At 41.1% G+C, this 115,343-nt stretch carries 110 protein-coding genes, 6 tRNA genes and 1 pseudogene (2 of these 117 only partly in view); 93 read left to right on the top strand and 24 right to left on the bottom strand.

Annotation, left to right across the window (positions count from 1 at the left end; genetic code table 11):
* Positions 1-37, top strand: the 3' end of a protein-coding gene (locus K6V30_RS02925; protein ID WP_010535614.1) for a helix-turn-helix domain-containing protein. Its footprint begins 836 nt before the window's first position; only the last 37 of its 873 coding nucleotides appear in the window; its start codon lies beyond the left edge, outside the window; the stop codon is at positions 35-37.
* A gap of 28 nt (positions 38-65) precedes the next feature.
* Here K6V30_RS02925 and upp read toward each other — a convergent pair whose 3' ends face one another.
* A complete protein-coding gene (gene upp / locus K6V30_RS02920; RefSeq protein ID WP_010535613.1) occupies positions 66-719 on the bottom strand; it encodes a uracil phosphoribosyltransferase in 654 nt (217 codons plus the stop codon).
* Between the two features lie 281 nt (positions 720-1,000).
* On the opposite strand from upp, the gene pckA reads away from it, so the two are divergent.
* The 4 genes from pckA (at position 1,001) to K6V30_RS02900 (ending at position 5,222) form a co-directional block, all read left to right on the top strand.
* A complete protein-coding gene (pckA, locus tag K6V30_RS02915) occupies positions 1,001-2,608 on the top strand; it encodes a phosphoenolpyruvate carboxykinase (ATP) (protein WP_010535612.1) in 1,608 nt (535 codons plus the stop codon).
* Positions 2,609-2,732: 124 nt separating this feature from the next.
* Positions 2,733-3,290, top strand: a complete 558-nt coding sequence (locus K6V30_RS02910) for a chromate transporter (protein WP_010535611.1) — start codon at positions 2,733-2,735, stop codon at positions 3,288-3,290.
* Entirely contained in the window at positions 3,287-3,811 is a 525-nt protein-coding gene (locus K6V30_RS02905; protein ID WP_010535610.1) for a chromate transporter, read from the top strand. The genes K6V30_RS02910 and K6V30_RS02905 overlap by 4 nt, the downstream gene beginning before the upstream one ends.
* A gap of 82 nt (positions 3,812-3,893) precedes the next feature.
* A complete protein-coding gene (locus K6V30_RS02900; protein ID WP_010535609.1) occupies positions 3,894-5,222 on the top strand; it encodes a MutS-related protein in 1,329 nt (442 codons plus the stop codon).
* A gap of 40 nt (positions 5,223-5,262) precedes the next feature.
* Here the strand turns inward: K6V30_RS02900 and typA are convergent, their stop codons facing one another.
* Positions 5,263-7,062 (bottom strand): translational GTPase TypA, encoded by a 1,800-nt coding sequence (gene typA, locus K6V30_RS02895; RefSeq protein WP_010535608.1) that lies wholly within the window; start codon positions 7,060-7,062, stop codon positions 5,263-5,265.
* Positions 7,063-7,219: 157 nt separating this feature from the next.
* Here typA and rpsO point away from each other — a divergent pair, with 157 nt between their 5' ends.
* Positions 7,220-7,489 carry a 30S ribosomal protein S15 gene (gene rpsO / locus K6V30_RS02890; protein WP_010535607.1) on the top strand — a complete coding sequence of 90 codons (270 nt, stop codon included), beginning with the start codon at positions 7,220-7,222 and terminating at the stop codon, positions 7,487-7,489.
* 78 nt (positions 7,490-7,567) lie between these two features.
* Here the strand turns inward: rpsO and K6V30_RS02885 are convergent, their stop codons facing one another.
* A complete protein-coding gene (locus tag K6V30_RS02885) occupies positions 7,568-10,192 on the bottom strand; it encodes a hypothetical protein (protein WP_055269571.1) in 2,625 nt (874 codons plus the stop codon).
* A 405-nt stretch (positions 10,193-10,597) separates the two neighbouring features.
* Between K6V30_RS02885 and K6V30_RS02880 the strand changes: the two genes are divergently transcribed.
* Positions 10,598-11,173 carry a helix-turn-helix domain-containing protein gene (locus tag K6V30_RS02880; RefSeq protein ID WP_008761981.1) on the top strand — a complete coding sequence of 192 codons (576 nt, stop codon included), beginning with the start codon at positions 10,598-10,600 and terminating at the stop codon, positions 11,171-11,173.
* A gap of 35 nt (positions 11,174-11,208) precedes the next feature.
* Positions 11,209-12,858, top strand: coding sequence for an AMP-binding protein (locus tag K6V30_RS02875; protein ID WP_055269570.1), 1,650 nt, complete (start codon positions 11,209-11,211; stop codon positions 12,856-12,858).
* Between the two features lie 87 nt (positions 12,859-12,945).
* On the opposite strand, the gene K6V30_RS02870 is transcribed toward K6V30_RS02875, so the two are convergent.
* Positions 12,946-14,028: a mannose-1-phosphate guanylyltransferase gene (locus K6V30_RS02870; RefSeq protein ID WP_055269569.1), complete on the bottom strand. Its 1,083-nt coding sequence runs from the start codon at positions 14,026-14,028 to the stop codon at positions 12,946-12,948.
* A gap of 164 nt (positions 14,029-14,192) precedes the next feature.
* On the opposite strand from K6V30_RS02870, the gene K6V30_RS02865 reads away from it, so the two are divergent.
* Positions 14,193-14,279 (top strand) — tRNA-Leu (locus K6V30_RS02865).
* Between the two features lie 183 nt (positions 14,280-14,462).
* Here K6V30_RS02865 and K6V30_RS02860 read toward each other — a convergent pair.
* The 3 genes and pseudogenes from K6V30_RS02860 to K6V30_RS02850 all read right to left on the bottom strand — a co-directional run bounded on the left by K6V30_RS02860 (position 14,463) and on the right by K6V30_RS02850 (position 18,316).
* A pseudogene (locus K6V30_RS02860) lies at positions 14,463-15,650 on the bottom strand (DUF418 domain-containing protein).
* Between the two features lie 161 nt (positions 15,651-15,811).
* Positions 15,812-16,588 (bottom strand): class I SAM-dependent methyltransferase, encoded by a 777-nt coding sequence (locus tag K6V30_RS02855; RefSeq protein ID WP_055269566.1) that lies wholly within the window; start codon positions 16,586-16,588, stop codon positions 15,812-15,814.
* Positions 16,589-16,666: 78 nt separating this feature from the next.
* Positions 16,667-18,316, bottom strand: a complete 1,650-nt coding sequence (locus K6V30_RS02850) for a sigma-70 family RNA polymerase sigma factor (RefSeq protein ID WP_055269565.1) — start codon at positions 18,314-18,316, stop codon at positions 16,667-16,669.
* Between the two features lie 294 nt (positions 18,317-18,610).
* Between K6V30_RS02850 and K6V30_RS02845 the strand changes: the two genes are divergently transcribed.
* Together K6V30_RS02845 and K6V30_RS02840 are read left to right on the top strand one after the other, a co-directional pair.
* A complete protein-coding gene (locus K6V30_RS02845) occupies positions 18,611-20,563 on the top strand; it encodes a dynamin family protein (RefSeq protein ID WP_055269594.1) in 1,953 nt (650 codons plus the stop codon).
* Between the two features lie 10 nt (positions 20,564-20,573).
* Positions 20,574-21,743, top strand: a complete 1,170-nt coding sequence (locus K6V30_RS02840; RefSeq protein WP_055269564.1) for a hypothetical protein — start codon at positions 20,574-20,576, stop codon at positions 21,741-21,743.
* A gap of 573 nt (positions 21,744-22,316) precedes the next feature.
* Here the strand turns inward: K6V30_RS02840 and K6V30_RS02835 are convergent.
* From K6V30_RS02835 to K6V30_RS02805, 7 genes are all read right to left on the bottom strand, one after another.
* Positions 22,317-23,798, bottom strand: a complete 1,482-nt coding sequence (locus K6V30_RS02835) for a serine/threonine-protein kinase (RefSeq protein WP_055269563.1) — start codon at positions 23,796-23,798, stop codon at positions 22,317-22,319.
* Between the two features lie 14 nt (positions 23,799-23,812).
* Positions 23,813-24,877 carry a PP2C family protein-serine/threonine phosphatase gene (locus K6V30_RS02830; protein WP_055269562.1) on the bottom strand — a complete coding sequence of 355 codons (1,065 nt, stop codon included), beginning with the start codon at positions 24,875-24,877 and terminating at the stop codon, positions 23,813-23,815.
* A 6-nt stretch (positions 24,878-24,883) separates the two neighbouring features.
* On the bottom strand, positions 24,884-26,623 hold the full coding sequence (locus tag K6V30_RS02825) for an FHA domain-containing protein (protein ID WP_055269561.1): 1,740 nt from the start codon (positions 26,621-26,623) through the stop codon (positions 24,884-24,886).
* A gap of 16 nt (positions 26,624-26,639) precedes the next feature.
* Positions 26,640-27,914, bottom strand: coding sequence for an FHA domain-containing serine/threonine-protein kinase (locus K6V30_RS02820; protein WP_055269560.1), 1,275 nt, complete (start codon positions 27,912-27,914; stop codon positions 26,640-26,642).
* Positions 27,911-28,738 carry a double zinc ribbon domain-containing protein gene (locus K6V30_RS02815; RefSeq protein WP_055269559.1) on the bottom strand — a complete coding sequence of 276 codons (828 nt, stop codon included), beginning with the start codon at positions 28,736-28,738 and terminating at the stop codon, positions 27,911-27,913. Before K6V30_RS02815 ends, K6V30_RS02820 begins: the two co-directional genes overlap by 4 nt.
* 88 nt (positions 28,739-28,826) lie before the next feature.
* Entirely contained in the window at positions 28,827-29,495 is a 669-nt protein-coding gene (locus K6V30_RS02810) for a BACON domain-containing protein (protein WP_010535593.1), read from the bottom strand.
* An 85-nt stretch (positions 29,496-29,580) separates the two neighbouring features.
* Positions 29,581-31,137: a serine/threonine protein kinase gene (locus tag K6V30_RS02805; protein WP_055269558.1), complete on the bottom strand. Its 1,557-nt coding sequence runs from the start codon at positions 31,135-31,137 to the stop codon at positions 29,581-29,583.
* Positions 31,138-31,695: 558 nt separating this feature from the next.
* On the opposite strand from K6V30_RS02805, the gene K6V30_RS02800 reads away from it, so the two are divergent.
* From K6V30_RS02800 to K6V30_RS02770, 7 genes are all read left to right on the top strand, one after another.
* A complete protein-coding gene (locus tag K6V30_RS02800; RefSeq protein ID WP_010535591.1) occupies positions 31,696-32,142 on the top strand; it encodes a hypothetical protein in 447 nt (148 codons plus the stop codon).
* Between the two features lie 9 nt (positions 32,143-32,151).
* On the top strand, positions 32,152-33,249 hold the full coding sequence (locus tag K6V30_RS02795) for a hypothetical protein (protein ID WP_055269557.1): 1,098 nt from the start codon (positions 32,152-32,154) through the stop codon (positions 33,247-33,249).
* Positions 33,250-33,439: 190 nt separating this feature from the next.
* Positions 33,440-34,825 (top strand): BACON domain-containing protein, encoded by a 1,386-nt coding sequence (locus tag K6V30_RS02790; protein WP_055269556.1) that lies wholly within the window; start codon positions 33,440-33,442, stop codon positions 34,823-34,825.
* 74 nt (positions 34,826-34,899) lie between these two features.
* The gene (locus tag K6V30_RS02785) at positions 34,900-35,751 is read left to right on the top strand and encodes a fimbrillin family protein (RefSeq protein WP_010535588.1); all 852 of its coding nucleotides are present in this window, start codon (positions 34,900-34,902) and stop codon (positions 35,749-35,751) included.
* A gap of 12 nt (positions 35,752-35,763) precedes the next feature.
* Positions 35,764-37,710: a fimbrillin family protein gene (locus tag K6V30_RS02780; RefSeq protein WP_010535587.1), complete on the top strand. Its 1,947-nt coding sequence runs from the start codon at positions 35,764-35,766 to the stop codon at positions 37,708-37,710.
* Between the two features lie 51 nt (positions 37,711-37,761).
* Positions 37,762-38,514: a LytR/AlgR family response regulator transcription factor gene (locus K6V30_RS02775; RefSeq protein WP_055269555.1), complete on the top strand. Its 753-nt coding sequence runs from the start codon at positions 37,762-37,764 to the stop codon at positions 38,512-38,514.
* 211 nt (positions 38,515-38,725) lie between these two features.
* Positions 38,726-39,409 carry an energy transducer TonB gene (locus K6V30_RS02770; protein WP_055269554.1) on the top strand — a complete coding sequence of 228 codons (684 nt, stop codon included), beginning with the start codon at positions 38,726-38,728 and terminating at the stop codon, positions 39,407-39,409.
* A 119-nt stretch (positions 39,410-39,528) separates the two neighbouring features.
* Here the strand turns inward: K6V30_RS02770 and K6V30_RS02765 are convergent, their stop codons facing one another.
* The gene (locus tag K6V30_RS02765; RefSeq protein WP_055269553.1) at positions 39,529-40,521 is read right to left on the bottom strand and encodes a FimB/Mfa2 family fimbrial subunit; all 993 of its coding nucleotides are present in this window, start codon (positions 40,519-40,521) and stop codon (positions 39,529-39,531) included.
* A 116-nt stretch (positions 40,522-40,637) separates the two neighbouring features.
* On the opposite strand from K6V30_RS02765, the gene K6V30_RS02760 reads away from it, so the two are divergent.
* From K6V30_RS02760 to K6V30_RS02750, 3 genes are all read left to right on the top strand, one after another.
* Positions 40,638-41,261, top strand: a complete 624-nt coding sequence (locus K6V30_RS02760; protein WP_055269552.1) for a hypothetical protein — start codon at positions 40,638-40,640, stop codon at positions 41,259-41,261.
* A 51-nt stretch (positions 41,262-41,312) separates the two neighbouring features.
* Positions 41,313-41,876 carry a cob(I)yrinic acid a,c-diamide adenosyltransferase gene (locus tag K6V30_RS02755; protein WP_010535582.1) on the top strand — a complete coding sequence of 188 codons (564 nt, stop codon included), beginning with the start codon at positions 41,313-41,315 and terminating at the stop codon, positions 41,874-41,876.
* Between the two features lie 71 nt (positions 41,877-41,947).
* Positions 41,948-42,169 carry a DUF2795 domain-containing protein gene (locus K6V30_RS02750; protein WP_002558131.1) on the top strand — a complete coding sequence of 74 codons (222 nt, stop codon included), beginning with the start codon at positions 41,948-41,950 and terminating at the stop codon, positions 42,167-42,169.
* Positions 42,170-42,250: 81 nt separating this feature from the next.
* Here K6V30_RS02750 and K6V30_RS02745 read toward each other — a convergent pair whose 3' ends face one another.
* From K6V30_RS02745 to K6V30_RS02735, 3 genes are read right to left on the bottom strand one after another with little or no spacing between them, the layout of a single operon-like run.
* On the bottom strand, positions 42,251-43,438 hold the full coding sequence (locus tag K6V30_RS02745) for a porin (RefSeq protein WP_022300889.1): 1,188 nt from the start codon (positions 43,436-43,438) through the stop codon (positions 42,251-42,253).
* Between the two features lie 15 nt (positions 43,439-43,453).
* A complete protein-coding gene (gene ansB / locus K6V30_RS02740) occupies positions 43,454-44,512 on the bottom strand; it encodes an L-asparaginase 2 (RefSeq protein ID WP_055269551.1) in 1,059 nt (352 codons plus the stop codon).
* 29 nt (positions 44,513-44,541) lie between these two features.
* Complete coding sequence (locus tag K6V30_RS02735) at positions 44,542-45,852, bottom strand: anaerobic C4-dicarboxylate transporter family protein (protein ID WP_224207245.1); 1,311 nt, start codon at positions 45,850-45,852, stop codon at positions 44,542-44,544.
* Between the two features lie 177 nt (positions 45,853-46,029).
* Here K6V30_RS02735 and K6V30_RS02730 point away from each other — a divergent pair, with 177 nt between their 5' ends.
* Positions 46,030-47,463, top strand: a complete 1,434-nt coding sequence (locus K6V30_RS02730) for an aspartate ammonia-lyase (protein WP_022300890.1) — start codon at positions 46,030-46,032, stop codon at positions 47,461-47,463.
* Between the two features lie 113 nt (positions 47,464-47,576).
* On the opposite strand, the gene K6V30_RS02725 is transcribed toward K6V30_RS02730, so the two are convergent.
* Positions 47,577-49,028: a calcineurin-like phosphoesterase C-terminal domain-containing protein gene (locus K6V30_RS02725; protein ID WP_010535577.1), complete on the bottom strand. Its 1,452-nt coding sequence runs from the start codon at positions 49,026-49,028 to the stop codon at positions 47,577-47,579.
* A gap of 260 nt (positions 49,029-49,288) precedes the next feature.
* Here K6V30_RS02725 and K6V30_RS02720 point away from each other — a divergent pair, with 260 nt between their 5' ends.
* The 6 genes from K6V30_RS02720 to K6V30_RS02695 all read left to right on the top strand — a co-directional run bounded on the left by K6V30_RS02720 (position 49,289) and on the right by K6V30_RS02695 (position 57,646).
* Positions 49,289-50,659: an FAD-dependent oxidoreductase gene (locus K6V30_RS02720; protein ID WP_010535576.1), complete on the top strand. Its 1,371-nt coding sequence runs from the start codon at positions 49,289-49,291 to the stop codon at positions 50,657-50,659.
* 280 nt (positions 50,660-50,939) lie between these two features.
* Entirely contained in the window at positions 50,940-51,905 is a 966-nt protein-coding gene (locus tag K6V30_RS02715; RefSeq protein ID WP_055269550.1) for an SMI1/KNR4 family protein, read from the top strand.
* Between the two features lie 137 nt (positions 51,906-52,042).
* Positions 52,043-52,618, top strand: coding sequence for a porin family protein (locus tag K6V30_RS02710; RefSeq protein WP_010535574.1), 576 nt, complete (start codon positions 52,043-52,045; stop codon positions 52,616-52,618).
* A 201-nt stretch (positions 52,619-52,819) separates the two neighbouring features.
* Positions 52,820-55,276 (top strand): replication restart helicase PriA, encoded by a 2,457-nt coding sequence (gene priA, locus K6V30_RS02705; protein ID WP_055269592.1) that lies wholly within the window; start codon positions 52,820-52,822, stop codon positions 55,274-55,276.
* Between the two features lie 58 nt (positions 55,277-55,334).
* Entirely contained in the window at positions 55,335-57,131 is a 1,797-nt protein-coding gene (locus K6V30_RS02700; protein ID WP_055269549.1) for a DUF4091 domain-containing protein, read from the top strand.
* A 44-nt stretch (positions 57,132-57,175) separates the two neighbouring features.
* On the top strand, positions 57,176-57,646 hold the full coding sequence (locus K6V30_RS02695) for a low molecular weight protein-tyrosine-phosphatase (protein ID WP_022300895.1): 471 nt from the start codon (positions 57,176-57,178) through the stop codon (positions 57,644-57,646).
* Here the strand turns inward: K6V30_RS02695 and K6V30_RS02690 are convergent.
* Complete coding sequence (locus tag K6V30_RS02690) at positions 57,621-59,693, bottom strand: HD family phosphohydrolase (RefSeq protein WP_010535570.1); 2,073 nt, start codon at positions 59,691-59,693, stop codon at positions 57,621-57,623. The genes K6V30_RS02695 and K6V30_RS02690 overlap by 26 nt on opposite strands.
* A gap of 94 nt (positions 59,694-59,787) precedes the next feature.
* Between K6V30_RS02690 and gltX the strand changes: the two genes are divergently transcribed.
* Together gltX and K6V30_RS02680 are read left to right on the top strand one after the other, a co-directional pair.
* Positions 59,788-61,302 (top strand): glutamate--tRNA ligase, encoded by a 1,515-nt coding sequence (gene gltX / locus K6V30_RS02685; protein ID WP_010535569.1) that lies wholly within the window; start codon positions 59,788-59,790, stop codon positions 61,300-61,302.
* 16 nt (positions 61,303-61,318) lie between these two features.
* Complete coding sequence (locus tag K6V30_RS02680) at positions 61,319-62,542, top strand: 3-deoxy-D-manno-octulosonic acid transferase (RefSeq protein ID WP_010535568.1); 1,224 nt, start codon at positions 61,319-61,321, stop codon at positions 62,540-62,542.
* Between the two features lie 158 nt (positions 62,543-62,700).
* On the opposite strand, the gene K6V30_RS02675 is transcribed toward K6V30_RS02680, so the two are convergent.
* The 3 genes from K6V30_RS02675 to K6V30_RS02665 all read right to left on the bottom strand — a co-directional run bounded on the left by K6V30_RS02675 (position 62,701) and on the right by K6V30_RS02665 (position 66,119).
* Positions 62,701-62,964 (bottom strand): TlpA family protein disulfide reductase, encoded by a 264-nt coding sequence (locus K6V30_RS02675; protein WP_055269548.1) that lies wholly within the window; start codon positions 62,962-62,964, stop codon positions 62,701-62,703.
* Positions 62,965-63,729: 765 nt separating this feature from the next.
* Positions 63,730-64,242 carry a gamma carbonic anhydrase family protein gene (locus tag K6V30_RS02670; RefSeq protein ID WP_010535566.1) on the bottom strand — a complete coding sequence of 171 codons (513 nt, stop codon included), beginning with the start codon at positions 64,240-64,242 and terminating at the stop codon, positions 63,730-63,732.
* Between the two features lie 95 nt (positions 64,243-64,337).
* Positions 64,338-66,119 carry an aminopeptidase P family protein gene (locus tag K6V30_RS02665; protein ID WP_022300898.1) on the bottom strand — a complete coding sequence of 594 codons (1,782 nt, stop codon included), beginning with the start codon at positions 66,117-66,119 and terminating at the stop codon, positions 64,338-64,340.
* Between the two features lie 191 nt (positions 66,120-66,310).
* Between K6V30_RS02665 and rpsU the strand changes: the two genes are divergently transcribed.
* The 53 genes from rpsU (at position 66,311) to K6V30_RS02400 (ending at position 100,799) form a co-directional block, all read left to right on the top strand.
* Positions 66,311-66,502, top strand: a complete 192-nt coding sequence (gene rpsU / locus K6V30_RS02660; protein WP_002558090.1) for a 30S ribosomal protein S21 — start codon at positions 66,311-66,313, stop codon at positions 66,500-66,502.
* A gap of 73 nt (positions 66,503-66,575) precedes the next feature.
* Positions 66,576-67,457, top strand: a complete 882-nt coding sequence (gene xerC / locus K6V30_RS02655) for a tyrosine recombinase XerC (protein ID WP_055269547.1) — start codon at positions 66,576-66,578, stop codon at positions 67,455-67,457.
* A gap of 15 nt (positions 67,458-67,472) precedes the next feature.
* Positions 67,473-67,772, top strand: coding sequence for a ribosome hibernation-promoting factor, HPF/YfiA family (gene hpf, locus K6V30_RS02650; protein ID WP_010535563.1), 300 nt, complete (start codon positions 67,473-67,475; stop codon positions 67,770-67,772).
* A gap of 97 nt (positions 67,773-67,869) precedes the next feature.
* Positions 67,870-67,943: transfer RNA gene (locus K6V30_RS02645), tRNA-Thr, on the top strand.
* A gap of 127 nt (positions 67,944-68,070) precedes the next feature.
* A tRNA-Tyr gene (locus K6V30_RS02640) sits at positions 68,071-68,153 on the top strand.
* A 28-nt stretch (positions 68,154-68,181) separates the two neighbouring features.
* Positions 68,182-68,254: transfer RNA gene (locus K6V30_RS02635), tRNA-Gly, on the top strand.
* Between the two features lie 10 nt (positions 68,255-68,264).
* Positions 68,265-68,336 (top strand) — tRNA-Thr (locus K6V30_RS02630).
* Positions 68,337-68,386: 50 nt separating this feature from the next.
* Positions 68,387-69,571 carry an elongation factor Tu gene (tuf, locus tag K6V30_RS02625; RefSeq protein ID WP_008762026.1) on the top strand — a complete coding sequence of 395 codons (1,185 nt, stop codon included), beginning with the start codon at positions 68,387-68,389 and terminating at the stop codon, positions 69,569-69,571.
* 55 nt (positions 69,572-69,626) lie between these two features.
* Positions 69,627-69,699 (top strand) — tRNA-Trp (locus K6V30_RS02620).
* Between the two features lie 14 nt (positions 69,700-69,713).
* The gene (gene secE, locus K6V30_RS02615) at positions 69,714-69,905 is read left to right on the top strand and encodes a preprotein translocase subunit SecE (RefSeq protein ID WP_004296363.1); all 192 of its coding nucleotides are present in this window, start codon (positions 69,714-69,716) and stop codon (positions 69,903-69,905) included.
* 17 nt (positions 69,906-69,922) lie between these two features.
* Complete coding sequence (nusG, locus tag K6V30_RS02610; RefSeq protein ID WP_004296362.1) at positions 69,923-70,465, top strand: transcription termination/antitermination protein NusG; 543 nt, start codon at positions 69,923-69,925, stop codon at positions 70,463-70,465.
* Between the two features lie 61 nt (positions 70,466-70,526).
* A complete protein-coding gene (gene rplK / locus K6V30_RS02605; protein ID WP_008762027.1) occupies positions 70,527-70,970 on the top strand; it encodes a 50S ribosomal protein L11 in 444 nt (147 codons plus the stop codon).
* A 15-nt stretch (positions 70,971-70,985) separates the two neighbouring features.
* Entirely contained in the window at positions 70,986-71,684 is a 699-nt protein-coding gene (gene rplA / locus K6V30_RS02600; RefSeq protein ID WP_010535562.1) for a 50S ribosomal protein L1, read from the top strand.
* Between the two features lie 15 nt (positions 71,685-71,699).
* Positions 71,700-72,218 (top strand): 50S ribosomal protein L10, encoded by a 519-nt coding sequence (rplJ, locus tag K6V30_RS02595; protein ID WP_010535561.1) that lies wholly within the window; start codon positions 71,700-71,702, stop codon positions 72,216-72,218.
* 47 nt (positions 72,219-72,265) lie between these two features.
* Positions 72,266-72,640 (top strand): 50S ribosomal protein L7/L12, encoded by a 375-nt coding sequence (gene rplL, locus K6V30_RS02590; RefSeq protein ID WP_002558082.1) that lies wholly within the window; start codon positions 72,266-72,268, stop codon positions 72,638-72,640.
* 104 nt (positions 72,641-72,744) lie between these two features.
* Positions 72,745-76,557 carry a DNA-directed RNA polymerase subunit beta gene (gene rpoB / locus K6V30_RS02585; RefSeq protein WP_008762029.1) on the top strand — a complete coding sequence of 1,271 codons (3,813 nt, stop codon included), beginning with the start codon at positions 72,745-72,747 and terminating at the stop codon, positions 76,555-76,557.
* A 106-nt stretch (positions 76,558-76,663) separates the two neighbouring features.
* Positions 76,664-80,947: a DNA-directed RNA polymerase subunit beta' gene (rpoC, locus tag K6V30_RS02580; RefSeq protein ID WP_008762030.1), complete on the top strand. Its 4,284-nt coding sequence runs from the start codon at positions 76,664-76,666 to the stop codon at positions 80,945-80,947.
* Between the two features lie 142 nt (positions 80,948-81,089).
* Complete coding sequence (locus K6V30_RS02575; protein WP_055269545.1) at positions 81,090-81,395, top strand: DUF3467 domain-containing protein; 306 nt, start codon at positions 81,090-81,092, stop codon at positions 81,393-81,395.
* A gap of 136 nt (positions 81,396-81,531) precedes the next feature.
* Positions 81,532-81,933 (top strand): 30S ribosomal protein S12, encoded by a 402-nt coding sequence (gene rpsL / locus K6V30_RS02570; RefSeq protein ID WP_005675419.1) that lies wholly within the window; start codon positions 81,532-81,534, stop codon positions 81,931-81,933.
* A gap of 143 nt (positions 81,934-82,076) precedes the next feature.
* A complete protein-coding gene (rpsG, locus tag K6V30_RS02565) occupies positions 82,077-82,553 on the top strand; it encodes a 30S ribosomal protein S7 (protein ID WP_008762032.1) in 477 nt (158 codons plus the stop codon).
* Positions 82,554-82,608: 55 nt separating this feature from the next.
* Positions 82,609-84,726, top strand: coding sequence for an elongation factor G (fusA, locus tag K6V30_RS02560; protein WP_008762033.1), 2,118 nt, complete (start codon positions 82,609-82,611; stop codon positions 84,724-84,726).
* 84 nt (positions 84,727-84,810) lie between these two features.
* Positions 84,811-85,116 (top strand): 30S ribosomal protein S10, encoded by a 306-nt coding sequence (rpsJ, locus tag K6V30_RS02555; protein ID WP_002558075.1) that lies wholly within the window; start codon positions 84,811-84,813, stop codon positions 85,114-85,116.
* Positions 85,117-85,134: 18 nt separating this feature from the next.
* Positions 85,135-85,752 (top strand): 50S ribosomal protein L3, encoded by a 618-nt coding sequence (gene rplC, locus K6V30_RS02550; protein WP_008762034.1) that lies wholly within the window; start codon positions 85,135-85,137, stop codon positions 85,750-85,752.
* Positions 85,752-86,378: a 50S ribosomal protein L4 gene (rplD, locus tag K6V30_RS02545; RefSeq protein WP_008762035.1), complete on the top strand. Its 627-nt coding sequence runs from the start codon at positions 85,752-85,754 to the stop codon at positions 86,376-86,378. The genes rplC and rplD overlap by 1 nt, the downstream gene beginning before the upstream one ends.
* 16 nt (positions 86,379-86,394) lie before the next feature.
* Positions 86,395-86,685, top strand: coding sequence for a 50S ribosomal protein L23 (gene rplW, locus K6V30_RS02540; RefSeq protein ID WP_007747932.1), 291 nt, complete (start codon positions 86,395-86,397; stop codon positions 86,683-86,685).
* Between the two features lie 5 nt (positions 86,686-86,690).
* Positions 86,691-87,515, top strand: coding sequence for a 50S ribosomal protein L2 (gene rplB, locus K6V30_RS02535; RefSeq protein WP_008765427.1), 825 nt, complete (start codon positions 86,691-86,693; stop codon positions 87,513-87,515).
* A 20-nt stretch (positions 87,516-87,535) separates the two neighbouring features.
* On the top strand, positions 87,536-87,805 hold the full coding sequence (gene rpsS / locus K6V30_RS02530; protein WP_008762037.1) for a 30S ribosomal protein S19: 270 nt from the start codon (positions 87,536-87,538) through the stop codon (positions 87,803-87,805).
* 35 nt (positions 87,806-87,840) lie between these two features.
* Positions 87,841-88,251 (top strand): 50S ribosomal protein L22, encoded by a 411-nt coding sequence (gene rplV / locus K6V30_RS02525; RefSeq protein WP_004296344.1) that lies wholly within the window; start codon positions 87,841-87,843, stop codon positions 88,249-88,251.
* Positions 88,252-88,256: 5 nt separating this feature from the next.
* Positions 88,257-88,988, top strand: a complete 732-nt coding sequence (rpsC, locus tag K6V30_RS02520) for a 30S ribosomal protein S3 (protein WP_008762038.1) — start codon at positions 88,257-88,259, stop codon at positions 88,986-88,988.
* Between the two features lie 23 nt (positions 88,989-89,011).
* Positions 89,012-89,446 (top strand): 50S ribosomal protein L16, encoded by a 435-nt coding sequence (gene rplP / locus K6V30_RS02515; RefSeq protein WP_002558067.1) that lies wholly within the window; start codon positions 89,012-89,014, stop codon positions 89,444-89,446.
* Between the two features lie 5 nt (positions 89,447-89,451).
* Entirely contained in the window at positions 89,452-89,649 is a 198-nt protein-coding gene (gene rpmC, locus K6V30_RS02510; RefSeq protein WP_008762039.1) for a 50S ribosomal protein L29, read from the top strand.
* A complete protein-coding gene (rpsQ, locus tag K6V30_RS02505; protein WP_008762040.1) occupies positions 89,646-89,915 on the top strand; it encodes a 30S ribosomal protein S17 in 270 nt (89 codons plus the stop codon). Before rpmC ends, rpsQ begins: the two co-directional genes overlap by 4 nt.
* Before the next feature lie 2 nt (positions 89,916-89,917).
* Entirely contained in the window at positions 89,918-90,283 is a 366-nt protein-coding gene (gene rplN, locus K6V30_RS02500) for a 50S ribosomal protein L14 (RefSeq protein ID WP_004296340.1), read from the top strand.
* Between the two features lie 20 nt (positions 90,284-90,303).
* Positions 90,304-90,621: a 50S ribosomal protein L24 gene (rplX, locus tag K6V30_RS02495; RefSeq protein WP_008762041.1), complete on the top strand. Its 318-nt coding sequence runs from the start codon at positions 90,304-90,306 to the stop codon at positions 90,619-90,621.
* A 2-nt stretch (positions 90,622-90,623) separates the two neighbouring features.
* A complete protein-coding gene (gene rplE / locus K6V30_RS02490; protein WP_005675434.1) occupies positions 90,624-91,181 on the top strand; it encodes a 50S ribosomal protein L5 in 558 nt (185 codons plus the stop codon).
* 6 nt (positions 91,182-91,187) lie between these two features.
* Entirely contained in the window at positions 91,188-91,487 is a 300-nt protein-coding gene (gene rpsN / locus K6V30_RS02485) for a 30S ribosomal protein S14 (RefSeq protein WP_008762042.1), read from the top strand.
* Positions 91,488-91,539: 52 nt separating this feature from the next.
* On the top strand, positions 91,540-91,935 hold the full coding sequence (gene rpsH / locus K6V30_RS02480; protein ID WP_008762043.1) for a 30S ribosomal protein S8: 396 nt from the start codon (positions 91,540-91,542) through the stop codon (positions 91,933-91,935).
* A 17-nt stretch (positions 91,936-91,952) separates the two neighbouring features.
* On the top strand, positions 91,953-92,522 hold the full coding sequence (rplF, locus tag K6V30_RS02475; RefSeq protein ID WP_008765429.1) for a 50S ribosomal protein L6: 570 nt from the start codon (positions 91,953-91,955) through the stop codon (positions 92,520-92,522).
* A 21-nt stretch (positions 92,523-92,543) separates the two neighbouring features.
* Positions 92,544-92,888: a 50S ribosomal protein L18 gene (gene rplR, locus K6V30_RS02470; protein ID WP_008765430.1), complete on the top strand. Its 345-nt coding sequence runs from the start codon at positions 92,544-92,546 to the stop codon at positions 92,886-92,888.
* Between the two features lie 5 nt (positions 92,889-92,893).
* Entirely contained in the window at positions 92,894-93,412 is a 519-nt protein-coding gene (rpsE, locus tag K6V30_RS02465; protein WP_008762045.1) for a 30S ribosomal protein S5, read from the top strand.
* Between the two features lie 9 nt (positions 93,413-93,421).
* Positions 93,422-93,598, top strand: coding sequence for a 50S ribosomal protein L30 (gene rpmD, locus K6V30_RS02460; RefSeq protein WP_005782220.1), 177 nt, complete (start codon positions 93,422-93,424; stop codon positions 93,596-93,598).
* A gap of 31 nt (positions 93,599-93,629) precedes the next feature.
* Positions 93,630-94,076 carry a 50S ribosomal protein L15 gene (gene rplO, locus K6V30_RS02455; RefSeq protein WP_008762046.1) on the top strand — a complete coding sequence of 149 codons (447 nt, stop codon included), beginning with the start codon at positions 93,630-93,632 and terminating at the stop codon, positions 94,074-94,076.
* Positions 94,077-94,080: 4 nt separating this feature from the next.
* Positions 94,081-95,424 carry a preprotein translocase subunit SecY gene (gene secY / locus K6V30_RS02450; protein ID WP_008762047.1) on the top strand — a complete coding sequence of 448 codons (1,344 nt, stop codon included), beginning with the start codon at positions 94,081-94,083 and terminating at the stop codon, positions 95,422-95,424.
* 15 nt (positions 95,425-95,439) lie between these two features.
* Complete coding sequence (gene map / locus K6V30_RS02445) at positions 95,440-96,237, top strand: type I methionyl aminopeptidase (RefSeq protein ID WP_010535559.1); 798 nt, start codon at positions 95,440-95,442, stop codon at positions 96,235-96,237.
* Position 96,238: 1 nt separating this feature from the next.
* A complete protein-coding gene (gene infA / locus K6V30_RS02440) occupies positions 96,239-96,457 on the top strand; it encodes a translation initiation factor IF-1 (RefSeq protein WP_002558052.1) in 219 nt (72 codons plus the stop codon).
* A gap of 9 nt (positions 96,458-96,466) precedes the next feature.
* On the top strand, positions 96,467-96,583 hold the full coding sequence (ykgO, locus tag K6V30_RS02435) for a type B 50S ribosomal protein L36 (RefSeq protein WP_002558051.1): 117 nt from the start codon (positions 96,467-96,469) through the stop codon (positions 96,581-96,583).
* Between the two features lie 33 nt (positions 96,584-96,616).
* Positions 96,617-96,997, top strand: a complete 381-nt coding sequence (rpsM, locus tag K6V30_RS02430; RefSeq protein WP_004296328.1) for a 30S ribosomal protein S13 — start codon at positions 96,617-96,619, stop codon at positions 96,995-96,997.
* Between the two features lie 11 nt (positions 96,998-97,008).
* A complete protein-coding gene (gene rpsK / locus K6V30_RS02425; RefSeq protein ID WP_004296327.1) occupies positions 97,009-97,398 on the top strand; it encodes a 30S ribosomal protein S11 in 390 nt (129 codons plus the stop codon).
* A gap of 116 nt (positions 97,399-97,514) precedes the next feature.
* Positions 97,515-98,120, top strand: coding sequence for a 30S ribosomal protein S4 (rpsD, locus tag K6V30_RS02420; RefSeq protein WP_008762050.1), 606 nt, complete (start codon positions 97,515-97,517; stop codon positions 98,118-98,120).
* 11 nt (positions 98,121-98,131) lie between these two features.
* Positions 98,132-99,124, top strand: a complete 993-nt coding sequence (locus K6V30_RS02415) for a DNA-directed RNA polymerase subunit alpha (RefSeq protein WP_224207244.1) — start codon at positions 98,132-98,134, stop codon at positions 99,122-99,124.
* Positions 99,125-99,127: 3 nt separating this feature from the next.
* Complete coding sequence (rplQ, locus tag K6V30_RS02410; protein ID WP_010535558.1) at positions 99,128-99,610, top strand: 50S ribosomal protein L17; 483 nt, start codon at positions 99,128-99,130, stop codon at positions 99,608-99,610.
* 147 nt (positions 99,611-99,757) lie between these two features.
* Complete coding sequence (locus K6V30_RS02405) at positions 99,758-100,153, top strand: hypothetical protein (RefSeq protein WP_008765431.1); 396 nt, start codon at positions 99,758-99,760, stop codon at positions 100,151-100,153.
* 106 nt (positions 100,154-100,259) lie between these two features.
* Complete coding sequence (locus K6V30_RS02400; protein WP_010535556.1) at positions 100,260-100,799, top strand: hypothetical protein; 540 nt, start codon at positions 100,260-100,262, stop codon at positions 100,797-100,799.
* A gap of 190 nt (positions 100,800-100,989) precedes the next feature.
* On the opposite strand, the gene K6V30_RS02395 is transcribed toward K6V30_RS02400, so the two are convergent.
* The gene (locus tag K6V30_RS02395) at positions 100,990-102,804 is read right to left on the bottom strand and encodes a MutS family DNA mismatch repair protein (protein ID WP_010535555.1); all 1,815 of its coding nucleotides are present in this window, start codon (positions 102,802-102,804) and stop codon (positions 100,990-100,992) included.
* A gap of 1,112 nt (positions 102,805-103,916) precedes the next feature.
* Here K6V30_RS02395 and K6V30_RS02390 point away from each other — a divergent pair.
* The 10 genes from K6V30_RS02390 to K6V30_RS02345 all read left to right on the top strand — a co-directional run.
* The gene (locus tag K6V30_RS02390; RefSeq protein WP_055269590.1) at positions 103,917-104,564 is read left to right on the top strand and encodes a DUF6563 family protein; all 648 of its coding nucleotides are present in this window, start codon (positions 103,917-103,919) and stop codon (positions 104,562-104,564) included.
* A gap of 120 nt (positions 104,565-104,684) precedes the next feature.
* The gene (locus K6V30_RS02385; RefSeq protein WP_055269543.1) at positions 104,685-106,676 is read left to right on the top strand and encodes a urocanate hydratase; all 1,992 of its coding nucleotides are present in this window, start codon (positions 104,685-104,687) and stop codon (positions 106,674-106,676) included.
* Positions 106,677-106,704: 28 nt separating this feature from the next.
* Positions 106,705-107,607 (top strand): glutamate formimidoyltransferase, encoded by a 903-nt coding sequence (gene ftcD / locus K6V30_RS02380; protein ID WP_008762058.1) that lies wholly within the window; start codon positions 106,705-106,707, stop codon positions 107,605-107,607.
* A 97-nt stretch (positions 107,608-107,704) separates the two neighbouring features.
* Entirely contained in the window at positions 107,705-108,958 is a 1,254-nt protein-coding gene (gene hutI / locus K6V30_RS02375; protein ID WP_055269542.1) for an imidazolonepropionase, read from the top strand.
* A gap of 21 nt (positions 108,959-108,979) precedes the next feature.
* Positions 108,980-109,609 (top strand): cyclodeaminase/cyclohydrolase family protein, encoded by a 630-nt coding sequence (locus K6V30_RS02370; protein WP_055269541.1) that lies wholly within the window; start codon positions 108,980-108,982, stop codon positions 109,607-109,609.
* The gene (gene hutH / locus K6V30_RS02365; RefSeq protein WP_055269540.1) at positions 109,606-111,105 is read left to right on the top strand and encodes a histidine ammonia-lyase; all 1,500 of its coding nucleotides are present in this window, start codon (positions 109,606-109,608) and stop codon (positions 111,103-111,105) included. The genes K6V30_RS02370 and hutH overlap by 4 nt, the downstream gene beginning before the upstream one ends.
* Before the next feature lie 331 nt (positions 111,106-111,436).
* Entirely contained in the window at positions 111,437-112,087 is a 651-nt protein-coding gene (locus K6V30_RS02360; protein WP_010535549.1) for a TetR/AcrR family transcriptional regulator, read from the top strand.
* Positions 112,088-112,136: 49 nt separating this feature from the next.
* On the top strand, positions 112,137-113,483 hold the full coding sequence (locus K6V30_RS02355) for a TolC family protein (protein ID WP_010535548.1): 1,347 nt from the start codon (positions 112,137-112,139) through the stop codon (positions 113,481-113,483).
* A gap of 34 nt (positions 113,484-113,517) precedes the next feature.
* Positions 113,518-114,534, top strand: a complete 1,017-nt coding sequence (locus K6V30_RS02350; RefSeq protein WP_010535547.1) for an efflux RND transporter periplasmic adaptor subunit — start codon at positions 113,518-113,520, stop codon at positions 114,532-114,534.
* Between the two features lie 30 nt (positions 114,535-114,564).
* Positions 114,565-115,343 carry the start of an efflux RND transporter permease subunit gene (locus K6V30_RS02345; RefSeq protein ID WP_055269539.1) on the top strand. It continues 2,380 nt past the right edge of the window, so 779 of the gene's 3,159 nt are visible here — the first part of the coding sequence; the start codon lies at positions 114,565-114,567; its stop codon lies off the right edge, out of view.

Here is a 115,343-nt window from a genome sequence, read left to right as displayed (position 1 = left end):
GGGGATGTCGCCTCAACAATATAGGAGGAACCTTTAATGGGAAAAGTTTTCTCCTGTATTGACTGTTATTCTTTTTCTCCGTAAGCCAGATCGCCTGCGTCGCCCAGTCCCGGCACAATGTAGGAATGTTCGTTGATTTCAGGATCGATGGCCGCGCACCAGATGGTTGTTTTGTTCTCGGGAAATACATTCATAATATGTTCGATTGCGTGTTGGCTGGCAATGATGGACGCTACGTGAATTTCGGCTGGATGACCTTTGGTGAGCATTGCCTGGTAGCTTAGCTCCATGCTGCCGCCTGTAGCCAGCATTGGGTCAGTGATAATCAGCGTTTTGTCATCAATACGGGGAGAAGCGATATATTCTATGTGTATATCAAACTTCAGTGTGTCCTTATATTTACGATAGGCAGAGACGAATGCGTTTTCCGCCCCGTCGAAATAACTTAGAAAACCCTGGTGAAAAGGAAGACCGGCGCGGAGAATGGTGCTGATGACAAGCTGGTTGTCCGGTGTGCTGACGGGAGCAATACCTAGTGGTGTCTGGATGTTTTTTACAGAGTATCGGAACTCTTTGCTCATTTCGTAGGCCATGATTTCTCCGATCCGTTCAATATTACGGCGGAAACGCAGGCGGTCGTTCTGAACTTCTACATTTCTGATTTCGGATATGTACTGGTTTAGAATCGAATTTGTTTGGCTAAAATCAATTACTTTCATATTATAGTTTAATCATAATTTAATCTCATTTTCATCGTATTGACAACATACTGGCTTGCAAAGTAAACGATAATCTTTCAAATTGCAATATTCAGTTTGCAGATATTGTTAGGAATTTATAAAAGAGATTCAATTAGGGAAAAATTTCTCTAATCCCTTCTTCCTTTTCAAAGAAAGTATTACTTTTGTACCCGGATTTACAAGGGGCATCCAAAGCTCCTTTCTTTAAGCTGGAAAGAGATAATAAAACAAAATACCAATTTTAATTAATTCAAAAGAAAATGGCAAATTTAGATTTGAGCAAGTACGGTATTACAGGTGTAACTGAAATCCTGCACAATCCGTCTTATGATGTTTTGTTCGCTGAAGAAACAAAACCGGGTCTGGAAGGCTTTGAAAAAGGTCAAGTAACAGAATTAGGCGCTGTTAATGTAATGACAGGTATCTATACCGGTCGCTCTCCTAAAGATAAATTCTTCGTTAAGAATGAAGCTTCTGCTGATTCAGTATGGTGGACTTCTGACGAATATAAAAACGACAACAAACCTTGTACAGAAGAAGCTTGGACTGACTTGAAGGCTAAAGCTGTTAAACAATTGTCTGGCAAACGTTTGTTTGTTGTTGATACTTTCTGCGGTGCTAACGAAGCAACTCGTATGAAAGTACGTTTCATCATGGAAGTAGCTTGGCAGGCTCACTTCGTAACTAACATGTTTATCCGTCCGACTGCAGAAGAACTTGCTAGCTATGGAGAACCTGATTTTGTATGTTTCAACGCTTCTAAAGCAAAAGTTGATAACTACAAAGAGCTTGGTTTGAACTCTGAAACTGCTACTGTTTTCAATTTGAAGACTAAAGAACAAGTTATCCTGAATACTTGGTATGGTGGTGAAATGAAGAAAGGCATGTTCTCTATCATGAACTATATGAACCCGCTTCGTGGTATCGCTTCTATGCACTGTTCTGCTAATACAGATATGGAAGGAACTAGTTCAGCTATCTTCTTCGGTTTATCTGGTACAGGTAAGACTACTTTGTCTACTGACCCGAAACGTAAGTTGATCGGTGACGACGAACACGGATGGGATAACGAAGGCGTATTCAACTACGAAGGTGGTTGCTATGCTAAAGTTATCAACCTGGATAAAGAAAGTGAACCGGATATCTACAACGCTATCAAACGTGATGCTTTACTTGAAAACGTAACTGTGGCTGCTGATGGTAAAATCGACTTCACGGATAAGAGTGTAACTGAAAATACTCGTGTTTCTTATCCTATCTATCACATCGAAAATATCGTTAAGCCTATTTCTAAAGGTCCGCACGCTAAACAAGTTATCTTCTTGTCAGCTGATGCATTTGGTGTATTGCCTCCGGTATCTATCCTAAATCCGGAACAAGCTCAATACTACTTCCTGTCTGGATTTACAGCTAAATTGGCTGGTACAGAACGTGGTATCACTGAACCGACTCCGACATTCTCTGCTTGCTTTGGTGCTGCTTTCTTGTCATTGCACCCGACTAAATATGCTGAAGAATTGGTGAAGAAGATGGAAATGACTGGTGCTAAGGCATACTTGGTTAATACAGGTTGGAATGGTTCTGGCAAACGTATTTCTATCAAAGATACTCGTGGTATCATCGATGCTATCCTTGACGGTTCTATCGACAAAGCTCCTACTAAGGTTATTCCTTTCTTCGACTTTGTTGTTCCTACAGAACTTCCGGGTGTTGATCCGAAGATCCTTGACCCACGCGACACTTACGAATGTGCTTGCCAATGGGAAGAAAAAGCAAAAGATTTGGCTGGACGTTTCATCAAGAACTTCGCTAAGTTTACAGGTAACGAAGCTGGTAAGGCTTTAGTTGCTGCTGGTCCGAAGCTCTAATCGAACATAGATATGTAATGCAAAACTGGGCGGTTCCGAAAGGAGCCGTCTTTTTTTGTTAATATGAAGGTAATTCCGTATCTTTGTTAATCTGAATTATATCCGATAAAACGCTGACAAAGAAATGATTATTACTTATTTAAAACTCTTTTATACGTTCGCAAAAATTGGTATGTTTACTATTGGCGGAGGCTATGCCATGATTCCTTTGATAGAACGTGAAATAGTAAAGAAAAACTGGATGAGCAAGGAAGAATTTATGGAAATGTTTGCCTTGACTCAATCACTCCCCGGTGTTTTTGCAGTAAATATTTCCATTTTCGTGGGTTATAAACTTCATAAAGTAAGCGGAAGTCTGGTATGTGCATTGGCGACTATTCTGCCTTCTTTTGCTATAATGATGCTGATTGCCATGTTCTTTGCCCGTTTTCAGGATAATGAGGTAATGATTCGTATTTTTAATGGGATACGTCCGGCAGTAGTAGCGTTGATTCTGTTTCCCTGTATATCTGCGGTCAGAGCTTTGAAATTGAAGTATGTACAACTGGTAGCCCCTGTGATTGCTACTGTCTTGATCTGGCAATTCGGGCTTTCTCCTGTTTATGTAGTACTGGCGGGAATTGCCGGAGGGTTGGTATATACGCTATGGTTGAAAGATAAGATTAAAGATATAAAGGCATGATATATTGGCAGTTACTTTGGGTGTATCTGAAAATAGGTACGTTTGGTTTCGGAGGTGGTTATGCTATGCTTTCACTTATCCAGCATGAAATTGTAGATCTCCACCACTGGCTGACTCCCCAGCAATTTACGGATGTAGTGGCGATTTCTCAAATGACTCCGGGACCTATTGGCATTAACAGTGCTACTTATGTAGGCTATGCAGTGACACAAAGTGTATGGGGAGCGGTGCTTGCTACTGTGGCAGTTTGTTTGCCTTCCTTCATATTGGTTTTACTGATCTCTTATTTTTTCGCGAAGTGTAAGGATAATAAATATATTAAAGCAGCGATGTCCGGCTTACTTCCTATGTCGGTGGCATTGATTGCTTCAGCTGCCTTATTGATGATGAACAGAGAGAACTTTATTGATTATAAAAGTATAGGAATCTTTGCGGCAGCTTTCTTTATTACATGGAAATGGGATTTGCATCCTATTCTGCTGATCTGCCTGGCAGGTGTGGCAGGAGTAATCTTGTATTAAAAAAACTTATTATAAGAAACGTTATTGCTTGTCTGTCATTACTTTGTCTATTTTTGTGAAAGTTGGACTAAGAAACAGAATTATGGTGTATCTGGATACCGATAAGCAAACCTGTGCGGATTTAAGCATAACGGAAAGCGTGTATGACGAGCAACCTCTTTGTTCCTTGTTTCTGAAAACAGAAACGAAACAGGGGAAATCTCTGATGCTGGAGTGGATTATGTATCCGTTGAGTGACTGGGAGACGATCTGTAAACGTCAGAAAGCAATCGACTGGGAGTTTCTGCCGGATCTTCCCCTAAATGAGGAGGAACTGGATTTTATCGAATATTATCTAGGTTACCGCGATCAGATAAGGAGAAATAATATTCTATTTACATGTGCCGGACTTATTGACCGTCTGGTGAGATACGATCCTAATCGTTATGTTATTTGCAGAGGAGTGAAACTCGTTATTCTCATGTTGCATCGTTTGGAAGAATGGGTGACAGGGGCGAGGAGTGATATGCCTAAATTGTTGAAGGAGGCTGCCTGTACTGTGCGGAGTATTTTGCATGGAAGTGAACTGGAAGAAGTGCTGGAGCAAACTTCTGATGAAAAAGCCCGCTTATCGATTTATGCTATTGATAAATATGATTATCTGTTTCGTTCCACCCGTCTTTTGTCTGTCAAAGAGTTGTTATCCATTATTTATTTACTGGATGTTTGCAGAACGGCCCATCGGGTTGCAAAAGAAAAGAAGCTTAATTGTACTCCTAAGATGGTACAAGCAATGGAGTTTTCTGTAGAGGGAGTCGTGCATCCGTTTGTGAAGAATGCGCAGCGAAATAATTGGGACATGTTTCAGGGGAATATCTCGCTTTTTACCGGTTCCAATATGGCGGGAAAGTCTACTACGCTAAAGGCATTGACTCTGGCTGTTTGGCTGGCTCATTGCGGATTACCCGTTTTTGCCGAGTCGATGACTTGTCCGGTTTATGAAGGTATCTATACTTCTATAAATTTACCGGACTCTCTGAGAGACGGGCGGAGCCACTTTATGGCAGAGGTACTTCGGATTAAAGAAATACTGATAAAAGTGGGAAGCGGGAAGAAGTGCTTGGTGGTGCTGGATGAAATGTTTCGGGGAACAAATGCGAAAGATGCGTTTGAGGCTTCCGTTGCAGTCAATGAATTATTGAGAGACTTTCCACATTGTCATTTTCTGATATCGACGCATATTCTCGAGTATGCAAAAGCATTTGAACATGATTGCTCCTGTTGCTTCTACTATATGGAGGCCGAAATCAAGGAGGATAATTTTGTATGCCCTCATCGGTTGCTGAAAGGAATATCGGAAGCCAGGGTTGGGTATTGGATTGTAAAGAAGCTGTTGAATATGCATGAACTTGAGATAGAAAAAGCCCGCTAGATCTCATCTGGCGGGCTTTTAACTTATTTAAAGCGATTGCTTACGATTTGTTCGCACGTTTACGTTCGATTTCATCCAGAATAACTTTGCGCATACGCATTGCTTTCGGAGTCACTTCTACATATTCATCTTCTTTGATGTACTCCAGTGCTTCCTCAAGTGAGAACTGAACGGGCGGAATCAGACGAACTTTATCATCAGATCCGGAAGCGCGCATGTTGGTGAGCTTCTTGGATTTTGTAACGTTGATAACCAGGTCGTTGTCATGAGAGTGCTCTCCTACTACCTGGCCTGCGTATACTTCGTCTTGCGGGAAGATGAAGAACTTACCGCGGTCCTGTAATTTATCGATAGCATAAGCAAAAGCGGTTCCGCTTTCCATGGCAATCATAGAACCGTTGGTACGGCGTTCGATTTCTCCTTTGTGCGGCTGGTATTCTTTGAAACGGTGTGCCATGATAGCTTCACCGGCAGAAGCAGTCAGTACGTTGGTACGAAGACCGATGATACCACGCGAAGGCATATCAAACTCAAGGTTGATACGTTCGCCCGTATTTTCCATCTTCACCATTTCACCTTTACGGCGGGTCACCATATCAATAATCTTGCTTGAATATTCTTCCGGCACGTTGATTGTCAATTCTTCAATCGGTTCGCACTTAACGCCGTCTATTTCTTTAAAGATAACCTGTGGCTGGCCTACCTGCAATTCGTATCCTTCGCGGCGCATGGTCTCGATCAATACAGAAAGATGAAGTACGCCACGACCGGAAACGATCCATTTGCCGTCTTCTTCACTCTTTCTTACGCGAAGTGCCAGATTCTTATCAAGCTCTTTCATCAGACGATCGTGGATGTGGCGTGAGGTAACGAACTTACCGTCTTTTCCGAAGAACGGAGAGTCATTGATGGCAAATAACATACTCATCGTCGGCTCGTCGATGGCGATTGGCGGCAATGCTTCCGGATTTTCGAAATCGCAGACAGTATCTCCGATCTCAAATCCTTCGATACCTACCAATGCGCAAATATCTCCTGATGAAACTTCATTGGTTTTTACGCGTCCCAAACCTTCAAATACATGAAGTTCTTTAATTTTAGATTTGAACATGTCGCCATTGCGTTTTACAAGCGTAATGTTCATTCCTTCTTTCAGGGTACCGCGGTGTACACGACCTACAGCGATACGACCGGTATAAGAAGAATAATCCAGTGAAGTGATTAACATCTGCGGAGTTCCTTCCAGTTGTTTGGGAGCCGGGATGTTTTCGATAATACAGTCCAGTAACGGGGTAATGGTTTCTGTAGGCTTTTGCCAGTCTGTACTCATCCAGTTATTCTTGGCAGAACCGTAAATAACGGGGAAGTCCAGCTGGTCTTCCGTTGCGTTGAGGCTGAACATCAGATCAAATACCATTTCGTAAACTTCTTCCGGACGGCAGTTGGGCTTATCTACCTTATTAACTACCACAATTGGTTTCAAACCGATTTCCAGTGCTTTCTGAAGAACGAAACGTGTTTGGGGCATCGGGCCTTCGAAAGCATCGACTAGCAGAATACAGCCATCTGCCATATTCAATACACGTTCTACTTCACCACCGAAGTCGCTGTGTCCCGGAGTATCAATGATGTTAATTTTAGTACCGTTGTAGTTGATGGATACATTTTTAGAAAGGATCGTTATACCACGTTCACGTTCCAGGTCGTTGTTATCCAGGATAAGTTCACCACTATTTTGATTGTTGCGGAATAGATTTCCTGCCAACAACATCTTGTCAACCAGCGTTGTTTTCCCATGGTCAACATGGGCAATGATTGCAATGTTTCGAATATTTTGCATATAATACCTATTATTTGGCGGCAAAGGTACGAAAATAGGATTAGAAATATATGCTATAACTACATTTTTTTTCTTGTAAAACGTTGTGAGATATAAAGATAATGTCTATCTTTGCACGCTCAAAAGAATAATTTACTATATAAAAATTCTAAAAATTATGTATTTAGACGCAGCTGAAAAGCAAGAAATCTTTGGAAAGTACGGGAAGTCTAACTCTGATACTGGCTCAACTGAGGCGCAGATAGCTTTGTTTTCCTACCGTATTTCTCATCTGACTGAGCACATGAAGCTCAACAGAAAAGATTATAGTACAGAGAGAGCTTTAACAATGTTGGTAGCAAAACGTCGTCGTTTGCTTAACTACCTGAAAGCTAAAGATATCGCAAGATATCGTGGTATTGTTAAAGAACTTGGTTTGCGTAAGTAATCTACTTGCCGCGAAAAGATTAAAAACCGTTTCTCATTGTGAGAAACGGTTTTTTTATTGTCTTCAATGAAGGGTGGATTAGTATTTTATGCTGTGCACATTGATTGCAGCCGGCTGTCCGTTGTATAGTGCTTCACAACTAATTGTCAGGAATGTAGACGAGTTCGCATTATTACAGCGAATGATGGCTTTTCCATTCTTGTCAGTGGTAACTTTAGGGTTCCAATAGATTGTACGGCGGTGGTCATTGCCTTGTCCTTTACTGATATCCGGATAATAGGGTGAATAAAATTCGATAGGTTGGGAGTAACCTTGGATTTGTGTGTTTCGAATACCACGTGACTGGTACTTCTTTTCCGGGTCCCAATTGTCGATAGTAGTGATATAGCAAATTGCATAGCTATTCTTTTTTCTATCAAAGGAAAAGGGGGAATCTAGATAACTTTTTAAGGCTTTTTCTTCAAAAGGGGAAAGTCTGGAAGTTTCCAAATGTTGTTGTAGGCTTTCATCACTTAGATAAAAAGTCTTGTCGTCATCTATTCCGGCTGTAGCTGACGGACCGTCGCAAATCATAACAGATTTTATTGCATCAATGCTTTTATCTATAAAAAGTTCTCGATCAAATATCGGATAAAGGACTCCATTTACCGTACATAGCATTGGATGACCGTTATATGACATGGTCAACAATGGAAAATCTGCATCCCAACTGGATTTTACTTGAATATTAGAATTCAGTGTCGCCATTAACCAAGGAAAATAATCCATGAATCCTCCTCCATCACGTATCTGGTCCAATTCCTTCGGTATATCATAATAGGCTCTGACAGATTGTTCAAAAGCGAGAATTTTTTTGTATTTTGTACGCTTGGCTTTCACCATAACCTGATTCAATACGTGGGCATCGTGTCCTATAATAGAATCTAAATAAAGAGAATCGGAGAGATGGCTCCACCAACTAAGAGCACTTATGTCTTCCCATTTTGGATGGAACTCTTCGTAGCTATACTTACGCAAATCAGGTGCAAAGTTACGAAAAAGTAATATGTTTGTTTTCCGATTCAACTTTTTCCCTTTCCGGCGAGTTTGGAAGATTGCACTCATGGATCCAGTAAAGGTATCCATTGGGATATGGAAAAATCCCAAAGAGTCTGTGAGAGTAAAGCCTGCTGCCGATACTGTGTCTTGTCGGGCAATAACACTTACAAGTATATCTTTCTGTTCTTTGTTTCTTAGAAAAGATGTTATCTGTCCGTGTAAGGTTAACCTTGTTTCTGGCAAATAGGCAGGCTTTTGGGGAATACTACTGATGGCTTGGCTTATATCATATTTTCTCCATCCGTGAATCATCAGTAAGATGTCTAGTGCCACTCTCCGCTTGGGGGAATGGTCTACGAAATAATATCCGGGTTGATGGATATATCCTTTCAGATCTGATGTAAGCAGCAAATCTGTATAAATCGTCTGATCGAATCGTTGGAAATCTGATTGTAAAGCGTCTCGGATGGCTACGGAAAAGTGTCCTTGTATCGGTTTACCGGTATTGTCTTTCATTGAGATATGGTATTCAATAGGTTCAAAAGGATAGTACAATGCATTGGGGGATGTGGCTGTTAACTGTAAAGATGGAGAAGGCATCACATAGCAAAAACGCTCGCATAGCGTTGCCCCATTGCTATTCATTAAAGAGAGTTGTATGACTCCTCCCGGCAATCCCTGAGTGGATAACGGGAGATGATATACTGTTTGATCTTTAAAATCAATGGTCTGATACATGAGCGGACGTCCTTGATGTGATATGAATAAAGCCAGTGTATCTTTGAGACTTGTCGAATTTCTGAGAACTTTGATGACTAATGCTTTTTCTTTAGATGTCACATTTAGCACATATCCTCTGGGTAATGCCTTTGGCAGCTGAAATGAGTATTTTTTATCTTGATAGGTCACTACAGCTTTGGCTTGTTTGTCTGTAGGGGTGTATATAAAGCATCCCATACCGTTGTGGAGGGTTGTAAATTGCGCAAGTTCTACATCATCCGGCCCATAAACAGTTCCTGAAATGCCTACTGTACCTTCTTCTTTACTTGTCGCTTCGAATGCAACGACTGAAGGTATTCCCTCTACTAATTGTCCACCTTCCGGGAAGAATCGAATCATGAAATCTTTTTCTTTTGAACGTGGACGTTGCTTCATAGATTCGTCCATTCGGTAGGTGATGATGCTCCGGTTTTCGTCTACTTCGCTCCTCCGTTTTCTATATACAGGGATCGTACGCGAGAAATATTGCTTTTCACTGAATGCCAACATCCATTTCGTATAAGCCCTAATCTCATAAAAACCGGAGAATAAGGCTTTTGTCAGTATGAATTGTCCTTCTCCTTCTCCATCCCGCAACTGTATAATTTGTCGTTCGGCAGTATTTCCTAGTTGGTCTAATAGTTCTACATAAAGTGGGGTACTGATTGGGCTAGGCTGGTTTTGCTCGGCCGTTACTACGTATGCCTTATACCATATTGTGTCTCCGATGTAGTAACTGGTGTTGTCCAAATGTAGATAGGCCTTCTCGCGTGGATATGCATCAGCGTAGGCTTGTGAACGGGCAAAGTAAGTTGCGAATATCGAATCCGCAATTTGCTGGCTATGAATTTGCACGGCTATACTTGATAGGAGGCAAAGGAGGGTGATTATGGGGCGCCGATTCATTGCGTTTTGAGTGATTAGTAATTTGAAGGTAGTGGAACGTCAAATGTTAACATAACTATACTTGTTTAGTCACGAATAGTTGCAAAATGAACAGTTGGACCATAATGACTGTGAATTGATTGTGTGTGTTCATAAGCTATATATATTTAGAGGTTTAACAATAAGTACTTATGATCTATAGTTTTACAAGAAAGGAAAAAATAATGATAATATGAAAATTCCGAGTTTAATTAGTGTTAATCTCCAGTCTATATATTACTTAATCCATTTTCAAGGCAGGTAGGTGAAAAGAGATATATTATGGGAGATATTTTAGGATTATAATTGTGTTCATCTAAAGATTTTGCTATTTTTGCAACCTAATTATTCTAATTTATCACCTTTGCTAACTAAAAAACTTTCAATATGGATACGAGTAAGATTGTTGGAGAGAAAATTAAAGCGCTCCGGGAAGATAAATCAATAAGTATAGAAGAATTGGCACAGCGTTCGGGTTTGGCTATCGAGCAGATCGAACGTATTGAGAATAATATCGATATACCTTCGCTTGCACCACTAATTAAAATAGCGCGTGTGTTAGGCGTGCGTCTGGGTACTTTTCTTGATGATCAGGATGAAATCGGTCCTGTGGTATGCCGTAAAAAAGAGGCTAAAGATGCCATCAGTTTTTCCAATAATGCGATTCATTCACGCAAGCATATGGAATATCATTCGTTGTCTAAATCGAAAGCGGACCGTCACATGGAACCATTTATCATTGATGTGATGCCGACAGAGGACAGCGACTTTGTGCTTTCTTCTCATGAGGGAGAAGAGTTTATTATGGTCATGGAAGGGGTTATGGAAATCAGTTATGGTAAAAATACCTATTTGCTGGAAGAAGGTGATAGCATCTATTATGATTCCATCGTTCCCCATCATGTACATGCTTACGAGGGACAGGCTGCTAAAATATTGGCTGTAGTCTACACACCGATTTAAAAAAATATCAGGTATCAAATATTAAGAATAATCTCATGCAATTATTTGAACGTACTCTTGGACAATGGCTGGAACATTGGGCCGAAGAGACTCCCGATAAGGAATATATCGTATATTCCGACCGTAATCTTCGTTTTACCTGGAGTCAGCTGAACCAGCGTGTGGATGATATGGCGAAAGGACTGATCGCTGTTGGTGTGGAACGTGGTACTCATGTCGGCATATGGGCAGCGAACGTGCCCGATTGGCTGACATTGCTGTATGCCTGTGCCAAGATTGGTGCGGTATACGTCACAGTAAATACGAATTATAAGCAGTCTGAACTGGAATATCTTTGCCAGAATTCTGATATGCATACACTTTGTATCGTTAATGGCGAAAAGGACAGTGACTTTGTGCAAATGACGTACACGATGCTTCCTGAATTGAAAACCTGCGAACGCGGTCATTTGAAGAGTGAACGTTTCCCATATATGAAGAACGTGGTATATGTCGGTCAGGAAAAACATCGGGGAATGTATAATACGGCTGAGATATTGCTATTGGGGAATAATGTGGAAGATGACCGTCTGACTGAACTCAAAAATCAGGTAGATTGCCATGATGTGGTAAATATGCAGTATACATCAGGAACTACCGGTTTTCCGAAGGGAGTGATGCTGACTCATTATAATATTGCCAACAACGGTTTTCTGACTGGTGAACACATGAAGTTTACGGCTGATGATAAACTTTGTTGTTGTGTGCCGCTGTTCCATTGTTTTGGAGTGGTGTTGGCTACGATGAACTGTCTGACTCATGGTTGTACGCAAGTGATGGTAGAGCGGTTTGATCCGCTGGTAGTGCTGGCGTCCATTCATAAAGAACGCTGTACGGCCCTCTACGGGGTGCCTACTATGTTTATTGCCGAGTTGCACCATCCGATGTTTGATCTGTTCGATATGTCTTGTTTGCGTACTGGCATAATGGCCGGTTCGTTGTGTCCGGTTGAACTGATGAAACAGGTAGAAGAAAAGATGTATATGAAGGTTACCAGTGTATACGGACTGACAGAAACAGCTCCCGGTATGACTGCAACCCGCATCGATGATTCGTTTGATGTACGTTGTAATACGGTAGGACGTGACTTTGAATTTACTGAAGTCAGAGTAATTGATCCCGAAACTGGAGAAGAATGTCCGGTAGGTGTGCAGGGAGAAATGTGCAACCGTGGATATAATACGATGAAAGGATATTATAAAAACCCGGAAGCTACGGCTGAAGTGATTGATAAAGATAACTTCTTGCATTCGGGCGATTTGGGTATTAAAGATGAAGACGGAAATTACCGGATCACCGGGCGTATCAAGGATATGATTATTCGCGGTGGTGAAAATATCTATCCGCGTGAAATTGAAGAATTTCTTTATAAGCTTGATGGAGTAAAGGATGTTCAGGTAGCAGGTATTCCCTCTAAGAAATATGGTGAAGCGGTTGGTGCATTTATCATCTTACAGGAAGGAGTGGAAATGCATGAGTCAGATGTACGTGATTTCTGTAAGAATAAGATTTCCCGTTATAAAATACCGAAATATGTCTTCTTTGTGAAAGAATTCCCGATGACAGGTAGCGGTAAAATTCAGAAATTCAGATTGAAAGACCTTGGACTGCAACTTTGTAAGGAGCAGGGGATAGAAATTATTTAAATGAAGAACTAAAAATGAAGAATGAAGAATTGCTATGCAGCATATAGCGCAGCTGATTCTTCATTCTTCATTTTTAGTTCTTCATTCTTAAATGAAATCGTCTCCCAGTTGCATCTGGGCGTCATTTACATACTTGCGGATGGAATGTTCTTCGTCTTTACGGCAAATTAGCAGGACATTGTCCGATTCAGCTATCAGATATCCTTCCAGTCCATCGATTACGGCGAGTTTACCTTTAGGGAGTACGATCATATTATCTTTTCCATTGTATATCAAAGAATGGCTTTTTAACGTTACATTGCCTTCCCGGTCTCTTTCTGACAAATCGTAGAGTGATCCCCATGTGCCCAGATCAGACCATCCAAAGTCGCCCAAAGATACATATACATTGTCTGCTTTTTCCATGATGCCGAAGTCGATGGAAACATTGGGACATGCAGGGAAGTTTTCTTCAATAAATGCTTTTTCTTTGTCGGTGGCATAGATGTTTTTTCCTGGTGCCAGTTTGGATGCTAATTCGGGAAGAAGGATTTCTGTGGCTTTTATGATAGTATTGACATTCCACATGAATAATCCGGAATTCCAGTAAAATTCACCGCTTTCTACGAATACTTTTGCCAATTCCAACTCCGGTTTCTCGGTGAATGTCTTTACTTTGTAGAAGCCATCGCCAGTTGGTTCGTCAATTTGTATATAGCCATATCCGGTTTCAGGTCGGTTGGGTTTGATTCCCAATGTCAGTAACTTCTCAGAGTGAGAGACGAATCCCAATCCTTTAATGATTGCGGCACGAAATTCTTCTTCCTTTAAAATCAGATGATCTGAGGGGGCAACTACGATATTCGCATTCGGGTTTAAAGCACGGATATGATAGGCAGCCCATGCGATGCATGGAGCCGTATTTCTTCTTGCCGGTTCCAATAATATCTGTTTCTCATCCAATTCGGGAAGTTGTTCCTTTACCAGATCGGCATACATTGCATTGGTAACAATAAGAATATTTTCGGTCGGGATTACTTTTTGAAAGCGGTCGAAGGTCTGTTGCAGGAGTGAACGACCGGTTCCGAAGAAGTCAAGAAATTGTTTGGGCAATGTTTTGCGGCTAAACGGCCAGAAACGGCTACCGATACCACCACCCATAATCACGCAATAATTATCCATGTTTGTCATGATAGTGACTCTATTTTTAAATGTTTTTGCTAATGTACGGTTTATTCTCTAAATACAGAAGTCTTTGGGGCATGTTTTATTATTTTTTGCTCCTTTTTTTACTCAAACTATTGTGGAATCAAAATATTGTCGTATCTTTGCACCGCAATTGAGAAATCAAGCATGCCCAGATGGCGGAATCGGTAGACGCGCTGGTCTCAAACACCAGTGGATTCACTTCCATCCCGGTTCGACCCCGGGTCTGGGTACCACGAAAAGCTAAGAATTGAGTAATCAATTACTTAGCTTTTTTGTTATAGGGCATTTCTTTCTAATGTGCACTATCAGAAGTTTCCCGATATTTTCTATAGACTGTGTTATTTGCAGCAAAAATACTAAAAAGGTGCAATTCACTTTTACGATGAATTGCACCTTTTCTTATCTCTCAGTATCATTTATCCCTTACCTACCTTTATCCAGGTTGCTTTCTTCCATAGCCATTCTAATGGACCCTGACGATGTGAACGAAGCCACCAATTGCAGAAAAAGTATTGTATAAAGAATACACTTACACCGATAAGAATACATGCTGTAATGCCTGTATGCAGATAAAGTCCTAATCCCCAGTTGTAAAACAAGAACCCTCCGATTAAAGATTGTGACAGGTAGTTGGTCAAGCTCATGCGTCCATAAGGTGCAAATTTATGAAGAACATTCTTAAGGGTTGTCAGGTAATAAACCAGTATGATACCTGCAAACATGATTCCTGTAAATGCAATATTTGACAGTGACTTGCATAGAAGGACAGAAGGTACAAGTAGTGCTTCGCGACTTATAAAGTCGGGGAGTATATTTATCAAACCATAAATGGGGAAAAAAGCGGTAACGGCTATGATGAATACTTTAATCCAGATTTTTATATTCTTTTCTGAATAGAGAAACGCGTTGCTACGCCCAATTATCATACCTACCATAAACAGACCGGCGGTTTGAGTAACTCTTCCGTGTAATAGCATCCAACCCATATTGGCAACATTACCCGTCCATATGGCAGTTTTGCACATTTCGAGGAAAGAACCTTCTTTTTGAGCAGCATTGACTAACTCCCAGTATGGAGCATCAAGATCAGCATTGATAATATAGTCGGGGTTGATGAGTGCATAAATTATTTGTCCCAACTCAATAGGCTGCAGGAGAAGAATAACTGCTATGATTGTGACTGTGCGGGTAGAAAGCCGACAGACTGCGATCAATACATAGCCCAACAATGCATAGAGTATCAATATTTCACCGGGAAATAGGGCAGAATTGATGCAGGCTATAAAAAGAAGTAATACTAACCGCCAGGCAAATCGACCACGAAAATCTTTTCCTTTTTGTTTTTGTGAGTTGTCTTGAATAAAAAAGCTAAATCCAAAAAGCAATGCGAAAATGCAGTAGGCTTTACCGGAGAAGGTAAAAAACACACTGTCCTAGATTACTCTGTCTGTAAATATCAGAAAGTTGCAGGTTTCTTCCGGAAAGCTATTAAGACTGAACCGTTCGATAAAATGGATAAGAGTAATCCCCATTACGGCAAAACCACGTAATACATCTGCTATTTCGATACGATTATTACTGGGTAGTGTACTAGATAAGTGCATACTTTTTAGAGTTATAATGTTAACATGTTTTTTATTTCAGATGCAAATTTAACGTACGCCCTCCATATTTCAGGAAAAATACTGTTCAATAAAGAACAAAATATGACCTTCAGGGGCTTTGTAGCATCTTGGAAAAGGCAATGTTTTATAGTTGAACCATGCTATGTTGGTTTTATCAAATAGAAACAACTGGTACTGAATACATTTCTTATGAAAGGAATATGTGCGATTATTCTGTTTAGTTTGCGTGGGGCTAGTCCAAATTTAATTTTGTAGTGCGGGTTGATGAAGTATAACTGTTCATTGATGATTTGATAGCCAGTCTGTTTTACTGTTTTTCGCAGCATTTCTATTGTACATCTGGTCTGTTTGATGGTTAGCAATTCTTGGATCGTGCTTTCTTGTTCACTGAAGATTCTCAAAATTCCTTGATATAAAATGCGAGGTAACAGATGGATAAATGGCATATGAGAGATAACTTTACTTCGTGCAATCTGCTGATGACCGCCAAATGGCATTTGCCAGGCAGGAAAAGCGATGAAGATAACACCGTTGGGAGATAGATAATTCTTTAAGCTGTGCAGAAATAACTCTTTGTTGTCGATGTGTTCTATTACATCATGTATGAGGATAAGCGGGAAATGTTTCTGTAAATCATTTAATAAGAAGATATCAGAAGCAATAAAAGTTCCTTTTTGCTTTTTGGTAATGAAGAAGTTTTTTGCCTGTTCAATTCGCGAGACGGCAATATCGATTCCAATGGTGTCACAACCTAGTTCAGCGAAAGGAAGCAGATTTCCTCCTTCGCCACATCCTACTTCCAATACCTTGTTTGGCAGGTTGCCGATATTCTTTTTTATATAAGGTATATAATAATTTCTCGTAGTGTGAGCTTGTTCCTCAAAATAACGTTCGCGGTTTGTATGTCGTTCCTGCATTTGATTTGTCAATTGTTTCTAGGGTTTCTATAGTTATGATTCACGATCGGCCAGAAGACTGCATGACAGAATGACTTTTTACCAGGAAAAACGAATACCTACAGGAACGGTGAACGTAACCGGATGTTCTTTTCGGATGGTACGCAATGAACTTCCATCGGGAATATAATAATTGATAGTTGGTTCTATGTAGATGCTGGTATGGGGTGTAAACTGATATTGTACACCTGCGCTTGCATTGACTGACCATTGTAAAGGCGCCTCTAATGTCTGATAACCTAAATTAATGGGTACACTGTCTGTTACATGGGAAGTATGCAGTGTACTTTTTAACGGGATCTCCATTTGGAAACCGGCTGTCGAGTAGAATGAGAGCCGTTTGTAATTTCCAAGTCGGTAAGAAATACGGAAAGGGATACCGATATAATGGAGCTTCTGTGTTTCCTGAATGCGGTATTCTTTTCCTGTGGTGAACTCTGATTTTAGATAGGTATATTGCAGTCCGGTTTCTATGCTCCAGTGGTGGCTGAGTTTTTTGTTGAATGAGAGCCCGAAAGTGATAGGGGTATCATGATGCTGATGTTCTATAATCCTTCCACTATTGTTCTTGGCAATTGTCATTAGCGTCAGCGAATCACCTAAAGTCCCTTCTTGATGGCGGGTGTTTAAATAGTCATAATATTCTTCCCAGGTATTGACTTGTTGGGGGAGCCCACTTTCCAAACCGTCAGAGTGTGGTGTTGCTATCAACTTATATAGGTTTTGTGCCAGCTGAGGCCCAACTGACCCTGCCAACATTATTTTCCATTTTCCTGCTTTCTTCTTTGGGGGTGAGGCAAATTTTCGGCTTGAATATGAGAAGGCAATCGTTTGGTCTGTAGGCTCCCATATAAAAGACGGTTTTACGGCAGGCAGTTTATCTGCCGGGTCTTTTCTTTCAGAGATGGCAGATGATATTGTTGCGGCTGTGTCTGATGCCAATCGGGGAAGATTTGTTAAAGTGATATTATAATGCTCCTCTTCTTTGTAATGGGGGATATATCTGGAAGAAATTGTATTTTCATTTTCCGGCTTCTTCTCTATTTTCGATTTCCGGATAACATTTTTCGCCCAATGATTAGTTTTAGTATCTCTTCTTTTCCAGTCCAAATAGTCATGTATCATTGGGAAAAGGAACAAAATCACTAATATGAGAATCTGTTTGTAATCAGAAATCATCTTTTTAAGTAATCCTTTTGCCCTGAATAATTGGGAAGAGGAGGAATGCGGAGCTATATTCAGCAGTTTTCCTATTTCCTTGTGAGACAAACCTTCCAATATTGCCAGTTTGAATACTTTGCTATATCCTTCCGGTAACTTCTCGACCATTTCTGCTATCTTATCATAAGGAATGGAATCAGATAATGGAGGATTATCGACAGGTTCCTCTTCTTCCGCAATGTCTGATAGGGAAATAGAAGTGTTTGCGCTATTTTGGTTAAGATATCTTAGTGATATATTCTTCATGATTGCCCCCATCCAACTTTCCAGTTTCTCAGGGGTACGCAGTGAATCAATCGAAGTGAAAATGACAATGAATCCGTCGTGTAGGAGATCTTGTGCGATTTGTTTGTCTGGCACATAATGAAGGCATATTTTCATCATCTTGCCCGAATAAGTTTTATAAAGCAGGCCCAAAGCCAGCTCATCGCCTTCTTTACATAAATCTACAAGTTCTTTTATATCCATGTGCATGTATTATTTTAATGTGATGGATAGAAACCCGAAAGACTGCATGACTCTTTCTGTTTTAACATTTATAATATGTGGCAACATGTTGGATACAAAGAAGTGAGACGCTTAGTTACTTCATGATTTTTAGCGGTTTAAGAGTCCGTTCTCATCAAATAATAGAACTTTACCGCCAGTAATTTACTTTTTTGTGGGCTATACATTTTTTATTTCCCGGCAAACTGCTAACTTTATCTCAATATTATAATAATGCATGGAACAGCGGTTGCGCTATCATTGAAATTCTTGTTTATGAGTAAATACAAATTTATAGAAGAAAAAGTAGAAACAATGTCTCTGCCGGAGCTCAGGGTATTCTTGAATATACTGAAGAATAAATCTCAGGAATTGATGTCAACACTGGAGATAGCGGGGAGGATAAAGGACCTGGAGATTGTTTATAAGTCTATTCAGAAACTGACAAATCGTGCTTCTGAATTTGACGGAGGCTCTTTTCTTATATTGGTGGTTGGACCTGTGAAATCGGGAAAATCTACTTTAGTCAATCTGATAGCACACGCTCATGTCAGCCCCACTCATTTTCTGGAGTGTACGGTGCGTCCTTCTATCATATCAAAAGGACAGGAAGAATCCATTACTTCCATCTTCTCTACCGCCGATAAAGTCAAAAAGTTGGAACAGTTTGACTCGGTCATTGATAGTCTGCGCGGATTTGAGAAACTGGAAAACATTCCCGAGATAGGTATCGAGAAGAAAGAACTGAATGATATTAATTTGGATGCCTGTGTTTCACTGGCTTTGGAAGAAAGCGTAATTAATGCGGATCATACGTTGGTGACATCTATAACAACGTCCGGTGGGGAGCTTCTGAAAGATAATATATTTTTGGTGGATATGCCCGGACTGGACGGTGGATATGCAAATCTGGATAATCCCATTTATGAAACGATTTCTCAAAGGGCAGATTTCGTGATATTTGTGCAAAGTTCAAATTCTGCTATATCGAAGGTTTCCAATCGTTTTCTGAAATTGTTGCAGGAGAATAATCCGAAAGTTCCGGTTTGTCTTCTGCATAACGTGTTTGAAGCGGCCTACTGGCATTCGGAAGAGGAGAAGCAGGCAGTCATTAAAGCGCAGGTAGAATTTGCAGAGAATGAAATGGGGAGACGGAATTTCCAGTTAAAGGGGAGTATATACAGCTTGAACTTGGGCAAAGTGGCGGATGCTGCCAGTTATGAAGGGGTGGAAAACCTTCAGGAAGAAGCTGCGAAGTTTCAGGAATTTGAGAAGGACTTGTATGGCAAGGTAATCTCTAATAGTACTGACATACGTCTGCGAAGTGTAATAGGAAGAACACTGAACCAATTGGAAAAACTGGATAACTCAGTCAGTGACCTGATAGGCAAACAGAAAGCAATCGATGAAGAATACCGGGCTGCGGCAGCTTCGTTTGACGAATTACTTCATCAGGCAAATGAGCTTGGTTATGATGGGGGTGATTTTAGGAAAATGGTGCAAGTGTATATTGATGATGATTTGAAAGAGTTTGTGGAAATCGTGAAGGAGTATTATGACTCCGCATGCAATTCCGCCTATGCAGGTGGAGCAAAGGGAAAGGAGGCGACCCGCGCCATTGTTACAAAGTTTATGGCTGATTCGTCAGCGGCAATAAAAAGCAAGTTTCTTGATTCTCATGAACATAGCCTGGTCCGGCAGTATCTGCGGAAATTGTCTAATTTGAAAGATGATGTGTCTTTTATAGAGAAGATGAATGCTTTCTTGAAACAAAAAGGTTGTATGACTTTTGAATCAGTGTCGCAAGTAGCAGATTTCCCGATGGTCGATTTTGATTTACAGGGGGCTTTTGATGTGAAGAATATCAATCATCCGACGGTTCCACATATCGGAATCCCCAATCCTTTCGGAACGTATTCGATAGCGGAAATTCAACATTTTCTGAAGAAGGCGCTGGAGTGCATCACCGGAATCGATCATACGCATACGGGAAGAACAGTCAAGGGGTATCTTCAGTTGACTGTCGGGAAGAGTATATGCAAAGCTGCCAATGATCTTTATGATCAGTATGTACCTGTACGTAAGCAGTGTATCATTGATTTTCTGGAACGGCAAAAAGAGGCGTATCTGGGAGAATTGGTTCCTGATAAAGAAGAATTTGACAGGAAAGACGCATTGCTTCGGTCGATAAACACACAAGTTCAGAGTTTTAAAGATTCAATAAGATAAGAATAGGTCTATGAAACGAAATTTATTAATTATCACCCTCCTGTTTTTAGGCTCTTTTGTGATATTATTGTTGGGTAATATCATTATAATAGGTGAGAAAATCGCTTCCTTATCTCATGTAGCATGGGCAGAGTATGCTTTTTACGCATTGATTCTGATTGTATTTTATGCTGTCGTTATACGTCCGGTGATCCGGGTGCATCGTGCTCCGCAGATTCCGGCTTTGTCTATTGACGGAGAGTGGGATACGGCACAACTTATAGCGTTCGGGCATAAGCTGGCGGATAATTGCAATTATATACCTAAAGATAAAACGTGTCCCGAGTTAAGAAAGCTGCATCAGCAGAAACTACGTGAAGACTTGGAACGTTATGCTACGGATAAAGAAGAATTGGTACAGATATTGAGTGATGAGTTGAAATTGCGTATTGAGGGTGGAGAATTGCGGGAAGCTTCAGGACCACGTGCAGAAGATATGCATTCAGTCCGTATCATTGGGATCAACCGTCGTATTATAGAATGGGCAAAATCTGTTTTTATGATTACCGCCATCTCGCAGAACGGAAGACTTGATACTGTCTCAGTGCTTTATATGAATTATAAGATGATAGAGGATGTGATCATTGCCTCCGGTTTTCGTCCTACCCGGCAACAACTGTTCCGGCAGTACGTCAATATATTGGTTACTTCTCTGATGACTTTTGTTGCATCCGAAGTCTTTAAAGATATGGGTTCGGTTGCTCCCTTCGAATCATTGGCAGACCCATCCTCGGATGCTGCGTCCGATATAGACTTGTCCGATGCTGCTGTTGATGGAGCCGATGTAGATCCGGATGATATTGGTGATACCGTTTCGGGAGGTACCGGCTTTTTGAGTATTCTGTCCGGCGTGAAAATTCCGGGTGTAGTCATAGGTTCTATATGTGATGGAATAGTCAATTCACTGATGACTTTGCGTATCGGTTATGTAACACGTAACTATCTGGTAGATGGAATGAATTCATTAAATGGGATCAAGGCCAAAAGAAAAGCGAAGCGTGCAGCCGTGAAGGAGGCACTGAAATCTTTGCCTAAAGTTGTCGTGGTAGGTACTTCTTTTGTGGGAAAGGGAGCGATGAATATTATTCTGAATATTATTGGCGGTAAGAAAGTGAAGGAAGTTGATGAAACGAGTCATTAAATATAACTTAAATTTGATATAAATCAGAATCTTTTCATTGGAATCGACTCAAAAGGTTGATTCTGTCTCCATTCTTTTTCTTTTGGAAGAAGTAATCTTCGTGGGTGGAGATAATAGATGGAAATAAAAGACTTTCTCATTTTTTATATTCTCTTTCACCATCTTCTGAAGCTCTTTATTGCATTGGTAGTTTATGCTGGTTTGTTCGTTATCTATTATAGGTTTGCGTGTTGTCTGTTAATAGAAAAGCTCTTCTCTTCCTATAGTAAAGTTCCTTTCTTTGGGCAGTAAAGTTGTTTTTTCTAATGGTAATCTATAAACGCAAGCTTCGTTTGTAAAATTGCAAGCTTCGTTTTTATAAATGAAGGTTACGTTTATAAAAACAAAGCTTGCGTTTATAGTTTGTAATAGGTAAAAATTAAGTTATCTATTAGAGAAAAGGAAGTTTAGTTCCGATAGAGTGAAACTTATCTATTAATACTTCAGGTGATAAGCATTAATGATTTGGACTACACAAGTGGTGACAGGTGATAGAGAAAAGGATGAAAATAATCTATATATTGGAATTGGTGCTTATAGACTGAAACTTACTCTAGTGCTTTTTTTGACGTGTATTTCCTGTGCCGGATGACTCTCCATCATTCCGGACTCTATTTGTTGAATTGCCCTTTTGGCTTTATAAGCGAACTTTCCTTTGGGATATTGTCGCAGATATTTCTCATAATCGGTTATGGTCTGACAATTGAGGAACATATGTTCTTCCTCTTCTCTTTTGACTTTTTTTGTATCAGGAGCGGGGGAAACTATTTCTACTTTAGGCTTTGGACGTGACCAGGAAGGATGCTTTGCTACTATTTCTTCCGTTTTAGGTTGTTCCGTTTCTATAGTATCTACACTTATTGGGGCGATTACTTTATTTTTTTGTATTTCTTTTTTTATGCTGTCTTCTGTCAATATCCGAATTTTCTGTTTCACAAATTCTGCATGGGATGAGGCAGGATAATGATTCAGGAAATGTAGGAAATCTTCTGTTGTCCGGCAGGCATTATATCTGCGTTCTTCCTCTATACTTCCGAAGAATGCGGAAACTCCTTTGATCAGCATGAATAGGAATAATATGCTGAGAATAATCCATCCTGCCATGCGTTTGTTTATATTGGAGAGACGAATTCTTTTTTGTAAACGTGATGGTGCTGGTGGGAGTGGAGGTGTTGAGGCATGTACCGCTGATGGTGAATGCGGATGGTTTACTTCTTGCCTTAGCATAGAGTTAGCATAGTTATAAGCTTGCTGAGCGGTGGGACGATCCCATGTGTTAAGCGAGAGACATGCATGAAGAAACTGGTCCAGTTGGGGAGAATAGCCGTTATCTAAGTCTGGGATACGTGCACCATTCAGTTGGACACAACCACCCATGCCTTCCCATAATATGTGACCGGTCAGTAATTCATAAATACTCATGCCTAAAGACCATATGTCGCTGGTACCTGCAATAAATGGTTTCTCAGAAAAGTGTTCCGGTCCCATATAAGCAAGTGTTCCGGAACTTTCTACTTTGTTAGTGCTTTTACGGAAAGTATGCTCTAATTTGCGGCTAATGCCGAAGTCGGAAATGATAAATTTACCATCATCACCGATTAGAATATTATCGGGCTTTATATCCTGATGGATGATTGGCGGGTTTTGACTGTGCAAGAACATGAGTCCGCATGATACGTCACGTATGAAATGCCAGATTTGCTTTTCGGACATTTTACCGATCAAGGTAGCGGAGGAACCATTGGAACAATAAGGCATTATCAGGAACGGACATCTTTCGAATACATCAAAATGATTAAGATGTAATAAGTTGGGATGATGCAATTTATAGGCAAGTTTGAATTCCTCTCGAAAGTCTTTTATGCCGTTATCATCCAACAGGCCATAAAACTTTATGGCAACTTCTACATCTGCCAATGTGTTTCGGGCTAACCAGACTTCTCCGAAGCTTCCTGTTCCTAACTTTTTCTCCAGCTGATAATGTTCAGCAAATATGTCGCCACTGTTGAACTGCATGTTTTTTAAGTTTGTCAATCTGGTTGAAGAGAGATCGTTGAGGTATCTGTTTCTGCAACAATGACTGTATCTGCCGGATCAATCTTAGTTTTCCACTTTGCATATAGCTGTGGGTTTTTATAAAGATAACCCCCCAGTAACAAAGCTAAGGCAAAAAGTAATAGAACTATTTTTCGAAATTTATGGTTATTCGGTTTGCTGAATACAGTGTTGTTCAGATTAGCTTTGGGCTCGTCCGTCTCTTTCCGGATAATGTGACAAAGTACTATCGTAACATTGTCATATCCGCCGACAGCAAGAGCGGCTTCTATCAGTTGGTCTTTACAGGCCACCAAATCATTTTGATTTTCCTCAATGATTTGCATAATTTCTTCATCGTGACATAAACCGCATAAACCATCGCTGCAAAGCAGAAAAATGTCATCGTCTTTTAGATTGTAAGAGCGGAAATCGGGATTGGAACGATTGGTCGGATCGCCTAAACAACGAGTTATGACATTGCTGTAGGGGTGGTCAAAAGCATTCTCCGGATCCAGCTTGCCTTGATCGACCAAGTCTTGTACGTAGGAGTGGTCCTTGGATAAACGGCAGAATCCCGAATTGCCATTGAAAACATAGCAGCGGCTATCACCGCACCAGCTAATATAGGCTTTTTCGTTTAATATCCAGGCAATGACAATAGTAGTACCCATGCCTTGGGTACTACTATCTTCTTTACTTGCATTGACAATATTTAAATCAGCGGCTTTAATAGTCTTGGTCAAGAATTCTTCAATAGCTTCTTCTGTAGCCATCTCACCTTCAAATGTTACGATCTTGTCCAGCTTTTCTGGCGTAAATGCGTTTTGCACCGTCTCAATGGCAATGGCGGATGCAACTTCTCCGGCGTTAGTGCCACCCATTCCGTCAGCTACTACCAGTAAAGTGCCATACTTGCCTAATGGAATGGTTTCGGAGGATTGAGGAATGATCCATTCCGATTGGCTTAAATCCCGGTTTACTACGAAGTTGTCTTCGTTGTTTTTCCTGACTAAACCAACATCAGTGCCTGCCGCTAATTTAATTTCTATCTCAGACATAATTTATTAATGTATTACATTTCTTATTGGAACCAATCGGTCTTTGCCTTGGACACTTCCTACCATGACACCAACAACTTTATATCCTTCCTCGTCTAAATGAAAAGCCGGTGAACCATAATAACCTTGTTCGCCTACTCTATTCTGTAATATGATAGTACCATTATTGGTATCATCAATGTTAGTTCTGTCATTGAAGTGAGACGGGATAGGATTGTGGATATTAGTGTTACCTGTATATCCGACCATATGAATTTCAGAACCTCCACTTAGATTGCCGGATGCTGTTGCATCAAAAGGTATTCCTTCTCCATAAGTACCTTTACCTCTGATATAAGCGTAGCTGCGAGAAGTCGGTGAATATATGCTGACTTTTACGTAGTTTCTACGGCTATATGTGAATTTAATTCCTTGTTTCCTTAATAATATTCTAAGTGACTTTGTTACTTCTATTTCGTGAGTTATATCATCATAACTGCGATCAACTTTAAAGTCGGAATTAACAAATGTAATGGGTTTTCCTGTACCTTTTGTACTATATGCACGGTAATGGATAATAACGTTGCAACCTCCTCCGACGCATTCGGCTAATAGTCTGCGCCACAGCTCTTTCCATTCAGTATTTGTGAAAACCCACGGCTCTACGTTTTGCCTGTCTGTAACAAATGTACCATTGTCAAGCATAAAGCCTGTTCCGCATACTATGTCTGATAGTTGAATGCCTGGATCAAAACTGATACCGTCTTTTTCTATATCTATTCGGTCAATCTTAATGGTATAGATGTGATCATAATAATCTTTCAGATCTTTTGAAACATTACTGTTTTGTTCTTCTGCCACATCCGATTCTACATTATCTTGAATTTTTGCCTGTTGGGTTGTCTGTGATTTATAACTGGCTTCTTCTGCTGTTGGTGTTGCATTTTCAGCAGCTATGGTGCTCGAAAGGTTGTCCAAGTCAGATTTTACTTTATAGAAACTGGCATTTACATTGCCTAATTGATTGTTTACACTAGCTAACTGTGACTTTAATGCTTCTGTATTTCCATCACTATTTCGTAGTTTAGCTTCTAGTTCCCGTTGTTGTGTTTCTAAAGTTGCGCGTTCTGTTCCTAGTGAGTCCAACTGATTTTGATAACCTCTTAATTGAAGTTCTTGTTGTTCTGTTTTCTCTGCCAGTAACTCATTTTTCACACCTAAGCTGTAGTTCCATGCAGCCAGACCGGCAACAGCCAGTACAAAAACAATGCCCATAATGGTCAATGCCGTCTTGTAGGGGCGTAGAGCCTGTTTACGGAAAAGGCTCATTCTTTCCGTCAATCCGATGCTGGAAGTTAATGCTTGGCGACCTTGCGGAACAATAAATCCCAAACGTGGTCCTCCTACAGATAGTTGTATCTCATCTCCAGTTTGTAAATAGTAAGAACCATTAATCGGATGTCCGTTTACTAATGTCGGATTGGAGTGTGAGAGATGAATTAGTTTCCAATTTTCACCATCACGTACAATTGCAGCGTGTTTGCGGCTCACTGTTTCGAAACTTTCATCAAAGCGTACTTGGCAGGAGGCATCTCTACCCAGCTCTACTTGATCGACAATGATTTTTTGAGATTCGCCTGCCTGATGATACTTTGATGGAGTCTTATGCTCCAGAATGAAGTAAGTTCTGCCTGAGGCACCCATCAATGCTCCCATACCGGCACCTACTGAGCCGGCTAGGGTACGTTTGTAATTTTGTGTATCCATACTACTTAATATATAGTTAATAGTTTTCAAATCTCATTTTTACGTCTCCAATAGATATGATATCGCCAACCTTTAGCCTGTAACCTTGCTGGGTGACTTGTGCAGAATTGACATAAGTGCCGTTGCTGGACTCCTGCCATACTTTTTGTTCTTTTTGCCATTGTCCGTCCCGAATAATCCAATGGTCACCGGAAGGTGTCGTTTCCAGTGTACAATGATGGCGTGATACATAAGTACTTTGCCGCTCTGTTACAGGCAGCAGATTATCAGGCTCTCTGCCGATAGTAAGTATTCTGTAACCATGTGTGGCAAATTCGCTTAGTTGATAAAGCTTTCCATACTCTTCGCCCTGCATGATACGCATGCAAAAACCTTGGACAGTTTGTGGTGGGCAATATCCCCTTTCCATAGGGACCTGTTGGGTCTCCGGCAGATATTTCAAAACTTCCTTGACGGATTGAAAGCGGTTTTTAAAATCGGGATTCAGACACCCTGAAAAAAGTCGATCCCATTGCTTCTCGTTTTTTATCTGTGCTAACTTCCGGCGGTTCCAGTCTCCATCTTTTCCTCGTTTTTGGTATAGAGCCAATTCATTATGGCTGGTTAATTCACCAAAGGGCAGGCTACCGGTCAAAAGTTGGAAGGCCAATACTCCAAAAGAAAAAATATCTGTAGTAGGTAGAACTGTGGCTTCACCTCGCATACGGTTCACTTGTTCGGGGGGCATATAGGCATAAGTTCCGAATATTTGATTGGGCTTGCCGAAAATGTTACGTTCCGTCATACGTTTATTTCTATCGCCCGCTATACCGAAGTCTGTCAGTGCAGCTACTCCATTGCTCTTAAAAAGAACATTCTCCGGTTTTAAGTCGCGGTGGACTTTTCCTCTGATGTGTAAAGAATGTAGGCCAAGAAGGATTTGTTGGCAAATCAAAGGGATTTTACTGTTTTGAGAGCCTAAATAGGGTGTCAGATCTCCTCCCGGGCAATACTCCATGACGATATAGGGATTGCCTCCAACCGTGCCATAGTCTATAGAACTCACCAAATATTCACAGTCTATCTGCCCTGTTTTGAATTCCATTTCGAAACGATCTGTCAATGGTTTCCGTATTTCGGGTGGAACCTCCCAAAGTCTTAATAGTTTCAGCGCATAGTCCTTACCTGCGTTGTCCGTAACTCGGTATACTTTACCGAAAGAACCTTCGCCTAATGTTTTGGAAACCCGATAACGGTTATCGATGTATTCTCCTACATTATAATCACATCTATCGACAGATTGGTTGGTCACAATGAATCACTTTCAAATTTAAATCTTCGGTCACCTAATACGATAATATCATCAGGTATGATCTCTATTTTTCTGTTTGCCTGAATAAAGGTTGTCCTTAGTTCACTCCGGTCGAGCAGATACCAATGTCCGTCTTCGAAAACTATTTCTGCTTGCTCCTTTGAGGTGATAGTCCGGTTGGATACTTCTGTGTTTTCCCGGTTCAAAATGATCGATTTTCCTTCATATTCCATTTTTTCTGAAGGAATGTTTTCATTCTCTTCCGGAATGATGGTTAAAGAACAATGAGGTGTAATATCTTCCGGTTCTGTTTCTGCTATATTTTTTATCTGTCGTCGGATAGTGGGACGATGTACACGGATACCACAGTGCGGACAGAATGAGCAGGTAATATCTATCTCTTTTCCGCATTCCTGACAAGCCATTTTATCTTCCGGCAAGAAAGATGTTTTTTCTTCTATTTTTTTATGTTTGTCGTCTGCGGATTTATCGGCTCTTTCCAGAGGCGTTCCACAGCAAGGGCAGCTTGTAAATTCACCTACTATCGGATAACTGCAGTTCGGGCATTCTGTAGCAGGCTGTGTGATAGCAGAATGGGTATCAGCTTCATTCAAAGTGGGGAATACAACAGTTTTTCTGCACTTTTCTCTATTAGGATTTGCATTTAGCACTGTGGGTTTGGGGATGGCTTCTCCATAACCTTCTCTTGACACAAAATCATTTTGATTGTTGGCGTAACCAGTCGAAATACTCAATCTTTGTCCACATTTTAGACAGACCGTTGTATCAGATAGATTGTCCCAACCACAATTCATACATCTCATAAGAACTTATTTTAATTGTTGAACCACTTAAAGTATAAATAAGTCGACACCTAAAATGACGATTCATGTATGTTCATCTTTAATCATCTTAAAATATACCTCCTTTTTTCTGTGAGAGGATGGCGGAAGAAATTTCTCCTCCTTTTGTCTTTACTATCAAAGTTCCTTCTTTGGCTTTTTTGGTTTTAGCTACTTTTAGAATCAGTTTGTCACTGTCCTTTGCTATGACTTCGCACCAACTTGGAATATTTATTACTTCCCATTCAGTATTCGTCTTTATTGGTAATTCTTTAATTTCGCCTTTGGAACCGAACTCCAATTTGTCCAATGCTATATTGATGAATTCTTTTTGACCGCTTTGAACGACCTTGACTGTTTCTTCCATTTTCCCGTTGCTAATGGTAACAGTGGCTTTACGTTCTGAAGTCAGTTGGTTTATTTCACAACTTACAGATAAGTTTTTTCCATGAGGAATCACTTTACACCAGTTTGAATCTGAAGTTGCCGTCCATTCTTCCGGAGCACTATCTACTTTGATGTATTCGGCCTTTGTCGTCTCATAGCCAAATCTTACAGAATCTGGGGTAATGGCAAGTCTGGTAACTTCGATGACAGGGGCAGGAGTGGACTTGGGAGCCGGTTTGAGTTTCTCCTCGCATTCCTTAATCTTACTTTTGCAATCCTGCTCCAGTTTGCTGTCGCATTTCATTGCTGCTTTAAAGGACTTGATAGCTTCCCTGTATCTTCCTTTTTTCATGCTTGTCTCCCCTTTTTTGTAAATGGCGGCACACTGCCCCCATGTACTTATTGGCATAGCAAGAGCGAAGACTAGAATTAGTAACTTAATGCATTTCTTCATTGTTATTGTTGTCTATATTTATATATGGTTCTATTTTCTTTGCACGATTTTCGAAAACTTCAGCTGCTTCTATTTGGTCATACTCTTTCATTCTCATGGTATCTGCTTTTAGTATAAAAAGATTGTATGCAGAATCTAATATAATTTCTACTTGCTTTATTTGATCTTTTGCATTCATATATACTCCCTTAGAAATGGAATCTTTGTAGTGATTTACTTCACGATACTTCTTGATAGCATTTATATAGAAATCTTCAAAAACGGAGTCATTATTCTGTCTTAAAGTATCTATTTTATCTCGAAAGATGTTACCTTGGCTTTTGTAATTATTGCCTTCTTGAATGATTGTCATACAGATGCTATCGTTAATATTGGTTTTTAAAGTCGTTTTTTGTTTTGGCTCTGGCTCCGGTTCCGGTTCTTTTCCGCTTGTTACTAGATAGATAGTAACAATGGTTGCACATATAATGATTATAGCCGCAATAATAATGAGTTTGCGATGCTCTCTTTTAAACAGCGTAGCAACTCTCTTTTTTATATCGGATGATTGCATAACAGGAAATTCTGCATCAGAATGAATGGATGAGGACTCATGATTATCCTTTAATTCAAATGAAGAATTTTCTTGCCCTTCTGGAGTTTGAATTTCATTTATCTCATCTTTTGATGAAAGATCAGAGGTCGTTTGTTGTGAACTTTGTATATTGAGAGGCACCGAGTTACCATTGATATGCTGGAAGGCATAATCAGCGATTTGTCTGGCAGTAGGTCTGTCCCATGTGTTTAGAGCAAGACATTTATAAACGATCTCCTTAAGCTCTTGTGAATACTCCTCATTATTGATAAGTGGAATATCGGCACCGTTTTTCTGCAACAGACCTCCATGATCACCATAGGGAGGTAACCCCGTTAGCAGTTCGTACATTGTCGCCCCTAATGACCAGATATCACTTGCCATAATAGGGGCAGGGGATGGACCGAAACGTTCGGGTCCCATGTAAGCTAATGTGCCTCCACTTAGTTCTTGCCCTTGATTTCTACGTAATGTACTTCTAATTCGTGTACTGATTCCGAAGTCGGTTATCATATACCCGTTTTCATCATTAATTAAAATATTATCAGGTTTTATATCTTGATGAATAACAGGAGGAAGCTTTGCATGAAGATAGGCTAGTCCTTCGGCAACATCATGAAGTAGATGCCAACTTTCGGTTTCTGTGATTCGATTATTGTCAGTGAGGTATTTGAATATAGACCCGTTTTTGCAGAAGGGCAGAATCAGATATGGCATTCGCTCCCAACAATCATAGTAAGTAGGATGTAATAAATTGGTATGATTAATATCAAATACTAAAGAAAATTCTTGTGTAAAGAGAGAAATCCCGGCATCGTCAAGCCCCATACCCGGCGCATATATTTTAATGGCTACTTTAACATCTGTGAGTTTATCCAGTGCTAACCAAACTTCTGAAAAACCACCTCTTCCTAATTGTTTGAGTAGTTCGTATCTATCTGCTATAACTTGTCCTGTGTCTAACATAAAGCTTATAGATTAAATGGAAAGATATCTTTTTTTACAGAGGTAGTCTCTCCATGCATAATTTATTAGTTTGTCTTAATTAGTGCTTTTTATTAAGTATGTGAGATTGTCGGTATTAGATAATCACATAACAATATATGCAAAGTAATAAATAAAAAAGTGAATAAAAAAATGGTGAAAAATAGGTGTTGAACTAAAATGCGATAATATGATCTATACTGCAAAATATAATGCTATGCTGTATATTTTTGTTTTATGTTTTGCTGACTGAAACCTAAAATGCTGTTTATATTGTGTTCTAAAACTGTATTAAGTTTGAAATATATAAGTGATTTCTACCAATATCTAGATGTGAAAGTGGTAATCTGTCCGAGAGTATCTGAAATCATATCTTATGTTAGACATTGATATAATTTATTGCCCGTTTAAGCACGAATTTCATTCAATTAGTCGTTCGAAACGACCTGATAATCATATTTCGCATTTATTGTGTTTTTTTTATTTTATCCAGTTTCTTATCTTTGCCAATAGTAATCAATCTATATACACATTCAAAACATGAAAAAATATTGTATTTTTCTATGTCTGTTTATCATACTGTTACTGTGTGGTTGTAGCGAAGATTCTGATGAAAGCAAATCAGCTAATGGATATTGTCCTTTCCAATTAGAAGGAAAGACTTTGCTACTGAGAAATAATGATGCTACAATCAAACTTTCCGCAGAACATTTCAAATCAGGTGTCGTAGTTAATAACGTGACAGTTGATTATGAAAAATACCCTCCATCTTATTCTTATGTAATAACAAATAAAAACCAAGCTGCCTATTATTTGGAAGCTACAAAAAAGACATATATTCCATATTATGGGACATATAATTATGGGACTTTTAAATTTGATATAGATTTAGTTTTTATCTCAGAAATAGCAGGTACATATTCTGGAGTTCAAACTAACGCAAACAATAAGAAAACAACAATAACAGGGACATTTACAATAAAATAACCTATAGATATGAAAACTTTATTGACAATTTTAGTGATATCATTTAGTCTTATTTTAAACTCCTGCAGTAATAAAGATGATAGTAGTGAAAGTTTAGGCTATGCGCCAGAAACACTGATTGGAAAAAGTCTGAACTTATCTTTAGGTCCAAATTCAATTGCTTGGGCTCTCTCTTTTTTCTCTAATGGAGTGATATCAATGATTCCTTCCGATACATCCTGGAAAATAGAAGATACATATTATATATATAGAAAGACAAGTGAAAACAGAGCAGAATTAACTATAGAATACACGATTCGTATAATTGATAAAATGGTTGCTCATTGTTATGAAGTGGAACTTTTGTTTACTTCAGAATCTGAAGGTACTTATAAAGGCTATGATGAATGGGAGTCTGATGGAAAGGAGGATAGTAACTCTTTGAATGGAAATTTTGTTGTAGGTACTGGAGGTACGCAGAATCCAGAAGATATTATGAGCGACGAATCAGAAGAATTATATGTTTATTTAGGATCTGCAAATATATTTCCTAATAGAGCTTCGTTAAGTATATCTTACACAAATCCGGATAAGTATCAAACTGCTGATAGTTACCTAACTGCTGGTATATGTTATGGAAAGTCACCACACCCTACTATTTCAGATAAAACTACTTCACAAAAAATGATTGATACATATTATCGTACTGTCAATCTTTCCGAATTGGAACCTGGTACAGTTTATTATTTGAGACCATATACAATGAACAATAACAAGGTCACTTATTATAAAGAGACATCAATTGAAACAGTGGGAAAGAATATTAAACTTAATTTAGAGCGTCTTAATGGGAATACAATTAGACTTTCATATTCAATTAATAAATCTAGTACATATAATGTAACTTTGAATGTGGTTAAGATGGTTACTCCTGATGCTATAGAAGCTGCATATCAATTGAAAGACTTTGGCTATAAAACAAAAGGAGATTTTGAAACTGCAACCTACACTTATTCTGGTAGTTGGGGACAATATGATTATTTTAGCTTACATGCAATTGAAAAAAAAGAGAATATAACCATTTTCTATCGATCTAAATTTTTATACTCTGACGGATTCCATGGTTAAGTAGTGAATATTTACGGTTATAATAAATATATATATGGAACTATTGATGCTAATTATCTTGTTTTTAAAAGAAAAGATATTTATATCGATGGCTAATTTAGTATAGTCCCCATAGTTTTTCATATAAATTAAATTCAGTTACATTAAAACAGTATGATCTGGGACTGCATACACACAAAACAATGAGCATATGAAACGAAATTATTTGCTAACATTCATTCTTGCGCTTGTTATAGCAAGTTGCGGAGGTAGTGACGATGATGAAGCGGAAACACGATTGGCAGTGTCTTCTAATGTATTTACCCTTTCTTCGGACGGAGATTCGCAAGTATTGAAAATCCAAAGTAATGTCTCATGGCTTATAACCGGAGCTTCGGGATGGTTGTCTTTATCCAGTTCATCGGGTAAAGGAAATGCTTCTGTTGTTTTAACAGCTCAAGAGAACAAAGATATAGATGAACGTAAATGTACACTTATGGTACAAAGTGAAAGAGGCGAGATTTCTGAACCTGTATCTGTAGTGCAGCAAGGGGTTTCTGTGTCCCTGTCTGTTGATGTGAAAGAAATTAATCTTGTAGAAGCGGGAAAAGAACAAGCATTCAATATCACTTGTAATACTGCGTGGAGTATTAGTGGAGTGCCCGAATGGCTGACTGTATCTTCAACAAACGGGGTAGGAAATGCTAGTATCAAAGTTTCAGCAAACAGTTTCAATAACTCACCTGCTGATCGGGATGTTACACTCAATATATCCTCGTCAGGTGTCTCTTCTCAATCAGTGAAAATTATTCAGAAAGCCGGCTTGGCAGCAGGAAGTAATGTGACAGCTCAAACTGTTGTTGTGTTGAGCAATTGTTTTGCTACAGACTTTGAGTATGGTAACAATGTAACATATTTCTATGCTGTGGTGTTTGAAGCTTCATTCATTGAAAGATATACAGATGAAGAAATAATAGATGTTATGAAGACAGATGAAAACCGCTGTACACCTAATGATAATTATGTAATTTCGTTCTATGGTCTGGAGCCTCAAACTAAACACGTTTTGTTCCTCTTAGGATTTAATAAGGACGGTGAACGAGGGGAACTTATAAGGAAAGAAATCACGACGAAATCTGGAAAAAATCAACCAATGGCATATGTTGATAATGTTACATATGATGCTAAGACTAATAAGTGGTGTTGGGAAACAACCATTGGCGCTTATTCTACTAAATATTACCAATGGGTTTTAGAATATAATCCTGCTTTTTATGGTTCCGGTAAGGATGCTTTTGTTGCTTGGACTTTTTCAAAGAAAATAAAAGAAGGAGTTTTTACCCCAATTTTGCAATCAAGCAGTTGGACGTACACTGGAACAGCTGGTGTAACACAATTTCAAACTGTAACATGGGGGGTTGGACAGGACGGAGAATTGGGTGGCACTATTGAAAATACATGCTGGATTCTTAACTCTAATGGTGTAAAGAATGTAAACGAAAGTAATAGGAATACAGCAAAAGGCATTGCTCATATCGGTATGATTGTAAATGAAAACACCTTGTTTAAAGGAGCAACTATTACTCGTATTCGTTAATTAATAAATAATGTTTTCAGGAACAAGCCTTAATCTTATAAGGCTTGTTCTTCTTTATTTTAGATCTAATAATTATGAAAACGGTTATATACTTGCAAACTCTGATTGTTATTCTATTGTTTTTATTCCATTCGTGTAGTAGTGGAGAAGTTGATAAATGCGATAAAGAAATAATAACCTTTCTTCCTGCTGTCAGTGTATCCACACGTTCGACTATGGAACGAGGATTTGAAGAAGGAGATAAAATTGGAATTTTCCTATTTGATCAGAACAAAGCTGCAAAGTGGAAATATGGTAGCGAATGTTGGGTAAGTAATATTCCCGTTGAATATAAAGGAAGTGTTGGCTGGGATTCTGAGATGCAACTGTATTGGCAAAAAGTTCCCTATACACTTATGGGGATAGGATATTATCCCTATGCTAGCAGTACATTAGATAAAGACTTCACAAACGTTTACTTTCAGCTTCCGAATGATCAAAGTAATCGGAAATTATTAAGACAAAGTGATTTCTTATGGGCTTCTACTACAGATATTATTTATGAGAAGTACAATGGAGGGATTCCTTTATTATTCAATCACTTGTTCAGTAAATTAACTGTTTCATTCATAAATACTACTTCTATTGCAAACAGTGATATGAAGAATGGGGTACAAGTGACCAATGTCTATAATAGAGCTATCGTTAATCTAGTTACCAGAGAAGTGAGCTATGAGTCAAGTATATCACCACAGGTTATTCAAATGTATTATGACGAAAATAGGCAAACAGCTGAGGCTATAATCATTCCGCAAAGCGTTCCGGTCGGACAGTGGATTAATTTCAAATATAAAGGTCGTTTTTACCATTATCAATTGCAAGAGCCTCTTATATTAGAAAGTGGAAAGGAGTATAAGATAACAATAGATTTATCAACTGTCCAATAAAATGAATGATATATGAAACGCATTGATTTATCTGGCTTACGTACCTTAGTAATGCTGCTTGTTCTGGCAGCTTGTTCTACAGAACACGAAGAAGAAAGAATATACTTTGAAATCAGTCAATCTATATCTAATGGATTTCAGTCAACTGATGGAAAACCACAAGATTCAAGTATTTCTTTTAATACAGGAGATATTATCGGAGTATTTTTAACAGAACAAGGTAGTCAGCTCTCTACTGACAGCTATTTATATAATCAAGCTTGTATTTTTGACGGCAATCAATGGTCACTCGGTAAGCGGTTTTCATTCCCTGCTGAGAATAAAGGTCAGAAAATGAGGATGGTAGCTTATTATCCATTTATGCAGCCATTAGTAAACGCTGTTCTGCCATTTGAAGTTGCAACTCTGCAAAATAATGCGAATAAACAGAAAGAAAGCGATTTGTTATTTGCCGAACAGGAATACATTATATCTGAAGCAGCGGTTGATATTCATTTTTCTCACTTGATGTCACAAGTTACATTTCAAGTGGATTATGCCAATGGGATATCAGATGTTTGTTCCAATATATATCTGAAAGCGTGCAACCAATGTTCATTAAATTTGGAAAATGGTGCGGTAAGTACTCATGGAACCGTAACGAGTATTGAAGCTATGAAATTAAAAGAGGAAACCTCTGATAACAGTTCAAGGCGATTTTCACTTTTAATTCCGCCTCAGCATCTTTCTGATGAACAAGCCATAGAATTGAAGATTAATGAGAGTCCTTTTTTTATAAAACTAGACCAAACTTTTGATTCCGGAGTACATTATATTATGCATCTTACTGTTTTGGGAGACAGGCAGGTTACATTGAATGGCGTTAGTGTAGCTAGCTGGGAAAGCGTCAATGTGACGCAAGGCAGCCTTTATTCTCCCGAAACCTATTCGACAGGAGATGTTATCGTATATCAGAAAATGAGGGAAAAACATCCGGTAACTCTGGTTGTAACAGGTGATGGATTTACCACCAATGAATTAGCGCCTAATGGCTTGTTTGAAAGTAGTGCACGTGAAGCTTTAAACTGTTTATTCTCTGTAGAGCCATATAAATCATATCGTGAATATTTCAATGTTTATATCCTTCCTACTGTTTCAGAAGAAACTGGTGCGGGAAATACGGATACGGGAAAAATGAGAAACACCTATTTTAAAACAAGTTGGGGAAACAATTACTCGGACATGCAAGTAAAAGATTATAATGAGATTTTCGATTTCGTGAGTTCTACCTGTCCGGATATCATAGAGAATAAAACGTCTATTGATAAAGTTCCTGTTTTTCTTTTAGTTAATGATTCACGCTATGGAGGTATATGTTGGATATGGAATAACGGATTAAGTTACGCTATTATTCCGCTGACAGAAGGGAATCTTCAATGGTCTGGGAATTCTAGTATTGGTATAAGTACTGGTGATTGGAAAAATGTTTTTGTACATGAAGGTGGAGGACATGGCTTTGGTAAACTATTAGATGAATATCATTATAACGATAGCCCAAACTATACAGCTGAGTCAATTGAAAGCCAGGCATGGGAGGTTCCCCTTGGTCTGAACCTTACGACAGATTTTAATAATACTAAGGGTAGCGTCTATTGGAAGCACTTGCTGAATGATTCCCGGTATCCCCGCACAGGCTTTTTCGAAGGAGGGATGGGCTATAAGAGTGGTATCTGGCACTCTGAAATTACAAGTTGTATGGATGATAACCGTCTATATTTCAATACAATATCGCGTCAGCTGATTGTAGAGAGAATTAAAACAATAGCTGGTGAGCCATTTGTATTAGAAGAGTTCTTTGCAAAGGATATAAATTATGATCCGTTGCGAGATTTTAATTCGTTTAAAACTTCGGATCAATATGGTATAAGAGAAAAAGCCAGGCAGGTGCCTCGTACACCGCATCCTCACTTGATGAAATAGTAACTGGATATAATATTATGGGAATATCCACCAGAAGAAAACACAGAAGATATGAATAAGTATAAAGTAGTTATAGTTGATGACGATGAAGTGGCTATTGGGAAGTTAAGCATTGAACTGAGAAAAAATCCATACTTTTCTTTAGATGGAACTGCCCGAAATGGTAAACAGGGAGAGAAACTTATTACCAAAATACAACCAGATTTGTTGTTTTTGGATGTGGAAATGCCGGATATGACTGGTTTGGATTTGCTACATGATCTGCATGACAACATTTCATGGGGTATGCGGGTGGTTTTCTATACAGCTTATGAAAAGTACATGATACATGCTATTAGAGAATCTGTATTCGATTATTTGTTGAAGCCTTTCGAGGGGCAGGAGTTGAAAAACATTCTTATGCGTTTTATGGCACAAATGGAAACAGAACAAAAAAAGATATTGCCAATAGGAGCATCATTGTATATGGGGCAAACATTCATAGTATTTACACCAACTAATGATATGCGTGCCTTGCGTCCGGCTGAGATTGTTTTTTTTCGTTATTGCGCTGAACGTAAACAATGGGAGGTGATACTTAACAGTAAATTATCAGTGGTGTTACGACGGGGAATGACTGCCGAACAGATAATCAAATATTCGCCTTGTTTTGTTCAAATACACCAATCCTATATTATTAATATTGATTATTTGATGATTATAAAGGATAATAAGTGTATACTCTATCCACCCTTTGATAACGTGACAGAATTACTTCTTTCCAGGAAATATAAAAAAGAGTTGCAAGACAGATTTTGCTTGTGAACTGAGATAGTAAGGCAGAGTGCCATTTCATAAATTTTATCCAAAAGAAGGAAAAAGAATGAAATAAACAAGAAGCAAAGTTACATCCTATCCATAAAAATACTATATTTATTGCAGCTAGAGAGCACTTTAAGTAATGCCTAAGAAGGAAAACGAAAAGTAGTATATATGCTATATATTTTCTATTATTAATTACTTAAACACATTTTTTATGGAAGCCAAAAAATCAAAAAAGGCTGCAATTGAGAATCAAAGAGGTTCTTGGTTGTTGATGGGTTTGGTTGTTGCGCTTGCTTTCATGTTCGTATCGTTCGAATGGACACAGCATGATGTAAGAGTTGCGGCACTATCATCTGATGATGAATCCATCTTTGTAACGGAGCTCGTTCCAATCACATTCCCTGAAGAAAAACTGGAACCGCCTCCTCCACCGGAAACTAAAGTAACAGATTTGTTCGAAATAGTAGATGATACCGAAGAGGTGACGGATAATGTTTCAGTAGTACCAGACAATGTGAATGAACCTTACAAGGTTGTTTGGGTACCGCCAGTAGTGGAAACTGCAGAAGTTGAGGAAGATGTTATTCACGTAAGTGTAGAAATCATGCCTGAATTTCCTGGTGGTTCAGCTGAATTGCTGAAATATTTGAGTAGTCATATCAAATATCCGACAATGTCTCAAGAGATGGGCTCACAAGGACGTGTAATTGTTCAGTTTGTTGTAGACAAGGACGGATCGATTACTAGTCCGACAGTTGTACGAGGGGTAGATGCTTACTTGGATAAAGAAGCTATCCGTGTGATAAGTGGAATGCCCAAGTGGAAACCCGGAGTACAAAACGGTAAGAAAGTTCGAGTAAAATATACTGTACCTGTAGTATTCAGACTACAGTAATTACTTGAAATAGATGATTAAAAGGGTCGGTCCACCGCGGGAGCCGGCCCTTTTTCTTGAAACTATCATTGTATTTAATCGCTGAAATCAGATTCTTTAATTGCTGAACTGTTCATCGATCAGTTCAAACTTGGCACCTCGATTGTTTCGCTCTCTTCCTGCCAATTGTCTATCGTAAAATTTCCGGTCTCCTCCTCCGAGAAGATGTCGCCTAAAGTTAATGTTAAGGTGAACCGGGTATTTGCCTTCAGAGGAGCGCTCAATGTTTGCTTGAAGGTTTTTACAGTTCCGTTCTTTAATGTAATAATTAGTTGGAATAGAGGGCTTGTAGCCGATGGGAATAACATGACAGTAGCATTGCTCATCTGTGTGCCATCTGTGGAAAGTACCAAAGGGAAGGTGACTGTTTTGGTTTGATTGACCGGCTCTGCGGTATACAAATTCAATTTCTCTGCAATACCTCCAATATTTACTTTCATGCCGGAGATGCTGGAGCTTAATATTCCGTTGTTTTTGTCTTTGACAATCACTTTCAAACCTGCGACTTTTCGTTTCATCGCTGCGTTTAACTCTTCCGTACCGATATTGGCGGGCTTCACCGCATAAACCAGATCGAAAACAGGATAATAGGTCGTATCAGGAAGGTTTTGCCGGAGCCCGAAATACTGCTGAGACAGATCGCCGCCGAGAGTCAGTTGCGGGTCCTTCACTGCCGGATTACTATAGATTGGTTCCTCATATTTAGGAGTTCCCCAATAAATCATATTGTATGTTCCTACAGGAAGTGAGATGGCACGTGCGGGGTTTCCAAGAGTGTTTCCGTCTTTTAAGGTGTACATACCGGGAAATGGAGTCAGTACATCTTCCACATAGTTTCCATAATAAATGGAAGTGCCTGCCTGGCAGGGATATACTTCTAATATTCCGCTCATCGGACTCTGCGCGTTATCCGGTGTATTGACCGTAGCGCGTACTGTCGGGCTGATAAGTTCATTATTTCCTTCTCCGCCATTATTCCCGTTGCCGCCTTCGACGGGCAACATCGGATTATCACTCGAGCAACCGGCGAAGATAGCTGCTGTCAACGTTGCCAGAAAAATTGTTTTCTTCATAATTCGGATCAATTGTTTAGGTTATGATTTCCCCTTATAACATTTTTCTTCCGAATTGGTTCTATGCGATAAAAAAACATATCTTTGTGCTACGAATGAAAACGAATAATTGTTGTATGAATCTTCTACTTTGTTTAAAACGACCCTTTATCTGGCTTTCCCGTTTCCGCTATCGTTGTGGATATGGCGTACACTCGCCGTTTGCTTTTAGCTTGATTACAGATGTGATTTATGAAAAGATGCCTTATTATGCTTACTTTTCATTGAAAGAAGAACAGAAGAAGATGATAAAAGAACAGGGATGGTGCAAAGGAATACAAAAAGTCAACCGTTTCCTGTTCCGGCTGGTGAATAGAGTGCAGCCGGCTACTATTATAGAGGTGGGGCGGCCTTCCATATCTTCTCTGTATCTGCAGTCGGCCAAACCCACTGCCGGGTATCTTTTTGCTCCCGACCTGTCGGAGTTGTTTCTGGATGCTGGTGTTCCGGTTGATTTTCTATATCTGAATGATTATCAGAACTCTGAAATGCTGGAGGAGGTTTTTAAGGTTTGTGCACGCCGTACAACTTCAGAAAGTGTATTTGTCATTCATGGCATTCATTATTCTAAATCGATGAGGATGTTATGGGAACGGGTGCAAAAGGATGACAGGGTGGGAATCACTTTTGATTTGTATGATTTAGGTCTGCTTTTTTTTGATACAACAAAAATAAAACAGCATTATATTGTCAACTTCTGAGAAGCCTCATACGTTAATCTTATATATAGTAATAATGAAAAATAGACGTTTATGAAAAAGAGCCTTGTATATACAAAGACTGGGGACAAAGGAACCACCAGCCTCGTTGGCGGAAGCCGCGTGTCGAAGACCCATATCCGTTTGGAAGCTTATGGGACAATCGATGAATTGAACTCGCATTTAGGATGGTTACATACTTATTTGTTGGATGAGTCGGATCGGGATTTTATATTGGGCATACAGCACAAGTTGTTTGCTATCGGTTCGCATCTGGCAACCGATCAGGAAAAAACTCAGTTGAAGCCAGCTAGTATTATTACTTTAGAAGATATAGAACGCATTGAACAGGAAATTGATAAGCTGGATGAGCAACTTCCGGAACTCTGTGCCTTTATTATTCCGGGAGGAAGCCGCGGGGCAGCTGTTTGTCATGTTTGCCGTACTATCTGCCGGAGGGCTGAACGGCGTATCCTGACCTTATCCGAAACTTGTACAATATCTCCGGAAGTATTAGCTTTTGTCAACAGATTATCAGATTATTTGTTTGTTTTATCCCGAAAAATTAATTTTGATGAACAAAATAGTGAAATATTCTGGGATAATAGTTGGAAATGATAGATTTTATTATACTTTTGCCGGAAAATAAAAAATAAGAAAATTAGTATTCACTTTTAATACTCAAGATTATGTATTGGACATTGGAATTAGCATCAAAACTGGAAGATGCTCCCTGGCCGGCAACCAAGGACGAATTGATTGATTATGCTATGCGTTCGGGTGCTCCTCTTGAAGTTATAGAGAATCTGCAAGAGATGGAAGATGAGGGCGAAATCTATGAGAGTATCGAAGATATTTGGCCGGATTATCCTAGTAAAGAAGATTTCTTTTTCAATGAGGAAGAGTATTGATTTAGAAAAGAAACCGAACATATAAAAAATACCCGACAGCTGTTCAAAAACTGTCGGGTATTTTTTTATTTTGTGATGAGCTTAAAAGACCGGCATCTGCCAGATGAAGCCTACAGAAATCCGGTTGGTACTGTAGTTTTCTTGTCCCAGCACTTTGGCACGCGAGGTGAAGTCGTAAGAACGCCCTACATAGGTTACGAAGAAATGCAGGTTTGTTTCCATCGGATAAAATTCGATACCTGCGAGATATCCCCAGGAAGTACGGTAGTTTCCTTTTTCTATTCCTTCGGAGGCTTTGGTTACAGAAGCCGTTTCATACATTCCTTTTACGAATGCATTCCATTTCGGGAGGAAACGGTAGTTACATTTGGCTACTACTGATAAATAGCCTGTGTCAAACGCATTATGTCCGCCCGGACGACCGACGATGTTTGTGATAATCCCTTTGCGGTCAATATCCTCTTTTGAGTACATAAAATCAATGAAAGCATTCCATTTTCCCAGATTCAATTCATTTCCTACGGCATAGTAATACATATTGTGGTCTTTGGCCTCGTTCATGACAGAAGCGGACCAGCGGGTTTTAAATACATTATTAAAATTGCCAACCCAGTTTAAGGTGTAGACCAATGGCATTTTTCCGGATTTCAAATCGGGAAGATTGCCTTCCGCATCCTCTGTGATGCCATAAGTGTTGTCGAAGGAACTGTTGCGGCTGTTCAATATCTGTAGATTAAGTTGCTGGTCCGGAGTCATATTATAACCGACATTCAGACCGGTCAGGAAGTTACTCATATAATCAATCATATCGCTGTATTGATAGACATCAATCGGATTCAGATCGAACTCAAAGCCGCCATAGTTGGCACTTTGCTTACCGGCAAACAGATTGAACTTATCATTGAGTTTGATGCCGATACCTGCCCAGTCGATGGAGGTCGGGAGGTTGTCTATCATGTTGTTTCCGTCGTTCGAACGGTTGAGGCGCTGGCGATAGCGGTAAGAAAGCCAGTTGTTGATATTTCCTTTTGCTTCGATGCGTAGTTGATGCATATTGAAGTCGCCTTCCTGAAATCCGTTCTGGAAATGAGCGTCGAAGCTTCCTTGCATATTCAGGTATAAGTTAAACTTATCCGTTTTCTTTTTTACATCTGTCAGTTTCTCAAAAAGGGGAGTATTGGGGGAGAATTTATCTTTCTTCTCTGTCGTTTGGGCATATATAGCCTGTATGCTACCCGCGAGGAGTAGCATAAGCATTAGTTTTTTCATAAGTTGGTCCGGTTTTTAGTATTCGTTAAAGTATTCCTGAATTTGTTTCCAGTCCGTGGTTTTGGTCAGTGCAAGCATTAACAGTACACGTGATTTTTGCGGATTCAGTTCCTGGGAAGCAACAAACTGATACTTGGCGTCATCTACTTCAGCATCGAGCGTGGTAGGACCTGTCGGTACACGAGAGGAGCGAACAACTACAATTCCTTTTCTGCGGGCGTCTATCAATGACGGGAATATATTTTTGTGGATATTGCCGTTTCCGACTCCTGCATGGATGATTCCTTTGTATCCATTGTTGAGGAATGGAGTCATTATATCAGCTTCGATATTAGAATAGCTGTATACGATACCGACCTTCGGTAATGAAGTAAGGCGTGTTACGTCGAATACCGATTGTGTGGTATGTTTCTTCAGAGTGATCTGGTTATAAAATACTTTTCCGTTCAGCACATATCCCAATGCACCGGAGTTAGGAGCTTGGAAAGTTTGTACATCGACTGTGTTCATTTTAACAACGCTTTCTGCACCCAGAATCAGACCATTCATGGCAACCAATACTCCTTTGTCTTTCGATTCTTTGGCGGCGGCAGTAACTACGGCATTATAAAGATTCAGCGGTCCATCAGCACTTAATGCTGTGGATGGACGCATGGCACCTACCAATATAACCGGTTTGTCACTTTTAACGGTCAGATTCAGAAAATAAGCAGTTTCTTCCATTGTATCCGTTCCGTGAGTGATCACGATTCCGTCGATATCCGGTCGTTTCAATAACTCATTAATTTTCTTGGCGAGTGTCAGCCAGACTTCGTCATTCATGTCCTGTGAACCGATTCTTACAATCTGTTCGCCGGTTACGTTGGCGATATCTTTAATTTCGGGGACTGCATCAAGCAATGCGCCGATAGCAACTTGCCCTGCCGTATAGCTGGTACCTGTAGCCGAGCTTCCCGTGCCGGCAATGGTTCCTCCGGTGGCAAGAATATGGATATTCGGTTTTGCGGCAAATGCCATTGTTGCGGACAATAGTAGTGTGACTACTACCAGACCTAATTTCTTGAATTGTTTCATAACTGAAATGAGTTTAGGTTAATAATATATTAGAATATTTGTATAAAAAGCAGCCCTAAAGCAATAGCGACTACAGTAGATACTAGTCCGGGCATCATAAACGAATGATTCAACACATATTTGCCGATTTTTGTTGTCCCAGTGCGGTCGAAATTAATGGCTGCTACTACAGTCGGGTAGTTCGGGATAAAGAAATATCCGTTGACTGCCGGGAATAAAGCAATCAGCATATACGGAGAAATTCCCAATGCAATGCCCAACGGCATCAATGCCCGTACGGTGGCTGCCTGACTGTATAACAGGATAGACATGACGAACAGTGCGATACCGAACAGCCATGGCATCTGGCGTACAACACCTTCGATAGAAAGAGTCAGTTGTGCCATATTGCCCTGAAGGAATGTGTCGCCCATCCAGGCAATACCGAAGATGGCGATAACAGCCTGCATTCCGGCGGGGAATACAGAACCTTGCGTGGCCTTGATTCCATCCGTCTTGGTGACAATCAGGATGATGGCTGCCGCAGACAGCATGACGATTTCGATAATGGAAGACATGCCTAGTGTGACGATTTCGCCATCGAGCAGGAAACTGGGGCGCATGCCTTCAAAAGACCCGAAAAGAACAATAAAGGCAGTCGCCAATATAAAGATGAGTACGGAAAGCATGGCAGAACGTTTGTTCCTGACATCTTTGATCTCTATCTTCTTATCATTGAAAAGACCGTCTTTCAGGCGTTTCTGATATTCAGGGTCTTCTATCAGTTCTTTGCCGACTTTCATGGAGAATAAAGCACCTACCAACACACCTATGATCGTGGCAGGAATGGTTATTTTAAGTATATCGAACAAAGTGATGTCAAAGCCGGCCAATAATCCGAGTAAAGCTACCGTAGCAGCAGAAATGGGACTGGCCGTAATAGCTTGTTGTGAGGCGATCACTGCAATGCCGAGCGGACGTTCCGGACGAATCTTAGTTTCGGTGGCTACCTCTGCAATGACAGGCAATACGGAGTAAGCTACATGTCCGGTTCCGGCTATGAAGGTGAACAGGTAAGTTACCAGCGGACTGAGCAGTGTGACGTGTGAAGGATTTTTGCGCAGCAAATGTTCTGCTAGTTTCACCATATAGTCGAGTCCTCCGGCAGCCTGCATACAGGAGGCAGCGGAAATGACGGCGGCAATCATCAACATAACGTCGATAGGAGGTGCGGTGGGTTGTAAACCAAAAACGAACGTAAGTATTCCCAATCCTACTCCTCCCATGACACCGAGTCCGATGCCCCCAAGGCGTGCACCAATAATGATAGCTGTCAGAACAAATGCTAGTTGTAATATCATCGCTTGTTGTTTTAAGTTTCAAACAAAGATAAAAGATTTATCTTCGTTTTTTCTCTGTTTCTAAGATAAACAACAAAAAAGTTATTGAATAGTTTTTGCATATTTATTAAAACAATAACATCTTTCGCTGGTTATTATATCAGCTAACGAATGTGTTATTGTTATAAAACAACCGATATGAAACAAGAATTATCAAAAAAAACTCGAACAGAGAGCGACTTGATAGGTAGTCGTGAAGTGCCCGAAAGTGCATTGTACGGAGTACAGACACTCCGTGGTATTGAAAACTTTCGCATCAGCAAGTTTCATTTGAATGAGTACCCTTTGTTTATTCAGGCATTGGCTATCACAAAAATGGGGGCTGCTATTGCCAACCGTGAATTGGATTTGCTGACGAAAGAACAAACGGATGCTATCCTCAAAGCCTGTAAAGAAATACTGGAAGGAAAGTATCACGACCAGTTTCCGGTGGACATGATTCAGGGCGGAGCCGGAACTACCACCAACATGAATGCTAATGAAGTGATTGCCAATCGTGCGCTGGAACTGATGGGACATCAACGCGGAGAGTATCAATACTGCTCGCCTAATGACCATGTGAACCGTTCGCAGTCTACCAATGATGCTTATCCTACAGCCATTCATATTGGCCTGTACTATACACATCTTAAATTAGTGAAGCATTTTGAAACTTTGATTCAGTCTTTCCGTAAGAAAGGGGAGGAATTTGCGAATATAATTAAGATGGGGCGTACTCAACTGGAAGATGCCGTACCGATGACGCTCGGCCAAACCTTTAACGGATTTGCCAGCATTCTGGAACATGAAGTGAAGAATCTCGATTTTGCCGCACAGGATTTTCTGACGGTCAACATGGGGGCAACAGCCATCGGAACCGGAATTACCGCAGAACCGGGATATGCGGAGAAATGTATTGCTGCTCTGGGTAAGATAACAGGACTGGATATCAAATTGGCGGATGACCTGATCGGAGCTACTTCGGATACTTCCTGCATGGTGGGATATTCGTCAGCAATGAAACGCGTAGCTGTTAAAATGAATAAGATATGTAATGATTTGAGGTTACTGGCCTCCGGTCCCCGTTGCGGCTTGGGAGAGATTAATCTGCCTGCCATGCAGCCGGGATCTTCCATTATGCCGGGAAAAGTAAACCCTGTTATTCCCGAAGTGATGAATCAGGTCTCTTATAAGGTAATAGGAAATGACCTTTGTGTGACTATGAGCGGAGAAGCTGCACAGATGGAACTGAATGCAATGGAACCGGTGATGGCACAATGCTGTTTCGAATCTGCGGATTTGTTGATGAACGGTTTTGATACGCTACGTACTTTGTGTATCGATGGTATCACTGCCAATGAGGAGAAATGCCGTCGGGATGTACATAATAGTATAGGTGTAGTGACTGCACTGAATCCTGTCATTGGCTACAAACATTCTACCAAGATAGCCAAAGAAGCATTGGAGACCGGTAAGGGAGTGTATGAACTCGTATTGGAACATAATATTCTCTCTAAAGAGGATCTGGATACGATCTTAAAACCGGAGAATATGATTAAGCCGGTGAAACTGGATATTCATCCGAATCATTGATTGATATGAATAAAATGAGAGGTCAGCTCGAATCTACGGGCTGACCTCTGTGTTTTGTACCACTTGTGGAGTTATATGGTATTTGTATCAACCTTGTTAACAAGAACTGACCGTTATAGCTCAACTGTTTGACGGAAGCTTTGCCCGAAGCGGTTGGTCGCTGTAATTTCGATTTTCTTCACCTTGTCCGATGATGGACGTACACGGAAAAGATGCAGCGTATGGTAACCTGTCCCTTTTCCTTTCTTCATAGTGATGAAATCCTGATCCTCATCATCAAAAGCTTCCAGTACTCCTTTCTTTTCTATTCCGTCTTCGTAGTATTGGACAGTCCAGGCAGGATCATAATCCCATATATTGACTACCAGATACTCCGGCTGTGATTGAAACTCTCCCGGCTTGTATACACGAAATTGATAGTCCAGCGGGCGTCCGGTTGCTTTATATTGCCAGGAAATGTCATCTCCTTGTACATTAACCAGTAAATAGCCGTTTGGTGCTCCGCAACGGTTCACATGGCCTGCCCACCACGCGCCGCAGGCTGCACCTATATTATGCTCATAAATATCAGGAGTAATAATCCGGTTTTCGTAGAAATGGGTATGTCCGGAAAAAATATGCACCTTATAGCCTTTCAGTATCTCAAAGAGCTGGGCAGCATTGCGGGCATTACCTCCGCCCTTGTGAGAACGATTAGCGACAGGAGCATGCACGTTCAGTAACACCAGTGAACCGGGTTGGACATAACTGAGATCCTTTTTCAACCATTCAAGCTGTGCCGGAGTGAAGTTCTCTTCATATTTCTTTTGTCCGTGATAATCGATATCCTTCATTGAAATGATATGTACTTTTCCTACATTGAAAGAGTAGTCTGTAGGACCGAAGTTCTCGCCAAACGCATATTCACCCCATTCGTCCGGGTTTTGTGAATTGCTCAGTGCGGCATATTTCAAGTCAAAATCATGATTTCCGATGGTGTGGTACATTGTCAGGTTCAGTCCGGAGATTGCATCTTTGTAAGGTGTGAATAATTGCATCGCATCCCATACGATATCTCCCAGCATCATACCGTATACTTCTTTTTCATTGAGTGTACGTAAGGTCGCTTCCAGATCGGGTACGGTTTCCATACGAAAGCGCTCCAGTTGTTTCTGGTTTTTTACTTGTGGGTCGGAGATGGCTATGAAAGTAAAGTTGTCATCCGGAGCCGTCCTTTTCTCTAATTCGAAATCATGTCGGTTTGTCTTTTTTGATTGATCCAGTCGGGCATAGTATCCGGTAGGAAGTGCATTCTTAACTGTGGGTTGATAATCTGCCGGTACCGACACATACACAAACTTGGATTGGTTGAAGTCGGATGGAAGATAATAATATCCTTTTTCATCCGTTTGAGTGAAGTGAACTCCGTCGGTCACTACTACCCCGGAAATCGGACTTTTACGGGTATCGGTTACAATACCTTTTACTGTCATTCCTTTTTTGGAAGGAATGTTGGCTGCATAACTGCAAGCTATCGAGATAGATAACATTAGCAGGCAGGAAGATAAACATCTGACTTGTTTCATCTGTTCTTTTAATATGTTGTTTAACTTAATTAGATATGCAAAGAGAAAGGATTGAGATGAAGTGCAAATGACAATGAGATTACATCTTTGTATCTTCTCTTCTTTTTGTTGAAAACGAAGTTATTTAACTCTTCGCGGGAACAATTGCCAATTCATCCGGTAAAATGGTTATTGATAGTCTCTCGGAAAGGTGCGACCTTTGCAAATGTCAATGAGATACTGACATTAATAAGATAATTTCTAATTAAAGATATATAGATATGAAAGCATTTGATGTTATTATTATTGGTTTCGGCAAAGGTGGGAAGACTCTTGCGGCTGAATTTGCAAAGCGCGGACAGAAAGTTGCTGTTATAGAACGTTCTGATAAGATGTATGGTGGTACGTGTATCAATATTGGCTGTATTCCGACTAAAACATTGGTGCATCAGGCGAAAATCGCTTCCGGTATGGTGGGAGTCACTTTTGAAGAAAAAAGTGAGTTTTACCGTAATGCTATTGCTGTGAAAGATTTTGTGACGGGTATACTGAGAAACAAGAACTACCATAACCTAGCGGATCATCCGAATGTGACGGTTTATACAGGTATGGGCTCTTTTCTTTCTGCAGATACCGTTGCTGTTCGTACCGCTACGGAAGAGATAGTATTGACATCCAAACAAATCATAATCAATACAGGTGCGGAAACTGTGATTCCGTCTATTGAAGGAGTTGTGGATAATCCTTTTGTATATACCAGTACTTCAATCATGGAACTGACCGCTCTTCCACGTCATCTCGTCATTGTCGGCGGTGGTTATATCGGGCTGGAATTTGCGTCTATGTACGCCTCTTTCGGCTCTCAGGTAACGGTACTGGAGAGCTATCCCGAACTGATAGCCCGTGAAGACCGCGACATTGCCGCAAGTGTGAAAGAAACGTTGGAGAAAAAAGGGATTGTTTTCAAGATGAACGCGAAGGTGCAGTCTGTGAACCATACATCAGAAAAAGCAATGGTTGCTTTCACTGATTCGCAAACAGATGAGGCATTTGAACTTGAAGCCGATGCCGTGTTGTTGGCTACAGGGCGCAGGCCTAACACGAAAGAGCTTCATCTGGAAGCTGCCGGAGTAGAAGTGGATGCACGTGGAGCTATCATTGTAGATGAATATTTGAAAACAACGAATCCCCGAATACGCGCGGTGGGTGATGTGAAAGGTGGTTTGCAGTTTACTTATATTTCATTGGATGACTATCGGATTATCCGGGAAGATTTATTCGGAAAGGCGGAACGAAAAACAAGTGATCGTGATCCGGTCAGTTATTCCGTATTTATTGATCCGCCTTTGGCCCGTATTGGTTTGAATGAGGAGGAGGCCCGTAAGCAGAATCTCGATATTATCGTAAAGAAGTTACCTGTTATGGCGATACCGAGAGCCAAGACTTTGGGAGAAACAGACGGTTTGTTGAAAGCTGTCATTGATAAGAATACAGGAAAGATATTGGGTTGTATGCTGTTTGCACCTGACTCCAGCGAAGTTATTAATATCGTCGCCCTCGCCATGAAGGCAGGGCAGGACTATACCTTCCTGCGCGACTTCATTTTTACTCATCCCAGCATGAGTGAGGCATTAAATGATTTGTTTTCGTAATAGTATAAACCGTTTGCCCCAGTCGTACCACTAAGTGCATCTCACTGGTACGACTGGGTATACTTGTTCTTACATAAAATCCTCCCCCTCATCCGGCCTTGATGAAGCATTGAAGTTAGATATTTGCATCTTCCCATTTTCTCTCTGTTTTTCAAAGTACTCGTAAAAAAATGAAATAAATAAAGGAAACAAATTGATGATGTTTGTTTTTTTGTATATTCGTGAAAAGTGGTAAACACACAAAGCAAAACTCAAAGAATACAAATTAAAAACAGCGATTATGAAAAACAGGACTTTTGAAGATTTTGATTTTACGGACTTTTGGGATGATGACGAATATGCAAAGAATGGATATATTGGTGAATTCCCTACGGAAGAGATGATAGAAGAAGTAGAACGCGAACTGGGATATAAACTGCCCGAGTCCTATATCTGGTTGATGAAACAGCATAACGGTGGAATACCTTTCAATGTCTGTTTTCCTTGTGATGAACCGACTAGTTGGGCGGATGATCATGTGGCTATTACCGGCATTATGGGAATGGACAAGGATAAGATGTATTCTCTTTGCGGACAACTCGGAAGTCGTTTCATGATTGAAGAATGGGGGTATCCGGATATTGGAGTGGCTATTTGCGACTGTCCTTCTGCCGGGCATGATATGATTTTCCTTGATTATCGGGAGTGTGGTCCGCAGGGAGAACCGAAAGTGGTTCATGTCGATCAGGAGAATGATTATTATATCACTTTGCTGGCCGATAACTTTGAAGATTTTATTCGTGGACTTGTCAACGAAGAAGTGTTTGATACGTTGGAAGAAGATGAAAGGAAAGAGTTGGAAAAAGTTCGTACCGCAGCTTTCTCGCCACTTCTGTCTGATTTATGCTCGAAGTGTGATAATCCCGTCGATACGGAACGATGGATTCGTAAAGTATCGGAAGAAATCGTAACTGATAAAGGATTCTTTGCACTTCATGCCGATACACGCTCCTATATGCTTTACGACATTCAATTATGGCTTTATACCAATGTCTATCCCGATACTACGGAAGAAGATTATTTATCTGCCTATAAAAAAATAATAGCCTTGGACGGTGAATTTAGTACGGGAGGATATGCTCCGGATTTTGTTACTGACTGGCTGACGCGACGTAAGGAGAGCGGTATTATTACTTGCAATAATGGTATTGTTTCAATGACGACGGGAGCAAAGGAAACCTTACTGGCTGACCGGGATAAGATGTGATTCTTGATTGGTAAATATAAAGGTACAGGGGCAGGATTGGATGAACAACAATGTCTCTGAAACGAACAAAGAGCAATAATTTGTGTTTATTTATTATAAATATATATCTTTGTCCCGAATTATAAACACGTAAATTTATGAAAAAGATTTTTGGTGCTTTAATGATTGCCGTATGTATCGGTATGGCAATGCCTGCCCAGGCACAATTGCATTTTGGTGTAAAGGGTGGTTTGAACTTGTCTAAAGCAAGCTTTTCAGATGTGAAGACAAACTTTAAAAAGGATAATTTTACAGGCTTCTTTATCGGTCCGATGGCGGAGTTTAATATTCCGGTGGTAGGACTGGGAGTAGATGCGTCTTTGCTTTTTGCTCAGAGGGGTATAAAGATCTCTGACGGGGGCGAAGAAGCTACTGTTAAGCAGAACGGTCTTGATATTCCGGTCAATTTGAAATATAATATTGGTTTGGGAAGCCTGTTAGGTCTTTATGTGGCTGCCGGTCCTGATTTTTATTTCGACTTTGAAAAGACATCAAAGGTTGATAAGAAGAAAGCGGAAGTAGGCATTAATGTCGGTGCAGGTGTGAAGTTGCTGAATCATTTACAGGTAGGTGCCAACTATAACATTCCGTTGGGTAAGACTGCTAGTTTTGAGGATGTTGAAGGTTCATACAAGACCAAGACTTGGCAAGTATCCGTTGCTTATATTTTCTAAGCAATCTGTTACTTTATATACTATCAAAGAAAGAGCTTCTGATCTAAGGAAGCTCTTTTTTGTTCCGGGATTTTGTGCAAAGTGTCAGCCGGTGAATCTGAATTTATTTTCTCAGATTCTTGTTCTCAGGCAATTTTTCTTTTCAGTGTTCTTCTTTCCTCTTTTAAATCCCCATTTTTTTATTGTACTTTTGTGCTTGCAATGAAAAAGTATGTAGATGTCATATTACCATTACCGCTTCCGAAATATTTCACCTATTCTCTGCCGGATGAATGTGCGGAAGAGGTCGAGATCGGTTGTCGTGTGATAGTTCCTTTCGGACGGAAGAAGTTTTATACAGCTATCGTTCGTAATGTTCATTATTGTGCTCCGACGGAGTATGAGGTGAAGGAAATATCAGCATTGCTGGATGCTTCTCCTATTTTGTTGCCCACTCAGTTTAAATTTTGGGAGTGGCTGGCGGATTATTATCTCTGTACGCAAGGAGATGTTTATAAAGCGGCACTTCCTTCCGGCTTGAAGTTGGAGAGTGAAACGATCGTGGAATATAATCCTGACTTTGAAGCGGATACACCATTGTCAGAAAGAGAACAGCGTATTCTTGATTTGCTTTCGGTAGACTCCCAGCAGTGTGTCACTAAACTGGAGAAGGAGAGTGATATGAAAAATATCCTTACCGTCATTAAATCTCTGCTGGATAAAGAAGCCATTTTTGTGAAAGAAGAATTGCGTCGTACTTACAAGCCAAAAACAGAGGCAAGGGTACGATTAGCGGGCTCTGCTGATGAAAAGAGGCTTCATATCTTGTTTGATATCCTGTCCCGTGCTCCGAAGCAGTTGGCGTTGCTGATGAAATATGTAGAGTGTTCAGGAATATTAGGAAGAGAAACGCCAAAAGAAGTTTCGAAAAAAGAACTTTTACAACGTGCGGGTGTATCTCCTTCTATTCTGAATGGTCTGGTGGAAAAAAAGATATTTGAGATTTACTTTCATGAGGTCGGTCGGTTGAATCAGCAAGTGAAAGATGTGGTTGAGTTGAATGCCTTGAACGAGTTTCAGCAGCGGGCACATGATGAGATCATACAATCCTTTCAGGAGAAAAATGTCTGTCTGCTTTATGGAGTTACATCAAGTGGTAAAACAGAAGTATATATTCATCTGATAGAAGAAACGATCCGTCAGGGAAAACAAGTGTTGTATCTCTTGCCTGAAATAGCGTTGACAACTCAAATCACAGAGCGTTTGCAACGGGTATTCGGTTCTCGTTTGGGGATTTATCATTCCAAGTTTCCGGATGCCGAGCGAGTAGAGATTTGGCGCAAACAACTGGGAGAGAAAGGGTATGATATTATTCTGGGGGTCCGTTCTTCCGTATTTTTGCCTTTCCGTGATCTGGGATTGGTCATTGTGGACGAGGAGCATGAGAATACATATAAGCAACAAGATCCGGCTCCCCGTTATCATGCACGTAATGCAGCTATCGTACTGGCTGCCATGTATGGAGCTAAAACACTTCTCGGAACTGCCACTCCCTCTATAGAAACATGGCAGAACGCTACCAGTGGAAAATATGGATTTGTACAGCTGAAAGAACGATATAAAGAGATTCAGTTACCGGAAATAATCCCGGTAGATATCAAAGAACTTCATCGCAAGAGGCGGATGGTAGGACAGTTCTCACCGCTGCTGATACAATACATGAAAGAGGCACTGGAGCAGAAAGAACAAGTCATTCTCTTTCAAAATCGCCGCGGATTTGCACCGATGGTAGAATGTCGTACTTGCGGCTGGGTGCCGAAATGTAAGAACTGCGATGTGAGCCTGACTTATCATAAGGGAATCAACCAACTGACATGCCATTATTGCGGCTATACCTATCAACTGCCGAAATCCTGTCCCGCCTGCGAAGGTACAGAACTGGTCAATCGTGGTTTTGGAACGGAAAAGATTGAAGATGATATTAAGGTTCTTTTCCCGGAAGCGGCTGTGGCCCGCATGGATCTGGATACTACCCGTACCCGTGCTGCCTATGAAAAGATTATCGCCGATTTTGAACAAGGGAAAACAGATATACTGATTGGTACGCAGATGGTGTCGAAAGGGCTGGACTTTGACCATGTAAGTATAGTAGGTATTCTGAATGCCGACACCATGTTGAACTATCCGGATTTCCGTTCTTACGAACGTGCCTTTCAACTGATGGCACAAGTGGCGGGACGAGCCGGGCGTAAGAATAAACGTGGGCGGGTAGTGCTGCAAACGAAGAGTATTGAACATCCTATTATCCACCAGGTTATCGGCAATAATTATGAAGAAATGGTGGATGGTCAGCTCGCAGAGCGGCAAATGTTCCACTATCCTCCCTACTATCGGTTGGTATATGTTTATTTGAAGAACCATAATGAATCACTGCTGGATCAGATGGCAGCGGTCATGGCAGATAAGCTAAGAATGGTGTTCGGCAACCGGGTATTGGGACCGGACAAACCTCCCGTTGCCCGTATCCAGACCTTATTCATAAAAAAGATAGTGCTGAAGATTGAACAGAATGCTCCGATGGGACGTGCACGCGAATTGCTGCAACGTATTCAGAAAGAGATGCTGGAAGATGAACGCTATAAGTCTCTGATCGTCTATTATGACGTAGATCCGATGTAGCCCTCCATATAGATCTCACTAATTTTCTCTTATAATAACCTTTATAAATTAATTAACCATGAAACGACTTACGATTTATTGCTTAACATGTCTTATTGGTGTGAGTCCTCTTTTTGCTCAACAAGGAGTGACTCAGTGTGGAACCTCTACGGGGCAACCGAAATTTCCAATAGAGACTTACGAGGAACTGCCTGACCCTACGCCCCCCTCTGACAAAGAATGGGCAGCAGTGACTACCACCCAGGTTTCCTGGGGAACTACCGATGTCCGGTATGCGAAACACAAACTCCCCCAGTTGAAGAAACAGCAAATTGCAGTCTTGAAAGGCTGGCGCGGCGAACGTGTAAATGCGCAGGCTGTCGTATGGACAGGTGCTGAAGTGAAAGACTTGAACTTCAGTTTTACTGATTTTAAAGATAAAAAAGGAAATTCTCTTTCGAACGAAGCATTCAAGGGCGGTTTCATCCGTTACGTGATGACCGATGAATTGAATAAGGACGGCAGAGGTGCATGTGGGCACCGAAAGGCTGTGGATTTTGATTCACTGCTGGTAGCCGATCCGATTGACACGAATCTGAAATCACTGGCTCTTCCTTCGCGTACGGTTCAGCCTATCTGGGTGCAATGCTGGATTCCTCAATCCGCTGCTCCCGGAACTTATAAGGGAGCATTACTGGTAAAAGACGGTTCCCGTCTGTTGCAGCAGCTCAATCTTGAAATAGTAGTTTCTTCCCGTGAACTTCCGGTACCGTCCGAATGGGCTTATCATCTGGATTTGTGGCAGAGTCCGTTTGCTGTTGCCCGTTATTATCAGGTTCCCTTGTGGAGTCAGGAACATTTGGACGCTATGCGCCCATTGATGAAAATGTTGGCGGATGCCGGACAGAAGATTATTACAGCTACCTTGACACATAAACCCTGGAACGGTCAGACAGAAGATTATTTTGACACGATGGTCACTTGGATGAAACGTGCTGACGGTACTTGGGCTTTTGACTATACCGTTTTCGACCGTTGGGTAGAATTTATGATGAGTGTCGGTATTGACAAACAGATCAACTGCTACTCTATGGTTCCCTGGGAATTATCTTTCCAGTATTTTGACCAGGCTACGAATTCATTGCAATTTGTGAAGACAGCACCGGGGGAACCTGCTTATGAAGAGATGTGGGTTGCCATGCTTGCTTCCTTCTCCAGGCATTTGAAAGAGAAAGGCTGGTTTGATATTTGTACGATTGCGATGGATGAGCGTCCGATGGAGGTGATGCAGAAAACATTGAAGGTGATTCGTAAAGCAGATCCTGAATTTAAAGTATCACTGGCTGGTAACTATCATGCTGAGATAGAGCCTGATTTATATGACTATTGCATAACTATCGGTCAGAATTTCCCGGAAGAGGTGCGCCTCCGTCGTTTGGCTGAGAATAAGCGTACTACTTACTATACTTGTTGTACGGAAGCACATCCTAATACATTCACCTTTTCCGATCCGGCTGAGGCTGCCTGGATGAGTTACTATTGCTCTAAGAAACATCTGGACGGCTATCTGCGCTGGGCATACAATAGCTGGCCTTTGGAACCATTGCTTGATTCACGTTTCCGTACCTGGGCGGCTGGAGATACTTATCTGGTATATCCGGGAGCTCGTAGCTGTATCCGTTTCGAACGTTTGATCGAAGGTATTCAGGCACACGAAAAAATAACGATTCTCCGTCAGGAATTTGAGAAAAAAGGAAATAGAGCCGGACTAAAGAAAATAGAGAAAATGTTAGCTCCGTTCAGACTGGGGGCCATGCCGGAAATACCGGCAGCTGTTACCGTGAACCGGGCGAATCAGATACTGAATTCGTTTTGATATAGCAGAGACGAATTAATTCTGCCAATTATTAAAAGTAAATGATGAAGAAAATACTGTTTGTCTGCTTAGGAAATATCTGCCGTAGCTCTACGGCAGAAGGGGTAATGCTTCACCTGATCAAAGAAGCCGGACTGGAAAAAGAGTTTGTGATAGATTCCGCGGGAATCCTGTCATATCATCAGGGTGAATTGCCGGATAGCCGGATGCGTGCCCATGCTGCCCGTCGTGGTTATCAACTGATTCATCGCTCCCGTCCGGTACGAACGGAGGATTTTTATAATTTTGATTTGATTATTGGCATGGACGACCGTAACATAGACGATCTGAAAGAGAAAGCTCCTTCTATGGAAGAATGGAAAAAGATTCACCGTATGACGGAGTATTGTACCCGTATTCCTGCCGATCATGTCCCCGACCCCTACTATGGAGGGGCCGAAGGATTTGAGTATGTGCTGGATGTGCTCGAAGATGCCTGTGCCGGCCTGCTTACTTCTTTAGCTCAGGATAGCTGATCCGGGTGTGGTAAGCAATCTTCAGCTTTTCTTTGAATACTGCTTTAATCGTCGCAATGTCCTTGAAAGTAATAGGGCATTCTTTGAAGTAACCTTCTGCAACTTGGGAGTCAATGATTTTGTCGACCAAGTTGCTTATACTTTCTTCGGTATACTCCGGTAAGCTGCGTGAAGCGGCTTCAACGGCATCCGCCATCATCAGAATAGCTGTCTCCTTTGAGAAAGGGTTGGGACCCGGATAAGTGAACAGCTCCTCATTCGGTTCTTCGTCCGGATGTTCGTTTTTCCATGAAATATAGAAGAATTTCGTTTTTCCTCGTCCATGATGAGTGCTGATGAAGTCTTTGATTACTTTCGGCAGATTGTGTTTGTCTGCCAGTTTCAACCCGTCTGTCACGTGACTGATCACGACCTGAGCACTCTGTTCGTAATTCAGATTCTTATGAGGATTGACTCCTCCCGACTGGTTTTCTGTAAAGAAGGCCGGATTCTCCATCTTGCCAATATCATGATATAAGGCTCCGGTACGTACTAATTGACTTTTCGCTCCGATACGGATAGCTGCCTCTGCTGCCAGATTGGCTACTTGCATAGAGTGCTGGAAAGTTCCGGGCACTGTTTCGGACATTTGCCGCAGGAGGTCGCTGTTGATATTTGAAAGCTCGACCAAAGTCACATTAGAAGTAAAGCCGAATGTTTTTTCCAACAGGAACAACAGCGGATATGTAAACAGCAGCAGGATACCATTGATAATGAAATAGGTGTACATCCGGACATTCAGTTTCGAAAAGTCATTGGCAAGTCCGTTTTCAGTCATTAGCTCAAAAGCGAAGTAGATGGCTGCATAAGTCAGTATCACCAATAATGCCGTACGGAAGAGTTGTGATCTCTGTGAGAGTTCCCTTAAACTGAAAATGGCAACTAATCCGGCGGCTAACTGCGTCAGAATGAACTCATGCGGAAAACGCAGTGATATAGAACAGATCAATATCGTAATGACATGCGTCAGGAAAGCCGTTCGCGAATCAAGGAAAACTCGTATGATGATGGGCAGCATCGCATACGGAATCATATATACATTGAATATATTGTGTGTTACCATGAAAGCGGTTACCACACTATAGAACACAATCAGTGTAAACAATAACGACAAGCTGCCTTTGCGCTCATAATAATCTTTCCTGAACAGGTCGAGATAGAGCATGAAGCAAAGCATCAGCATGCCGACAAATAAAATCTGTCCGGCAAGAATCAGACGGCTCTGATCAATGGATTCACTGCGTTTGATGGACTCTTTGCGTAATGACTCCAGTATGTTATAAGTTTCCGGACTAATGATTTCTCCGCGATCTATAATTTTCTGTCCGCTGACAACCAATCCGTTTGCCCAGGAATAATTATTAAGCATTTCTTCTTTGGCGGTCTGCGTCCGTTGCTGGTCGAAGGTAAGATTAGGAGTAATATATTCGTTTAAGGAACATTGTCTCAGAATCTCACGGTTGAAGTGGGTCGTATCTGCGGATAACAAGTATTCATAGGCTTTCTTGACCGTATATATATTATCGGTAGGCTTGGAGTTAGCAAGCTTATCATCGATGATCATGATAGCCGATGTGCTGTCTTTGTGGAGTTTTTGTATGTTTTCTGTCGATACGATACCTGCCCCGTATATTTCTTTTAATGTCCGTTCGATGTATCGCAGATAATCTACGGAAGGGAGTATACCTTTCAGATGAGTATGGTAATTCTCCTTTAACTTACTGATTGCATCTTTTTCAATCTGTTTGTCGAGCAGATAATAGGGTTGGAAGGAAGCCAACAGACTATCCTGCTCCCGGTTCACTACTGCATCGTCTTTGTAGATCGGAAAGTCGAAAGTTGCAATCAGTTGTCCGTACTTCCAAGGCTTGTTGATATCAAACTGATAGTTGAACTTCCCGTCACGTGGCAGGAAATAGACAATCAGTGTCACTGTGACTATAAACAGCAATGATTTATATAATAGATCTCTTCGTGAGAACCTCTTTTTTTTCTTCATATGTTCCATACGCATTGAAATTTTTGCGAAAAGTACAAAAAAAAACAATAGTGTGGAAAAAAAGGTTTAATTTTGCCACGATTTACCTATACTAACCCAAATTATGGCAGAAAGAAAAGTAAGAGTTCGTTTTGCTCCGAGTCCTACGGGAGCATTGCACATCGGCGGTGTGCGTACAGCTTTGTATAATTATCTGTTTGCGCGTCAACACGGCGGAGACTTGATTTTTCGTATTGAAGATACTGACTCTAACCGGTTTGTTCCGGGAGCGGAAGAGTACATACTCGAGTCATTCAAGTGGTTGGGTATCCACTTTGACGAAGGAGTGAGCTTCGGTGGAGAACATGGCCCGTACCGTCAGTCCGAACGTCGCGAAATTTATAAGAAATATGTGCAGATTTTGCTGGACAATGACAAAGCATACATAGCTTTTGATACTCCCGAGGAACTGGACGCTAAGCGTGCGGAAATTGCTAACTTCCAATATGATGCATCTACCCGTGGGATGATGCGTAATTCTCTGACGATGTCGAAAGAAGAAGTGGACGCATTGATTGCTGAAGGAAAGCAATATGTGGTTCGTTTCAAAATCGAGCCGAACGAGAATGTTCACGTGAATGACTTGATTCGTGGTGAAGTAGTTATTAATTCATCTATTCTGGATGATAAGGTGCTCTATAAGTCGGCTGATGAATTGCCTACTTATCATCTTGCCAATATCGTAGACGACCATTTAATGGAAGTGTCTCATGTAATCCGTGGCGAAGAATGGCTGCCTTCAGCTCCGTTGCACGTACTGTTATACCGTGCATTCGGTTGGGAAGATACGATGCCGGAATTTGCCCACCTGCCTTTGCTGCTGAAACCGGAAGGAAACGGTAAGCTGAGCAAGCGTGACGGCGACCGCCTGGGATTCCCTGTATTCCCGTTGGAATGGCGTCCGGAATCGGGCGAAGTGTCTTCCGGATATCGTGAATCAGGTTATTTGCCCGAAGCGGTGATTAACTTCCTGGCTTTATTGGGATGGAATCCGGGCAACGATCAGGAAGTAATGTCTATGGATGAGATGATACAGTTGTTCGATATCCATCGTTGCAGTAAGTCGGGGGCTAAATTCGACTATAAAAAAGGTATTTGGTTCAATCATCAGTATATCCAGCTTAAACCGAATGAAGAGATTGCCGAACTGTTTCTGCCTGTGCTGAAAGAGCATGGCGTGGAAGCTCCTTTCGAGAAGGTTGTTACGGTAGTTGGTATGATGAAAGATCGTGTAAGTTTTATCAAGGAACTGTGGGATGTATGTAGCTTCTTCTTTGTAGCTCCTGCTGAATATGACGAAAAGACAGTAAAGAAACGCTGGAAGGAAGACTCTGCAAAATGTATGACGGAATTGGCGGAAGTCATTGCCGGCATTGAAGATTTCAGCATTGAAGGCCAGGAAAAAGTAGTGATGGACTGGATTGCTGAGAAAGGTTACCACACGGGTAATATAATGAATGCTTTCCGTTTGACGCTGGTGGGCGAAGGAAAAGGTCCGCACATGTTCGATATCTCTTGGGTACTGGGCAAGGAAGAGACATTGGCTCGTATGAAGCGTGCCGTAGAGGTACTTAAATAATTAGGACTTGTAAATTATGCTTTACAACCTGGCAATAGTTATTTATGACCTTCTGGTTCATTTAGCTGCCCCGTTTAGCCGTAAACCCCGAAAAATGATGAAGGGGCATTGGGTGGTATATGAGCTTTTACGTCAACAAGTGGAGAAAGGAGAACAGTATATCTGGTTTCATGCTGCTTCGCTCGGTGAGTTTGAACAGGGGCGTCCATTAATAGAAATGATTCGGGAAAAATATCCCAATTATAAGATATTGCTTACTTTTTTCTCTCCTTCCGGTTACGAAGTGCGCAAGCATTACCGGGGAGCGGACATTGTATGCTATCTGCCGTTTGATAAACCGCGGAATGTGAAGAAGTTCCTGGATATTGCAAACCCTTGCATGGCGTTCTTCATCAAGTACGAATTCTGGAAGAATTATCTGGATGAACTTCATAAACGTCGTATTCCAGTATATAGCGTATCTTCCATTTTCCGTCGTGATCAGATATTCTTTAAATGGTATGGAGGAACTTATCGCAATGTGTTGAAAGATTTCGATCATTTGTTTGTGCAGAATGAGGCCTCCAAACGCTATTTGTCGAAGATTGGTATCAGTCGTGTGACAGTGGTGGGAGATACTCGTTTCGACCGTGTGTTGCAGATTCGCGAAGAGGCCAAAGACCTTCCGCTGGTGAAAATGTTTAAAGGAGACAATGCCTTTACATTTGTGGCGGGCAGTTCTTGGGGACCGGATGAGGATTTGTTTCTGGAGTATTTCAACAGCCATCCGGAAATGAAGCTGATTATTGCTCCGCATGTGATTGATGAAAATCATCTGGTGGAAATAATCAGTAAGTTGAAACGTCCTTATGTACGCTATACTCGTGCTGACGAAAAGAATGTGTTGAAAGTTGATTGTTTGATTATCGACTGCTTCGGACTGCTATCTTCTATTTATCGTTATGGAGAAGTGGCATATATTGGAGGTGGTTTTGGTGTCGGCATTCATAATACGCTGGAAGCGGCTGTATATGGTATTCCTGTCATATTCGGACCGAAATATCAAAAGTTTATGGAGGCGATCCGATTGCTCGAAGCCAAAGGCGCATACTCAATAAAGGATTATGATGAACTCAAAGCCTTGCTGGACCGATTCCAGACAGACGATGTTTTCATGCGTGAAACCGGTGCGAATGCCGGTTATTATGTGACCAGTAATGCCGGAGCTACGGAAAAGATTATGCACATGATTAACTTTTAGAGATTGATATATAAGAATAATGATCCCCTTATTTTAGTACTCCATTATGGATAAGGCTAAAATAGGGGGATTTTCTTTTAAAGCTGTTTTCCGGCTATGTAACTTTCAGCTTGAATTTCTTAAGGTGGAGTTTTGCTTTCGGTGAATGCTTATAGCTTTTATATTTTATTGATTTCTTGTTCCAATAAATTTTTCAGCTCTTTAGCTGTGATGTGAGTGAAACGTTTCACGATGTTTCCTTGCTTATCCATTATCAGGTACATCGGTAGCCCTGTCATCTGAAACTGCTTCCATAAGTAATTCCATTGCTCTTTGTTTAGCCAATAGTGATCTCCGGCTATATTTTCTATGAGTATTTTCCATGTTTTTTGTATATGATTATATAGTAGAGTTCTTGTTGATATAGCTGCTTGGTATTGCATGAATATGGTTTAAGAGATGATAGGAGCCAAACTTGTATTAGAGTACTTCCCGATAAGTACAAGACTTGCTCGTGGCAAGTACTTGAGTTGTTTGATTCTGGTACAACGTTTGAGTCGAAGATGTACGACATTTGAATGAAAGATGTACAGCTATTAGTTCATACTACTACTTGGATACTTTCTGCATTCAGCCCTTTCAGTTTTTCTCGCAAACGACTTGCCGGAAGGGGGGAGCGGCTGAAGGAACACTTTTATACCCCTTCTCAGATTGCTTAGAGAAGGGGGGAGTGGTTTCAGCCCCTTTCAGCCTCGGTCATATATAAATTCATAATTTACTGGCTGTGGCTACTTTGTCTGCAAGTTATAGCCATTTAGCATACGGGCTGAATTCTGTAGGCTCGGAGATGAGTTTCATTCACCACCGAGATGAAGGTTACCCGCCTCCGAAGTGAAAATGGATAGTATACCGGGTTATTTAAAATGAATAAACCGATCTATAGTTCAGAAAAAAAACAGAGGCTTCGTTTGCCTCAAACAGAGGTTCTGTTTGTTCCTGATAGAACCTTTGTTTGGGATCAATACAGGCTCTATTGAGACGGAAGTTAGTAGTTTCCGAATATTTTATCTTTCCGGCTGAAGGGGCTGAAACTATTTACCCTTTCATAGAGCATGTCAGAGAAGGGGTGTAAAAGCACGCCTTCAGCCGCTATCCCCTTCTGGCAAGTCGTTTGCGAGAAAAGCTGAAAGGGCTGAAGGCTGTTTTTTCTATTTATACCATTGAGAATACATCAGGTAATTGTGAGCGATTTTTTGGTTTAGCTCCTTCGCCTGTTCAGGGTCTACCTTCTTAATAAATTTAGCGGGTACTCCGCCCCAGATACTTCCGGGTTCTATTACTGTATTACTCAATACCAAAGAGCCGGCGGCAACGATGGCTCCTTCGCCCACTATAGCATGATCCAGTATGGTAGATCCCATTCCTATGAGTGCATAATCTTTAACAGTTGCTCCATGAATGGTCACATTATGTCCTACCGAAACATGATCACCGATTTCAATGGTTGATTTCTCATATAAAGTATGTAGCACGGTTCCATCTTGAATATTGACTCCATTGCCTATCCGTATAGAATTGACGTCACCACGCAATACTGTACAGAACCAGATGCTACAGTCATCTCCTATTTTTACATCTCCTATAATAGTTGCATTGTCTGCCAAAAAGCAGTTCTCTCCAATTTCGGGAGTAAAACCTCGAACTGATTTGATTAAAGCCATAAAATATATTGTTTTTGATGATGTTTTTATTGAATACTTTTCCATTTTGACACATCCTCCCTCGTGTTAGGCTCAGATGTCGCACGGAAACAGTTTTAAATAGCTTCTGTTGCTTCTTGCAACCATTTCTTTTCTTCTTCGTTCAGACTGGGAGAAAGTTTATCGTAAACGGTTTGATGATAGTCATTGAACCACTTGATTTCTTCTGCCGTCAGCATCTCTTTGATGATACCTTTCTTGCAGATAGGACATAGGGTGATGGTTTCAAACTTAAGGTATTCTCCAAACATTCCTTCTCTGTCTTTGCAGACCAGCGTCAGATTTTCGGTGCGTATCCCGTGGCTGCCTGCTTTATACACACCGGGTTCATTGGAAGTGACCATGCCGGGTTGCAGCACAACAGGATTCTCATTCATACGGATACTTTGAGGTCCTTCGTGAACACTCAGAAAATGTCCGACGCCATGTCCCGTGCCATGTAGGAAGTTCATTCCATGACTCCAGATAGGCATACGGGCCAATACGTCGAGCTGAGCACCGCGTGTTCCGGCAGGGAATTTAGCCATTGCCAATGCAATGTGACCTTTTAATATTAAGGTATAGTCTGTTTTTTCTTCTTCCGTCAGTTCACCTAATGCAATGGTGCGGGTGATATCGGTAGTTCCGTCCCAATATTGTGCTCCCGAATCCAACAGAAGGAAACCTTTTGGTTGAAGCGTGACATCGCTTTCCGGTGTTGCTGAATAGTGCACAATTGCTCCATGCTCTTTGTATCCGGCGATTGTATCGAAGCTTTCTCCCATATAAAGAGGTTGGGCTGCTCGGAACTCATGTAACTTCCGGTCTACACTTAATTCGGTCTCTTTGCCCGAAGGTACTGATTCTTCCAGCCATTTGAGGAATTTGACAAGTGCCACACCATCCCGTTGCATCGCATGGTGGATGCCGTCAATTTCCTGCTCATTACGAATTGCTTTCAGTAACGTCACGGGGGATTCGCCACGGATGATCTTACATGAAGGATTGATGGATGTGTAAATTGCATAGTTCGTTCTTCTGGGATCGATGAGTATGCTTTCTCCTGTAAAAGAACTCAGAAAAGCCTCTGTTTCATCATATCTCTTCAGGCTGACCTTCTGCTCTTTCAAATACTCGCTTACTTCTTGGGTAACCTTCTCCGGCGAGATAAAATAAATCACATCGTCCTGAGTAATCAGCAGGTAACTCACTATAACCGGATTGCAATGTACATCACTTCCTCTCAAATTAAGAGTCCATGCTATTTCGTCCAGACTGGACAAGAATAAGGCATAAATACCTTTCTTTTTCAGTTCAGCACGAATAGCGGTAACTTTTTCCTCACAACTTTTTCCTGCATATTTGACGTCATAGATGAAGGCCGGAGCATCGGGCATGGAAGGACGGTCTTTCCATATGCTTTTCAGCGGGTCGCCAAACATATCGATCTGTAACTGATATGGCGCCAGATCCTCCTTCATCTGTTCCACCTGTTGCACAGAAAACATTTTTCCATCAATGCTCACAGATTCTCCCGGCTTTAGATTCTGACAGAGAAACGCTGTGATGCTCGGGGTTTCCGGTAACATCTCCTTATATAATGTAATACCGCTGCCTTCTAATTCCTTTTCCGCTTGTAGAAAATATCGGGAATCTGTCCACAATCCGGCTTTATCCATTAAGACAACGGCTGTTCCGGCGGAACCCGTAAAACCGGAAATCCATTCACGGGACATCCAGTAAGGAGCTACATACTCACTCAGGTGCGGATCGGTACTGGGAATGATGAACGCTTTGATATGGTTAGGATGAAATGTCATCCGTAGCGCGTGTAGACGCTCTTTTATACTCTGTTTCATACCTTATTATATTAATTATAGACATATTTAAGAGTTTCAAAGGTACTAACTTTTCGTGGTTAATGATTTGTTTATGAATAGTTTTTGAGAAATATTTGCCGAAAGTTTTGTGAATAAAGAAAGTATGTGTAATTTTGCGGCGCAATTTGACTGCGGAGATTTTTAACCAATAACATATTAATAATAACAAAATGATTGTAGTACCTGTAAAAGAAGGCGAAAACATTGAAAAAGCGCTGAAGAAGTTTAAAAGAAAATTTGAGAAAACTGGTATCGTAAAAGAATTGAGAAGCAGACAGCAATTTGATAAACCGTCTGTAACTAAAAGACTTAAGAAAGAACGTGCGGTTTATGTACAACAACTTCAGCAAGTAGAAGATTAATAATTCGTAATTTCCTTTGAATTATTGAATTCTTTTCATACATTCGTTGCACGATTTTAGATGTAGCGATATTATGTTAATTAAATCTTTTCTTGATTATCTCCGGTATGAGCGGAATTATTCCGAAAAAACCGTTCTGGCGTATGGCGAGGATATAAAGCAGCTGCGGGAGTTTGCTCAAGAAGAGTACGGAAAGTTTGATCCGTTGGAGGTGGAAGGTGAATTGATTCGTGAATGGATTGTTTCATTAATGGATAGGGGATATACTTCGACTTCTGTAAATCGTAAGTTGAGTTCGCTCCGGTCGTTCTATAAGTATCTTTTAAGGCAAGGAGAGGTGACAGTGGATCCGTTAAGGAAAATAACGGGACCTAAGAATAAAAAAACGTTACCTGTTTTTCTGAAAGAGAGCGAAATGGATAAGTTGCTGGATGATACGGACTTTGGCGAAGGATTTAAAGGTTGTCGCGATCGGTTGATTATTGAAATGTTTTATGCCACCGGCATGAGGCTTTCAGAATTGATAGGTTTGGATGATAAGGATGTGGATTTCTCCGCTTCTCTTTTGAAAGTAACCGGGAAAAGAAACAAGCAAAGGCTGATACCGTTCGGTGACGAACTGCGGGAGTTGATGCTTGAATATATTAATATAAGAAACGAAATGATTCCGGAAAGGTCGGAAGCCTTCTTCGTGAAGGAGAGTGGTGAACGGCTTTATAAGAATCTGGTCTATAATTTAGTGAAACGGAACCTGTCAAAGGTGGCGACGCTGAAGAAAAGAAGTCCTCACGTGTTGAGGCATACTTTTGCTACCACGATGCTGAATAATGAAGCGGAACTGGGCGCGGTAAAAGAACTTTTGGGTCACGAGAGTATCGCAACTACCGAGATCTATACGCATGCCACATTTGAAGAACTTAAAAAAGTGTATAAACAAGCTCATCCAAGAGCTTAAAAAAAGGAGGTAAGTATGGATATTAGAATTCAATCAATTCACTTTGATGCGTCAGAGCAATTGCAGGCATTTATTCAGAAGAAAGTGTCTAAGTTGGAAAAATATTACGAAGATATAAAGAAAGTAGAGGTGTCATTAAAGGTAATTAAGCCGGAGGCTGCCGAAAATAAAGAGGCAGGCATAAAAATACTTATCCCCAATGGTGAGTTTTATGCAAGTAAAGTATGTGATACATTTGAGGAAGCAATTGACCTGGATGTAGAAGCGCTTGAAAAACAACTGGTGAAATACAAGGAAAAACAGCGTAGCAAATAAAAAAATCGCAAATATTTTGCGGGAAAGAAATAAATAACTAAATTTGCAGCCGTTTCGCTCGCGTTAGAACGTGACGGTTGCATTTTTTAGCTAGAACGCCTCTTTAGCTCAGTTGGCCAGAGCACGTGATTTGTAATCTCGGGGTCGTTGGTTCGAATCCGACAAGAGGCTCGAAGGGATGATGAAAGTCTTCCGGCTCGCATAGCGAGGAAAGAATTAGAAGAAGAACTGAGAATAAAACATCTGTCTTCGGAGTATTGTTCGCTTTTTGATTTTAATTCTTCGTTTTAAGTATTAAGGGCAAATACCAGAGTGGCCAAATGGGGCAGACTGTAAATCTGCTGTCTTTCGACTTCGGTGGTTCGAATCCATCTTTGCCCACAATCAGAGTGACAACTTTGGCAAGAATGCGGAAGTAGCTCAGTTGATAGAGCATTAGCCTTCCAAGCTGAGGGTCGCGGGTTTGAGCCCCGTCTTCCGCTCTTTTTTCTTGCTGTTATAGCTCAGTGGTAGAGCACTTCCTTGGTAAGGAAGAGGTCCCGGGTTCAAATCCCGGTAACAGCTCATAAAGATGTAAATGCTGATTATTAATCAAATAAATAACAAGTAAAGCTATGGCTAAAGAGAAATTTGAACGTACCAAACCGCACGTAAACATTGGTACAATCGGTCACGTAGACCACGGTAAGACAACGTTGACAGCTGCTATCACTACGGTGTTGGCAAAAAAAGGTCTTTCTGAGTTGCGTTCTTTCGATTCTATCGATAACGCTCCTGAAGAAAAAGAAAGAGGTATTACTATCAATACTTCACACGTTGAGTACGAAACAGCTAACCGTCACTACGCACACGTTGACTGTCCGGGACACGCCGACTACGTAAAGAACATGGTAACTGGTGCTGCTCAGATGGATGGTGCTATCATCGTTTGTGCTGCAACTGATGGTCCGATGCCTCAGACTCGCGAACATATCTTGTTGGCTCGTCAGGTAAACGTTCCTCGTCTGGTTGTATTCTTGAACAAGTGCGATATGGTAGACGACGAAGAAATGTTGGAACTCGTTGAAATGGAAATGAGAGAACTTCTTTCATTCTATGATTTCGATGGTGACAATACTCCTATCATCCAAGGTTCTGCTCTTGGCGCATTGAACGGTGTAGAAAAATGGGAAGACAAAGTTATGGAACTGATGGATGCAGTTGATAACTGGATTCCGCTTCCTCCGCGCGATGTTGATAAACCATTCTTGATGCCGGTTGAAGACGTGTTCTCTATCACAGGTCGTGGTACTGTAGCAACAGGTCGTATCGAATCTGGTATCATCCACGTAGGTGATGAAGTTGAAATCCTTGGTTTAGGTGAAGATAAGAAATCAGTTGTAACTGGTGTTGAAATGTTCCGTAAACTGTTGGATCAGGGTGAAGCTGGTGACAACGTAGGTTTGTTGCTCCGTGGTGTTGACAAGAATGAAATCAAACGTGGTATGGTTCTTTGTAAACCGGGTCAGATTAAACCACACTCTCGCTTCAAAGCTGAGGTTTATATCCTGAAGAAAGAAGAAGGTGGTCGTCACACTCCGTTCCACAACAAATACCGTCCTCAGTTCTACTTGCGTACTATGGACTGTACAGGTGAAATCACTTTGCCGGAAGGAACAGAAATGGTAATGCCGGGTGATAACGTAACTATCACTGTAGAGTTGATCTACCCAGTAGCATTGAACCCAGGTCTTCGTTTCGCTATCCGCGAAGGTGGACGTACAGTAGGTGCTGGTCAGATTACTGAAATTATCGACTAATACAACAATAATTAATCAGTTCCCGGTTTTACCATCGGGAACTGATTATGTACAAACGGGAGTAGCTCAGTTGGTAGAGCACCGGTCTCCAAAACCGGGTGTCGGGAGTTCGAGCCTCTCCTCCCGTGCTAATATTATTGAAATGAAAAAGGTAATAGCTTATATTAAAGAATCTTACGACGAACTTGTTCATAAAGTATCGTGGCCTACGTATTCCGAACTTGCTAACAGTGCAGTAGTTGTTTTATATGCTTCCCTGCTTATTGCATTGGTAGTATGGGGTATGGATGTCTGTTTCCAGAACTTCATGGAAAAAATTGTTTATCCACATTAAAAAAATAGGAATTGAAAATGGCTGAGATTGAAAAGAAATGGTACGTTCTGCGTGCTATTAGCGGAAAAGAAGCTAAGGTAAAGGAATATCTTGAAGCTGATCTTAAAAACAGCGACCTTGGTGAATATGTATCTCAGGTATTGATTCCAACTGAAAAAGTGTATCAGGTTCGCAATGGTAAAAAAATTGTGAAAGAGAGAAGTTATCTCCCTGGTTACGTTTTAGTGGAGGCTGCTTTGGTCGGTGAGGTCGCTCATCACCTACGCAATACTCCGAATGTGATAGGCTTTTTAGGTGGCTCCGAAAAACCGGTGCCTCTCAGACAATCAGAAGTGAATCGTATACTTGGTACAGTAGACGAGCTACAGGAAACGGGTGAAGAACTCAATATTCCGTATGTAGTGGGTGAGACTGTGAAAGTTACTTTTGGTCCTTTCAGCGGATTCAGTGGTATCATTGAAGAAGTGAATAGCGAAAAGAAGAAACTAAAGGTCATGGTGAAGATATTCGGGCGCAAAACGCCGCTTGAATTAGGCTTTATGCAAGTGGAAAAAGAATAACGCGGAATTGTTACGCTGTTGTTGTTCTTCGTTTAATGTTTATATATAAATCAATAAAAAAATGGCTAAAGAAGTTGCTGGACTAATCAAGTTACAGATTAAAGGAGGCGCTGCAAATCCATCACCCCCAGTTGGACCTGCTTTGGGTTCCAAGGGTATTAATATCATGGAATTTTGCAAGCAATTCAATGCCAGAACCCAAGACAAGGCAGGTAAGATTTTGCCTGTTATCATTACTTACTACGCAGATAAGTCTTTCGATTTTGTAATCAAGACTCCTCCCGTTGCTATTCAATTGCTTGAAGTAGCTAAGGTAAAGAGTGGTTCTGCTGAGCCTAACCGTAAGAAAGTTGCCGAGCTTACTTGGGAACAGATTCGTACGATTGCTCAGGACAAAATGGTTGACTTAAACTGTTTTACTGTGGATGCTGCCATGAGAATGGTTGCTGGTACAGCTAGAAGTATGGGTATCGCTGTAAAAGGGGAGTTCCCGGTTAATAACTAATAAACTTCAATTGTAATGGGTAAACTGACAAAAAATCAAAAGTTAGCTGCAGAAAAAATTGAAGCAGGGAAAGCATACTCACTGAAAGAAGCTGCATCTTTAGTAAAAGAAATTACTTTCACTAAATTTGATGCCTCACTGGATATTGACGTACGTTTAGGTGTAGACCCACGTAAAGCTAACCAGATGGTGAGAGGTGTTGTTTCACTTCCTCATGGTACTGGTAAAGAAGTACGTGTTTTGGTACTCTGTACACCGGATGCTGAAGCTGCTGCAAAAGAAGCTGGTGCTGACTATGTTGGTCTTGACGAATATATTGAAAAGATCAAAGGTGGATGGACTGATATTGATGTAATTATCACTATGCCATCTATCATGGGTAAAATTGGTGCACTCGGTCGTGTACTCGGTCCTCGTGGATTGATGCCTAACCCGAAGAGTGGTACTGTAACTATGGATGTTGCTAAAGCTGTAAAAGAAGTAAAACAAGGTAAGATTGACTTTAAAGTTGATAAGAGCGGTATCGTTCATACTTCTATCGGTAAGGTATCATTCAGTCCTGATCAGATTCGCGACAACGCGAAAGAGTTTATCTCTACTCTGAACAAACTGAAACCGACCGCAGCAAAGGGTACATATATTAAGAGTATTTATCTTTCTAGTACAATGAGTGCGGGTATCAAGATCGACCCGAAATCAGTGGAAGAAATCTAATAAAACAGAGAAATAATGAGAAAGGAAGATAAAAATTCGATTATAGAGCAAATTGCTGCTACAGTAAAGGAATATAACCACTTCTACCTGGTAGACGTTACAGCGATGAACGCTACTGCTACAAGTGCATTGAGAAGAGATTGTTTCAAATCTGACATCAAATTGATGGTAGTTAAGAATACATTGCTTCACAAAGCTCTTGAGAGCCTGGAAGAAGACTTCTCTCCTCTTTACGGTTCTTTGAAAGGTACAACAGCTGTTATGTTTTGCAACACTGCAAACGTACCTGCTAAACTGATCAAGGACAAAGCTAAAGACGGAATTCCCGGACTGAAAGCTGCATATGCAGAAGAAAGCTTCTATATTGGTGCAGACCAATTGGATGCTCTCGTTGCTATCAAGAGTAAGAACGAAGTCATCGCCGATATCGTTGCATTGTTGCAATCTCCGGCCAAGAATGTTATTTCTGCTCTTCAATCAGGTGGTAACACCCTTCACGGAGTTCTCAAAACTCTTGGTGAGAGACCCGAATAATTTTCAAAAAACAACAAAGTATTTAAACAATTAAAATCATACAAAAAATGGCAGATTTGAAAGCTTTTGCAGAACAATTAGTTAACTTGACAGTAAAAGAAGTTAATGAACTTGCAACTATCCTTAAAGAAGAATACGGTATTGAACCTGCTGCTGCAGCTGTTGCTGTTGCTGCTGGTCCTGCAGCTGGTGCTGCTGCTGTAGAAGAAAAAACTTCTTTCGACGTAGTATTGAAGAGTGCTGGTGCAGCTAAACTTCAGGTTGTTAAGGCCGTTAAGGAAGCTTGTGGTCTTGGCTTGAAAGAAGCTAAGGACATGGTAGACGGTGCTCCTAGTGTAGTAAAAGAAGGTTTGGCTAAAGACGAAGCAGAATCATTGAAGAAAACATTGGAAGAAGCTGGAGCTGAAGTTGAACTTAAATAACATTAGCCTGGTAATCAGGTAATTCGGTTAGGAATCCTTCGCAAGAGGATTCTTAACCTTTTTGTGTATATATTTCAAATTAAGTTCTCCAAATTCATTCACAGATGTCTTCAAATACTGTAAATCAAAGAGTTAATTTTGCTTCGACTAAGAATCCGCTTGAATATCCGGATTTCCTGGAAGTACAATTGAAGTCATTCCAAGACTTTCTACAATTAGATACCCCACCTGAAAAGCGCAAGAATGAGGGTTTGTATAAAGTATTTGCTGAAAACTTCCCTATTGCCGATACAAGAAACAATTTTGTTCTTGAGTTTTTGGATTATTATATTGATCCGCCGCGCTATACCATCGATGATTGTATAGAGCGTGGGCTCACATATAGTGTTCCTTTGAAAGCGAAACTTAAGCTGTACTGTACTGACCCCGATCATGAGGATTTTGATACAGTTATTCAGGACGTATTCCTCGGCCCGATTCCTTATATGACTGACAAGGCTACTTTCGTCATTAACGGTGCCGAACGTGTAGTTGTGTCACAGCTTCACCGTTCTCCGGGTGTGTTCTTCGGTCAGAGTGTACATGCCAATGGTACGAAACTTTATTCGGCTCGTATTATCCCGTTTAAAGGTTCGTGGATTGAGTTTGCTACTGACATCAATAATGTGATGTATGCATACATCGACCGTAAGAAGAAATTGCCGGTAACTACTTTGTTACGTGCGATTGGCTTCGAGAACGATAAGGATATTCTTGAGATTTTCAACCTTGCAGAAGATGTGAAGGTAAACAAGACAAATCTGAAGAGAGTTCTAGGTCGTAAGTTAGCTGCACGTGTTTTGAAAACATGGATTGAAGATTTCGTTGATGAAGATACCGGTGAAGTGGTTTCTATCGAACGTAACGAGGTTATTATCGACCGTGAAACCGTGCTGGAGGAAGTACATATTGATGAAATTTTGGAATCGGGAGTTCAAAACATCCTTTTACATAAGGACGAGCCGAATCAATCTGATTTCTCTATTATATATAATACCCTGCAGAAGGACCCGAGTAACTCGGAAAAGGAAGCTGTGTTGTATATCTACCGTCAGTTGCGTAACGCTGATCCGGCTGATGACGCAAGTGCACGTGAAGTTATCAACAACTTGTTCTTCTCAGAAAAACGATATGACCTTGGTGATGTAGGTCGATACAGAATTAACAAGAAGTTGAATCTGACGACTGATATGGACGTGCGTGTCCTCACGAAGGAAGATATCATTGAAATCATTAAATATCTGATTGAGTTGATTAACTCAAAAGCGGATGTGGATGATATTGACCACTTGAGTAACCGTCGTGTGCGTACAGTTGGTGAGCAGCTTTCTAATCAGTTTGCTGTTGGTCTGGCTCGTATGTCTCGTACGATTCGTGAACGTATGAATGTTCGTGACAATGAAGTATTTACTCCGATCGATTTGATCAATGCGAAGACTATTTCTTCTGTGATCAACTCTTTCTTTGGAACAAATGCTTTGTCACAGTTCATGGACCAGACAAACCCGCTGGCTGAAATTACGCACAAGCGTCGTATGTCTGCACTGGGGCCTGGTGGTCTTTCTCGTGAACGTGCCGGATTTGAGGTTCGTGACGTTCACTATACACACTATGGTCGTCTATGCCCGATTGAGACTCCTGAAGGTCCGAATATCGGTTTGATCTCTTCCTTGTGTGTATTCGCTAAAATTAATGAACTGGGATTCATTGAAACTCCGTACCGTAAAGTGGAAAACGGAAAAGTGGATCTTTCCGATAATGGTCTGGTTTATCTGACTGCTGAAGAAGAAGAAGAAAAGATTATTGCACAGGGTAATGCTCCGTTGAATGATGACGGTACATTTGTCCGCAATAAAGTTAAATCTCGTCAGGACGCTGACTTCCCGGTTGTAGAACCGTCTGAAGTAGATTTGATGGACGTTTCTCCTCAGCAGATTGCATCGATTGCTGCTTCACTGATTCCGTTCCTGGAACATGATGATGCTAACCGTGCATTGATGGGATCAAACATGATGCGCCAGGCAGTTCCTTTGTTGAGAAGTGAAGCTCCGATTGTAGGTACAGGTATCGAACGTCAGTTAGTGAGAGACTCTCGCACGCAGATTACTGCAGAAGGCGATGGTGTTGTTGACTTCGTTGATGCAACTACGATCCGTATTTTGTATGACCGTACAGAAGACGAAGAATTTGTAAGCTTCGAGCCTGCTTTGAAAGAATATAGAATTCCGAAGTTCCGTAAGACGAACCAGAACATGACTATTGACTTGCGTCCGATTTGTGACAAAGGTCAGCGCGTGAAGAAGGGTGACATCCTGACTGAAGGTTATTCTACCGAAAAGGGTGAATTAGCTTTGGGTAAAAACCTGTTGGTTGCTTATATGCCATGGAAGGGATATAACTATGAGGATGCTATCGTATTGAACGAACGCGTGGTTCGCGAGGACTTGTTGACTTCTGTTCACGTAGAAGAATACTCTCTGGAAGTTCGTGAAACGAAGCGCGGTATGGAAGAATTGACTTCTGATATTCCGAATGTAAGTGAGGAAGCTACTAAAGACCTGGATGAAAATGGTATCGTAAGAATCGGTGCGCGTATCGAACCGGGTGATATCATGATCGGTAAGATTACTCCGAAAGGTGAATCTGATCCTTCTCCGGAAGAAAAACTGCTTCGTGCTATCTTCGGTGATAAGGCAGGTGATGTGAAAGATGCTTCTTTAAAAGCTTCTCCTTCTTTGAAAGGTGTTGTTATTGATAAGAAACTTTTCTCACGTGTAATCAAGAACCGTAGCTCTAAACTGGCGGATAAAGCATTGTTGCCTAAGATTGACGATGAGTTTGAATCAAAGGTTGCAGACTTGAAGCGTATTCTGGTTAAGAAACTGATGACTTTGACTGAAGGCAAGGTTTCTCAGGGTGTGAAAGACTACTTGGGCGCAGAAGTTATTGCTAAGGGATCTAAGTTCAGTGCTTCTGATTTTGATTCACTTGACTTTACTTCTATTCAGCTGAGTAACTGGACTAGTGATGACCATACTAATGGTATGGTTCGTGATCTGGTTATGAACTTTATCAAGAAATACAAAGAACTGGATGCTGAATTGAAACGTAAGAAGTTTGCTATCACTATCGGTGATGAACTTCCGGCTGGTATCATTCAGATGGCTAAAGTATATATTGCTAAGAAACGTAAGATTGGTGTAGGTGATAAGATGGCAGGTCGTCACGGAAACAAGGGTATTGTGTCACGTGTTGTACGTCAGGAAGATATGCCGTTCTTGGCAGATGGTACTCCGGTTGACATTGTACTGAATCCGTTGGGTGTGCCTTCTCGTATGAACATTGGTCAGATTTTTGAAGCTGTATTAGGTCGTGCCGGAAAAACTTTGGGCGTGAAATTTGCAACTCCTATTTTTGACGGTGCTACGATGGACGACTTGGATCAGTGGACAGACAAAGCGGGATTGCCACGTTACTGTAAAACTTATCTTTGTGATGGTGGTACAGGTGAGCAATTTGACCAGGCAGCAACCGTAGGTGTGACTTATATGCTGAAGCTGGGGCACATGGTTGAAGACAAGATGCACGCTCGTTCTATCGGTCCGTACTCATTGATTACTCAGCAACCTCTTGGTGGTAAAGCACAATTCGGTGGTCAGCGTTTCGGAGAAATGGAGGTTTGGGCACTCGAAGGCTTCGGTGCTGCTCATATCCTGCAGGAAATCTTGACTATTAAGTCTGACGACGTAGTAGGACGTTCTAAGGCTTATGAAGCAATTGTGAAAGGTGAACCGATGCCGCAACCCGGTATTCCGGAATCCTTGAACGTATTGTTACACGAGTTGAGAGGTTTAGGTTTGAGTATCAACCTAGAATAAAATAATGAAAGAATGCAGGATGTCAATAGGCCGATGAAGGTCTGTTGACATTCGCATCTTCTTCAATTTCCAATGATTCAATTATCAAATCTCAATTATATAGAGTATGGCTTTTAGAAAAGAAAATAAGACGAAAAGCAATTTCTCGAAGATCTCAATTGGTCTGGCTTCTCCGGAAGAAATCCTAGAGAATTCGAGTGGTGAAGTTTTGAAGCCTGAAACCATAAATTACCGTACGTACAAACCCGAACGCGATGGTTTGTTCTGCGAGCGCATTTTTGGTCCCATTAAGGATTACGAATGCCATTGCGGTAAATATAAGCGTATCCGTTATAAAGGTATCGTCTGCGACCGTTGTGGTGTAGAAGTTACAGAAAAGAAAGTACGCCGTGAACGTATGGGACATATACAGCTGGTGGTGCCGGTGGCACACATCTGGTATTTCCGTTCGCTTCCAAATAAGATCGGTTATTTGCTCGGACTGCCGACAAAGAAGCTGGATTCGATTATATATTACGAACGTTATGTTGTTATTCAGCCGGGTGTAAAGGCTGAAGATGGCATTGCCGAATATGATTTACTTTCTGAAGAAGAATATCTGGATATTCTGGATACACTTCCGAAGGACAATCAATATCTGGAGGATAATGATCCGAATAAGTTCATCGCTAAGATGGGAGCTGAAGCAATCTATGATTTGCTGGCTCGTTTGGATCTGGATGCTCTGTCTTATGAATTGCGTCACCGTGCAGGCAATGATGCTTCACAGCAACGTAAGAATGAGGCATTGAAACGTCTGCAGGTTGTAGAATCGTTCCGTGCATCACGTGGACGTAACAAGCCGGAATGGATGATTGTACGTATCGTACCGGTTATTCCGCCCGAACTTCGTCCATTAGTTCCATTGGATGGTGGTCGTTTTGCTACTTCTGACTTGAATGACCTTTATCGTCGTGTTATCATTCGTAACAACCGTCTGAAGAGATTGATCGAAATCAAAGCTCCGGAAGTAATCTTACGTAATGAGAAACGTATGCTTCAGGAATCTGTAGACTCATTGTTCGATAATTCACGTAAATCAAGTGCAGTGAAGACGGATGCTAACCGCCCGTTGAAATCACTGTCTGATAGCTTGAAAGGTAAACAAGGACGTTTCCGTCAGAACTTGCTGGGTAAACGTGTTGACTACTCTGCACGTTCGGTAATTGTCGTTGGTCCGGAACTGAAGATGGGTGAGTGCGGTATTCCTAAATTGATGGCTGCCGAACTTTATAAGCCGTTTATTATCCGTAAGCTCATTGAACGTGGTATCGTTAAGACGGTGAAATCTGCAAAGAAGATTGTAGATCGTAAGGAAGCGGTGATCTGGGATATTCTGGAACACGTAATGAAAGGACATCCTGTACTGTTGAACCGTGCTCCGACATTGCACCGTTTGGGTATCCAGGCATTCCAGCCGAAGATGATCGAAGGCAAAGCTATCCAGTTGCACCCGTTGGCATGTACGGCATTCAACGCCGACTTTGACGGTGACCAGATGGCTGTTCACTTGCCTTTGAGTAACGAAGCAATTCTTGAAGCTCAGATGTTGATGCTTCAGTCACATAATATCCTGAATCCGGCAAATGGTGCGCCTATTACTGTGCCTGCACAGGATATGGTTCTTGGTTTGTATTATATTACCAAGTTGCGTGCCGGTGCTAAGGGAGAAGGACTTACATTCTACGGACCGGAAGAAGCATTAATTGCTTATAATGAAGGTAAGGTAGATATTCATGCTCCGGTAAAGGTTATCGTGAAAGACGTTGATGAAAATGGTAACATTGTTGACGTTATGCGTGAAACCTCTGTAGGACGTGTGATTGTTAATGAAATTGTTCCTCCTGAAGCAGGTTATATCAATACGATTATTTCTAAGAAATCTCTTCGTGATATCATTAGTGATGTAATCAAGGTTTGTGGTGTGGCTAAAGCTGCAGACTTCTTGGATGGAATCAAGAACTTAGGTTACCAAATGGCCTTTAAGGGTGGTTTGTCATTCAACTTGGGTGATATTATTATCCCGAAAGAAAAAGAGACATTGGTACAAAAAGGTTACGACGAAGTTGAACAAGTCGTAAATAACTATAATATGGGGTTCATTACCAACAACGAACGTTATAATCAGGTAATTGATATCTGGACACATGTGAACTCTGAGTTGTCTAACATCTTGATGAAAACTATTTCTTCGGATGACCAAGGATTTAACTCTGTATACATGATGCTGGATTCGGGTGCCCGTGGTTCTAAAGAACAGATTCGTCAGTTGTCCGGTATGCGTGGTTTGATGGCTAAGCCCCAGAAAGCTGGTGCTGAAGGTGGTCAGATTATTGAAAACCCGATCTTGTCAAACTTTAAAGAGGGACTTTCTGTGTTGGAGTACTTTATCTCCACTCACGGTGCCCGTAAAGGTTTGGCGGATACCGCTTTGAAGACTGCCGATGCCGGATATTTGACTCGTCGTCTGGTAGACGTTTCTCACGACGTGATCATCACAGAAGAAGACTGCGGTACACTTCGTGGATTGGTTTGTACAGACTTGAAGAATAACGATGAAGTAATCGCTACCCTGTATGAACGCATCTTAGGTCGTGTTTCTGTACATGATATTATTCATCCTACTACAGGCGAATTGCTTGTTGCCGGTGGTGAAGAAATCACAGAAGAAGTTGCTAAGAAGATTCAGGATTCTCCGATTGAAAGCGTTGAAATCCGTTCTGTATTGACTTGTGAAGCGAAGAAGGGTGTTTGTGCTAAGTGTTACGGACGTAACCTGGCAACAAGCCGCATGGTTCAGAAGGGTGAGGCTGTCGGTGTAATTGCTGCTCAGTCAATCGGTGAGCCGGGTACACAGTTGACATTGCGTACATTCCACGCCGGTGGTACTGCTGCGAATATTGCGGCAAATGCAAGTATTGTGGCTAAGAACAGTGCTCGTCTGGAATTTGAAGAACTTCGTACGGTAGATATCGTAGACGAAATGGGTGAAGCTGCAAAAGTAGTGGTAGGCCGTTTGGCTGAAGTTCGTTTTGTGGACGTAAATACTGGTATCGTTCTTTCTACGCACAATGTACCTTATGGTTCTACATTATATGTTTCGGATGGTGATCTGGTTGAAAAGGGTAAGTTAATTGCTAAATGGGACCCGTTCAATGCCGTTATTATAACTGAAGCAACTGGTAAGATTGAATTCGAAGGTGTAATTGAGAATGTTACTTATAAAGTGGAATCGGATGAAGCAACCGGTCTTCGTGAAATCATTATTATTGAATCTAAGGATAAAACGAAAGTTCCTTCGGCTCATATCCTGACAGAAGACGGCGATTTGATTCGTACTTATAATTTACCGGTAGGTGGTCACGTGATTATTGAAAATGGTCAGAAAGTGAAAGCCGGTGAAGTAATCGTGAAGATTCCGCGTGCTGTAGGTAAGGCGGGTGACATCACGGGTGGTCTTCCTCGTGTTACTGAGTTGTTTGAAGCACGTAATCCGTCTAATCCTGCTGTCGTTTCTGAAATTGACGGTGAGGTTACAATGGGTAAGATCAAGCGTGGTAACCGTGAAATCATCGTAACTTCGAAAACAGGTGAAGTGAAGAAGTATCTTGTTGCATTGTCCAAACAGATTCTGGTTCAGGAGAACGACTATGTGCGTGCTGGTACTCCATTATCTGACGGTGCTACTACTCCGGCTGATATCCTGGCAATTAAAGGTCCTACGGCTGTACAGGAATATATTGTGAATGAAGTTCAGGATGTATACCGTCTGCAGGGTGTGAAGATCAATGATAAGCATTTTGAGATTATCGTTCGCCAGATGATGCGTAAGGTTCAGATCGATGAGCCGGGTGATACTCGCTTCTTGGAACAACAGGTAGTGGATAAGCTTGAGTTTATGGAAGAGAACGATCGTATCTGGGGTAAGAAAGTCGTTGTTGATGCAGGTGATTCTCAGAATATGCAGCCGGGACAGATTGTGACTGCCCGCAAGTTGCGTGATGAGAACAGTATGCTGAAGCGCCGTGACTTGAAACCTGTTGAGGTACGTGATGCTGTAGCTGCAACTTCTACTCAGATTCTTCAGGGTATTACGCGTGCTGCACTGCAGACTTCAAGCTTTATGTCAGCTGCATCCTTCCAGGAAACAACGAAGGTATTGAATGAGGCTGCTATCAATGGCAAGACAGATAAACTTGAAGGAATGAAGGAAAACGTAATTTGCGGTCACTTAATTCCGGCAGGTACAGGTCAGCGTGAATTTGAAAAGATTATCGTTGGTTCAAAAGAAGAGTATGATCGTATCTTGGCGAACAAGAAGACAGTACTTGATTACAATGAAGTAGAATAATACAATTCAATTGACTATATGAAAAAGGAGCGATTGCTGTAATAGGCAGTTGCTCCTTTTTTTGTTTCTTTTACCTGACTGTATCATTCTTATCTCGATAAAATTTTGTTATTTTGCAAAAAAACATTTTATCTTATTTAATATGGAAGAACAAAATAACAACCAGTTACAGATCGAGTTGAAAGAAGAAGTAGCGCAAGGAACTTATGCGAATCTTGCAATCATTACTCATTCAAGCTCAGAGTTTATTCTAGACTTTGTACGGGTTATGCCAGGAGTGCCGAAAGCAGGAGTGCAATCTCGTATTATAGTAGCTCCAGAACACGCAAAACGCTTGTTGCAGGCATTGGAGGATAACATAGCAAAGTATGAACGTGCTTTTGGGCCTATTCGTATTTCTGAAGAGTCACCGATGCCTCCGCTAAGTGTTGTAAAAGGCGAAGCATGAGGTTGATATAAAAACATTAAAAAAGAAAAAAAAGTTGTAGCGCATTGAATATTCAAATATTATTCGTATTTTTGCAGCCCAAAATGTATAGTTACGAAATTAATATAACAATAATATAAATCAAAAAACAATTAAAATGCCTACAATTCAGCAATTAGTAAGAAAAGGACGCGAAGTGCTGGTGGAGAAAAGTAAATCTCCAGCCTTGGATTCATGTCCTCAAAGACGTGGCGTTTGCGTGAGAGTATATACTACTACTCCGAAGAAGCCGAACTCTGCAATGCGTAAAGTAGCTCGTGTACGTTTGACTAACCAAAAAGAGGTTAACTCATACATTCCGGGAGAAGGACACAACTTGCAGGAACACTCAATCGTTTTGGTACGTGGCGGTCGTGTAAAAGACCTTCCTGGTGTACGTTACCACATTGTACGTGGTACACTTGATACTGCAGGTGTTGCTGGTCGTACTCAAAGACGTTCTAAATACGGAGCTAAGCGTCCGAAACCAGGACAAGCTGCGCCGGCTAAGAAAAAATAAGGATTAAAACCTAATTAGAATTAAAGTAATAACTTACGTTTTAGTTTGTTGGAAATGCTAAAGGTTGAGTAAATTCTCCGGTGGGAGAGTTGAAGAAGTCAAGAAGTAGACAACCAAGAACAAAAACATTATTTTTCAAACAAATGAGAAAAGCAAAACCCAAAAAACGCGTAATCCTTCCGGATCCCGTTTTTAATGACCAAAAGGTTTCTAAGTTTGTAAACCATTTGATGTATGATGGTAAAAAGAATGCGTCTTATGAAATCTTTTATGCCGCTCTGGAAACAGTGAAAGCAAAACTTCCTAACGAAGAAAAATCAGCTCTCGAAATCTGGAAAAAGGCTTTGGATAATGTAACTCCGCAAGTAGAAGTAAAATCTCGTCGTGTAGGTGGTGCTACCTTCCAGGTTCCTACTGAAATCCGTCCTGATCGTAAAGAATCGGTTTCAATGAAAAACTTGATTCTGTTTGCTCGCAAAAGAGGTGGTAAATCTATGGCAGACAAATTGGCTGCTGAAATCATGGATGCCTTTAACGAACAAGGTGGTGCATACAAACGTAAAGAAGATATGCATAGAATGGCTGAAGCTAACCGTGCATTTGCCCATTTCAGATTCTAATACTATAAGAATATAACCGATTTAGATTAAAAACTTAAAGTAAAGGAATAAGAAAATGGCAAAGACAGATTTACATTTGACTCGTAATATCGGTATCATGGCTCACATTGATGCCGGAAAAACAACAACTTCTGAACGTATCCTGTTCTACACTGGATTGACTCACAAAATTGGTGAGGTACACGATGGTGCTGCAACAATGGACTGGATGGAACAGGAGCAAGAACGTGGTATTACTATTACATCTGCTGCAACAACAACAAGATGGAAATATGCTGGTGATACTTATAAAATCAACTTGATTGACACTCCGGGACACGTTGACTTTACTGCTGAAGTAGAACGTTCGTTACGTATCCTGGATGGTGCTGTGGCTGCTTACTGTGCAGTAGGTGGTGTAGAACCTCAATCAGAAACTGTATGGCGTCAAGCTGATAAGTATAATGTGCCACGTATTGCGTACGTAAACAAAATGGACCGTTCGGGTGCTGACTTCTTTGAGGTTGTACGCCAGATGAAAGCTGTTTTGGGTGCTAATCCTTGTCCAATCGTTGTTCCTATTGGTGCTGAGGAAACCTTCAAAGGTCTAGTAGACTTGATTAAAATGAAAGCTATCTATTGGCATGATGAAACAATGGGGGCTGACTATACAGTTGAAGAAATACCGGCAGATCTCGTTGATGAAGCAAATGAATGGAGAGATAAAATGCTTGAAAAGGTAGCTGAGTTTGACGATGCTTTGATGGAGAAATATTTCGACGATCCTTCTACTATTACAGAAGAAGAAGTGTTGAGAGCTCTCCGCAATGCAACAGTTCAGATGGCAGTTGTACCAATGTTGTGTGGCTCTTCATTTAAGAATAAGGGTGTTCAGACATTGTTGGATTATGTTTGTGCTTTCTTGCCTTCTCCATTGGATACTGAGAATGTGATTGGTACAAATCCGAATACAGGTGCAGAAGAAGATCGTAAACCGAGTGATGATGAGAAAACATCAGCTTTGGCATTTAAGATTGCTACTGACCCTTATGTAGGTCGTTTGACTTTCTTCCGTGTATATTCGGGTAAGATTGAAGCTGGTTCTTATATCTATAATTCTCGCTCTGGTAAGAAAGAACGTGTTTCTCGTCTGTTCCAGATGCATTCAAACAAGCAGAATCCGGTTGAAGTAATCGGTGCTGGTGATATTGGTGCAGGTGTAGGTTTTAAAGATATTCATACAGGTGATACGCTTTGTGATGAAACAGCTCCGATCGTATTAGAGTCTATGGACTTCCCAGAACCGGTAATCGGTATTGCAGTTGAGCCTAAAACTCAGAAAGACATGGATAAATTGTCTAACGGTTTGGCTAAGCTCGCTGAAGAAGATCCGACATTTACAGTTAAGACTGATGAGCAAACAGGACAGACTGTAATCTCTGGTATGGGTGAGTTGCACTTGGATATCATTATTGACCGTTTGAAACGTGAATTTAAAGTAGAATGTAACCAAGGTAAACCTCAGGTTAATTATAAAGAAGCTATCACTAAGACAGTTGATCTTCGTGAAGTTTATAAGAAACAGTCTGGTGGTCGTGGTAAGTTTGCAGATATTATCGTTAAGATCGGTCCTGTTGATGAAGATTTCAAAGAAGGCGGATTGCAGTTTATCGATGAAGTGAAGGGTGGTAATATTCCTAAAGAATTTATTCCTTCAGTTCAGAAAGGTTTCACAAGCGCAATGAAGAACGGTGTGTTGGCCGGATATCCGTTGGATTCAATGAAAGTAACTTTGATTGATGGTTCATTCCACCCGGTTGACTCTGACCAGTTGTCTTTCGAAATCTGTGCTATTCAGGCATATAAGAATGCATGTGCTAAAGCAGGTCCGGTATTGATGGAGCCTATCATGAAACTGGAGGTTGTTACTCCGGAAGAAAACATGGGTGATGTGATCGGTGACTTGAATAAGCGTCGTGGCCAGGTTGAAGGGATGGAATCTAGCCGTTCCGGTGCTCGTATCGTGAAAGCAATGGTGCCACTGGCTGAAATGTTTGGTTATGTAACAGCGTTACGTACTATTACATCAGGTCGCGCAACTTCATCAATGGTATATTCTCATCACGCTCAAGTTTCTAACTCTATTGCTAAGGCTGTATTGGAAGAAGTTAAAGGACGTGCTGATTTACTCTAGAAGAATATCAAAAGCAGCAGGCTAGCGAATGACTCTTAGCCTGCCGCTTTATCTTATTTATAAATATATTAATTTAAAACCATAATGAGTCAGAAAATTAGAATTAAATTGAAATCTTACGACCACAACTTGGTTGACAAGTCAGCTGAGAAGATTGTAAGAACCGTAAAGGCTACGGGTGCTATTGTTAGTGGTCCAATTCCTCTGCCTACGCACAAGCGTATCTTTACAGTAAACCGCTCGACTTTCGTTAACAAGAAGTCACGTGAACAGTTTGAACTCTCTTCTTATAAGAGATTGATCGACATCTATAGCTCAACTGCTAAGACAGTAGATGCTCTTATGAAGCTTGAGTTGCCGAGTGGTGTGGAAGTAGAAATTAAAGTTTGATAATTAAAAATTAGTGAAATGCCAGGATTATTAGGAAAAAAAATCGGAATGACATCCGTTTTCAGTGCTGATGGTAAGAATGTACCATGCACTGTTATCGAAGCAGGTCCTTGTGTTGTTACTCAGGTTAAAACTGTCGAAAAAGATGGCTATGCGGCTGTTCAGTTGGGTTTCCAGGACAAAAAGGAAAAACATACAACTAAACCGTTGATGGGTCACTTTAAGAGAGCTGGAGTAACACCGAAGAGACACTTGGCCGAGTTCAAAGAATTTGAGACAGAGTTGAATCTGGGTGATACTATTACTGTAGAGATGTTTAATGACGCTACTTTCGTAGATGTTGTCGGAACTTCTAAAGGTAAAGGTTTCCAAGGTGTAGTTAAGAGACATGGTTTCGGTGGTGTAGGTCAAGCTACTCACGGTCAGCATAACCGTGCTCGTAAGCCGGGTTCTATCGGTGCTTGTTCTTATCCAGCTAAAGTATTCAAAGGAATGCGCATGGGCGGACAGCTCGGTGGTGACAGAGTTACTGTTCAAAACTTGCAGGTATTAAAAGTAATCGCGGATCATAACCTTCTTTTGATCAAAGGTTCTATCCCGGGTTGCAAAGGTTCAATCGTAATAATTGAGAAATAATGGAAGTTAACGTATATAACATTAAAGGTGAAGACACTGGGAGAAAGGTTACGTTAAACGAATCTATCTTCGGAATTGAGCCCAACGACCACGCTATCTATTTGGATGTAAAGCAATTTATGGCCAACCAGCGTCAGGGTACTCATAAGTCAAAAGAAAGAAGTGAAATCAGTGGCTCTACTCGTAAGATCGGTCGCCAGAAAGGTGGTGGTGGAGCACGTCGTGGTGATATGAATTCACCGGTGCTCGTTGGTGGTGCTCGTGTTTTTGGTCCGAAACCAAGAGACTACTTCTTCAAGTTGAATAAAAAAGTTAAGACATTGGCTCGTAAGTCAGCATTGTCTTATAAAGTTCAGAACAACGCGCTTATTGTTGTTGAAGACTTCGTTTTTGAAGCTCCTAAGACAAAAGATTTCGTTGCTATGACAAAAAATCTTAAAGTTTCCGATAAAAAGCTACTCGTAATTTTACCGGAAGCAAATAAAAACGTATATTTGTCAGCTCGTAACATAGAGGGTGCAAACGTGCAGACTGTCTCAGGATTAAATACTTACAGAGTATTGAATGCTGGGGTTGTTGTGCTTACAGAAAACTCTTTGAAGGCTATTGACAATATCTTAATTTAAAAAGGAGGCTTAAATAATGGGAATTATTATTAAACCGTTGGTAACAGAGAAAATGACTGCAATCACTGATAAGCTGAATCGTTTCGGCTTTGTTGTACGTCCTGATGCTAACAAACTGGAAATTAAGAAGGAAGTTGAAGCTCTTTATAATGTTACTGTAGTTGATGTGAATACAGTGAAGTATGCAGGCAAAAATAAAAGCCGTTATACTAAAGCAGGTATCATCAATGGCCGTACGAATGCATTCAAAAAAGCAATTGTAACATTGAAAGAAGGAGATACTATTGATTTTTATAGTAATATTTAATAAAAATGGCAGTACGTAAATTAAAGCCCACAACACCGGGGCAAAGACATAAAATTATTGGTACTTTCGAAGAAATTACTGCATCAGTACCAGAAAAGTCTCTTGTATATGGTAAGAAATCATCTGGTGGTCGTAACAACGAAGGTAAGATGACTATGCGCTACATTGGTGGCGGTCATAGAAAGGTGATTAGAATTGTTGATTTCAAGAGAAACAAAGACGGTGTACCAGCAGTGGTTAAGACAATTGAATACGATCCGAATCGTTCGGCTCGTATCGCTTTGTTATATTACGCTGATGGAGAAAAAAGATATATTATTGCTCCCAATGGATTGCAAGTTGGTGCGACTCTGATGTCGGGTGAAACAGCAGCGCCAGAGATTGGTAATACTCTTCCCCTTCAGAACATTCCGGTTGGTACTGTAATTCACAATATTGAGTTACGTCCGGGACAGGGTGCTGCTCTGGTTAGATCAGCTGGAAACTTTGCTCAGTTAACTTCTCGTGAGGGTAAGTATTGTGTGATTAAATTGCCTTCAGGTGAAGTAAGACAGATTCTTAGCACTTGTAAAGCTACTATCGGTAGTGTTGGTAACTCAGATCATGGATTGGAACGCTCAGGTAAGGCTGGACGTTCTCGTTGGCAAGGTCGTCGTCCTCGTAACCGTGGTGTTGTAATGAACCCGGTTGATCACCCGATGGGTGGTGGTGAAGGACGTTCTTCCGGAGGACATCCAAGATCTCGTAAGGGATTGTACGCTAAGGGACTTAAGACTAGAGCTCCTAAGAAACAATCGTCTAAGTACATTATTGAGAGAAGAAAAAAGTAATCTGATTAATTGAGTAAACTATGAGTCGTTCATTAAAAAAAGGTCCATATATTAACGTAAAGCTTGAAAAGAGAATTTTTGCCATGAATGAATCTGGCAAAAAAGTCGTAGTAAAGACATGGGCCAGAGCTTCAATGATTTCGCCTGATTTTGTAGGCCATACAGTTGCAGTTCACAATGGAAATAAATTTATTCCTGTATATGTTACCGAAAATATGGTAGGACACAAGTTGGGCGAATTCGCTCCAACTCGTACATTCAGAGGACACGCTGGTAACAAGAAAAGATAACAGGAATTATTTGAAATAATAAAGTAATAAATATAATGGGAGCAAGAAAAAAAATATCGGCTGAAAAAAGAAAAGAAGCCCTTAAGACCATGTATTTTGCTAAATTGCAAAATGTTCCTACTTCTCCACGTAAGATGCGCTTAGTCGCTGATATGATTCGTGGTATGGAAGTGAACAGAGCACTTGGTGTTTTGAAATTTTCTTCAAAAGAAGCTGCTGCAAGAGTGGAAAAATTGCTTCGCTCTGCAATTGCTAACTGGGAACAGAAAAACGAACGTAAAGCAGAAAGCGGCGAGTTGTTCGTAACGCAGATTTTTGTTGATGGTGGCGCTACACTCAAAAGAATGAGACCGGCACCGCAGGGTAGAGGTTATAGAATTCGCAAACGTTCAAATCACGTAACATTGTTCGTTGGTGCTAAAAGTAATAACGAAGATCAAAATTAAGGTAGATGGGACAAAAAGTTAATCCAATAAGCAACCGTTTAGGAATTATCAGAGGATGGGATTCTAACTGGTATGGTGGAAATGATTACGGTGATTCTTTGCTGGAAGATAGCAAAATCCGTAAATATCTTAATGCAAGACTTGCAAAGGCAAGTGTATCAAGAATCGTAATTGAACGTACGCTGAAGCTCGTTACTATTACCGTTTGCACTGCTCGCCCGGGTATTATCATCGGTAAAGGTGGCCAAGAAGTTGATAAGTTAAAAGAAGAGTTGAAGAAGGTTACCGACAAAGATATTCAGATTAATATCTTTGAAGTGAAAAGACCGGAACTGGATGCTGTAATTGTTGCTAACAACATTGCTCGCCAGGTAGAAGGTAAAATTGCCTACCGCCGTGCCATTAAAATGGCTATCGCAAATACAATGCGTATGGGTGCTGAAGGTATCAAAATTCAGATTTCAGGACGTTTGAATGGAGCTGAAATGGCTCGTTCTGAAATGTATAAAGAAGGAAGAACTCCGTTACACACTTTCAGAGCTGATATCGACTACTGTCATGCTGAAGCATTGACTAAAGTGGGTCTTTTAGGTATCAAAGTTTGGATTTGTAGAGGTGAAGTGTTTGGTAAGAAAGAATTAGCTCCGAACTTTACACAAAGCAAAGAAAGTGGTCGTGGAAACAATGGTGGAAACAACGGCGGAAAGAACTTCAAAAGAAAGAAAAATAATCGCTAAACGAATTTGAATTTTAGGAAACTATGTTACAACCGAAAAAGACAAAATTCAGAAGACAACAAAAAGGCCGTGCAAAAGGTAATGCTCAGAGAGGCAACCAGCTGGCTTTCGGTTCTTTTGGCATTAAGGCTTTGGAAACTAAATGGATTACAGGCCGTCAGATCGAAGCTGCTCGTATTGCAGTAACAAGATATATGCAACGTCAAGGACAGATCTGGATCCGTATATTCCCGGATAAACCAATTACTAGAAAACCTGCCGATGTGCGTATGGGTAAAGGTAAAGGTGCTCCCGAGGGATTTGTGGCTCCTGTAACTCCAGGTAGAATCATTATTGAAGCTGAAGGAGTATCTTACGAAATCGCGAAAGAAGCATTGCGCTTAGCTGCTCAAAAGCTTCCTATTACAACGAAGTTTGTCGTAAGACGTGATTATGATATTCAAAATCAAAATGCGTAAGGTTTATGAAAATTGCAGAAATTAAAGAAATGACTACTAATGATTTAGTAGAAAGAGTAGAGGCAGAAACAGCTAATTATAACCAGATGGTTATCAATCATTCTATTTCTCCTTTGGAAAATCCTGCTCAAATCAAACAATTACGCAGGACTATTGCGCGTATGAAAACAGAATTACGCCAAAGAGAACTTAACAATAAATGATCAGCTTGATGGAAGCAAGAAATTTAAGAAAAGAAAGAACAGGGGTTGTATTGAGCAACAAGATGGAAAAAACTATCACAGTTGCTGCCAAGTTTAAAGAAAAACACCCTATATATGGTAAGTTCGTTAGTAAAACGAAGAAGTACCATGCTCATGATGAAAAGAATGAATGCAATATCGGTGATACTGTACGCATCATGGAAACTCGTCCTTTGAGCAAGACTAAAAGATGGAGATTAGTAGAAATAATTGAAAGAGCTAAGTAATTATGATACAAGTAGAATCCAGACTTACAGTATGTGATAACAGTGGAGCTAAAGAAGCTTTGTGTATCCGTGTATTGGGTGGCACAGGTCGTCGTTATGCTTCAGTAGGAGATGTTATTGTAGTTTCCGTAAAGAGTGTTATCCCTTCGAGTGATGTTAAAAAAGGTGCAGTATCAAAGGCTTTGATTGTACGTACGAAGAAAGAAATCCGTCGTCCTGATGGTTCTTATATACGTTTTGATGATAATGCTTGCGTGTTGCTTAATAATGCAGGTGAAATTAGAGGAAGTCGTATTTTCGGTCCTGTAGCAAGAGAACTTCGTGCTACAAACATGAAGGTTGTGTCACTTGCGCCTGAGGTACTTTAATTTTGTAAAAGATTTGAGTAATGAGTAAATTACATATTAAAAAAGGCGATACAGTTTACGTAAATGCTGGCGAAGATAAGGGCAAAACTGGTCGTGTATTGAAGGTTCTTGTTAAAGAAGGTCGTGCAATTGTTGAGGGTATCAATATGGTATCTAAGAGCACTAAGCCGAATGCAAAGAATCCGCAGGGTGGTATTGTGAAGCAAGAAGCTTCTATCCACATTTCAAACTTGAACCCGGTTGATCCAAAAACTGGTAAAGCAACGCGTATTGGGAGAAGAAAGAGTTCTGAAGGAACTTTAGTGCGTTATTCTAAAAAATCAGGAGAGGAGATTTAGTAATGAGTAATACTGCTAGCCTAAAGAAAGAATATGCAGATCGTATTGCACCTGCATTGAAATCACAATTCCAGTATTCTTCAACGATGCAGGTACCCGTACTTAAGAAGATTGTTATCAATCAAGGTTTAGGTATGGCTGTTGCTGATAAGAAGATTATTGAAGTAGCAATCAATGAAATGACAGCTATCACAGGTCAGAAGGCCGTAGCTACCATTTCTCGTAAAGATATCGCAAACTTTAAGTTACGTAAAAAAATGCCGATTGGCGTTATGGTAACTTTGCGCCGTGAGAGAATGTATGAATTCTTGGAAAAACTAGTTCGTGTAGCTCTTCCTCGTATTCGTGACTTCAAAGGTATCGAAAGTAAGTTTGATGGTAAAGGTAACTATACCCTTGGTATTCAGGAACAAATCATTTTCCCTGAAATAAATATCGATAGTATTACAAGAATTCTCGGAATGAATATTACCTTTGTAACCTCTGCGGAGACAGATGAAGAAGGTTATGCCTTGTTGAAGGAATTCGGTTTACCTTTTAAAAACGCTAAAAAAGATTAATAGAATATGGCAAAGGAATCAATGAAGGCACGTGAAGTAAAGCGTGCTAAATTAGTAGCCAGATACGCCGAGAAAAGAGCTGCTTTGAAGCAAATCGTGAGAACAGGTGAACCTGCCGATGCTTTTGAAGCTGCACAGAAATTGCAAGAGTTGCCTAAGAATTCAAATCCGATTCGTATGCACAACCGTTGCAAACTGACTGGTCGTCCAAAAGGTTATATCCGTCAGTTCGGAATTTCAAGAATCCAGTTCCGTGAGATGGCATCTAACGGTCTGATCCCGGGCGTAAAGAAAGCAAGCTGGTAATTATTGTTTAAATATTGTCAGGGAAGTCCTGATTAATTTAATTTATTTTTATATGACTGATCCAATAGCAGATTATTTGACGAGGTTGCGGAACGCAATTGGTGCTAAGCACAGAGTTGTAGAAGTTCCCGCTTCGAACTTGAAAAAAGAAATCACTAAGATTCTTTTTGAAAAAGGCTACATTCTTAACTATAAGTTTGTAGAAGATGGTCCTCAAGGAACTATTAAGGTTGCCTTGAAGTATGATTCTGTTAACAAAGTTAACGCAATCAAAAAATTAGAAAGAGTATCTTCTCCGGGTATGCGTAAGTATACTGGTTACAAAGATATGCCGCGTGTTATTAATGGGCTGGGTATTGCTATAATATCTACTTCCAAAGGTGTAATGACTAACAAAGAAGCTGCTGAACTGAAAATCGGTGGTGAAGTCTTGTGTTACGTATATTAATTTAGGAGGAATAAGCAATGTCAAGAATAGGAAAATTACCCATTAGTATCCCTGCTGGAGTGACAGTCACTCTGAAGGATGATGTGGTTACCGTTAAGGGACCCAAAGGCGAACTTAGCCAATATGTGAATCCTGCTATCAATGTTGCCATTGAAGACGGACACGTGACTTTAACAGAAAACGAAAAAGAAATGATTGATAACCCGAAGCAAAAACATGCTTTCCACGGTTTGTATCGTTCTTTAGTTCATAACATGGTTGTGGGCGTGTCTGAAGGATATAAAAAGGAACTGGAACTTGTCGGTGTAGGTTACCGTGCTTCTAACCAAGGTAACATCATTGAACTGGCTTTAGGTTATACACACAATATTTTCATTCAATTGCCTGCTGAGGTGAAAGTTGAAACTAAGTCTGAAAGAAATAAGAACCCTCTTATTATATTGGAATCGTGTGACAAACAATTGCTTGGTCAAGTTTGCTCTAAAATACGTTCTTTCCGTAAGCCTGAACCATATAAGGGTAAAGGTATTAAGTTTGTTGGCGAAGTAATTCGTAGAAAGTCTGGTAAATCAGCCGGTGCTAAGTAAATCATATAAAATTAGATTATTATGACAACAAAAATAGAAAGACGAGTTAAGATCAAATATAGAGTACGCAATAAGATCTCAGGTACTGCTGAACGTCCGCGTATGAGTGTATTTAGAAGTAACAAGCAAATTTATGTCCAGATTATCGATGATCTTTCTGGTAAGACACTGGCTGCTGCTTCTTCTTTAGGTATGGCTGAGAAAGTCGCAAAGAAAGAACAAGCTGCTAAAGTTGGTGAAATGATTGCTAAAAAGGCTCAGGAAGCAGGTATAACTACTGTTGTTTTCGACCGTAATGGTTACTTGTATCATGGGAGAGTAAAAGAAGTAGCTGATGCTGCTCGTAACGGTGGACTTAAATTTTAATCATTATGGCAGGAGTTAATAATAGAGTTAAGGTTACTAACGATATAGAACTGAAGGATAGATTGGTTGCTATTAATCGTGTTACTAAAGTTACCAAAGGTGGTAGAACTTTTAGTTTCTCTGCAATCGTTGTTGTAGGTAACGAAGAAGGTATTATCGGTTGGGGACTTGGTAAAGCAGGTGAAGTAACAGCTGCTATCGCTAAAGGCGTAGAATCAGCTAAAAAGAACCTGGTGAAAGTACCTGTTTTGAAAGGTACTGTTCCTCATGAACAATCAGCTAAGTTTGGTGGTGCTGAAGTATTCATCAAACCTGCATCTCACGGAACCGGTGTAGTAGCTGGTGGTGCTATGCGTGCTGTATTGGAAAGTGTTGGTATTACTGACGTTTTGGCAAAATCTAAAGGTTCTTCAAATCCGCACAACCTTGTTAAAGCTACAATTGAAGCTTTGAGTGAGATGCGTGATGCAAGAATGATTGCTCAGAACAGAGGTATTAGTGTTGAAAAAGTATTTAGAGGATAAGGAGGAGATATGTCAATTATAAAGATTAAACAAGTTAAAAGTAGAATTGGTGCTCCAGCTGATCAGAAAAGAACTCTTGATGCACTGGGACTTCGCAAACTGAACCGTGTGGTTGAACACGAAAGCACTCCTTCAATTCTTGGAATGGTAGATAAAGTAAAACACTTGGTTGCCATTGTTAAGTAATTATTTGTTGAATAAAAAAACGAATTACAATATGAACTTAAGTAATTTAAAACCTGCAGAAGGATCTACTAAGACAAGAAAGAGAATAGGACGTGGTGCCGGTTCTGGCTTGGGGGGCACTTCTACAAGAGGTCATAAAGGAGCTAAATCAAGATCTGGATACTCTAAGAAAGTTGGCTTTGAAGGTGGTCAGATGCCTCTTCAACGTCGAGTACCTAAATTTGGTTTTAAGAATATCAATCGTGTAGAATATAAGGCTATCAACTTGGATACAATTCAGACGCTTGCAGACGCTAAGAATCTGACAAAAGTTGGTATTAGCGACTTTATTGAAGCAGGATTTATTTCTTCAAATCAATTGGTTAAAGTATTGGGTAACGGAGCTCTGACTAACAAGCTGGAAGTAGAAGCTAACGCATTCTCTAAGAGTGCTGCTGCTGCTATTGAAGCTGCTGGTGGAACTGTAGTAAAACTCTGATTCAATGAGAAAAGCTATTGAAACATTAAAGAATATATGGAAGATTGAGGATCTGAGACAGCGGATCCTCATCACCATATTGTTTGTGGCAATTTACCGTTTCGGATCATATGTCGTATTACCGGGTATTAATCCGGCAATGCTGGCAAAATTGCACGAACAAACAAGTGAAGGCCTTTTAGCCTTGTTAAATATGTTCTCTGGAGGAGCATTTTCTAATGCCTCTATTTTTGCATTAGGAATCATGCCTTATATCTCTGCATCTATCGTTATTCAGCTATTGGGAATCGCTGTGCCGTATTTCCAGAAGTTGCAGCGCGAAGGTGAGAGCGGCAGAAGAAAAATGAATCAATATACTCGTTATCTGACGATTGCTATATTGTTAGTTCAGGCCCCTTCTTATTTGCTCAATCTTAAAATGCAGGCTGGCCCTTCCTTAAATGCTTCATTAGATTGGACTCTGTTTATGGTTACCTCTACCATTATTTTGGCAGCAGGTAGTATGTTTATTTTGTGGCTTGGTGAAAGAATAACTGATAAAGGTATTGGTAACGGTATTTCATTTATCATCCTGATCGGTATTATCGCTCGTTTCCCTGATGCTTTGATACAAGAAGTTGTATCCAGAGTAGCAAATAAGAGTGGTGGTCTGATTATGTTTATAATTGAAGTCGTATTCTTATTGTTAGTAATTGGTGCTGCAATCCTGTTGGTACAAGGTACAAGAAAGATTCCTGTACAATATGCTAAAAGAATTGTAGGTAATAAACAATATGGTGGTGCAAGACAGTATATTCCTTTGAAGGTGAATGCTGCTGGTGTAATGCCTATTATCTTTGCTCAGGCAATCATGTTTATTCCAATTACATTTATCGGTTTTTCCAATAATGTAAATAACGCAGGTGGTTTCTTGCATGCGTTTACAGATCATACAAGTTTCTGGTATAATTTTGTTTTTGCGGTAATGATTATATTATTTACATATTTCTATACTGCAATTACAATCAATCCGACTCAGATGGCTGAGGATATGAAGAGAAATAATGGTTTCATCCCTGGTATCAAACCGGGAAAGAAAACAGCAGAGTATATTGATGATATCATGTCTCGTATTACTTTACCGGGTTCTTTCTTCTTGGCATTGGTTGCTATTATGCCTGCTTTTGCTGGTATATTTGGGGTTCAAGCTGGATTTGCTCAATTCTTCGGCGGTACATCTTTGTTAATTCTTGTAGGTGTTGTTCTTGATACACTGCAACAGGTTGAAAGTCATTTGTTGATGAGACATTATGATGGTCTGTTGAAATCAGGTCGTATTAAGGGACGCGCTGGTGTAGCGGCATATTAATTCTTTAGAATAGAAATGATATTTCTTAAGACAGAAGATGAAATAGAATTGCTCCGTCAGAGTAACCTGCTTGTCGGTAGAACTCTAGCTGAGGTTGCTAAAGTGGTGAAGCCTGGTGTAACTACACGTGAGTTGGATAAAGTTGCTGAAGAATTCATTAGAGATAATGGGGCAACTCCAACTTTTAAAGGATTCCCGAATCAATATGGAGACCCGTTTCCTGCATCCATCTGTACTTCTGTAAATGACCAGGTAGTACATGGAATTCCGGGGGATATTGTTTTGAAAGACGGCGATATCGTATCTGTGGATTGCGGAACTTATATGAATGGTTTTTGTGGAGATTCTGCTTATACTTTTTGTGTAGGAGAGGTAGACGAAGAAATTCGTAACTTGTTGAAGGTAACTAAAGAAGCGTTATATATCGGTATTCAGAATGCAGTACATGGAAAAAGAATCGGAGATATCGGATATGCTATTCAGCAATATTGTGAGTCTCATTCTTATGGTGTAGTGCGTGAGTTTGTCGGTCACGGCATCGGTAAGGAAATGCACGAAGATCCCCAGGTACCTAATTATGGTAAAAGAGGATATGGTCCTTTGATGAAAAGAGGTCTTTGCATTGCAATTGAGCCGATGATAACGTTGGGAGACAGACAAGTGATTATGGAAGGTGACGGATGGACTGTGAGGACCAGAGATCGTAAATGTGCTGCGCACTTTGAACATACGGTAGCTGTTGGAGTTGGTGAGGCTGATATTTTGTCTTCATTCAAATTCATAGAAGAAGTTTTAGGAGATAAAGCAATATAATATGGCAAAGCAATCTGCAATAGAACAAGATGGAGTTATAGTTGAAGCATTGTCTAATGCAATGTTTCGTGTTGAATTAGAAAACGGACATGAGATTACTGCACATATTTCAGGTAAGATGCGTATGCATTACATTAAGATTTTGCCGGGAGATAAAGTGAGAGTCGAAATGTCTCCTTACGACTTATCGAAAGGAAGAATTGTGTTTAGATATAAATAAAATTAAGATATGAAAGTAAGAGCATCATTAAAGAAACGCACGCCAGAATGTAAGATCGTTAGACGTAATGGCCGTTTGTATGTTATTAACAAGAAAAATCCTAAGTATAAACAACGTCAAGGATAATTTGTTATTTTTGCAAAAAAAATAATTTAGTATATGGCTATAAGAATAGTTGGTGTAGATTTACCTCAGAATAAAAGAGGTGAAATTGCGTTGACCTATGTATATGGAATAGGTCGCAGTAGTTCAGCAAAAATTTTAGATAAAGCTGGTGTAGATAAAGATCTGAAGGTTAAAGACTGGACAGATGATCAAGCTGCTAAGATTCGTGAGATTATCGGTGCAGAGTATAAAGTAGAAGGTGATCTTCGTTCTGAAATCCAATTGAACATTAAGCGATTAATGGATATTGGTTGTTACCGTGGTGTACGTCATCGTATTGGTCTGCCGGTTAGAGGTCAGAGCACTAAGAACAATGCGCGTACTCGTAAGGGTAGAAAGAAAACCGTTGCTAATAAGAAAAAAGCTACTAAATAATAATTGTTGATATGGCAAAAAAAACAGTTGCAGCTAAGAAGAGAAATGTGAAAGTAGACGCTAATGGACAGTTACACGTTCATTCATCTTTCAACAATATTATTGTTTCTCTTGCAAACAGTGAAGGGCAGATAATCTCTTGGTCATCTGCAGGAAAGATGGGATTTAGAGGTTCAAAAAAGAATACTCCTTATGCAGCTCAGATGGCTGCCCAGGATTGTGCAAAAATTGCATTTGATCTTGGCCTGAGAAAGGTAAAAGCATATGTGAAGGGTCCAGGTAACGGACGTGAGTCTGCTATTAGAACTATCCACGGAGCTGGTATTGAGGTTACAGAGATCATCGACGTAACTCCACTTCCACACAATGGTTGTCGTCCTCCGAAAAGACGTAGAGTTTAATTTACCTTTAACTTAAAATGATCTTGATTTTGTTTTTGGATTGCAATAATTTCTTCTCTGCAATCGCGGCTGCAACAAATTGAGTTCATGAATAAACAATTAAATATTTAAAAGAAATGGCTAGATATACTGGACCAAAATCAAGAATAGCCCGTAAATTCGGTGAAGGCATCTTTGGAGCTGATAAAGTTTTGTCAAAGAAGAACTATCCTCCCGGACAACACGGAAATTCAAGAAAAAGAAAAACTTCTGAATATGGTGTGCAACTTCGTGAAAAGCAGAAAGCGAAATACACTTATGGAGTTTTAGAAAAACAATTCCGCAATTTGTTTGAAAAAGCCGCTACCGCTAAAGGTATTACCGGTGAGGTGCTTCTTCAATTGCTGGAAGGCCGCCTTGACAACGTAGTATTCCGTTTGGGTATTGCTCCTACACGTGCTGCTGCTCGTCAGTTGGTTAGTCACAAGCATATTACTGTAGATGGTGAAGTGGTAAACATTCCTTCGTTCGCAGTAAAACCAGGACAATTGATTGGTGTTCGTGAAAGATCTAAATCTTTGGAAGTAATTGCTAACTCTCTTGCAGGTTTCAATCACAGCAAATACGCTTGGTTGGAGTGGGATGAAACTTCTAAGGTTGGTAAAATGTTGCATATACCTGAAAGAGCAGACATTCCTGAGAACATTAAAGAACATTTGATCGTTGAATTGTATTCTAAATAATAATTAATTTCATGGCGATATTAGCATTTCAAAAACCTGATAAAGTATTAATGTTGGAGGCGGACTCCAGATTCGGTAAATTCGAATTTCGTCCGTTGGAACCGGGGTTTGGTATTACCGTAGGTAATGCATTACGCCGTATCCTGCTCTCTTCATTAGAGGGTTTTGCTATCACTACTATCAGAATAGATGGTGTGGAGCATGAATTTTCTAGTGTACCTGGAGTAAAAGAGGATGTTACCAACATTATCTTGAATCTGAAACAAGTGAGATTCAAGCAAGTAGTTGAAGAATTCGAGAGCGAAAAAGTGAGTATCACTGTCGAGAATTCAAGTGAATTTAAAGCAGGTGACATAGGTAAGTATTTGACTGGATTTGAAGTGTTAAATCCGGAATTAGTTATTTGTCATTTAGATTCTAAGGCAACTATGCAGATTGATATTACTATTAACAAGGGTCGTGGATATGTTCCTGCTGATGAAAATCGCGAATATTGCACGGATGTTAATGTAATTCCAATCGACTCTATTTATACACCGATACGTAATGTCAAGTATGCTGTAGAAAACTTCCGTGTAGAACAGAAGACAGACTACGAAAAGCTAGTGCTTGAGATTAGTACCGACGGTTCTATACACCCGAAGGAAGCGCTGAAAGAAGCTGCAAAAATTCTGATTTATCACTTCATGTTGTTCTCTGACGAGAAGATCACGCTTGAAAGTAACGATACTGATGGCAATGAAGAGTTTGATGAAGAAGTATTGCATATGCGTCAGCTGTTGAAGACTAAGCTTGTTGATATGGACTTGTCAGTTCGCGCCCTCAATTGTTTGAAGGCTGCTAACGTAGAAACTCTCGGTGACTTGGTACAATTCAACAAAACTGACCTGTTGAAGTTCAGAAACTTCGGAAAGAAATCGCTTACCGAGCTTGATGATTTGCTGGAAAGTCTGAATCTATCGTTTGGAACCGACATTTCTAAATATAAATTAGATAAAGAATAAAAAATGAGACATAATAAAAAATTCAATCATTTAGGTCGTACTGCTTCTCATAGAAGCGCTATGTTATCTAACATGGCTTGCTCCTTGATCAAGCACAAAAGAATCACTACGACTGTGGCAAAGGCTAAAGCTTTGAAGAAGTTTGTTGAGCCTTTGATTACAAAGTCTAAAGAAGATACTACGAATTCTCGTCGTGTTGTATTTAGCAACCTGCAAGATAAGATTGCAGTAACAGAATTGTTCAAAGAAATCTCGGTTAAGATTGCTGACCGTCCGGGTGGTTATACTCGTATCATCAAGACTGGTAACCGTTTAGGTGACAATGCAGAAATGTGTTTCATTGAGTTGGTTGACTACAATGAAAACATGGCTAAAGAAAAAGTTGCTAAGAAAGCTACTCGTACTCGTCGTTCTAAGAAGAGTGCTGCTCCTGCTGCTGTTGAAGCTCCTGCAACTGAAGAACCAAAAGCTGAATCAGCTGAATAATTTTACAGTTATTCTTATACATATAAAAAAGGCTACTCATACGGGTAGCCTTTTTTGTATCCTTATATTTTAGTTATACTAAGATACATTAAAAGATTTACCGAATGAACTTTTCGTAAGAATTATCTGTTATATTTGCAGGAGAATATGGCAAAATTTGTAAAGGTAATATTGTTTCTGTTGCTGGCAGTTGCCCTTCATGGGGTCGCAGGCAATGTTTTCACTGAAAAACAGGTGGAACAACCAGAGCATGCTGTTACATATTCTATGAAACCGCAGGGGCAGATTAATGCTCCAGAATCTCCTTATCTTCCTGTGGCTGAATTAACTAATTTGCAAAGCCATCAGATATCGGTGACACGCATCCAACGTGTGCAAATCGGTGAATACTTCTCTTCTCTGAGAAATGTACTGCAATGTTGTGCAGACCGTGATAACTCACTGTCACAGCATTGGGGAAGGATTTATAATACTACAACTTCCTATTATTGCCAGCCTGCAAGTGAATATTATGTATTTACTTTAAGGCATATTATTATTTAGACGTTTATTTATTGGTATTATTTTACGGATTGCTGGCGTTAATTATATAGTGCCGGTCAGTCTTTATTATCTTCATATTTTTACTAATAATTTAAACTTCAATATTATGGCAACTCAAGCTATTGATGCTACTATATTTGCATCTTCACATCCCGATATCGCTAAACGTACGAGTATCTCCGGTCTTTTAATTTCTTGTGTAATGTTACTGATTGGTATTTTATCTTTTGCTTCTACTTTCGAACTGGAAGATAAATCGTCTACTGTCAGTATGGCTCTGATGGTCTTTGGAACAGGATTGTTCCTTTTAGGTATATTCCGGCTTTTCTGGAAGTCAAAAGAAGTGGTCTATGTTCCGACAGGAAGCATAACGAAAGAGCGTAGTGTTTTCTTTGATCTGAAGCATATGGACAAGTTGACTGACCTTGTTAATTCCGGTTCATTTTCTGCGGATTCAAAGATTAAGAGTGAGGCAAGTGGTAATATACGTATGGACGTGATACTATCTGCTGATAATAAATTTGCAGCTGTACAGCTATTCCAGTTTGTACCTTATACATATCAGCCGGTGACTGCTGTGCATTATTTTACCAATGATGCAGCTGCAGCTGTTGCTGCGTTTCTGACTAAAAGTCAATTGAATTAAAGTGCTTAATGCCAAATGGTGTTCATGTTGATGGCGAATTGTCATTCATCAGAAGATCATTTCTAAGATAGTCAAGTGCAGGGATGCAGGGATAAATGGATAATGGATTGATAATTACTGAATATCGCACTTCTATGTCTTAATAGCTTAGATACAAGCAGGCTTTAAGGAATAATTTGACATGTGGGGATTAACCGTCGATGACGGCAATCCCCATTTTTTTCATTAAGAAGCACGCATTCATGTTCTGTGCGACTCCGCTTCTCATCTGGTATGAAAATGTCAGTTCGTTGTTGGTAATGTCCGCTTCGAAACAATAATTCCGGATATTTTGTGGAAAAGCATCTATTAGTGTGCCTAGCAGTAGGTCATGAGTAGCGATAATACCATTGGCATCCATGCTCATGAACTGTTTGATTAAGGCAAAAGAACCTTTCTGTTTATCCATAGAGTTAGTTCCTTTCAGAATTTCATCAAGGATGATAAATAATTCTTCTCCGGCTTTGAGTTTATCAATGATTAGTTTCAGTCGTTTGAGTTCGGCGAAGAAGTAAGATTCGTTGTCGGTGAGTGAATCACTTGTCCGGAGGCTGGTGACAAGACGAGCGGGAAATATTTCCATTTTCGCAGCCCATACAGGAGCACCAATGCAAGCCAATAGATAGTTGACACCTACGGTGCGCAGGTAAGTACTTTTGCCTGCCATGTTGGCGCCGGTAATAATGATAAAGAACGGGCGTTTCTCCATATCGATTCCATTGCGGACACATTTATTGCGGTCCATGAGCGGATGCCCTAAGGCTTCGGCTTGCAGATGGAAAGACTGAGAAGTTATTTGAGGATAGATGTAATCCGGATGGTTGTATGAGAATGTTGCAAGAGAACAATAAGCATCAATTGCTCCGATAGCTTCGATCCAGCGGGGGAGATCTGCGGAGTGTACTTCTTTCCATTTCTCGATTTGCATGACTTGGCGGAGTTCCCAAAATAGGAGGCCGTTCAAGATGGTGCTTATTAGCAGATTACCTCGTTGGTCGAGTGCATTCATGAGTTTAGCAAGGCGATGTACGGACTGGGAAGCTGTTTGATTTTGGCTTGTAAGTTCGGCTTTCAGTTGTTGCAGTGCAGGGCTGTGCATCTCTTTTTTCTCGGTGATGAGAATCTGGTCGGCGTAAGTAGACAGAATTTGTAGTTTTTCGCCATACGTCGCTTGTATTTTGGTTATTCCTTTTGAGAAGATAAAACTGAATACGACAAAGCATGCAAATACTATCCCGCTGATGCTTGCAGGGAGAAATCCCAGAATCGTTGCGCCGATACATAGGAGGTTTATAATACCTACTGCTGTCGGGAGGATACGGAGGAAAGCGTGTTTCCGATAGTCGCTCGGACTGTTTACCCATTCTTTAATTTCAGAGGTGTCGGATGGCTTGCCTTTATAAAGTAATCCGAGCAGGCGGAATTGTTGCCGAAACTCAAGTTCTGAAGATAGTTCCCGAATCGCTTCCTGACGTTGTTCGATAGCTTCTTTTTCTTCCAGATGCGCATTGAACCAGTTGGCAAGACGCTGTTTGCCGATGGGGGTCGAAGTACGATTGATATACTGGAATAGTGAGTGCTCGCCAAATATGTCCAAGTCGAAAGTATAGAGGTGAGACGGATCGATGTATTCTTTTCCGTTGTCGAAGTCGGAAAAGTCATATTGCAGTGCTCGTAGTTCCTGCTGATTGATTTCTATTTTCTTTTTGAGATAATCTTTCCAGTAAAACCATCGGTTGTGGCTTTGCACCAGCCAAATGAAAGCGATGATGGGAATTACGGTAAAGACGATGAGCTTTAACCATCCATCAGACCAAAAAATAATGGCGGAGGCTACTGCTTCTACGAATAAGATCAGTCTCAGAAGGCTGATATAGCGAATGCGTTTCTGCGCTTTTTGTAGTTGTTGTTCTGTTTCCTGAATGATTTGTTGATAGGTTGCTATAATATTTTCTTGTTTTTCCATACGATTATATTGCTTTTCGGACAAAGGTAATATAATTCGTAAAAAGCAGAATGGGAGCGTGTTTTTGTAAAGAGCAGATTTACTCTTTATTAACGGTCATTCAGTAATCGGTGATGAAGCAAGTTGTGATGGTTTAGAGCAAAGTTACATAGGAAATAAACACACTTTGTTATTGTCACTTGTCACCTTTGTGTGATAAGTGTCTTATAATTAGTCAAGTAATGGTGATAATAACCGGTGATAATAAGGTGATAATAGATGTTTTTCTGCTTTCTATTATCACCTGTTTTTAATAGATAATACGGTTAATTTGTTGATTATCAGTAGAAAGTGTACTCTTTTAAAGCCTTTGCCTATTTGTGTTAAGAATTCCCTTTTAGGCATGAATGTACGTTGTTTATGCCATATATTACTTCCTGTATGCCGCCTATATTAAGACAAGACTCGGCAACCTTAACCTGTAAACAAGGTTTGACTAATATATTTTGTTCGTTTCATATTTTCGTTTCACGTCCGTGATCTGTTCGGTTCACGTATGTGAGCTCAATGGTTTACGTACGTGGACTGATGGGAGCATGTACGTGAAACGATTTGTTGTTACTGACGGAATATATTAATCATGCCTGCATAATAGCATAATGAATCGTTCATTTGCTGTTGTTCCCGGGTGCTTATCCTTTCTTTGTCCGGATAAACATTGTCGCAAACTTAAACGGATATGAATGGAGTCTGTTTCCATGTAAATTGTCACAACTTATTCTTTATGATTACTTATGTATGCTACATCAGTATGGGGCACAGTATAAGTCATAATATCGGTCATAACAGGTATTAATGCTTGATATACCAGATAAAACACCTGATATTCAGGATGGAAAAAGACAAGATAAGATTATAAAAAGAACCATAAACCGTATCTCATGAGTAAACAAACTTCGGGGGCGATTGACTTGCTTCCGGGATAATTGCGTGTAAGAGGTGCTGTGCCAAGAAGGCGAAAGAGGCTTCTTGGCTTCTTTTTTCAACATTTCTTTTTCCATTCTTGCATTTATGCGCTAAAATTTATAACTTTCCACTCGAAAAGGCGTTGAATGAAGAAAGGAGGATGGCTTATGAAGAAAGGATATGTTTTGTGGTTGCTGATAAGCGTGATTAGCCTTCCGGTAGTTGCGCAGAATATCATTTATTCGAACTTGAAAGAGTTGATGGCTCAAGATGGCGATACCCTTGCGGTGTTGCGAGTAGAGAAGCGTTCCAGAAGCCAGATTCTATTGACAGGCGGGGCTGACTACCGGATAACGGCAGGCAATGATGAATCTATGTGCCGCCAGTTGAAGAAGCGTTGTTTTGCGGTGCGTACTTCTGAAGGAGACTTATTTATCAACTGTCGTAAGTTGCGTTATAAAAAGATGCGTTTCGGGGCGTGGTATGCTCCGGCTGTTCAGTTGGGCAAAAATATCTATTTCTGTGCGATGCCATTAGGGTCGGTAATCGGTGGGACATTTGCAGAAGAAGATGATGTGAAACTGGGTGGAAATGTGGGAGATGCTCTTGCTGCTTCAAGTCTGGTTACTAAACGGGTCTGCTATGAGCTGAACGGTGAGACCGGAAAGATTGATTTTGTAGGAAAAGAAAAGATGGCGCAACTGCTGGAAAAACATCCGGAATGGAAAAAAGCCTACCTTACAAAAGACAGTCAGGAAGCGAAGCATACCTTCAAGTATCTGCAAATGCTGTGTGGTGAGCAGCAGAAAGAATAAATAATACCTTTCTGATAATAAATCTACCAAAACCTTTGTCTTTTCTCTTCTTTTTTTCTATATTGCGAAGAGTTATAGAACTGTATTGCTTACAGTTTGTAATCCTTAATTCTGCTTATTATGAAGATAACTCTTGGCAACACGTTACCTCCCTACCCAGCTTTCATAGAAGGTATCCGGAGGGCCCCCGACCGTAGTTATACGCTTACGTCGGCGCAGACAGCTACGGCATTGAAGAATGCATTGCGCTATATCCCCTTGGAATTGCATGAGCAACTGGCACCTGAATTTATGGAAGAATTGCGTACCCGTGGGCGAATTTACGGATACCGCTTCCGCCCCGCAGGCGATCTGAAAGCCAGACCGATTGATGAATATCGTGGCAAATGTGTGGAAGGCAAAGCCTTTCAAGTAATGATTGACAACAATCTCTGTTTTGATATCGCGTTGTATCCCTATGAACTTGTTACTTATGGTGAAACCGGCCAAGTTTGTCAGAACTGGATGCAATACCTCCTGATCAAGCAATATCTCGAAGAACTTACTCCTGAGCAAACACTGGTCATTGAGTCCGGACATCCGTTGGGACTGTTTCGTTCCCGTCCCGATGCTCCCCGCGTTATTATTACCAACTCTATGATGATAGGCCAGTTCGACAATCAGCACGATTGGCACATTGCCGCACAAATGGGAGTTGCCAACTATGGGCAGATGACGGCGGGCGGCTGGATGTATATCGGTCCGCAGGGTATTGTTCATGGCACTTTCAACACATTACTCAACGCCGGGCGATTGAAACTCGGCATTCCGCAGGACAAAGATTTGCGTGGCCACCTCTTCGTATCTTCCGGTTTGGGAGGAATGAGCGGGGCACAGCCAAAGGCAGCCGAAATAGCCGGAGCAGCCTCTATTATAGCCGAAGTCGATAGCTCCCGTATCGAAACACGTTATCGGCAGGGATGGGTAGGTCATGTCACACAAGACTTGTCGGAGGCTTTCCGTCTGGCAAAAGAAGCGATGGAACGTCGGGAACCTTGCTCGGTAGCCTATCATGGCAACGTCGTCGATTTGCTGGAATATGCGGAACGTGAGCAGATTCATATTGAACTTTTGTCCGATCAGACCTCTTGCCATGCCGTTTACGAAGGAGGTTACTGTCCCGCAGGCTTGACTTTCGAAGAGCGGACCCGCCTTCTTCATGAATCCCCTGATCAGTTCCGTCGTCTGGCAGACGCTTCCTTGCGCCGCCATTTTGAGGTAATCCGGAAACTGGTGGCACGCGGCACTTACTTCTTCGATTATGGCAACTCCTTTATGAAAGCGGTTTATGATGCCGGAGTGAAAGAGATTTCCCGCAATGGCGTTGATGAGAAAGACGGATTTATATGGCCGAGTTATGTAGAAGATATCATGGGACCCCAACTCTTTGATTATGGTTATGGCCCCTTCCGATGGGTATGTCTGAGCGGTAGGCACGAAGATCTGATAAAAACGGACCGTGCCGCAATGGAGTGCATTGATGTCAATCGACGGGGACAGGATCTGGATAATTATAACTGGATACGCGACGCCGAAAAGAACAGGCTGGTAGTAGGTACTCAGGCACGTATTCTCTATCAGGATGCCGTGGGAAGAATGAATATCGCCCTCCGTTTCAATGAAATGGTACGGCGGGGAGAAGTAGGACCGATCATGTTGGGCCGTGATCATCATGATGTGAGTGGAACCGATTCGCCTTTTCGTGAGACATCGAATATCAAAGATGGAAGTAATGTCATGGCTGATATGGCCGTGCAGTGTTTTGCCGGAAACTGCGCCCGTGGCATGAGCTTGGTAGCCCTGCATAATGGCGGCGGAGTCGGCATCGGAAAAGCGATTAATGGCGGCTTCGGCATGGTATGTGACGGCAGTGAACGGGTGGACGAGATACTTCGTTCGGCTATGCTTTGGGATGTGATGGGCGGAGTGGCCCGCCGTTCGTGGGCTCGCAATCCGCATGCAATGGAAACTAGTGAGGCTTTCAATGAATCACATTCGGAAGGGTATCATATAACGATGCCTTATCTGGTTGATGACGAGCTGATTAAAAAGACAATAAAAGAAGTATTGTAATAGAAAGTAACGAAATAGAGAAATAAATATGAATTGGAGTAAGATCATCGAATGTGTCCCCAACTTTAGCGAGGGACGTGATTTGGAGAAAATAGACAAGATAGTAGCCCCTTTTCGTGGCAAATCCGGCGTGAAGCTGCTCGACTATAGCAATGATGAAGATCATAACCGTCTGGTAGTCACTTTGGTTGGCGAACCGGAAGCCTTGCGCGATGCAGTCATTGAAGCTATCGGCATTGCTGTCCGTCTGATAGACCTTAACCATCATAGCGGACAGCATCCCCGCATGGGAGCGGTGGACGTGGTTCCTTTCATTCCGATCAAGAATACGACGATGGAAGAAGCCGTCGCCCTGTCGAAAGAAGTGGCTTCCCGGGTGGCGGAACTATATAATCTCCCTGTCTTTCTGTATGAAAAGTCCGCCACAGCTCCGCATCGGGAAAATCTGGCCTCCGTCCGTAAGGGAGAATTTGAAGGAATGGCGGAGAAAATCAGACTTCCCGAATGGCAGCCCGACTTCGGTCCTGCCGAGCGTCATCCCACTGCCGGAACGGTAGCTATCGGTGCCCGAATGCCGCTGGTTGCTTATAACATCAATCTGAGTACCAATAATCTTGAAATAGCCACGAAGATAGCAAAGAATATCCGGCATATCAACGGCGGTCTCCGCTACGTCAAAGCAATGGGGGTGGAACTGAAAGAGCGGAATATCACCCAAGTATCCATTAATATGACCGATTACACCCGCACCGCCCTTTACCGTGCTTTCGAATTGGTGCGTATTGAGGCCCGCCGCTATGGAGTGACGATTGTTGGAAGTGAGATCATCGGTCTGGTGCCGATGGAAGCGCTGATAGATACGGCCTCCTATTATTTAGGACTGGAGAATTTCTCCATGCAGCAGGTGCTGGAAGCGCGTATCATGGAATAGCGCCCGGAGTATTCAAATAATGTGTGTCCGATATAAAGCTGCTGAAACTTATATCGACTTATGATTGAAATAGTAAGAACCGAATAATAAAAGATCAATGAGTGAAAACCTGATTATATTCAATGCCCGTATTGTCACCCCGACAGGAACCTCCGCCCGTAAAGGTGCGGAAATGGGACAACTCCGTATCATAGAAAACGGAACGGTAGAAGTGACCAAAGGCATCATCACTTACGTCGGTGAGAGCCGTGGCGAAGATCGTGACGGCTACTACCAGCATTACTGGCATTACAACGCCCGGGGACATTGCCTGCTTCCGGGCTTTGTCGATTCGCATACCCATTTTGTTTTTGGCGGAGAACGTTCCGAAGAATTTTCATGGCGGCTGAAAGGCGAAAGCTATATGTCCATCATGGAACATGGCGGAGGGATAGCCAGTACCGTAAAAGCTACCCGGCAAATGAATTTCCTGAAACTTCGCTCGGCAGCCGAAGGTTTTCTGAAGAAGATGAGTGCTATGGGAGTCACCACGGTAGAAGGCAAAAGCGGCTATGGACTCGATCGGGAAACAGAATTGCTGCAACTGAAAATAATGCGCAGCCTGAACAATGACGAACACAAACGTATCGACATTGTATCCACTTTCTTAGGAGCCCACGCCCTTCCCGAAGAGTATAAAGGAAGAGGAGACGAATACATCGACTTTCTGATTCGTGAAATGCTCCCCGTTATCCGCGAGAACGAACTTGCCGAATGTTGTGATGTCTTTTGCGAACAAGGAGTTTTCTCTGTCGAACAGTCCCGCCGTCTCCTTCGGGAAGCCAAAGAACAAGGCTTCCTGTTAAAGCTCCATGCCGATGAAATCGTTTCCTTTGGTGGCGCTGAGCTGGCTGCCGAACTGGGCGCTTTGTCTGCCGATCATCTGCTTCAGGCTTCCGATGCCGGAATCCGTGCAATGGCCGATGCAGGAGTAGTAGCTACCCTGCTGCCTCTGACGGCTTTCGCGCTGAAAGAACCTTATGCACGCGGTCGTGAAATGATTGATGCCGGCTGTGCCGTAGCACTTGCCACAGACTTGAATCCGGGAAGCTGTTTCTCCGGTTCCATCCCGTTGACCATTGCTTTGGCGTGTATTTACATGAAACTTAGCATCGAAGAAACCATCACTGCCCTTACACTGAACGGAGCTGCTGCCCTTCATCGGGCAGACCGGATCGGAAGTATCGAAGTAGGCAAGCAAGGTGACTTTGTCATACTGAATTCGGACAATTATCACATTCTGCCATACTACGTAGGCATGAACTGTGTCATCATGACTATTAAAGGCGGTATGTTATACCCCGTCAATTGATAACTAAAAGCATAAAATACCATGTTAGCAGATTTAACCGTAAAAGATTTTTTAGATAAGGTAGCCGGCAATGATCCGGTACCCGGCGGTGGCAGTATTGCTGCTTTAGGCGGAGCGCTGGCTTCTGCTTTGGCCACGATGGTGACGAGACTCACCATCGGAAAGAAAGGATATGAAGCCAGCGAAGAAGTAATGCAGCACGCACAGACGCTTACCACCCGATTCCAAAAAGAATTCGTCGCCTTGATTGATAAAGACTCCGAAGCCTATGATGAAGTTTTTGCCTGTTTTAAACTTCCCAAAGCTACCGATGAAGAAAAAGCTGCCCGCAGCGCTGCCATTCAGGAAGCCACCAGGCATGCCGCCCTCATTCCGATGGAAGTTGCCCGGAAAGCACTTGAAGTGATGCCCGTCATAGCAGACATCGCCCGTCTGGGAAACCGGAACGCTATTACAGACGCCTGTGTAGCCATGATGGCGGCACGATCCGCCGTATTGGGGGCATTGCTGAATGTCCGCATTAATCTGGGGGTACTCAAAGACAAAGAATTTGTCCAGGGCTTGCAAGCCGAAGCGGACCGGATAGAGCAAACCGCCTGCCGGAAAGAGAAAGAATTACTGGATGCCGTCAACCAAGATTTACGCGTATGAGCAAGAATGTGTATCAAATAGGTTCCGGAGAACTGACCTTCGAAATCATCGAACGGATCATCAACGAGAATCTGAAGCTGGAACTGGCTCCCGAAGCCAAGCTCCGCATTCAGAAATGCCGTGATTATCTCGACCATAAAATAGCTGCTTCCGAAGAACCTTTATATGGCATTACTACAGGCTTTGGTTCTTTATGTACTAAAAATATATCTCCCGACGAATTGGGAACCTTACAGGAAAACCTCATCAAGAGCCATGCTTGCAGTGTAGGAGAAGAAATTCGTCCTGTCATTATCAAACTGATGATGCTGCTCAAAGCCCATGCTCTCTCGTTGGGGCACAGTGGCGTACAACTTATTACCGTACAGCGTATTCTCGATTTTTTCAATAACGACGTACTGCCCATTGTCTACGATCGTGGTTCTTTGGGTGCTTCCGGCGATCTTGCCCCATTAGCAAATCTGTTTCTTCCTCTGATTGGTGTAGGCGACGTTAACTATAAAGGAAAGAAATGCGAAGCAATCAGCGTACTCGACGAATTTGGCTGGGAGCCCGTCCGGCTCATGAGCAAGGAAGGGCTTGCGTTGCTCAATGGTACACAGTTCATGAGTGCCAATGGTGTGTTTGCTATTCTCAAAGCCTTCCGTCTCTCTAAAAAGGCCGATTTGATAGCTGCCCTTTCTCTTGAGGCTTTTGACGGGCGCATTGACCCGTTTATGGATTGTATCCAACAGATACGCCCTCATCCCGGACAGATAGAAACAGGAGAGGCCTTTCGTAAGCTGCTGGCTGGCAGTGAACTGATCGAGCGTCCTAAGGCGCACGTGCAAGATCCTTACTCTTTTCGCTGTATCCCGCAAGTGCATGGCGCAACGAAAGATGCTATCCGCTATGTTTCTTCCGTGTTGCTGACTGAAATTAATTCCGTTACAGACAATCCCACGATCTTTCCTGATGAAGACAGAATCATCTCCGGTGGAAATTTTCACGGCCAGCCACTTGCCATTTCCTATGACTTTCTCGCCATTGCTTTGGCAGAACTGGGAAATATTTCCGAACGTCGTGTTTCCCAATTGATCATGGGGCTCCGTGAACTTCCGGAGTTTCTGGTAGCCAATCCGGGACTAAATTCCGGTTTCATGATTCCACAATATGCCGCTGCATCTATGGTCAGCCAGAACAAAATGTACTGTTATGCCGCGTCAAGCGATTCCATTGTCTCGTCTAATGGACAGGAAGACCACGTAAGTATGGGCGCCAATGCCGCGACTAAACTTTATAAAGTGATGGATAATCTGGAGCATATCCTTGCTATCGAACTGATGAATGCCGCACAGGGTATCGATTTCCGCCGTCCGTTGAAAACCTCTCCGCTTTTGGAGAGTTTCCTGAATGCTTATCGGAAAGAAGTGCCTTTTGTGAAAGATGACATCGTGATGTACAAAGAGATACATAAAACAGTTGCTTTTTTAAAAAGGACTAAGTTAGAGTACTAAACCTCCTTTTGTTTATCGTTAATAATGGGTGACTGTTACTGCCGGATAACATATCGATTCTTATCGGTATTTATCCGGCATTTACCGGTTATTTCCCTCTTCATAACGATAAAACTTTACTTCATATACCGCTATTCCTTACTTTTGCTCTGTATTTCCTATTAACACTTGTTTTCATATACCTCTAGTGAATGATAATATTTATCAAATGGGCTATAAATAAAAGGAAACTTGATTTGTTAATTGAGTTTTCTATATATCTTTGTTCCGTTTTTCCCCTAAAGTGGTGAATTTATAGTAAACTGAGTCTAACAAAATCTAAAAAAGAGTGATGATGGAGCATGGAAGAGACGCGTCCCAAAAGGCAGAGTTGAGAGAACGGATCATAATGACCGCGACAGAAGCTTTTACTTTGAAAGGTATTAAGTGTATTACGATGGATGACATTGCGGCAGCATTGGGAATTTCCAAACGTACGCTCTATGAGGTTTTTGCAGATAAGGAATCATTATTGAAGGAGTGTATTCTGCATAAACAGGCTGAAAGAGACAAATACTTACAGGCAATATACGAACAATCTAATAATGTGCTGGAGGTTATACTTGCTGTTTTTCAGAAGAGTATTGAGATCTTTCACCAGACAAATAAACGCTTTTTTGAGGATATCAAGAAATATCCGAAGGTGTATGCAATGATGAAAGACCGTAGTGAAAGTGACTCGGAAAAGACGATGTCTTTTTTTAAGTCGGGTGTGGAGCAAGGTATTTTTCGTTCGGATGTCAACTTTGAGATAGTCAACCTGTTGGTACGCGAACAGTTCGATGTGTTGTTGAATACGGATATTTGCAACGAATATCCTTTTATAGAAGTATACGAATCCATCATGTTTACTTATATACGTGGTATTTCCACGGAAAAAGGAGCCAGAGTTTTAGAAGAATTTATATCAGAATATCGTAAAAACCGGGTCGAACAACAATAGGAGTAAGATTCGGATGACAAACAATTAAGGATCAAATAGAAACGAGTTTATGAACAGATTGAAAAGATTGACAGGCAAGAAAATGCTTCTGACAGCAATGGCGCTCTGTGCGTTTGGCTTTGCAAAGGCTCAGACAGAACAGACAGCGCAGAATACGCTGACGCTGACGCTGGATAAAGCCCTGGAAATAGCGTTGGATGAGAATCCTACGATAAAGGTGGCAGCAGAAGAAATTGCCTTGAAGAAAGTTGCAAGTAAGGAAGCGTGGCAGAGTCTGCTACCTGAAGCAAGCCTAAACGGATCACTGGATCACACGATCAAAGCGGCTGAAATGAAACTGAACGACATGTCGTTCAAGATGGGGCAAGACGGTACGAATACCGCTAATGCCGGACTGAGCATTAACCTACCTTTGTTTGCACCGGCAGTTTACCGGGCTATGTCAATGACAAAGACGGATATCGAACTGGCGGTAGAGAAGTCACGTGCTTCCGAACTGGATCTGATCAATCAGGTAACTAAAGCTTATTATCAGCTGATGCTTGCTCAGGATAGTTATGAAGTACTTCAGGGCAGTTATAAGTTGGCAGAAGATAATTTCAACGTTGTGAACGCTAAATATCAACAAGGAGCAGTCAGCGAATTTGATAAGATCAGTGCAGAGGTGCAGATGCGTAGCATCAAACCAAATGTAATTTCTGCCGCTAATGCTGTGACGCTGGCGAAACTCCAGTTGAAAGTGCTGATGGGAATTACGGCAGATGTAGATATTAAGACTGACGATAATCTGACAAACTACGAATCAATGCTGTTTGCCAATCAGTTGAAAGAAGAAGATATGAGTTTGGATAATAATACGACGATGAAGCAGTTTGAGTTGAATATGAAGTTGCTCGAAAAGAACGTGAAGTCGTTGAGAACGAACTTTATACCTACTTTGTCGATGAGTTTCTCTTATCAGTATCAGTCTTTGTATAATCCGAATATCAATTTCTTTGATTATACATGGAGCAACAGTTCATCTTTGATGTTCAATCTGAGTATTCCTTTGTATAGAGCGAGCAACTTTACGAAAGTAAAATCAGCCCGCATCCAGATGCGCCAGCTCGACTGGAACCGCATTGATACGGAGAGAAAGCTGAATATGCAAGTAGTAAGCTACCGTAACAATATGACTGCCAGTTCAGAACAGGTTGTCAGCAACAAGGAAAACGTGATGCAAGCTGAAAAAGCGGTGCAGATTGCCGGAAAACGTTACGAAGTAGGTAAGGGAACCGTACTCGAACTTAATAGTTCGCAAGTATCCCTGACACAGGCACAACTTACTTATAATCAATCAATCTACGATTACCTGACAGCGAAGGCTGACCTTGATCAGGTTTTGGGAAAACAATAAAGAAGATAGACAACTAAAATTACAACTAAGGAATATGAAAAAAGGTATCCAATTAGTGGCTCTGCTATTGACAGTAGTTATGACCTCATGTACGGGTGGAAAAGATAAGGCTGCTTTGAAACAGGAAGACGAGAAGCCTAGAGTAAAAGTGGCTGATGTAACGGCCCGTCCCGTAGATCAGATACAGGATTACACAGCGACGGTGGAAGCTGAAGTAAAGAACAACATTGCTCCTTCGTCACCTGTCCGCATCGACCGGATTCTGGTAGAAGTGGGCGACCGTGTATCCAAAGGTCAGAAGTTGGTACAGATGGATGCAGCCAATCTGACACAAACGAAACTGCAACTGGACAATCAGAAAATAGAATTTAATCGTATTGACGAGCTATATAAAGTAGGTGGTGCTTCTAAATCAGAGTGGGATGCTTCGAAGATGCAGCTCGATGTGAAGCAGACTGCCTATGATAATCTGGTGGAGAATACTTTCCTGTTGAGCCCGATCAATGGAGTAATCACTGCCCGTAATTATGATAATGGTGATATGTATAGCGGAGGCAGTCCGGTATTGGTAGTCGAGCAGATTACTCCGGTCAAGCTGATGATCAACGTTTCTGAAACCTATTTCACGAAAGTGAAGAAAGGTGAACCGGTAGATGTGAAGCTGGATGTATATGGTGACGAACTGTTCAAGGGAACTATCAGCCTGATCTATCCGACTATCGACGCAACTACCCGTACTTTCCAGATCGAGATCAAGTTGGACAACAAAGATCAGCGTGTACGTCCGGGAATGTTTGCCCGTGCTACTCTGAACTTCGGTACGGCGGATAATGTCGTAGTGCCCGACTTGGCTATTGTGAAACAGGCAGGTTCCGGTGATCGCTATGTGTACGTTTATAAAGATGGCAAGGTGTCTTACAACAAAGTAGAGTTAGGCAGACGTATGGGCTCGGAGTATGAGCTGAAATCCGGTGTGCCCGATAACTCACAGGTGGTAGTGGCCGGACAGGCACGTCTGATAAACGGTACAGAAGTAGAGATCGAGAAGTAAAATCACTATTAAACTAATCACGATAAAGAAATGAGTTTATACGAAGGTGCGGTTAAGAAACCGATTATGACCTCCCTCTGCTTTCTGGCAGTGGTGATTTTTGGTCTTTTCTCTTTGTCTAAGTTACCTATCGACTTGTATCCGGATATTGATACAAATACGATCATGGTAATGACCGCATATCCTGGCGCAAGTGCTTCGGATATAGAAAATAACGTTACCCGACCGCTGGAGAATACCTTGAATGCGGTGAGTAACCTGAAACATATTACCTCTCGTTCTTCCGAGAACATGTCATTGATTACGCTGGAATTTGAGTTTGGTAATGATATTGACGTGCTGACGAATGATGTGCGTGACAAACTTGACATGGTAAGTTCTCAGCTTCCGGATGATGTCGAGAATCCGATCATCTTCAAGTTCAGTACGGACATGATTCCTATTGTATTGCTTTCGGTACAGGCTAATGAGAGCCAGGCTGCGCTTTACAAAATATTGGATGACCGTGTGGTTAACCCTCTGGCACGTATCCCCGGTGTGGGTACGGTGTCCATCAGTGGTGCACCGCAGCGTGAGATTCAGGTATACTGCGACCCCAATAAGCTGGAAGCGTATAATCTGAGCATTGAGACAATCAGCTCTATTATCGGAGCCGAAAACAAGAATATTCCGGGTGGTAACTTCGATATCGGTAGTGAGACGTATGCACTCCGTGTGGAAGGAGAATTTGACGATTCCCGGCAGTTGGCGGATATCGTAGTCGGTACGCACAATGGAGCCAATGTATTTCTGCGTGATGTGGCACGAAT

The sequence above is a fragment of the Bacteroides faecis genome (assembly GCF_020091505.1).
Lineage (GTDB): Bacteria > Bacteroidota > Bacteroidia > Bacteroidales > Bacteroidaceae > Bacteroides > Bacteroides faecis.
Note: the sequence above shows the minus strand (reverse complement) of the source record. Positions and strands in the feature narration are given on the sequence as shown.

What these genes read in the sequence shown, in the direction of transcription:
- upp (WP_010535613.1), bottom strand. Translation starts at nt 719, where the DNA reads ATGAAAGTAATTGATTTTAGCCAAACAAATTCGATTCTAAACCAGTAC.
- pckA (WP_010535612.1), top strand. Translation starts at nt 1,001, where the DNA reads ATGGCAAATTTAGATTTGAGCAAGTACGGTATTACAGGTGTAACTGAA.
- K6V30_RS02910 (WP_010535611.1), top strand. Translation starts at nt 2,733, where the DNA reads ATGATTATTACTTATTTAAAACTCTTTTATACGTTCGCAAAAATTGGT.
- K6V30_RS02905 (WP_010535610.1), top strand. Translation starts at nt 3,287, where the DNA reads ATGATATATTGGCAGTTACTTTGGGTGTATCTGAAAATAGGTACGTTT.
- K6V30_RS02900 (WP_010535609.1), top strand. Translation starts at nt 3,894, where the DNA reads ATGGTGTATCTGGATACCGATAAGCAAACCTGTGCGGATTTAAGCATA.
- typA (WP_010535608.1), bottom strand. Translation starts at nt 7,062, where the DNA reads ATGCAAAATATTCGAAACATTGCAATCATTGCCCATGTTGACCATGGG.
- rpsO (WP_010535607.1), top strand. Translation starts at nt 7,220, where the DNA reads ATGTATTTAGACGCAGCTGAAAAGCAAGAAATCTTTGGAAAGTACGGG.
- K6V30_RS02885 (WP_055269571.1), bottom strand. Translation starts at nt 10,192, where the DNA reads ATGAATCGGCGCCCCATAATCACCCTCCTTTGCCTCCTATCAAGTATA.
- K6V30_RS02880 (WP_008761981.1), top strand. Translation starts at nt 10,598, where the DNA reads ATGGATACGAGTAAGATTGTTGGAGAGAAAATTAAAGCGCTCCGGGAA.
- K6V30_RS02875 (WP_055269570.1), top strand. Translation starts at nt 11,209, where the DNA reads ATGCAATTATTTGAACGTACTCTTGGACAATGGCTGGAACATTGGGCC.
- K6V30_RS02870 (WP_055269569.1), bottom strand. Translation starts at nt 14,028, where the DNA reads ATGACAAACATGGATAATTATTGCGTGATTATGGGTGGTGGTATCGGT.
- K6V30_RS02855 (WP_055269566.1), bottom strand. Translation starts at nt 16,588, where the DNA reads ATGCAGGAACGACATACAAACCGCGAACGTTATTTTGAGGAACAAGCT.
- K6V30_RS02850 (WP_055269565.1), bottom strand. Translation starts at nt 18,316, where the DNA reads ATGGATATAAAAGAACTTGTAGATTTATGTAAAGAAGGCGATGAGCTG.
- K6V30_RS02845 (WP_055269594.1), top strand. Translation starts at nt 18,611, where the DNA reads ATGAGTAAATACAAATTTATAGAAGAAAAAGTAGAAACAATGTCTCTG.
- K6V30_RS02840 (WP_055269564.1), top strand. Translation starts at nt 20,574, where the DNA reads ATGAAACGAAATTTATTAATTATCACCCTCCTGTTTTTAGGCTCTTTT.
- K6V30_RS02835 (WP_055269563.1), bottom strand. Translation starts at nt 23,798, where the DNA reads ATGCAGTTCAACAGTGGCGACATATTTGCTGAACATTATCAGCTGGAG.
- K6V30_RS02830 (WP_055269562.1), bottom strand. Translation starts at nt 24,877, where the DNA reads ATGTCTGAGATAGAAATTAAATTAGCGGCAGGCACTGATGTTGGTTTA.
- K6V30_RS02825 (WP_055269561.1), bottom strand. Translation starts at nt 26,623, where the DNA reads ATGGATACACAAAATTACAAACGTACCCTAGCCGGCTCAGTAGGTGCC.
- K6V30_RS02815 (WP_055269559.1), bottom strand. Translation starts at nt 28,738, where the DNA reads ATGAGATGTATGAATTGTGGTTGGGACAATCTATCTGATACAACGGTC.
- K6V30_RS02810 (WP_010535593.1), bottom strand. Translation starts at nt 29,495, where the DNA reads ATGAAAAAAGGAAGATACAGGGAAGCTATCAAGTCCTTTAAAGCAGCA.
- K6V30_RS02805 (WP_055269558.1), bottom strand. Translation starts at nt 31,137, where the DNA reads ATGTTAGACACAGGACAAGTTATAGCAGATAGATACGAACTACTCAAA.
- K6V30_RS02800 (WP_010535591.1), top strand. Translation starts at nt 31,696, where the DNA reads ATGAAAAAATATTGTATTTTTCTATGTCTGTTTATCATACTGTTACTG.
- K6V30_RS02795 (WP_055269557.1), top strand. Translation starts at nt 32,152, where the DNA reads ATGAAAACTTTATTGACAATTTTAGTGATATCATTTAGTCTTATTTTA.
- K6V30_RS02790 (WP_055269556.1), top strand. Translation starts at nt 33,440, where the DNA reads ATGAAACGAAATTATTTGCTAACATTCATTCTTGCGCTTGTTATAGCA.
- K6V30_RS02785 (WP_010535588.1), top strand. Translation starts at nt 34,900, where the DNA reads ATGAAAACGGTTATATACTTGCAAACTCTGATTGTTATTCTATTGTTT.
- K6V30_RS02780 (WP_010535587.1), top strand. Translation starts at nt 35,764, where the DNA reads ATGAAACGCATTGATTTATCTGGCTTACGTACCTTAGTAATGCTGCTT.
- K6V30_RS02775 (WP_055269555.1), top strand. Translation starts at nt 37,762, where the DNA reads ATGAATAAGTATAAAGTAGTTATAGTTGATGACGATGAAGTGGCTATT.
- K6V30_RS02770 (WP_055269554.1), top strand. Translation starts at nt 38,726, where the DNA reads ATGGAAGCCAAAAAATCAAAAAAGGCTGCAATTGAGAATCAAAGAGGT.
- K6V30_RS02765 (WP_055269553.1), bottom strand. Translation starts at nt 40,521, where the DNA reads ATGAAGAAAACAATTTTTCTGGCAACGTTGACAGCAGCTATCTTCGCC.
- K6V30_RS02760 (WP_055269552.1), top strand. Translation starts at nt 40,638, where the DNA reads ATGAATCTTCTACTTTGTTTAAAACGACCCTTTATCTGGCTTTCCCGT.
- K6V30_RS02755 (WP_010535582.1), top strand. Translation starts at nt 41,313, where the DNA reads ATGAAAAAGAGCCTTGTATATACAAAGACTGGGGACAAAGGAACCACC.
- K6V30_RS02750 (WP_002558131.1), top strand. Translation starts at nt 41,948, where the DNA reads ATGTATTGGACATTGGAATTAGCATCAAAACTGGAAGATGCTCCCTGG.
- K6V30_RS02745 (WP_022300889.1), bottom strand. Translation starts at nt 43,438, where the DNA reads ATGAAAAAACTAATGCTTATGCTACTCCTCGCGGGTAGCATACAGGCT.
- ansB (WP_055269551.1), bottom strand. Translation starts at nt 44,512, where the DNA reads ATGAAACAATTCAAGAAATTAGGTCTGGTAGTAGTCACACTACTATTG.
- K6V30_RS02735 (WP_224207245.1), bottom strand. Translation starts at nt 45,852, where the DNA reads ATGATATTACAACTAGCATTTGTTCTGACAGCTATCATTATTGGTGCA.
- K6V30_RS02730 (WP_022300890.1), top strand. Translation starts at nt 46,030, where the DNA reads ATGAAACAAGAATTATCAAAAAAAACTCGAACAGAGAGCGACTTGATA.
- K6V30_RS02725 (WP_010535577.1), bottom strand. Translation starts at nt 49,028, where the DNA reads ATGAAACAAGTCAGATGTTTATCTTCCTGCCTGCTAATGTTATCTATC.
- K6V30_RS02720 (WP_010535576.1), top strand. Translation starts at nt 49,289, where the DNA reads ATGAAAGCATTTGATGTTATTATTATTGGTTTCGGCAAAGGTGGGAAG.
- K6V30_RS02715 (WP_055269550.1), top strand. Translation starts at nt 50,940, where the DNA reads ATGAAAAACAGGACTTTTGAAGATTTTGATTTTACGGACTTTTGGGAT.
- K6V30_RS02710 (WP_010535574.1), top strand. Translation starts at nt 52,043, where the DNA reads ATGAAAAAGATTTTTGGTGCTTTAATGATTGCCGTATGTATCGGTATG.
- priA (WP_055269592.1), top strand. Translation starts at nt 52,820, where the DNA reads ATGAAAAAGTATGTAGATGTCATATTACCATTACCGCTTCCGAAATAT.
- K6V30_RS02700 (WP_055269549.1), top strand. Translation starts at nt 55,335, where the DNA reads ATGAAACGACTTACGATTTATTGCTTAACATGTCTTATTGGTGTGAGT.
- K6V30_RS02695 (WP_022300895.1), top strand. Translation starts at nt 57,176, where the DNA reads ATGAAGAAAATACTGTTTGTCTGCTTAGGAAATATCTGCCGTAGCTCT.
- K6V30_RS02690 (WP_010535570.1), bottom strand. Translation starts at nt 59,693, where the DNA reads ATGGAACATATGAAGAAAAAAAAGAGGTTCTCACGAAGAGATCTATTA.
- gltX (WP_010535569.1), top strand. Translation starts at nt 59,788, where the DNA reads ATGGCAGAAAGAAAAGTAAGAGTTCGTTTTGCTCCGAGTCCTACGGGA.
- K6V30_RS02680 (WP_010535568.1), top strand. Translation starts at nt 61,319, where the DNA reads ATGCTTTACAACCTGGCAATAGTTATTTATGACCTTCTGGTTCATTTA.
- K6V30_RS02675 (WP_055269548.1), bottom strand. Translation starts at nt 62,964, where the DNA reads ATGCAATACCAAGCAGCTATATCAACAAGAACTCTACTATATAATCAT.
- K6V30_RS02670 (WP_010535566.1), bottom strand. Translation starts at nt 64,242, where the DNA reads ATGGCTTTAATCAAATCAGTTCGAGGTTTTACTCCCGAAATTGGAGAG.
- K6V30_RS02665 (WP_022300898.1), bottom strand. Translation starts at nt 66,119, where the DNA reads ATGAAACAGAGTATAAAAGAGCGTCTACACGCGCTACGGATGACATTT.
- rpsU (WP_002558090.1), top strand. Translation starts at nt 66,311, where the DNA reads ATGATTGTAGTACCTGTAAAAGAAGGCGAAAACATTGAAAAAGCGCTG.
- xerC (WP_055269547.1), top strand. Translation starts at nt 66,576, where the DNA reads ATGTTAATTAAATCTTTTCTTGATTATCTCCGGTATGAGCGGAATTAT.
- hpf (WP_010535563.1), top strand. Translation starts at nt 67,473, where the DNA reads ATGGATATTAGAATTCAATCAATTCACTTTGATGCGTCAGAGCAATTG.
- tuf (WP_008762026.1), top strand. Translation starts at nt 68,387, where the DNA reads ATGGCTAAAGAGAAATTTGAACGTACCAAACCGCACGTAAACATTGGT.
- secE (WP_004296363.1), top strand. Translation starts at nt 69,714, where the DNA reads ATGAAAAAGGTAATAGCTTATATTAAAGAATCTTACGACGAACTTGTT.
- nusG (WP_004296362.1), top strand. Translation starts at nt 69,923, where the DNA reads ATGGCTGAGATTGAAAAGAAATGGTACGTTCTGCGTGCTATTAGCGGA.
- rplK (WP_008762027.1), top strand. Translation starts at nt 70,527, where the DNA reads ATGGCTAAAGAAGTTGCTGGACTAATCAAGTTACAGATTAAAGGAGGC.
- rplA (WP_010535562.1), top strand. Translation starts at nt 70,986, where the DNA reads ATGGGTAAACTGACAAAAAATCAAAAGTTAGCTGCAGAAAAAATTGAA.
- rplJ (WP_010535561.1), top strand. Translation starts at nt 71,700, where the DNA reads ATGAGAAAGGAAGATAAAAATTCGATTATAGAGCAAATTGCTGCTACA.
- rplL (WP_002558082.1), top strand. Translation starts at nt 72,266, where the DNA reads ATGGCAGATTTGAAAGCTTTTGCAGAACAATTAGTTAACTTGACAGTA.
- rpoB (WP_008762029.1), top strand. Translation starts at nt 72,745, where the DNA reads ATGTCTTCAAATACTGTAAATCAAAGAGTTAATTTTGCTTCGACTAAG.
- rpoC (WP_008762030.1), top strand. Translation starts at nt 76,664, where the DNA reads ATGGCTTTTAGAAAAGAAAATAAGACGAAAAGCAATTTCTCGAAGATC.
- K6V30_RS02575 (WP_055269545.1), top strand. Translation starts at nt 81,090, where the DNA reads ATGGAAGAACAAAATAACAACCAGTTACAGATCGAGTTGAAAGAAGAA.
- rpsL (WP_005675419.1), top strand. Translation starts at nt 81,532, where the DNA reads ATGCCTACAATTCAGCAATTAGTAAGAAAAGGACGCGAAGTGCTGGTG.
- rpsG (WP_008762032.1), top strand. Translation starts at nt 82,077, where the DNA reads ATGAGAAAAGCAAAACCCAAAAAACGCGTAATCCTTCCGGATCCCGTT.
- fusA (WP_008762033.1), top strand. Translation starts at nt 82,609, where the DNA reads ATGGCAAAGACAGATTTACATTTGACTCGTAATATCGGTATCATGGCT.
- rpsJ (WP_002558075.1), top strand. Translation starts at nt 84,811, where the DNA reads ATGAGTCAGAAAATTAGAATTAAATTGAAATCTTACGACCACAACTTG.
- rplC (WP_008762034.1), top strand. Translation starts at nt 85,135, where the DNA reads ATGCCAGGATTATTAGGAAAAAAAATCGGAATGACATCCGTTTTCAGT.
- rplD (WP_008762035.1), top strand. Translation starts at nt 85,752, where the DNA reads ATGGAAGTTAACGTATATAACATTAAAGGTGAAGACACTGGGAGAAAG.
- rplW (WP_007747932.1), top strand. Translation starts at nt 86,395, where the DNA reads ATGGGAATTATTATTAAACCGTTGGTAACAGAGAAAATGACTGCAATC.
- rplB (WP_008765427.1), top strand. Translation starts at nt 86,691, where the DNA reads ATGGCAGTACGTAAATTAAAGCCCACAACACCGGGGCAAAGACATAAA.
- rpsS (WP_008762037.1), top strand. Translation starts at nt 87,536, where the DNA reads ATGAGTCGTTCATTAAAAAAAGGTCCATATATTAACGTAAAGCTTGAA.
- rplV (WP_004296344.1), top strand. Translation starts at nt 87,841, where the DNA reads ATGGGAGCAAGAAAAAAAATATCGGCTGAAAAAAGAAAAGAAGCCCTT.
- rpsC (WP_008762038.1), top strand. Translation starts at nt 88,257, where the DNA reads ATGGGACAAAAAGTTAATCCAATAAGCAACCGTTTAGGAATTATCAGA.
- rplP (WP_002558067.1), top strand. Translation starts at nt 89,012, where the DNA reads ATGTTACAACCGAAAAAGACAAAATTCAGAAGACAACAAAAAGGCCGT.
- rpmC (WP_008762039.1), top strand. Translation starts at nt 89,452, where the DNA reads ATGAAAATTGCAGAAATTAAAGAAATGACTACTAATGATTTAGTAGAA.
- rpsQ (WP_008762040.1), top strand. Translation starts at nt 89,646, where the DNA reads ATGATCAGCTTGATGGAAGCAAGAAATTTAAGAAAAGAAAGAACAGGG.
- rplN (WP_004296340.1), top strand. Translation starts at nt 89,918, where the DNA reads ATGATACAAGTAGAATCCAGACTTACAGTATGTGATAACAGTGGAGCT.
- rplX (WP_008762041.1), top strand. Translation starts at nt 90,304, where the DNA reads ATGAGTAAATTACATATTAAAAAAGGCGATACAGTTTACGTAAATGCT.
- rplE (WP_005675434.1), top strand. Translation starts at nt 90,624, where the DNA reads ATGAGTAATACTGCTAGCCTAAAGAAAGAATATGCAGATCGTATTGCA.
- rpsN (WP_008762042.1), top strand. Translation starts at nt 91,188, where the DNA reads ATGGCAAAGGAATCAATGAAGGCACGTGAAGTAAAGCGTGCTAAATTA.
- rpsH (WP_008762043.1), top strand. Translation starts at nt 91,540, where the DNA reads ATGACTGATCCAATAGCAGATTATTTGACGAGGTTGCGGAACGCAATT.
- rplF (WP_008765429.1), top strand. Translation starts at nt 91,953, where the DNA reads ATGTCAAGAATAGGAAAATTACCCATTAGTATCCCTGCTGGAGTGACA.
- rplR (WP_008765430.1), top strand. Translation starts at nt 92,544, where the DNA reads ATGACAACAAAAATAGAAAGACGAGTTAAGATCAAATATAGAGTACGC.
- rpsE (WP_008762045.1), top strand. Translation starts at nt 92,894, where the DNA reads ATGGCAGGAGTTAATAATAGAGTTAAGGTTACTAACGATATAGAACTG.
- rpmD (WP_005782220.1), top strand. Translation starts at nt 93,422, where the DNA reads ATGTCAATTATAAAGATTAAACAAGTTAAAAGTAGAATTGGTGCTCCA.
- rplO (WP_008762046.1), top strand. Translation starts at nt 93,630, where the DNA reads ATGAACTTAAGTAATTTAAAACCTGCAGAAGGATCTACTAAGACAAGA.
- secY (WP_008762047.1), top strand. Translation starts at nt 94,081, where the DNA reads ATGAGAAAAGCTATTGAAACATTAAAGAATATATGGAAGATTGAGGAT.
- map (WP_010535559.1), top strand. Translation starts at nt 95,440, where the DNA reads ATGATATTTCTTAAGACAGAAGATGAAATAGAATTGCTCCGTCAGAGT.
- infA (WP_002558052.1), top strand. Translation starts at nt 96,239, where the DNA reads ATGGCAAAGCAATCTGCAATAGAACAAGATGGAGTTATAGTTGAAGCA.
- ykgO (WP_002558051.1), top strand. Translation starts at nt 96,467, where the DNA reads ATGAAAGTAAGAGCATCATTAAAGAAACGCACGCCAGAATGTAAGATC.
- rpsM (WP_004296328.1), top strand. Translation starts at nt 96,617, where the DNA reads ATGGCTATAAGAATAGTTGGTGTAGATTTACCTCAGAATAAAAGAGGT.
- rpsK (WP_004296327.1), top strand. Translation starts at nt 97,009, where the DNA reads ATGGCAAAAAAAACAGTTGCAGCTAAGAAGAGAAATGTGAAAGTAGAC.
- rpsD (WP_008762050.1), top strand. Translation starts at nt 97,515, where the DNA reads ATGGCTAGATATACTGGACCAAAATCAAGAATAGCCCGTAAATTCGGT.
- K6V30_RS02415 (WP_224207244.1), top strand. Translation starts at nt 98,132, where the DNA reads ATGGCGATATTAGCATTTCAAAAACCTGATAAAGTATTAATGTTGGAG.
- rplQ (WP_010535558.1), top strand. Translation starts at nt 99,128, where the DNA reads ATGAGACATAATAAAAAATTCAATCATTTAGGTCGTACTGCTTCTCAT.
- K6V30_RS02405 (WP_008765431.1), top strand. Translation starts at nt 99,758, where the DNA reads ATGGCAAAATTTGTAAAGGTAATATTGTTTCTGTTGCTGGCAGTTGCC.
- K6V30_RS02400 (WP_010535556.1), top strand. Translation starts at nt 100,260, where the DNA reads ATGGCAACTCAAGCTATTGATGCTACTATATTTGCATCTTCACATCCC.
- K6V30_RS02395 (WP_010535555.1), bottom strand. Translation starts at nt 102,804, where the DNA reads ATGGAAAAACAAGAAAATATTATAGCAACCTATCAACAAATCATTCAG.
- K6V30_RS02390 (WP_055269590.1), top strand. Translation starts at nt 103,917, where the DNA reads ATGAAGAAAGGATATGTTTTGTGGTTGCTGATAAGCGTGATTAGCCTT.
- K6V30_RS02385 (WP_055269543.1), top strand. Translation starts at nt 104,685, where the DNA reads ATGAAGATAACTCTTGGCAACACGTTACCTCCCTACCCAGCTTTCATA.
- ftcD (WP_008762058.1), top strand. Translation starts at nt 106,705, where the DNA reads ATGAATTGGAGTAAGATCATCGAATGTGTCCCCAACTTTAGCGAGGGA.
- hutI (WP_055269542.1), top strand. Translation starts at nt 107,705, where the DNA reads ATGAGTGAAAACCTGATTATATTCAATGCCCGTATTGTCACCCCGACA.
- K6V30_RS02370 (WP_055269541.1), top strand. Translation starts at nt 108,980, where the DNA reads ATGTTAGCAGATTTAACCGTAAAAGATTTTTTAGATAAGGTAGCCGGC.
- hutH (WP_055269540.1), top strand. Translation starts at nt 109,606, where the DNA reads ATGAGCAAGAATGTGTATCAAATAGGTTCCGGAGAACTGACCTTCGAA.
- K6V30_RS02360 (WP_010535549.1), top strand. Translation starts at nt 111,437, where the DNA reads ATGATGGAGCATGGAAGAGACGCGTCCCAAAAGGCAGAGTTGAGAGAA.
- K6V30_RS02355 (WP_010535548.1), top strand. Translation starts at nt 112,137, where the DNA reads ATGAACAGATTGAAAAGATTGACAGGCAAGAAAATGCTTCTGACAGCA.
- K6V30_RS02350 (WP_010535547.1), top strand. Translation starts at nt 113,518, where the DNA reads ATGAAAAAAGGTATCCAATTAGTGGCTCTGCTATTGACAGTAGTTATG.